General features: G+C 42.2%; 119 protein-coding genes, 3 tRNA genes and 5 pseudogenes (1 of these 127 running past the window's edge). 82 read left to right on the top strand and 45 right to left on the bottom strand.

From position 1 onward, the window contains the following. The first annotated feature begins 139 nt into the window (after positions 1-139). Positions 140-1,102, top strand: coding sequence for an IS30-like element IS18 family transposase (locus tag ACY3FQ_RS01570; protein WP_033917576.1), 963 nt, complete (start codon positions 140-142; stop codon positions 1,100-1,102). A gap of 9 nt (positions 1,103-1,111) precedes the next feature. Here ACY3FQ_RS01570 and ACY3FQ_RS01575 read toward each other — a convergent pair. Both ACY3FQ_RS01575 and ACY3FQ_RS01580 read right to left on the bottom strand, forming a co-directional pair. Next, a pseudogene (locus ACY3FQ_RS01575) lies at positions 1,112-2,290 on the bottom strand (DUF4158 domain-containing protein); the annotation flags it as partial. Between the two features lie 361 nt (positions 2,291-2,651). Then, positions 2,652-4,382 carry a hypothetical protein gene (locus ACY3FQ_RS01580; protein ID WP_000939241.1) on the bottom strand — a complete coding sequence of 577 codons (1,731 nt, stop codon included), beginning with the start codon at positions 4,380-4,382 and terminating at the stop codon, positions 2,652-2,654. A 308-nt stretch (positions 4,383-4,690) separates the two neighbouring features. Between ACY3FQ_RS01580 and ACY3FQ_RS01585 the strand changes: the two genes are divergently transcribed. From ACY3FQ_RS01585 to ACY3FQ_RS01620, 8 genes and pseudogenes are all read left to right on the top strand, one after another. Further along, positions 4,691-5,131: a DUF488 domain-containing protein gene (locus ACY3FQ_RS01585; protein WP_000158491.1), complete on the top strand. Its 441-nt coding sequence runs from the start codon at positions 4,691-4,693 to the stop codon at positions 5,129-5,131. 234 nt (positions 5,132-5,365) lie between these two features. Beyond that, entirely contained in the window at positions 5,366-7,342 is a 1,977-nt protein-coding gene (gene uvrB, locus ACY3FQ_RS01590; RefSeq protein ID WP_005006178.1) for an excinuclease ABC subunit UvrB, read from the top strand. Between the two features lie 265 nt (positions 7,343-7,607). Beyond that, the gene (locus tag ACY3FQ_RS01595) at positions 7,608-8,003 is read left to right on the top strand and encodes a transposase family protein (protein WP_489773535.1); all 396 of its coding nucleotides are present in this window, start codon (positions 7,608-7,610) and stop codon (positions 8,001-8,003) included. After that, complete coding sequence (locus ACY3FQ_RS01600; RefSeq protein WP_489773536.1) at positions 7,951-8,421, top strand: transposase family protein; 471 nt, start codon at positions 7,951-7,953, stop codon at positions 8,419-8,421. The genes ACY3FQ_RS01595 and ACY3FQ_RS01600 overlap by 53 nt, the downstream gene beginning before the upstream one ends. Positions 8,422-8,593: 172 nt before the next feature. Continuing rightward, complete coding sequence (locus ACY3FQ_RS01605) at positions 8,594-8,869, top strand: metal/formaldehyde-sensitive transcriptional repressor (protein ID WP_001146945.1); 276 nt, start codon at positions 8,594-8,596, stop codon at positions 8,867-8,869. A 4-nt stretch (positions 8,870-8,873) separates the two neighbouring features. Further along, positions 8,874-9,443: pseudogene (locus ACY3FQ_RS01610) on the top strand (tyrosine-type recombinase/integrase); the annotation flags it as partial. A 33-nt stretch (positions 9,444-9,476) separates the two neighbouring features. Next, complete coding sequence (locus ACY3FQ_RS01615) at positions 9,477-9,698, top strand: hypothetical protein (protein WP_005403786.1); 222 nt, start codon at positions 9,477-9,479, stop codon at positions 9,696-9,698. A gap of 291 nt (positions 9,699-9,989) precedes the next feature. Continuing rightward, positions 9,990-10,934, top strand: coding sequence for an IS30 family transposase (locus tag ACY3FQ_RS01620; protein ID WP_125275130.1), 945 nt, complete (start codon positions 9,990-9,992; stop codon positions 10,932-10,934). Between the two features lie 72 nt (positions 10,935-11,006). Here ACY3FQ_RS01620 and ACY3FQ_RS01625 read toward each other — a convergent pair whose 3' ends face one another. Then, on the bottom strand, positions 11,007-11,264 hold the full coding sequence (locus tag ACY3FQ_RS01625; protein WP_489774376.1) for a hypothetical protein: 258 nt from the start codon (positions 11,262-11,264) through the stop codon (positions 11,007-11,009). A 75-nt stretch (positions 11,265-11,339) separates the two neighbouring features. Here ACY3FQ_RS01625 and ACY3FQ_RS01630 point away from each other — a divergent pair, with 75 nt between their 5' ends. From ACY3FQ_RS01630 to craA, 3 genes are all read left to right on the top strand, one after another. Continuing rightward, on the top strand, positions 11,340-11,903 hold the full coding sequence (locus tag ACY3FQ_RS01630) for a hypothetical protein (protein WP_489773537.1): 564 nt from the start codon (positions 11,340-11,342) through the stop codon (positions 11,901-11,903). A gap of 87 nt (positions 11,904-11,990) precedes the next feature. After that, entirely contained in the window at positions 11,991-12,881 is an 891-nt protein-coding gene (locus ACY3FQ_RS01635; protein ID WP_279741361.1) for a pirin family protein, read from the top strand. A gap of 249 nt (positions 12,882-13,130) precedes the next feature. Further along, positions 13,131-14,360 carry a chloramphenicol efflux MFS transporter CraA gene (gene craA / locus ACY3FQ_RS01640; RefSeq protein WP_279741359.1) on the top strand — a complete coding sequence of 410 codons (1,230 nt, stop codon included), beginning with the start codon at positions 13,131-13,133 and terminating at the stop codon, positions 14,358-14,360. Positions 14,361-14,475: 115 nt separating this feature from the next. Here craA and ACY3FQ_RS01645 read toward each other — a convergent pair whose 3' ends face one another. From ACY3FQ_RS01645 to ACY3FQ_RS01665, 5 genes are all read right to left on the bottom strand, one after another. Further along, on the bottom strand, positions 14,476-14,775 hold the full coding sequence (locus ACY3FQ_RS01645) for a DUF3817 domain-containing protein (RefSeq protein ID WP_004977999.1): 300 nt from the start codon (positions 14,773-14,775) through the stop codon (positions 14,476-14,478). A gap of 114 nt (positions 14,776-14,889) precedes the next feature. Beyond that, on the bottom strand, positions 14,890-17,040 hold the full coding sequence (gene yccS, locus ACY3FQ_RS01650; RefSeq protein ID WP_489773538.1) for a YccS family putative transporter: 2,151 nt from the start codon (positions 17,038-17,040) through the stop codon (positions 14,890-14,892). Between the two features lie 217 nt (positions 17,041-17,257). Then, positions 17,258-17,809, bottom strand: coding sequence for a superoxide dismutase family protein (gene sodC, locus ACY3FQ_RS01655; protein ID WP_005401320.1), 552 nt, complete (start codon positions 17,807-17,809; stop codon positions 17,258-17,260). A 144-nt stretch (positions 17,810-17,953) separates the two neighbouring features. Then, a complete protein-coding gene (locus tag ACY3FQ_RS01660) occupies positions 17,954-19,075 on the bottom strand; it encodes an AI-2E family transporter (protein ID WP_279741355.1) in 1,122 nt (373 codons plus the stop codon). Positions 19,076-19,212: 137 nt separating this feature from the next. Beyond that, the gene (locus ACY3FQ_RS01665; protein WP_004977991.1) at positions 19,213-19,857 is read right to left on the bottom strand and encodes a ParA family protein; all 645 of its coding nucleotides are present in this window, start codon (positions 19,855-19,857) and stop codon (positions 19,213-19,215) included. A 123-nt stretch (positions 19,858-19,980) separates the two neighbouring features. Between ACY3FQ_RS01665 and ACY3FQ_RS01670 the strand changes: the two genes are divergently transcribed. Then, positions 19,981-20,454: a Holliday junction resolvase-like protein gene (locus tag ACY3FQ_RS01670; protein WP_005401318.1), complete on the top strand. Its 474-nt coding sequence runs from the start codon at positions 19,981-19,983 to the stop codon at positions 20,452-20,454. A gap of 63 nt (positions 20,455-20,517) precedes the next feature. Here ACY3FQ_RS01670 and ACY3FQ_RS01675 read toward each other — a convergent pair whose 3' ends face one another. Next, on the bottom strand, positions 20,518-21,159 hold the full coding sequence (locus tag ACY3FQ_RS01675; protein ID WP_279741353.1) for a class I SAM-dependent methyltransferase: 642 nt from the start codon (positions 21,157-21,159) through the stop codon (positions 20,518-20,520). Positions 21,160-21,334: 175 nt separating this feature from the next. Here ACY3FQ_RS01675 and ACY3FQ_RS01680 point away from each other — a divergent pair, with 175 nt between their 5' ends. Continuing rightward, complete coding sequence (locus ACY3FQ_RS01680) at positions 21,335-21,895, top strand: hypothetical protein (protein ID WP_234963385.1); 561 nt, start codon at positions 21,335-21,337, stop codon at positions 21,893-21,895. Between the two features lie 217 nt (positions 21,896-22,112). Here the strand turns inward: ACY3FQ_RS01680 and ACY3FQ_RS01685 are convergent, their stop codons facing one another. After that, the gene (locus tag ACY3FQ_RS01685; protein WP_094148672.1) at positions 22,113-22,445 is read right to left on the bottom strand and encodes a HopJ type III effector protein; all 333 of its coding nucleotides are present in this window, start codon (positions 22,443-22,445) and stop codon (positions 22,113-22,115) included. A 387-nt stretch (positions 22,446-22,832) separates the two neighbouring features. Between ACY3FQ_RS01685 and crcB the strand changes: the two genes are divergently transcribed. Then, the gene (gene crcB / locus ACY3FQ_RS01690; protein ID WP_004977981.1) at positions 22,833-23,210 is read left to right on the top strand and encodes a fluoride efflux transporter CrcB; all 378 of its coding nucleotides are present in this window, start codon (positions 22,833-22,835) and stop codon (positions 23,208-23,210) included. Positions 23,211-23,331: 121 nt separating this feature from the next. Here crcB and ACY3FQ_RS01695 read toward each other — a convergent pair whose 3' ends face one another. Then, entirely contained in the window at positions 23,332-23,586 is a 255-nt protein-coding gene (locus tag ACY3FQ_RS01695; protein WP_004691406.1) for a type B 50S ribosomal protein L31, read from the bottom strand. A gap of 129 nt (positions 23,587-23,715) precedes the next feature. Then, complete coding sequence (locus ACY3FQ_RS01700) at positions 23,716-25,014, bottom strand: ABC1 kinase family protein (protein ID WP_279741350.1); 1,299 nt, start codon at positions 25,012-25,014, stop codon at positions 23,716-23,718. A 193-nt stretch (positions 25,015-25,207) separates the two neighbouring features. Between ACY3FQ_RS01700 and ACY3FQ_RS01705 the strand changes: the two genes are divergently transcribed. Next, positions 25,208-25,417, top strand: a complete 210-nt coding sequence (locus ACY3FQ_RS01705; RefSeq protein ID WP_004691402.1) for a DUF1737 domain-containing protein — start codon at positions 25,208-25,210, stop codon at positions 25,415-25,417. A gap of 55 nt (positions 25,418-25,472) precedes the next feature. On the opposite strand, the gene ACY3FQ_RS01710 is transcribed toward ACY3FQ_RS01705, so the two are convergent. After that, entirely contained in the window at positions 25,473-26,774 is a 1,302-nt protein-coding gene (locus ACY3FQ_RS01710; protein WP_489774377.1) for an MATE family efflux transporter, read from the bottom strand. 101 nt (positions 26,775-26,875) lie between these two features. After that, the gene (locus ACY3FQ_RS01715; protein WP_279741347.1) at positions 26,876-27,337 is read right to left on the bottom strand and encodes a DMT family transporter; all 462 of its coding nucleotides are present in this window, start codon (positions 27,335-27,337) and stop codon (positions 26,876-26,878) included. 124 nt (positions 27,338-27,461) lie between these two features. Here ACY3FQ_RS01715 and hemW point away from each other — a divergent pair, with 124 nt between their 5' ends. Then, positions 27,462-28,616 carry a radical SAM family heme chaperone HemW gene (gene hemW / locus ACY3FQ_RS01720; protein WP_279741345.1) on the top strand — a complete coding sequence of 385 codons (1,155 nt, stop codon included), beginning with the start codon at positions 27,462-27,464 and terminating at the stop codon, positions 28,614-28,616. Between the two features lie 312 nt (positions 28,617-28,928). Further along, positions 28,929-29,435: a hypothetical protein gene (locus tag ACY3FQ_RS01725; RefSeq protein ID WP_279741343.1), complete on the top strand. Its 507-nt coding sequence runs from the start codon at positions 28,929-28,931 to the stop codon at positions 29,433-29,435. Between the two features lie 160 nt (positions 29,436-29,595). On the opposite strand, the gene ACY3FQ_RS01730 is transcribed toward ACY3FQ_RS01725, so the two are convergent. Beyond that, positions 29,596-29,973 (bottom strand): hypothetical protein, encoded by a 378-nt coding sequence (locus ACY3FQ_RS01730; protein ID WP_236769223.1) that lies wholly within the window; start codon positions 29,971-29,973, stop codon positions 29,596-29,598. A 500-nt stretch (positions 29,974-30,473) separates the two neighbouring features. Between ACY3FQ_RS01730 and hchA the strand changes: the two genes are divergently transcribed. Beyond that, positions 30,474-31,343 carry a glyoxalase III HchA gene (gene hchA / locus ACY3FQ_RS01735; RefSeq protein WP_279741340.1) on the top strand — a complete coding sequence of 290 codons (870 nt, stop codon included), beginning with the start codon at positions 30,474-30,476 and terminating at the stop codon, positions 31,341-31,343. A 125-nt stretch (positions 31,344-31,468) separates the two neighbouring features. On the opposite strand, the gene ACY3FQ_RS01740 is transcribed toward hchA, so the two are convergent. Together ACY3FQ_RS01740 and ACY3FQ_RS01745 are read right to left on the bottom strand one after the other, a co-directional pair. Then, positions 31,469-32,230, bottom strand: coding sequence for a substrate-binding domain-containing protein (locus tag ACY3FQ_RS01740; RefSeq protein ID WP_489773539.1), 762 nt, complete (start codon positions 32,228-32,230; stop codon positions 31,469-31,471). Between the two features lie 210 nt (positions 32,231-32,440). Further along, the gene (locus tag ACY3FQ_RS01745) at positions 32,441-34,264 is read right to left on the bottom strand and encodes an acyl-CoA dehydrogenase C-terminal domain-containing protein (RefSeq protein WP_279741336.1); all 1,824 of its coding nucleotides are present in this window, start codon (positions 34,262-34,264) and stop codon (positions 32,441-32,443) included. 231 nt (positions 34,265-34,495) lie between these two features. Between ACY3FQ_RS01745 and ACY3FQ_RS01750 the strand changes: the two genes are divergently transcribed. Next, positions 34,496-36,925 (top strand): hypothetical protein, encoded by a 2,430-nt coding sequence (locus ACY3FQ_RS01750; protein WP_489773540.1) that lies wholly within the window; start codon positions 34,496-34,498, stop codon positions 36,923-36,925. Positions 36,926-36,967: 42 nt separating this feature from the next. Here the strand turns inward: ACY3FQ_RS01750 and aroE are convergent, their stop codons facing one another. The 3 genes from aroE to hemF all read right to left on the bottom strand — a co-directional run bounded on the left by aroE (position 36,968) and on the right by hemF (position 39,289). Continuing rightward, entirely contained in the window at positions 36,968-37,756 is a 789-nt protein-coding gene (aroE, locus tag ACY3FQ_RS01755) for a shikimate dehydrogenase (protein ID WP_279741332.1), read from the bottom strand. A 99-nt stretch (positions 37,757-37,855) separates the two neighbouring features. Further along, positions 37,856-38,062 (bottom strand): hypothetical protein, encoded by a 207-nt coding sequence (locus tag ACY3FQ_RS01760; RefSeq protein ID WP_010327619.1) that lies wholly within the window; start codon positions 38,060-38,062, stop codon positions 37,856-37,858. Between the two features lie 285 nt (positions 38,063-38,347). Further along, the gene (gene hemF / locus ACY3FQ_RS01765; RefSeq protein WP_279741330.1) at positions 38,348-39,289 is read right to left on the bottom strand and encodes an oxygen-dependent coproporphyrinogen oxidase; all 942 of its coding nucleotides are present in this window, start codon (positions 39,287-39,289) and stop codon (positions 38,348-38,350) included. A gap of 268 nt (positions 39,290-39,557) precedes the next feature. On the opposite strand from hemF, the gene hemN reads away from it, so the two are divergent. After that, positions 39,558-40,922: an oxygen-independent coproporphyrinogen III oxidase gene (gene hemN, locus ACY3FQ_RS01770; protein WP_236769269.1), complete on the top strand. Its 1,365-nt coding sequence runs from the start codon at positions 39,558-39,560 to the stop codon at positions 40,920-40,922. A gap of 60 nt (positions 40,923-40,982) precedes the next feature. Here the strand turns inward: hemN and ribA are convergent, their stop codons facing one another. Further along, positions 40,983-41,585, bottom strand: a complete 603-nt coding sequence (gene ribA, locus ACY3FQ_RS01775) for a GTP cyclohydrolase II (protein ID WP_058870370.1) — start codon at positions 41,583-41,585, stop codon at positions 40,983-40,985. 305 nt (positions 41,586-41,890) lie between these two features. Between ribA and dxs the strand changes: the two genes are divergently transcribed. The 8 genes from dxs to ACY3FQ_RS01815 all read left to right on the top strand — a co-directional run bounded on the left by dxs (position 41,891) and on the right by ACY3FQ_RS01815 (position 51,059). After that, the gene (gene dxs / locus ACY3FQ_RS01780; RefSeq protein ID WP_224468199.1) at positions 41,891-43,792 is read left to right on the top strand and encodes a 1-deoxy-D-xylulose-5-phosphate synthase; all 1,902 of its coding nucleotides are present in this window, start codon (positions 41,891-41,893) and stop codon (positions 43,790-43,792) included. 116 nt (positions 43,793-43,908) lie between these two features. After that, positions 43,909-44,739 (top strand): inositol monophosphatase family protein, encoded by an 831-nt coding sequence (locus ACY3FQ_RS01785; RefSeq protein WP_004691373.1) that lies wholly within the window; start codon positions 43,909-43,911, stop codon positions 44,737-44,739. A gap of 787 nt (positions 44,740-45,526) precedes the next feature. Next, a complete protein-coding gene (locus tag ACY3FQ_RS01790) occupies positions 45,527-47,434 on the top strand; it encodes a DEAD/DEAH box helicase (protein ID WP_126035166.1) in 1,908 nt (635 codons plus the stop codon). 401 nt (positions 47,435-47,835) lie between these two features. Further along, a complete protein-coding gene (locus tag ACY3FQ_RS01795) occupies positions 47,836-48,654 on the top strand; it encodes an ABC transporter ATP-binding protein (RefSeq protein WP_004691369.1) in 819 nt (272 codons plus the stop codon). Further along, on the top strand, positions 48,651-49,430 hold the full coding sequence (mlaE, locus tag ACY3FQ_RS01800; RefSeq protein ID WP_004691368.1) for a lipid asymmetry maintenance ABC transporter permease subunit MlaE: 780 nt from the start codon (positions 48,651-48,653) through the stop codon (positions 49,428-49,430). The genes ACY3FQ_RS01795 and mlaE overlap by 4 nt, the downstream gene beginning before the upstream one ends. Further along, positions 49,430-50,104 carry an outer membrane lipid asymmetry maintenance protein MlaD gene (gene mlaD, locus ACY3FQ_RS01805; protein WP_224468200.1) on the top strand — a complete coding sequence of 225 codons (675 nt, stop codon included), beginning with the start codon at positions 49,430-49,432 and terminating at the stop codon, positions 50,102-50,104. Before mlaE ends, mlaD begins: the two co-directional genes overlap by 1 nt. A 20-nt stretch (positions 50,105-50,124) precedes the next feature. Further along, positions 50,125-50,760, top strand: a complete 636-nt coding sequence (locus tag ACY3FQ_RS01810) for an MlaC/ttg2D family ABC transporter substrate-binding protein (protein WP_087527364.1) — start codon at positions 50,125-50,127, stop codon at positions 50,758-50,760. Between the two features lie 11 nt (positions 50,761-50,771). Further along, a complete protein-coding gene (locus ACY3FQ_RS01815; protein WP_004691363.1) occupies positions 50,772-51,059 on the top strand; it encodes an STAS domain-containing protein in 288 nt (95 codons plus the stop codon). An 80-nt stretch (positions 51,060-51,139) separates the two neighbouring features. Here the strand turns inward: ACY3FQ_RS01815 and ACY3FQ_RS01820 are convergent, their stop codons facing one another. Then, the gene (locus ACY3FQ_RS01820) at positions 51,140-52,153 is read right to left on the bottom strand and encodes a CorA family divalent cation transporter (protein ID WP_004691361.1); all 1,014 of its coding nucleotides are present in this window, start codon (positions 52,151-52,153) and stop codon (positions 51,140-51,142) included. 152 nt (positions 52,154-52,305) lie between these two features. Here ACY3FQ_RS01820 and ACY3FQ_RS01825 point away from each other — a divergent pair, with 152 nt between their 5' ends. Together ACY3FQ_RS01825 and ACY3FQ_RS01830 are read left to right on the top strand one after the other, a co-directional pair. Beyond that, positions 52,306-52,905, top strand: a complete 600-nt coding sequence (locus tag ACY3FQ_RS01825; protein ID WP_004977937.1) for an LOG family protein — start codon at positions 52,306-52,308, stop codon at positions 52,903-52,905. Beyond that, positions 52,902-53,306 carry an NUDIX hydrolase gene (locus ACY3FQ_RS01830; RefSeq protein WP_010327611.1) on the top strand — a complete coding sequence of 135 codons (405 nt, stop codon included), beginning with the start codon at positions 52,902-52,904 and terminating at the stop codon, positions 53,304-53,306. The genes ACY3FQ_RS01825 and ACY3FQ_RS01830 overlap by 4 nt, the downstream gene beginning before the upstream one ends. Here ACY3FQ_RS01830 and ACY3FQ_RS01835 read toward each other — a convergent pair whose 3' ends face one another. Together ACY3FQ_RS01835 and recG are read right to left on the bottom strand one after the other, a co-directional pair. Further along, on the bottom strand, positions 53,307-53,954 hold the full coding sequence (locus ACY3FQ_RS01835) for a ComF family protein (protein WP_489773541.1): 648 nt from the start codon (positions 53,952-53,954) through the stop codon (positions 53,307-53,309). Further along, the gene (gene recG, locus ACY3FQ_RS01840; RefSeq protein ID WP_489773542.1) at positions 53,941-55,986 is read right to left on the bottom strand and encodes an ATP-dependent DNA helicase RecG; all 2,046 of its coding nucleotides are present in this window, start codon (positions 55,984-55,986) and stop codon (positions 53,941-53,943) included. Before recG ends, ACY3FQ_RS01835 begins: the two co-directional genes overlap by 14 nt. Positions 55,987-56,019: 33 nt before the next feature. On the opposite strand from recG, the gene ACY3FQ_RS01845 reads away from it, so the two are divergent. The 4 genes from ACY3FQ_RS01845 (at position 56,020) to ACY3FQ_RS01860 (ending at position 59,448) form a co-directional block, all read left to right on the top strand. Next, positions 56,020-56,829, top strand: coding sequence for an NAD-dependent epimerase/dehydratase family protein (locus ACY3FQ_RS01845; protein WP_489773543.1), 810 nt, complete (start codon positions 56,020-56,022; stop codon positions 56,827-56,829). A 286-nt stretch (positions 56,830-57,115) separates the two neighbouring features. Then, on the top strand, positions 57,116-57,616 hold the full coding sequence (locus ACY3FQ_RS01850) for a hypothetical protein (RefSeq protein ID WP_489773544.1): 501 nt from the start codon (positions 57,116-57,118) through the stop codon (positions 57,614-57,616). Continuing rightward, the gene (locus tag ACY3FQ_RS01855; RefSeq protein ID WP_489773545.1) at positions 57,609-58,334 is read left to right on the top strand and encodes a hypothetical protein; all 726 of its coding nucleotides are present in this window, start codon (positions 57,609-57,611) and stop codon (positions 58,332-58,334) included. The genes ACY3FQ_RS01850 and ACY3FQ_RS01855 overlap by 8 nt, the downstream gene beginning before the upstream one ends. Positions 58,335-58,488: 154 nt before the next feature. Then, positions 58,489-59,448, top strand: a complete 960-nt coding sequence (locus ACY3FQ_RS01860; RefSeq protein ID WP_489773546.1) for a reverse transcriptase family protein — start codon at positions 58,489-58,491, stop codon at positions 59,446-59,448. A gap of 111 nt (positions 59,449-59,559) precedes the next feature. On the opposite strand, the gene plsB is transcribed toward ACY3FQ_RS01860, so the two are convergent. Beyond that, positions 59,560-62,133: a glycerol-3-phosphate 1-O-acyltransferase PlsB gene (gene plsB, locus ACY3FQ_RS01865; protein WP_489773547.1), complete on the bottom strand. Its 2,574-nt coding sequence runs from the start codon at positions 62,131-62,133 to the stop codon at positions 59,560-59,562. A gap of 291 nt (positions 62,134-62,424) precedes the next feature. On the opposite strand from plsB, the gene ACY3FQ_RS01870 reads away from it, so the two are divergent. Further along, positions 62,425-63,297 (top strand): acyl-CoA thioesterase, encoded by an 873-nt coding sequence (locus tag ACY3FQ_RS01870; RefSeq protein WP_004691343.1) that lies wholly within the window; start codon positions 62,425-62,427, stop codon positions 63,295-63,297. 228 nt (positions 63,298-63,525) lie between these two features. Further along, positions 63,526-64,785 (top strand): dicarboxylate/amino acid:cation symporter, encoded by a 1,260-nt coding sequence (locus tag ACY3FQ_RS01875; RefSeq protein WP_489773548.1) that lies wholly within the window; start codon positions 63,526-63,528, stop codon positions 64,783-64,785. Between the two features lie 56 nt (positions 64,786-64,841). Here ACY3FQ_RS01875 and ACY3FQ_RS01880 read toward each other — a convergent pair whose 3' ends face one another. The 6 genes from ACY3FQ_RS01880 to ACY3FQ_RS01905 all read right to left on the bottom strand — a co-directional run bounded on the left by ACY3FQ_RS01880 (position 64,842) and on the right by ACY3FQ_RS01905 (position 71,589). Beyond that, entirely contained in the window at positions 64,842-65,786 is a 945-nt protein-coding gene (locus ACY3FQ_RS01880; protein WP_489773549.1) for a metal-dependent hydrolase, read from the bottom strand. A 140-nt stretch (positions 65,787-65,926) separates the two neighbouring features. Continuing rightward, positions 65,927-66,787, bottom strand: a complete 861-nt coding sequence (gene yihA / locus ACY3FQ_RS01885; RefSeq protein WP_419283111.1) for a ribosome biogenesis GTP-binding protein YihA/YsxC — start codon at positions 66,785-66,787, stop codon at positions 65,927-65,929. Between the two features lie 103 nt (positions 66,788-66,890). Then, on the bottom strand, positions 66,891-67,340 hold the full coding sequence (locus ACY3FQ_RS01890) for an RrF2 family transcriptional regulator (protein ID WP_004977913.1): 450 nt from the start codon (positions 67,338-67,340) through the stop codon (positions 66,891-66,893). Between the two features lie 89 nt (positions 67,341-67,429). Then, complete coding sequence (gene hmpA, locus ACY3FQ_RS01895) at positions 67,430-68,638, bottom strand: NO-inducible flavohemoprotein (protein WP_419283108.1); 1,209 nt, start codon at positions 68,636-68,638, stop codon at positions 67,430-67,432. Positions 68,639-68,788: 150 nt separating this feature from the next. Then, positions 68,789-70,372 (bottom strand): helicase HerA-like domain-containing protein, encoded by a 1,584-nt coding sequence (locus ACY3FQ_RS01900; RefSeq protein WP_489773550.1) that lies wholly within the window; start codon positions 70,370-70,372, stop codon positions 68,789-68,791. An 8-nt stretch (positions 70,373-70,380) separates the two neighbouring features. Continuing rightward, positions 70,381-71,589 carry a PLP-dependent transferase gene (locus ACY3FQ_RS01905; protein WP_489773551.1) on the bottom strand — a complete coding sequence of 403 codons (1,209 nt, stop codon included), beginning with the start codon at positions 71,587-71,589 and terminating at the stop codon, positions 70,381-70,383. Between the two features lie 161 nt (positions 71,590-71,750). Here ACY3FQ_RS01905 and ACY3FQ_RS01910 point away from each other — a divergent pair, with 161 nt between their 5' ends. From ACY3FQ_RS01910 to ACY3FQ_RS02060, 31 genes and pseudogenes are all read left to right on the top strand, one after another. Then, complete coding sequence (locus tag ACY3FQ_RS01910) at positions 71,751-72,488, top strand: type 1 glutamine amidotransferase (protein WP_004691329.1); 738 nt, start codon at positions 71,751-71,753, stop codon at positions 72,486-72,488. 264 nt (positions 72,489-72,752) lie between these two features. Then, complete coding sequence (gene rpsJ, locus ACY3FQ_RS01915) at positions 72,753-73,064, top strand: 30S ribosomal protein S10 (protein WP_000070912.1); 312 nt, start codon at positions 72,753-72,755, stop codon at positions 73,062-73,064. 60 nt (positions 73,065-73,124) lie between these two features. Next, positions 73,125-73,763, top strand: coding sequence for a 50S ribosomal protein L3 (rplC, locus tag ACY3FQ_RS01920; RefSeq protein ID WP_004691328.1), 639 nt, complete (start codon positions 73,125-73,127; stop codon positions 73,761-73,763). An 11-nt stretch (positions 73,764-73,774) separates the two neighbouring features. Next, positions 73,775-74,377: a 50S ribosomal protein L4 gene (rplD, locus tag ACY3FQ_RS01925; RefSeq protein ID WP_489773552.1), complete on the top strand. Its 603-nt coding sequence runs from the start codon at positions 73,775-73,777 to the stop codon at positions 74,375-74,377. Continuing rightward, entirely contained in the window at positions 74,374-74,694 is a 321-nt protein-coding gene (gene rplW, locus ACY3FQ_RS01930; RefSeq protein ID WP_004691323.1) for a 50S ribosomal protein L23, read from the top strand. Before rplD ends, rplW begins: the two co-directional genes overlap by 4 nt. A gap of 11 nt (positions 74,695-74,705) precedes the next feature. Next, positions 74,706-75,530 (top strand): 50S ribosomal protein L2, encoded by an 825-nt coding sequence (rplB, locus tag ACY3FQ_RS01935; RefSeq protein ID WP_004691322.1) that lies wholly within the window; start codon positions 74,706-74,708, stop codon positions 75,528-75,530. A gap of 19 nt (positions 75,531-75,549) precedes the next feature. Continuing rightward, positions 75,550-75,825, top strand: a complete 276-nt coding sequence (gene rpsS, locus ACY3FQ_RS01940) for a 30S ribosomal protein S19 (RefSeq protein ID WP_004281508.1) — start codon at positions 75,550-75,552, stop codon at positions 75,823-75,825. 9 nt (positions 75,826-75,834) lie between these two features. Then, a complete protein-coding gene (rplV, locus tag ACY3FQ_RS01945; RefSeq protein WP_004691320.1) occupies positions 75,835-76,164 on the top strand; it encodes a 50S ribosomal protein L22 in 330 nt (109 codons plus the stop codon). 1 nt (position 76,165) lies between these two features. Next, positions 76,166-76,982, top strand: a pseudogene (gene rpsC, locus ACY3FQ_RS01950) (30S ribosomal protein S3). Continuing rightward, entirely contained in the window at positions 76,922-77,335 is a 414-nt protein-coding gene (rplP, locus tag ACY3FQ_RS01955) for a 50S ribosomal protein L16 (RefSeq protein ID WP_004691317.1), read from the top strand. The pseudogene rpsC and the gene rplP overlap by 61 nt, the downstream one beginning before the upstream one ends. Continuing rightward, on the top strand, positions 77,335-77,532 hold the full coding sequence (rpmC, locus tag ACY3FQ_RS01960) for a 50S ribosomal protein L29 (RefSeq protein WP_004650482.1): 198 nt from the start codon (positions 77,335-77,337) through the stop codon (positions 77,530-77,532). The genes rplP and rpmC overlap by 1 nt, the downstream gene beginning before the upstream one ends. Then, complete coding sequence (rpsQ, locus tag ACY3FQ_RS01965) at positions 77,529-77,786, top strand: 30S ribosomal protein S17 (RefSeq protein ID WP_004691314.1); 258 nt, start codon at positions 77,529-77,531, stop codon at positions 77,784-77,786. The genes rpmC and rpsQ overlap by 4 nt, the downstream gene beginning before the upstream one ends. A gap of 92 nt (positions 77,787-77,878) precedes the next feature. Then, entirely contained in the window at positions 77,879-78,247 is a 369-nt protein-coding gene (gene rplN, locus ACY3FQ_RS01970; RefSeq protein WP_004657680.1) for a 50S ribosomal protein L14, read from the top strand. 9 nt (positions 78,248-78,256) lie between these two features. Further along, positions 78,257-78,574 carry a 50S ribosomal protein L24 gene (gene rplX, locus ACY3FQ_RS01975; protein ID WP_004691313.1) on the top strand — a complete coding sequence of 106 codons (318 nt, stop codon included), beginning with the start codon at positions 78,257-78,259 and terminating at the stop codon, positions 78,572-78,574. 15 nt (positions 78,575-78,589) lie between these two features. Continuing rightward, complete coding sequence (rplE, locus tag ACY3FQ_RS01980; protein WP_004691311.1) at positions 78,590-79,126, top strand: 50S ribosomal protein L5; 537 nt, start codon at positions 78,590-78,592, stop codon at positions 79,124-79,126. Between the two features lie 9 nt (positions 79,127-79,135). Then, complete coding sequence (rpsN, locus tag ACY3FQ_RS01985; protein ID WP_004691309.1) at positions 79,136-79,441, top strand: 30S ribosomal protein S14; 306 nt, start codon at positions 79,136-79,138, stop codon at positions 79,439-79,441. Positions 79,442-79,453: 12 nt separating this feature from the next. Further along, positions 79,454-79,849 (top strand): 30S ribosomal protein S8, encoded by a 396-nt coding sequence (rpsH, locus tag ACY3FQ_RS01990; RefSeq protein WP_004691308.1) that lies wholly within the window; start codon positions 79,454-79,456, stop codon positions 79,847-79,849. Positions 79,850-79,862: 13 nt separating this feature from the next. After that, the gene (rplF, locus tag ACY3FQ_RS01995) at positions 79,863-80,396 is read left to right on the top strand and encodes a 50S ribosomal protein L6 (protein WP_004691306.1); all 534 of its coding nucleotides are present in this window, start codon (positions 79,863-79,865) and stop codon (positions 80,394-80,396) included. A 14-nt stretch (positions 80,397-80,410) separates the two neighbouring features. Beyond that, positions 80,411-80,761 (top strand): 50S ribosomal protein L18, encoded by a 351-nt coding sequence (gene rplR / locus ACY3FQ_RS02000; protein WP_004650473.1) that lies wholly within the window; start codon positions 80,411-80,413, stop codon positions 80,759-80,761. Positions 80,762-80,763: 2 nt separating this feature from the next. After that, a complete protein-coding gene (rpsE, locus tag ACY3FQ_RS02005; RefSeq protein ID WP_004691304.1) occupies positions 80,764-81,261 on the top strand; it encodes a 30S ribosomal protein S5 in 498 nt (165 codons plus the stop codon). A gap of 6 nt (positions 81,262-81,267) precedes the next feature. Further along, on the top strand, positions 81,268-81,444 hold the full coding sequence (gene rpmD / locus ACY3FQ_RS02010; RefSeq protein ID WP_004691302.1) for a 50S ribosomal protein L30: 177 nt from the start codon (positions 81,268-81,270) through the stop codon (positions 81,442-81,444). A gap of 3 nt (positions 81,445-81,447) precedes the next feature. After that, positions 81,448-81,888, top strand: coding sequence for a 50S ribosomal protein L15 (gene rplO / locus ACY3FQ_RS02015; protein WP_004691300.1), 441 nt, complete (start codon positions 81,448-81,450; stop codon positions 81,886-81,888). 45 nt (positions 81,889-81,933) lie between these two features. Continuing rightward, the gene (gene secY / locus ACY3FQ_RS02020; RefSeq protein WP_171054269.1) at positions 81,934-83,253 is read left to right on the top strand and encodes a preprotein translocase subunit SecY; all 1,320 of its coding nucleotides are present in this window, start codon (positions 81,934-81,936) and stop codon (positions 83,251-83,253) included. Between the two features lie 19 nt (positions 83,254-83,272). Beyond that, the gene (gene rpmJ, locus ACY3FQ_RS02025; RefSeq protein WP_000867907.1) at positions 83,273-83,389 is read left to right on the top strand and encodes a 50S ribosomal protein L36; all 117 of its coding nucleotides are present in this window, start codon (positions 83,273-83,275) and stop codon (positions 83,387-83,389) included. A gap of 107 nt (positions 83,390-83,496) precedes the next feature. After that, positions 83,497-83,853 (top strand): 30S ribosomal protein S13, encoded by a 357-nt coding sequence (gene rpsM / locus ACY3FQ_RS02030; protein ID WP_004691296.1) that lies wholly within the window; start codon positions 83,497-83,499, stop codon positions 83,851-83,853. A gap of 19 nt (positions 83,854-83,872) precedes the next feature. After that, a complete protein-coding gene (rpsK, locus tag ACY3FQ_RS02035; RefSeq protein WP_001040166.1) occupies positions 83,873-84,259 on the top strand; it encodes a 30S ribosomal protein S11 in 387 nt (128 codons plus the stop codon). A gap of 12 nt (positions 84,260-84,271) precedes the next feature. Then, entirely contained in the window at positions 84,272-84,898 is a 627-nt protein-coding gene (rpsD, locus tag ACY3FQ_RS02040) for a 30S ribosomal protein S4 (protein ID WP_489773553.1), read from the top strand. A 16-nt stretch (positions 84,899-84,914) separates the two neighbouring features. Beyond that, on the top strand, positions 84,915-85,922 hold the full coding sequence (locus ACY3FQ_RS02045; protein ID WP_004691292.1) for a DNA-directed RNA polymerase subunit alpha: 1,008 nt from the start codon (positions 84,915-84,917) through the stop codon (positions 85,920-85,922). An 18-nt stretch (positions 85,923-85,940) separates the two neighbouring features. Further along, complete coding sequence (gene rplQ, locus ACY3FQ_RS02050; RefSeq protein WP_004691290.1) at positions 85,941-86,306, top strand: 50S ribosomal protein L17; 366 nt, start codon at positions 85,941-85,943, stop codon at positions 86,304-86,306. Positions 86,307-86,501: 195 nt separating this feature from the next. Continuing rightward, a complete protein-coding gene (locus tag ACY3FQ_RS02055) occupies positions 86,502-87,992 on the top strand; it encodes a flavin-containing monooxygenase (RefSeq protein WP_489773554.1) in 1,491 nt (496 codons plus the stop codon). 239 nt (positions 87,993-88,231) lie between these two features. Next, positions 88,232-88,915, top strand: coding sequence for an alpha/beta fold hydrolase (locus tag ACY3FQ_RS02060; protein WP_489773555.1), 684 nt, complete (start codon positions 88,232-88,234; stop codon positions 88,913-88,915). A 35-nt stretch (positions 88,916-88,950) separates the two neighbouring features. On the opposite strand, the gene ACY3FQ_RS02065 is transcribed toward ACY3FQ_RS02060, so the two are convergent. Beyond that, positions 88,951-90,123 (bottom strand): acyl-CoA dehydrogenase family protein, encoded by a 1,173-nt coding sequence (locus ACY3FQ_RS02065; protein ID WP_489773556.1) that lies wholly within the window; start codon positions 90,121-90,123, stop codon positions 88,951-88,953. Positions 90,124-90,315: 192 nt separating this feature from the next. Here ACY3FQ_RS02065 and ACY3FQ_RS02070 point away from each other — a divergent pair, with 192 nt between their 5' ends. The 6 genes and pseudogenes from ACY3FQ_RS02070 to ACY3FQ_RS02095 form a co-directional block, all read left to right on the top strand. Continuing rightward, positions 90,316-90,573 carry an FAD assembly factor SdhE gene (locus ACY3FQ_RS02070; protein ID WP_004977895.1) on the top strand — a complete coding sequence of 86 codons (258 nt, stop codon included), beginning with the start codon at positions 90,316-90,318 and terminating at the stop codon, positions 90,571-90,573. Between the two features lie 5 nt (positions 90,574-90,578). Beyond that, positions 90,579-90,965: a protein YgfX gene (locus ACY3FQ_RS02075; RefSeq protein ID WP_004977893.1), complete on the top strand. Its 387-nt coding sequence runs from the start codon at positions 90,579-90,581 to the stop codon at positions 90,963-90,965. A gap of 520 nt (positions 90,966-91,485) precedes the next feature. Continuing rightward, positions 91,486-92,523: a hypothetical protein gene (locus ACY3FQ_RS02080; protein ID WP_227557052.1), complete on the top strand. Its 1,038-nt coding sequence runs from the start codon at positions 91,486-91,488 to the stop codon at positions 92,521-92,523. A gap of 71 nt (positions 92,524-92,594) precedes the next feature. After that, positions 92,595-93,167 (top strand): rhombosortase, encoded by a 573-nt coding sequence (gene rrtA, locus ACY3FQ_RS02085; RefSeq protein WP_279677508.1) that lies wholly within the window; start codon positions 92,595-92,597, stop codon positions 93,165-93,167. A 182-nt stretch (positions 93,168-93,349) separates the two neighbouring features. Continuing rightward, positions 93,350-94,952, top strand: a pseudogene (locus ACY3FQ_RS02090) (TRAP transporter large permease subunit); the annotation flags it as partial. Positions 94,953-95,092: 140 nt separating this feature from the next. Beyond that, positions 95,093-95,632: pseudogene (locus ACY3FQ_RS02095) on the top strand (TRAP transporter large permease subunit); the annotation flags it as partial. Between the two features lie 422 nt (positions 95,633-96,054). On the opposite strand, the gene ACY3FQ_RS02100 reads toward ACY3FQ_RS02095, so the two are convergent. The 5 genes from ACY3FQ_RS02100 to rnr are packed head-to-tail and all read right to left on the bottom strand — an operon-like array spanning position 96,055 to position 102,225. Continuing rightward, positions 96,055-96,474 carry a hypothetical protein gene (locus ACY3FQ_RS02100; RefSeq protein ID WP_489773557.1) on the bottom strand — a complete coding sequence of 140 codons (420 nt, stop codon included), beginning with the start codon at positions 96,472-96,474 and terminating at the stop codon, positions 96,055-96,057. Positions 96,475-96,486: 12 nt separating this feature from the next. Then, positions 96,487-96,699: a YheV family putative zinc ribbon protein gene (locus ACY3FQ_RS02105; RefSeq protein WP_171054267.1), complete on the bottom strand. Its 213-nt coding sequence runs from the start codon at positions 96,697-96,699 to the stop codon at positions 96,487-96,489. A 52-nt stretch (positions 96,700-96,751) separates the two neighbouring features. Then, entirely contained in the window at positions 96,752-98,794 is a 2,043-nt protein-coding gene (locus ACY3FQ_RS02110) for a M3 family metallopeptidase (protein WP_489774378.1), read from the bottom strand. 52 nt (positions 98,795-98,846) lie between these two features. Beyond that, positions 98,847-99,728, bottom strand: coding sequence for a VanW family protein (locus ACY3FQ_RS02115; protein WP_489773558.1), 882 nt, complete (start codon positions 99,726-99,728; stop codon positions 98,847-98,849). Between the two features lie 58 nt (positions 99,729-99,786). Beyond that, complete coding sequence (gene rnr, locus ACY3FQ_RS02120) at positions 99,787-102,225, bottom strand: ribonuclease R (protein WP_213063781.1); 2,439 nt, start codon at positions 102,223-102,225, stop codon at positions 99,787-99,789. 264 nt (positions 102,226-102,489) lie between these two features. Between rnr and ACY3FQ_RS02125 the strand changes: the two genes are divergently transcribed. Then, a tRNA-Ser gene (locus ACY3FQ_RS02125) sits at positions 102,490-102,579 on the top strand. A 14-nt stretch (positions 102,580-102,593) separates the two neighbouring features. Continuing rightward, positions 102,594-102,670 (top strand) — tRNA-Arg (locus tag ACY3FQ_RS02130). A gap of 65 nt (positions 102,671-102,735) precedes the next feature. Here ACY3FQ_RS02130 and ACY3FQ_RS02135 read toward each other — a convergent pair. Next, positions 102,736-103,416: a hypothetical protein gene (locus ACY3FQ_RS02135; RefSeq protein WP_227518666.1), complete on the bottom strand. Its 681-nt coding sequence runs from the start codon at positions 103,414-103,416 to the stop codon at positions 102,736-102,738. Positions 103,417-103,662: 246 nt separating this feature from the next. Between ACY3FQ_RS02135 and ACY3FQ_RS02140 the strand changes: the two genes are divergently transcribed. The 3 genes from ACY3FQ_RS02140 (at position 103,663) to ACY3FQ_RS02150 (ending at position 105,194) form a co-directional block, all read left to right on the top strand. Next, positions 103,663-103,739, top strand: a tRNA-Arg gene (locus tag ACY3FQ_RS02140). Positions 103,740-104,009: 270 nt separating this feature from the next. Next, positions 104,010-104,507, top strand: a complete 498-nt coding sequence (locus ACY3FQ_RS02145; RefSeq protein WP_004691260.1) for a YcxB family protein — start codon at positions 104,010-104,012, stop codon at positions 104,505-104,507. A gap of 42 nt (positions 104,508-104,549) precedes the next feature. Continuing rightward, positions 104,550-105,194 (top strand): fumarylacetoacetate hydrolase family protein, encoded by a 645-nt coding sequence (locus tag ACY3FQ_RS02150; RefSeq protein WP_489773559.1) that lies wholly within the window; start codon positions 104,550-104,552, stop codon positions 105,192-105,194. 59 nt (positions 105,195-105,253) lie between these two features. Here ACY3FQ_RS02150 and ACY3FQ_RS02155 read toward each other — a convergent pair whose 3' ends face one another. After that, entirely contained in the window at positions 105,254-106,060 is an 807-nt protein-coding gene (locus ACY3FQ_RS02155; protein WP_489773560.1) for an AraC family transcriptional regulator, read from the bottom strand. A 104-nt stretch (positions 106,061-106,164) separates the two neighbouring features. On the opposite strand from ACY3FQ_RS02155, the gene ACY3FQ_RS02160 reads away from it, so the two are divergent. Further along, positions 106,165-107,100 carry a DMT family transporter gene (locus ACY3FQ_RS02160; protein ID WP_489773561.1) on the top strand — a complete coding sequence of 312 codons (936 nt, stop codon included), beginning with the start codon at positions 106,165-106,167 and terminating at the stop codon, positions 107,098-107,100. Between the two features lie 93 nt (positions 107,101-107,193). Here ACY3FQ_RS02160 and ACY3FQ_RS02165 read toward each other — a convergent pair whose 3' ends face one another. After that, on the bottom strand, positions 107,194-108,444 hold the full coding sequence (locus tag ACY3FQ_RS02165; protein WP_176538317.1) for a YihY family inner membrane protein: 1,251 nt from the start codon (positions 108,442-108,444) through the stop codon (positions 107,194-107,196). Positions 108,445-108,559: 115 nt separating this feature from the next. Between ACY3FQ_RS02165 and wrbA the strand changes: the two genes are divergently transcribed. Continuing rightward, the gene (gene wrbA / locus ACY3FQ_RS02170; RefSeq protein WP_183175862.1) at positions 108,560-109,153 is read left to right on the top strand and encodes an NAD(P)H:quinone oxidoreductase; all 594 of its coding nucleotides are present in this window, start codon (positions 108,560-108,562) and stop codon (positions 109,151-109,153) included. 41 nt (positions 109,154-109,194) lie between these two features. On the opposite strand, the gene ACY3FQ_RS02175 is transcribed toward wrbA, so the two are convergent. From ACY3FQ_RS02175 to ACY3FQ_RS02195, 5 genes are all read right to left on the bottom strand, one after another. Next, positions 109,195-109,569, bottom strand: coding sequence for a hypothetical protein (locus ACY3FQ_RS02175; protein ID WP_029575121.1), 375 nt, complete (start codon positions 109,567-109,569; stop codon positions 109,195-109,197). Positions 109,570-109,781: 212 nt separating this feature from the next. Then, entirely contained in the window at positions 109,782-110,834 is a 1,053-nt protein-coding gene (locus ACY3FQ_RS02180) for a sensor domain-containing diguanylate cyclase (protein ID WP_489773562.1), read from the bottom strand. A 276-nt stretch (positions 110,835-111,110) separates the two neighbouring features. Beyond that, entirely contained in the window at positions 111,111-111,686 is a 576-nt protein-coding gene (locus ACY3FQ_RS02185) for a xanthine phosphoribosyltransferase (RefSeq protein WP_004691243.1), read from the bottom strand. 90 nt (positions 111,687-111,776) lie between these two features. Continuing rightward, on the bottom strand, positions 111,777-112,487 hold the full coding sequence (locus ACY3FQ_RS02190) for a DUF3108 domain-containing protein (RefSeq protein WP_489773563.1): 711 nt from the start codon (positions 112,485-112,487) through the stop codon (positions 111,777-111,779). A 155-nt stretch (positions 112,488-112,642) separates the two neighbouring features. Next, positions 112,643-113,320, bottom strand: coding sequence for a hypothetical protein (locus ACY3FQ_RS02195; protein ID WP_428870831.1), 678 nt, complete (start codon positions 113,318-113,320; stop codon positions 112,643-112,645). 260 nt (positions 113,321-113,580) lie between these two features. Between ACY3FQ_RS02195 and ACY3FQ_RS02200 the strand changes: the two genes are divergently transcribed. Then, positions 113,581-114,387: the 5' portion of an energy transducer TonB gene (locus ACY3FQ_RS02200; RefSeq protein WP_489774380.1), read on the top strand. It continues 51 nt past the right edge of the window; 807 of the gene's 858 nt are visible here — the first part of the coding sequence; its start codon is at positions 113,581-113,583; its stop codon lies off the right edge, out of view.

Here is a 114,387-nt window from a genome sequence, read left to right on the forward strand (position 1 = left end):
GACTGCTTGTTTGCGGAATGTTCCGATTTGAACCACGCAGATTCAAATCCCAAGTGCAACACATTTGTAGTCAGTTGAAAAAGTTAGGTGTATTCATAGAATCATTAGACTTTTTCAACTCGCAATTGGAAAGCACACAATGAAGAAATACACCCAACTCTCTCAAGATGAAAGATACGAAATTTATGCTACTTTGAAAAGTAAAAGTTCAATCGCCTCCCTTGCTCGGGAGTTAGGACGTTCACGATCAACCATCTACCGTGAATTAAAAAGAAATACTGGACAACGTGGATATAGAGCTCAACAGGCAGCTAAATTTGCAAGTCAAAGACGGTATCGTCCTTCATCATCAATGACAGCATTTGCCTTCGCTTATATTGATTATTTGATTGGTTTGGACTGGTCACCAGAACAAATTTCAGGTGCTTTAACACAACGCGGTTGGCTGGATGTACCTTCACATGAGTGGATTTACCAGTACATTTATCAAGATAAATCAAAAGGCGGTAAACTTCATCTACACTTAAGGCATCAGAAGAAATATCGAAAACGCGGTTACAAAAACACGGATCGTAGGGGTCAAATCATTGATAAAACAAGTATTCACTGCCGAGACCAGGTCATTGATCAACGACAACGTTTAGGAGATTTCGAAGGTGACACGGTGATTGGTAAACATCATAAAGGTGCTTTATTGACTCTCGTTGATCGAAAGAGCCTGTATGTACATATTGTTCATTTAGGGCCAACGAGAGCATCCTCTCAAACGATTACTTGTGCATTAGATCGTTTACAAATGAGCCATGCTTATAGTGTAACATTTGATAATGGCAAAGAATTTTCCGAACACAAAAGAATTACTGATGTTGGCATAGAGACGTATTTTGCTGATCCTTACAAGTCTATTCAACGAGCAAGGAATGAAAATACGAATGGTTTAATCCGTCAATATCTGCCAAAATCATCATCGTTTGATGACGTGTCAAACGAACAAATAGAGCAGATAGAATTTGCACTCAACCATCGTCCTAGAAAAACACTAGGTTGGTATACACCGAGTGAAGTTATGGCTGGTTTTTATACTGTTGCACTTGCCGCTTGAATCCGCCCTTTCTTTCTCGTCGCAGTACTGCCACATGGCTTCATCGACCGATCGTCGCTGCTCGTTCAGGAAGAGACATACAGATTCCAGATCCCTTTTGGTCAGCAGGCTCAGTGCTTGCTGTCTTACTGTTGCAAACGGTAGTTGCAGATCAATGCTGTCATCAATGAACAGGTGCAGTACTTCAGCTGCCTTGCTGACATTTTTAGCTGCTTTTTGCCAATCCTTAAACACCGCTTCCTGCGCATAATCCTTTGCCTTCTGTTTGGTCTGTCTGACATGATGCACAAAGCCATCGGCAATACGTTCCAGCGCTTGCTGCCATCGCGTTTGAAGATAGCACAATAAATACAGCCATTGGCTGCCTACGGTTTGACGTTTCAGTTTGGCACCGTAGTAGTCGACTTTCTCTGCCAGGTGTTGCAGATTTTTCTGCGACAGTGATAGCGTGCTCAACAGCAGATCCACTTCCGGCATCCAATGCTGGATATGGCGATAGACAATCAGTTCTTTCTCCAACTCGGTTCCGGTGAAGTTACGAGCCGATTGTCGCAACTGTCGGAACGGCAGTGGACCTGTGCCGTTCACGAGCTCCGCCAGTGCTTGCTTAAGACCGCGTGACATTGCACGCTCAAGGTGCGCGGCCATGTGTTCCTGTTCGTCTCCCACCACCTGACTGATGATCTTTTGCAGCGTGCTGTAGGCAGGGATTGCGATCTTCTGCCCCGAACAATATTCAATGGCCGCATCGAAGAGGTGCCTAGGCGCTGTCCAGGCTCTGGCTTGCTGGGATAAGTAATCTCTCAACGCCGCTCCATGGTCTTTGACATTCCAGCGCTGGTAGTTGCAGAGCTGGAAAACACGTTGGTAAATCCGTTCGTTCTCTTTTGGCGTGAGATTAAAGGGTCTACAGCCTGGGCCTGGTAGAACGGTTTGATAAACGTATTTGAGGTCCTGCTTGATCTGATGAAAGCCGGGATTCAGCACCACCGGCTTGGCTTTGAAATAGCCCAGCAGTACCACCAGCATGTAACGCTGGCCCCGATGACGGAGGCTTTTAGCGATCGCCAGTTCCTTATCGTTCAGCGAGAAAAAGAAGCGTTGGTCGGCGGAGGTGAAAGCGGGGGGTCCATATAACTCATCTTGTTCTGCCTCGGACAAGATTTGGACACGTTCTTCGAATGCCATGGATTTAGCCCAAAAAGACTAAATCTTACTCAAACAGAGCCCAAATAGGGATCTCGAAAAAAGTAATACCCCTCTGGAGGCCACAGACGGCGGGGCCTCCAGAGCACTTTGTCGTTTTTGGACGGAAAATCCCTAGAACCCCTTACTGTGACTTAATTTTTCACTCTACCAAGCAATCACAGACTTGATTTTGGATTGATCATCAAGATAGTACTTAATATCTTTATTTTATTTTTTTCAATTAATTCAAAGTAGTAGCTACAGATATTGATTTCTATTAATGAGGTTTTTTCTTGGTCCACCCCAGTCATTTACACCTACACAATTTCAGTAGTAAATAGGTGTGTGGCTATAATCAAAACTATTCAGAAGTTGGCTCAGTAGGAGTTTCATTCAATGGTGGCAACAAGATAGAATAGCAATTAATAGGTTGATGTATGGAAATAAATTCGCTTTCGAACTTTCTTAGTGCTTGATGTTCAGGATAGCTTTCCACAGCCAAACTAACTAATTCCTTAGCTTTATCAAGATCGTTATTAGCACGATACCTTTCCGCTAATTGGAGCAACATTCCAGATTCAAGAAGTTGAGGGCAACGGAAACTAAATTTATGGTCACGTTCTTTGAAGTACTTCATTAAACAGGTGTGATGATCTTCAATACTCCATTCAATTTCCATCTCTAGTATATTTCGAGTAACCAATACAGCAGAGCTTGGCTGGATTAAAAGATTTTCATATCTTCCAATAAATTCTAGGCAATTTTCAATGCGGTCTCTTTCACCTACAAGACGATTATAAATGATGAATAGACAGATGAAAGCAAGCTTATCTGCAATGTTGATTCTGTCAAAGTTGGTTTGCAATTCTGTCAACAATTGAGATAAATCTGATAAAGGTTTATTTGGGTCATTTTCCCATAGGATTGCCAGCTGACTTAGAAAACCTTCAAATCGCTTGACCCCAGAACCTCTACTAAAATCGACTATTTGTATCCAATATTGAGGTGCTAGAGAGACGGTCATTATATTACTACGTTCAAGGTTATAATTATAAGGTTCACTTGTAATAGTTTGCTGACGCATAATGAATTCAGTAATGATATGTCTTGCAAGCCGTGCTAAGCCTTGAATCGTTAACCATGTTTTATTATCGATTCTACAAGTGTCGGAATAGCCAGAATCTCGATCTAAGGGTTTTGGTAGTTTTTGTGACGTATGTATGTATTTGGATCTAGCAAGATATGCATTGGACAATGCTGTAGGCAAATCAAAACGAGTTATCGGATGAGTTACAGCGTCAGATTCTTCTCTAAAGAATGAAGGTTTGATGTGGTTGATGGCAAAAGCTTGAAAACGTTTGCCTAACGATACATGTTCAATTCCTAAAATTGCATTACGTACACGTTCAGCAAGTTCTTCTTCAGCACCAGTTAAAGCCTCATCTATAATTCTTCTTTTTCTTTCCTCATAGTCATTCCACGTTGCTTGATGCCCATCAAATTCTTGAGCAAGAGATTCGATTGAGGCAACTAGAAGGGTATACGCCAGTTCAAAGTTATCTGCTATACGATGTATCCCAGTCACATAAGTTCGGATAGCATTCATTACTGTTAAGAATGTTTTGCGGTTCAAACCATGCAATTGCTGGGTAAAATTGATTAAGTGTTGTTTGTGGCTTTCCTGACAGTAGATGACTTTATCGAAGGTTTGATTTACTACTTTATTAGGAACAGTATGAGTGCTTGTACCCATTTCATCACTGAGTAATCTTTCAATCAGTGAATAACTTGGTGAAGCTATGCAATTTAAAGCGAAGGAGAGTATAGCTGAGAAATCACTTATAAAAGATGCAATACCATGGGAAGCCATAAAACCTGGTCCATCGCTATCAGGAAGGGCTTCGATAAGCTCCGTGTATGTGAAAATTAGAACGTTCGAATTATGAAAGGTTGACGTTCCCTCAATTGATCCAGTATCAGTTTCAATACGATCTTCAGCCATAAGGTGTAAATTTGAGTAGATGACACCTTTTAACTTATTGTGATATTCGACATCTCTCGTAAAGAGTTTACCTGAACCAATTTGAAGCACTGATGATTTCCTATTGTTAGATAAATTTTTGAATGATCAAAATACTTTCGATAAAATCAAGTGAATATATGAATATTATTAGAATGAAGGTCGAGAAACAACTTCAATTCATCAAGCTGCTATAGTCATTTTCGTAGCATAAAAGGATAGGTGAGGTTGAGCATGTAACCTGAAATGAATTTCAGAGACCCATTTCAATTGATGCAATTCACTACCACCAACATGAGATAAGCCAATAACACTTACATATTTGTTCAATTATTTTCAACAAATATTTTATGAAGAAATTTATTAGAAGAAGGTAAATTATGACTATATATACCATTGGTTTTACTAAAAAAAGTGCAAACAAGTTTTTTAATCTAATAAAGCAAAATCACGTTAAAAAAATTATCGATGTTCGCCTTAATAACGTTTCACAACTAGCAGGGTTTGCTAAGCGTGATGACTTGAAATTTTTCTTACGGGAGATATGTAACTGTGATTATGAACATGTGCCTGATTTGGCACCTACAGATGAAATTTTAAAGCCTTATAAAAAGGGCGATATGCCTTGGGATAGTTATAAAGATCTTTTTTTAAACCTTATGGCTCGGCGAAATATAGAAAAACATATAAGTCTGCAACAATTTGAAAATGAGTGTTTACTGTGTAGTGAGGATTTACCACATCAATGTCATCGTCGTTTGGTTATAGAATATTTACAGAAATATGCTGAGCAAAATCATGTGATTAAAGATATTTTCTAGGTAAAATTTATCTTCTTTCTTTAAAAAGAATTCGATAGTAAGAACATCACAAATCTAAGAATGAAAGAATTTGATTGTCATTTAAAGCTATGTATTTCAACGGATTAACATAAGAAATACTATGACTTAAACTTGTTTTGATATTGTGTATTATATTAAAAATATTGCTTGTACATCTTAAGTTGTTAATGATTCAGATTTTTTCTTAAGGTAGTTAAATATAGAGGGATTTCAATGCCACACGGTAAATTTATTTTGCATTCAAATTATATCCCCGCTGGGGATCAACCCGAAGCTATCGCAAGATTGATCTCAGGTATTGATAATGGTGCAACTCATCAAACCTTAAAAGGGATTACTGGCTCTGGTAAGACATTTACCATGGCAAATGTTATTCACCGCTTGAAACGACCTACTATTATTTTAGCGCCGAACAAAACATTGACGGCTCAGCTATACGATGAAATGAAGCGTTTCTTTCCAGAAAATGCGGTTGAATACTTTGTTTCTTACTATGATTATTTTCAGCCAGAAGTGTATATCCCTGGTAGTGATCGTTTTATCCAAAAAGATTCTGCAATTAATGACCATCTAGAGAGACTACGCTTATCCACGACTAAATCCCTCATAGAGCGTCGGGATGTAATTGTTGTTGCCTCTGTATCATCAATTTATGGTTTAGGTGATCCAAGTAGTTATAAAACCTTGCAAATTCCACTAGCTCCAGGTGCCCAATTTGAACAAAAAGAGCTTATCCATCGGTTAGCATTATTACAGTATGAACGAAGTGAAAAAACTTTAAAGCGTGCAATGTTTAGGGTTAGAGGAGACATCATTGATATTTTTCCTGCTGATTCAGAACATCATGCAATTCGCGTCGAACTCTTTGATGGACAAGTTGAGTCTCTTACGTGGATAGATCCTGTCACGGGAAAAAAGTTAAATGAAATAGATCATTACTTGGTTTCTCCTAAAACGCTTTTTGCGACCCCAAAAAATCAGATCGAGACTGCAATACCAAAAATACTTTCTGACATGGAGGAGCGAGTAGAGTATTTGAATAAAGAAAACCGTTTTACAGAAGCGAATCGTTTGTATGAAAGAATTACAAATGACATAGAAATGATGCAGCAATTAGGCTATTGCTCGGGAATGGAAAATTATTCTTGTTATTTTAGTGGACGTGATGCGAAGTTACCGCCAACTACCTTACTCGACTATTTAGCTGAAGATGGATTGTTATTTATAGATGAATCGCACGTCATGATTCCTCAGATTTCAGCAATGTATCGTGGAGATCAGAGTCGTAAAGAAACGTTAATTGAATATGGATTCCGTTTGCCATCCTCCAAAAATAATCGTCCATTAAATTTTCAGGAATTCGAAAGGATTAAGCCACAAACTATATTTGTTTCTGCGACACCAGGAGATTATGAATTACGTGTATCTCAGCCTAGAATCATTGAACAAATGATTAGGCCAACGGGATTGCTTGACCCTAAAGTCGAGGTAAGAAAATCTGAAGGGTACATTGATGATCTGCTCATTGAAATAGAAAAGTGCGTTAACAATCACAATAGAGTTCTAGTGACAACTCTAACGAAGGTAGGAGCTGAAAAGCTTCATGATTTTATATCAGATAAAGGTTTTCAAGTTCGATATATGCATTCGGATATAAAAACTGAAGACCGGATTAAAATTATTGAAGGTTTACGCGTTGGAGAATTTGACATATTAATTGGTGTAAGTCTTTTACGGGAAGGTTTGGATATTCCAGAAGCATCTTTAATCGCTATACTTGATGCTGATAGAGCTGGTTTTCTACGTTCGAGCCAGGCACTGCTTCAGATGATAGGTCGAGTTGCTCGTAACGAGAATGGTAAAGCTATCCTATATGCAGATAATGTAACTGCTGCAATGAGGAAGGCTATTGATGAAACAGCTCATCGAAGAGAACGACAAATTTTATTTAATCAAGAAAATGGAATTTCACCAGTTTCATCAAAACGTAAATTAGCTTCTGATAAAAATGAAGAAGCGGTACTTCCAATACATTCAGCAGCTTTCTGTGAGAATCTATCAATACTTTGTCAACAAATTACAAGCAAAGAACAGGAACTACTTACGTTTGAAGATAATGGAAATGAAGGAGAAGTTGAAAAAATTCGTCATCAATTAGATAATTTATATCGGCAATTTATTTATATTTGACATAAAATTGTTAACATAAGTGTAATGATACAGTATTCATTGAAAGAGCATTGATATCTAAGGGTTTGAGATAAATGGTTCTCAGATATTGGATATCATTGTTTTTAGTGGATATAATCATTAACAATATTTTATAAATCAAAATGTATATTAAAAAAGTATTTTATCAAGCCTATATTAGATCTCTTTCATAAATCAAAAAATGATCTTCTTTTTGGTTGATATTTGCACTCCAGATTTCTTGGCATTCATGCATAATCTGCGGATGAAATACATCGATTCAAAGAAGCTTTCTGAAACACAGTTCAAGCGATACACGGGCATCTCATGGTCAACCTTTGATTTAATGGTTGAGCAATTGAAGATGCATGTTCCTGCCAAAGGCAGACCACCTAAATTGAGCCTAGAGGATCAGATCCTCCTGTGCTTAAGTTATTGGCGTGAATACCGAACCTTATTCCATGTCGCAACAACTTATGGCGTGTCAGAGCCCACTGCTTCAAGAATCGTACGTCATGTAGAGGACTGCTTAATCAAGTCCAATTTATTTAATTTACCCAAAGATTTACCCGAGGGCGAAGGCATTGACTGGAATGTGGTGATTGTAGATGCCACAGAAATTCCAATCCAAAGGCCTAAAAAAACAAAAGAAAAGCTATAGCGGCAAGAAAAAAACCCACACTTTCAAAGTACAGGCCATCATTCATTATCAAACTCAAAAAATCCTGAGTTTATGTACGAGTCGTGGTGCCGTACATGATTTCGAACTCTTCAAACGTAACTTGAATCAGATTCCTGCAGGTGCATTTATCCTTGCAGATAAGGGTTATCAGGGAATTTATACAGTGTATCCAAATAGCTTGTTGCCATTAAAAGTAAAGAAGCGCTGTAAACTGGATCCTGAACTAAAAATCTATAATCAGCAAATCAACAAAAGAAGAATTGGGATTGAGCATGTATTTGGCAGTTTGAAAACCTTCAAAATTCTTGCTGAGCGATATCGCAATCGAGGCAAAAGACTAGGATTAAGATTCAATTTAATTGCTGGAATCTATAATTTAGAACTGAGTAAAAAATGACTTATGAAAGAAGTCTATTGTTGAATACATTTAAATTTTAAAATAAACCAGAAGTTAAGTATTGTTATTCTTCAAGCTTTGCCTATTGAAGTATACAAATTCTATGCTTATCTATTTATACTATGGGTTGGTATAGTATATTAATTTCGTGGGAACAAGGAAACCTGAATATATGCCATATAGCGATATTGATAAAAAACAGTCACTTATACGGATTAAGCGTGTTAAGAAACAAGTAGCAATACTTGAAAAGACACTTAATGAAGGTAACAGTGGTGATGAGTTATTGAAACAGTTGACAGCCGTTCGTGGAACGATAAATGGTTTGATGGCAATGGTTCTTAACAGTTATTTAAGAGAGGAGTTTCCAGAAAATGAAGCTCTAACTGAGTCTCAAAAGAAATCAATTGAAGAGACAATTGCTGTTATTAAGTCATACCTTCGTTAATTTAGATTTTAAGAAAAATTTATTAAAATTGGATGCCCATCCGATTATTAAAAAAGCACTGCTGTTCAAATTACATACTGGCGTGCGAGGGGCTGAATTGTTATTGGCTGAGCCTCATCATTTTGATTTAAATGAAAAAATCTGGAAAATACCTGCCTTGCATATTAAACAGTTTCGACGAAAAGTCATATTAGGCCATGAGATTCCCGACTTCTTAGTTCCACTTTCAGATCAGGCTTTAGATATTTTAAAAGACGTCATGCAATGGTCATACGGTGAAAAGTACATTTTTGCTAGCCCACGGAAACATAATCAACCGATTCATTTTAATACATTAAATATGGCTATACGTAAGATGGGCTATGGAAAACATCAATTATCCTCTCATGGACTACGTTCCACTTTTAGTACCATTTTGAATGACTCAGGTTTGTTCCAGGATAACTGGATTGAGGCACAACTTTCACATATTGATAAGAACCGTACCCGTGCCAGCTATAATCACGCTGACTATTTAGCCCAGCGGACTGAAATGATGCAGTGGTGGGGTGATTATTTAAGTACTGCTAAGTGAAAATCGTACTTTTATACATAGACTTAAAACATTATGGGGTTTCAAATGGATAGTAAACAATATACTTGCCGTGTTACATGGTCAGCAGAAGATAATGAGTATGTTGGGTTGTGTGCTGAGTTTCCATCATTGTCTTGGCTTGATGCGGATCAGTCTAAAGCATTCTCAGGAATAGAGGAGCTCGTTGCTGATGTTGTCGCTGATATGATTAGCAATAATGAAAAAGTTCCTACACCACTCTCCGGGAAAATATAGTAGGCAGTTTGTTGTCCTTGTTCTCAGTGGTTCAACAAAAACTAGCTCTCGAAGCCGCAGAACGTGGCGTGGACATAAATTGTTTAGTATCAGTAAAAAGAGCGATGTAATTTTAGTACGAGTGAGTGATAGAGCAGGAACTTATGCTTCATATATTCAGTAAATGGTATGTTTTTGAATTAATAGGTATCGCGGATTCAAATCCCAAGTGCGACACATTTGTAGTTAGTTGAAAAAGTTAGGTGTATTAGAATCATTAGACTTTTTCAACTCGCAATTGGAAAGCACACAATGAAGCAATACACCCAACTTTCTCAAGAAGAAAGATACGAAATTTATGCTGCCTTGAAAAGTAAATCTTCAATCTCTACTCTTTCCAGATCAACCCTCTATCGTGAGATCAAAAGGAATACAGGGGAACGCGGCTATCGGGCTAAACAGGCTGATCGGTTTTCAAGTCAACGACGATACCGTTCTTCATCTCAGATGACAGACTTCGCCATATTTTACATCCGTTATCTGATTGCTCTGGATTGGTCGCCTGAACAGATTTCCGGGGCATTGAAACAACGCGGCTGGCTAGATGTCCCATCACATGAGTGGATCTATCAGTACATCTATCAGGATAAATCTAAGGGTGGAGAACTGCATCAACATTTAAGACACCAGAAAACCTATCGCAAGCGGGGTTATAAAAACACAGACCGTAGAGGCCAACTGGTTGATAGAACAAGCATTCACTGTCGCGACGAGATCATAGACAAGCGTCAACGTCTTGGTGATTTTGAAGGTGATACCGTGATAGGCAAGAATCATAAGGGGGCATTATTAACCCTGGTTGATCGCAAGAGTCTGTATCTACATATCGCTCATTTGGGGAAAACTAGAACCTCAGCTAAAACGATCACGTGTGCTTTAGAGTGTTTGCGCCACAGTCATGCATATAGTGTGACCTTTGATAATGGCAAGGAATTCTCAGAGCATTGGCGGATAAAGGAAGCAGGTATAGAAACTTACTTTGCAGATCCGTACAAGTCGATTCAACGTGCCAGAAATGAAAATAGCAATGGTCTGATCAGGCAATATCTGCCAAAATCCTCATCGTTTGATGATGTTTCAAAAGAACGGATAGAACAGATAGAATCTGCTCTAAATAATCGCCCCAGAAAGACACTGGGATGGTATACGCCCAGTGATGTTATGGCTGGTTTTTATACTGTTGCACTTGCCGCTTGAATCCGCCTATTTTTAAATAAAGCTTTCTTTGATTTAGTGCTTTTTATTTAATAAATTAATTTTAAAAACAACTTAGGCTAATTGATAAACACTATCTGGAAAGATTAAAAGAAAATATTTTTTAATTTCTGCTAATTCATTTAAGGCAGGTTCCCTTTCAAGCAGTTGAAATGTCCAAATAAGTACAGCCTGATGATTATCATAGCAAGTATTTACTCCAAGAAAATTAGCCATTCCATAACTTCTATTGATGTTCATTTCTTTAATTAATTGATTTCCTAAGTCACGAGCTTGCTGGCTGATCAATAACGTATTTCTCTTGAAACTGATGGATGGACTTATCCTGATAAAATTTTTTCATTCAATTATACTGATACTTATCAGCGCCTTCATGATTCTGTGAATGTGGAATATTTACATGGTAGTCATGGAGAAAATCAAAATATTGTTTTAGGTATTTCTGATTTAGATGATGTGTCTTTGAAGAAGCTTAAGGCATATGGTTTTACCAAATATCATCAGAAACTTTTTAAAGATACAGATTATATATTCTTAGATGAGTTCAAAAGAATAATAGAAGATGGTAAAAAGAAGTTTGATGCAGATCTCAAATTGATGAGCGCAAATGCATTAAATGATATAAGTGCAAGATTTATTAAAAGGGGATTAGGTAGTAACGCTACTACCTTGGATTTAAACTTTATGATTTGGGGGCATTCATTAGATATTTCGGATAAAGATTACATTCTAGATTTATTTAGTTTAAATGATGATATAGATCGAAATGTTCGTGTTACAGTCTATTACTTTGATAAAACTGCAAAATTTTCATTACTCAATAATTTGTTGGCTATTTTGGGTAAAGATAAAGTAGAGCAATGGATGAAAAATAAATGGCTTTGCTTTAAGCCTAACCCAGAAATTAAATTTCTCGCTCAAGAGAGTCCAGATGTAGACCAAGCATCCTAAATTTAAAACACTGCAACTCATTTAGCCTATCGAACATGGTTGTTTGCTAGGCTATGATCAAATTATTCAAATGATAAGCAGAATAAAATGAAAACCCTTGCCTTTATTCACTCAGAAAGTACACGGACGGCTGTCGGTGACTTTGCCTCAGTCATCTCCGTGTTTTCACACTATGAACTAGGGAACTCGGTTTCACCTTTTCTATTGCTTGATCATATCGGCCCGAGTTATTTACAGCCGACCCGCTTAAAAAAAGGCGTGAGTGAACATCCACATCGTGGCTTTGAAACAGTGACTATTGTTTACCAAGGTGAGCTTGCCCATCAGGACTCGACAGGTGGTGGCGGTGTGATCGGCGCAGGGGATGTACAGTGGATGACGGCAGGGGCTGGGGTGCTGCACGAAGAAGTATTTAGTGAAGCATTTTCCAAAACAGGCGGGGCATTTGAAATGATCCAGTTGTGGGTCAACCTACCTGCCAAAGACAAAATGAATTCTGCACGTTATCAGCACTTGAGTCATGAAGCCATTCCAAAGCTTGAGTTGGCGAAAGCTCAAGGAACGGTCAGGGTGATTGCAGGGACTTATGAAAACCAGATAGGGCCTGCTCAAACACATAGCCCTATGAACGTGTTGGATGTTCAGCTTACAGCGGGTACGAAAACAGTTTTACCTGTATCGGAAGGTGAGACGACACTGCTGTATATTCGTAGTGGTCGTCTTCAGCTCAATAGCGGAGAAATGATAGAAGCACAGCAGATGGCAGTCATGTCCAATCATGGTGAGGACTTTGAAATAAAAGCGGTACAAGACAGCGCTTTTTTATTACTCAGTGGGCAGCCTTTAAATGAACCGATTTATGGACGAGGTTATTTTGTCATGAACACCTTCACCGAAGTTTTACAGGCGTATGAGGACTTAAAACAAGGGCATTTTATTGCGCCTAGTACCAAACCAAATGCGACAGATGAAACTTAAAAAAGTAACAATACAAACAGATGCAACACTGCTAAAATAGCTTAACTGAGCTTTGTTGGTGTCACGGCTCGGTCTATTTTAATAACACCTTTTCTAAAAACGCTTTGTGAATACAGCGTAAAACCAGTGTGCATTTCTCGCACCCATTACATTTTTTATTCAATTTTACAGTGCTTGCCATTGGGCTTAGTCGTCTCTCCCTCCAACGGACTTCGCTCAGGCGTGTACGCATTTTATATGTAGATAACAATGCAAAACGTACAAGCTTTAAAGTTAAGCCGTGCCACATTGATGTTTCCTTTGGCATTGGTTTTATTCGAATTTTCGGTCTATATCGGTAACGATTTAGTCCAGCCTGCTATGCTCGCGATTACCCAAGACTTTGGGGTAAGCAGTACATGGGCACCATCCTCGATGTCCTTTTATTTACTGGGTGGGGCTTGTGTCGCGTGGCTGCTTGGACCACTCTCAGACCGTTTAGGCCGTAAAAAAGTGTTGCTCGCAGGTGTGGCATTTTTCGTGCTGACCTGCCTCGCGATTTTACTCACTCAAAACATTGAGTCTTTTTTGGCGCTCCGCTTTTTACAAGGCGTGGGGCTATCGATGATTTCTGCTGTGGGTTATGCCGCAGTACAGGAAAGTTTTGAAGAACGTGATGCCATTAAAGTCATGGCACTCATGGCCAATATTTCTTTGTTGGCACCGCTGCTTGGTCCCGTTGTGGGCGCATTTATGATTGACCATGTGTCATGGCATTGGGGCTTTATTGGCATCGCCTTTTTGGCTTTTTTAAGTTGGTTTGGTTTAAAAGCCAAAATGCCTGCGACACAGCAGCGTCATTCTAAAAAGCCTCTGCGCTATATTTGGGATGACTATAAAACGGTCTATAAAAATAAGACCTTTTTGGCGCTCACCTTTGGCCTACCCATGGTCGCCATGCCTTTGATGCTGTGGATTGCGCTGTCGCCTGTGATCCTGGTGGAAGAACTTGGCTTGAGCAGTATGCAATACGGCTTGGCACAGTTCCCCGTCTTGGGCGGTCTCATTCTGGGCAACATTGTATTGATTAAAGTCATCGACAAAATGGCACTCGGTAAAACTGTGTTACTCGGTTTGCCTTTAATGTTCGTCGGTACGCTGTTGGTGGTGCTCGGCACCATTTTCCAAAGCTATTTCTTGCCGTTACTGATTGTGGGGATGACTTTGGTGAGCTTTGGCGAAGGTATCAGTTTTTCGGTGTTATATCGCTTTGCGTTGATGTCATCGGAGGTGTCCAAAGGGACGGTTGCCGCAGCCGTTTCGGTACTGATGATGTTTACGTTTTTCTTCGTGATTGAACTGGTTCGCATGGCTTATGTGGCATTTGGTCTTTGGGCCTATAGTTTGGTCTGCCTCATTTTGATTGCGTTATGGTTTAGCTTTCCACGTGCGACTGTGAAAAAAGTGATGCAAAAACGTCTTGAGCGTGGTGTTTACTAAGATTTTATTCACTGAATTCAGCGAAGTTCACATCATAAAAAAAGCGCGCATTCATTTGAATGGGCGCTTTTTATTACTGCTCTAAAAGATCTTTTTAAAGCCAGTTTTTTTAAATTTAGGCTTCAGCTTGCTCTGGTTCCAATTTTTTAATTTTGGCATCAAACACAAAAGGCCCAAAAGGTAAGATTGAAGCGATCAAACCTAAAATAAACATCTTCAAAGACCATTTTTGCTTTTCACAGACCACAAACAGCACGATGAGAAACAAGATAAACAATACGCCATGACCCATACCCACGTATTTGACTAGGATCGGGTTATCAAAGATGTATTTCATTGGCATCGCAACGAATAACAATAGTAAAAAAGAAATCCCTTCTAAAAATCCTACAACACGTAATGTCTGAATGTTCATGGTCAAAAAATCTATGAGAATGAAGCTCGAGTGTACGCAAGAACCAGATAAAAATGAACCACAATACACCCGTACATCATGAACCTTTTAAAGATCGTCGTTGTGTCATCCGTTTTATTTAATGTCTCGGGCGAGCAGTTCAGTTTTTAACTTCAGCAATTCGGGCAGAGTTTCCAGTAGTAGACTGATTTGTTTGAGTACCAAGTGTAAATTCTGACTCATTGTTTCTTGCGCATTTAAGCGTTTAATCTCTGCCAGTTTTTGCTGGATGTCGAGTTCAGCTAATGCCTGCTGATGGAGCAGTACATGATTTAGCGTATTTTGACACCACAGCATGAGTTCCAGCACTTGTGTATCCTGCACCAATTCTCGGTGACTTCCCAAAGCAGAAATATAACTGAGTTGACTGTGGCTATATACCAAGTAGCGAAAAGCATGATGTACCAGTTCTGGGTTTGGATTGGGTTCAGTACTGAGACTGGAGATCATGTTCGCCAGTTCAGTTTGGGCATTATGCGCAGTACGTCGCGCACTGCGGTAAGCGAGACTATTATTTTTGCCGTGTTGATATTGTTCACAAATGGCATTGAAATAGTTGAGGGTTGCATCGGATGCTTTTTTTATGGTGTTGGAAATATTGCGGAAGTCCCAATCGGGCCAAATAAAACTCACTGCGAACCAAGCAATGGCACAACCAATGAGGGTGTCTATAATTCGTGGTAAAATAATGGCATAGCCTGCACCTTTTAAATTAAAAATCAGTAGCACCATGAGTGTTGCCATCAGGGTCGCCATGGCATATTTCTTGGAACTGAGATAGAAAAAGCACACACCAAAAATAATGGTCAGCAGTAGCTGTCCTTCAATACTCGGCACGAAATACAGCAGTGGAATCCCTAAAATAATGCCCAAAATAGTGCCCAAGGTTCGCATTTTTAAGCGACTTTTGGTCGCAAAATAACGCATTTGGCAAACAAATAAACTGGTGAGTAAAATCCAATAGCCATGTTGCGCAAAGGGCAGAAGTGAGATGCCATAACCGACAGCAAAGACAAATGCGATGCGTACCGCATGTCGAAACAGTGCGGATTGGGGGGTGAAATGTTGACTGAGTTTGAGCCACAGATCATGCCAATCATGGATATCATCATCATATAAATTGAGGTTATCAATATGCTGCTGATAACGCTGTCCTTGGCGGGATTGTAGTTCGTTGAGGTGCTGAAAACGTTCATGCACACTGTCCAAATTATTTAAAATCAGTTGTAGGTTTTTGACTTCAATATTATGTGGATGATCTCGAATCCAATCCTGCATGGAACTGTGTAAATTCAGCAACGCCTGAGTGGTCGTTGGATCTGATACATAGGTTTGATTGTTTAAAATACACCGTGCCAAAGCCTGACAGGCAAGGGCTTGCAGTCGAATATTTTTTTGAATACGAAAAATGAGATCAGTTCGGCTAAAGTTTTGATGTAACTGCTCATAGTGCAAATAATTAGAGCTGGCTTGTTCATGAATGTCTTGAACGAGAAAGTAGAGATTGAGCCAATAAATCGTATTTTGGTTGGCGCGAGATGCTTTTAGTCGCGTCAGTAGTGAACTTTTGGTGTGGTTAAAACTTTGTACGACAGTACTATTTTGTAAGGATAAACCGTAGAGCAGCGCTTCTACATTGTCTCGATTGTCTGGGTCGAATAGACGTGCTTTTGCGTTGAGCAAATCGGCAACTTGATTAAAACAGCGGGCTAAGTTGTCCTGAACGGCCAAGGTGGGTTTAAGGATATAAAACACAATGGCGGTACAGCCATACCACAATGCTCCAAAGACAAAACAACTGGGTTGAAAGTACCAAACCGAATATTCACCTAGGCCAAACATGCTGTATAGGGAAAGTAGAATGGTGCCAAAGCTCATTGCTGCATAGCGTTGCCCCAGTGCCCCCAGTAAAATAAAACAAGCACTAGACAGTGATAAATATAAGATGAAGAAGAATTTATAAGGATGTAAAAAATCTAAAATGCTACTAACACTAAAGAACAAGATACAGACATAGGCAAGATTTCTGAGACGAATGCTGAGCCGGTCATCGAAGTCGGTCAGGGCTGTTGCAATTGCGCCTAATGTGGTCGGAACGATGAGCTGTTGCAGTCCTGAAAAATATAAACCTAAGGTTGTGCCACTCAGCACAATCAAGATTTGCAAGCAATACATAAAAATTGCATTGGACTGAAAGGACTGAAACCACTGACGAAGATTGTTCACGATGTAATAGTCTAGGCTTAGTTTTATTTTGGTTTTAGCCTGAACTTTTTTTAGAGCACTGTCAATTTAATGCGGTGCTCCACTGCATTAAAAATTCACCTATGACAATAAAAATGCAGCAGAGCATGGCTCCGCTGCATTGTGTGTATAAGTCGAAACTTATCCACATGTGCGAGTTCAAAACACTACTTTATTCACACTGCATGGGATAATAGATTTATTTAATTACGCCACACGCAATACGGTCACCGCCACCGCCAAGTGGTTTAGGGGTGTCTGAATAGTTATCACCACCTGCATGCACCATTACCGCTAAGCCCTCAACGTCAGCTAAACTTAAGCGAGGAGCGAGTAAATTGACTTTTGCATTACCTGCTGAGTCGACATTCAAGATTGGTAAATCGCCCATATGGCCATTCAGTGGTGTGCCGTGGTTTGGCGCTTTTTCTGGGTTAAAGTGTCCCCCAGCGGCTAAAGCAGCCACAGGTTTTCCTTCTTTTTCAGCTACATCACACGAACCTTTTTCATGGATATGAAAACCGTGTGGGCCGGGTGGAAGTTGAGTCAAATTGGTTTGAATCGCCAAACCAACAGGGCTATCAATAAAACGAATGGTGCCAATTTTTTGTCCTACTCCAGCAGTTGAAACAGCGTGTACATCGACGTCTTTGACCATCGTGTTGGTTTCAGTAGGTGTAGTGGTACATGCCACAGTCCCTAAACCGATTAAAGTCACAAGTGCACTTAATTTGAAAGCAGAAGACAACATGTTGGATCCTTTTTCCTTAAAATTCAGAACCATTCAAACAAAGCCAGGGCCTCGGTTCAATATTGTCCGTACAGCGTTTTTGTATCTGACATAAAAAAACGCATGGATTCATTGAAAGCATGCGCTCAAGTCATTTCACTGAACTTATTTTTTGGGCGTATCTAAAGGCTCTCCAAGAGAATCATAAGCCAATGTCGCTTTCGGCATCATTAGGGGTTCATTGACTTGTTCATGTAGCCATTCGCGCCAAATGGCTAACAGTACCGCTAAAATCACGGGTCCGACAAATAAGCCGACCATACCAAAGCTGGCTAAACCACCCAATACACCAAACATGATGAGTAAGAACGGAATTTGCGTTGCACCTGAGATCACCAATGGGCGAATCACATTGTCTGCTGTGCTGACCACACAGATACCCCACACCATCACACCAATCGCTTCAATGGTTTGTCCTTGAGAGAATAACCATAAAGACACGGCACTATATGCCACAGGAGGGCCAAAAGGAATGAGTGCAAAGATAAAGGTCACAATGGTCAGTACCATTGGGTTTGGGACACCAGCAACAAAATAGCTCAGGCCTGCCAAGAGTGCTTGCGCAATTGCAGTCAGGCCAACCCCATAGACTACAGCACGCGTGGTTTCAGAAATGGTGTCTAAATAGTGGTGGATACGTGGGCCAATCACCATCTCCAGCGCTTTACTGACCTGATTTAAAATGGTTTGTCCGTCACGATAGAAGAAGAATAAAGACATCACCGCAAAACAGAGTTTAAAAATATTTTTACTGATTTCACTCAGCACCAAACGACCATAATTTAAGTGGCTTTGAAACCAGCCTGAGACATTTTGTACAATACTGTTCGGATCGGTGTTGATTTCTTTTAAAGTACGGGTGACTTCTTTACCAATAATGGGCAAGTCCCGAATAAATTGCGGAACATCTAAATGGCCTGAGAACACTTGTCTTTGCAGTTCATAAAATAGATTACGGCCTTCATGCTGCAGCATAAAAATGGCAAAGGTCAGCGGGATACCGACGACTAATACCACCATACTGATCATGATGGTGGCACTTAAGGTTGGACGCGGTCCACAGAGTTTCTGCACTGAGTGATATAAAGGCCAAGTGATGTAGGCAATAATCGCAGCCCAAAGCACAGGTACAATAAAGTATTTCAGGACTTGAAAGCTCAAATAGAACAGAATAAAAATCAGTCCAAATAACAATACTTTTTGTAAGGCTGGTGCGTATCGTTGCACGGTATTCACTGCTATATCTCTAAGGTCAAAGTCATATTAACTGAAAAAAATGCGCACGAGAACGTACCCTTGGTAAGTTCTCGTGAATAACCGACTATAAATAGGGAATAGCCCCGTTTTATCTATAGCAAAATATTTTAGAACCAAGCACTTGGGTCATCGACAATGGCGTTCAGCAGCGGTTGCCATTGGCTTTGAATGGAGAGGTAATTCTTTTGTGTTTTATCAAATACGCTTAAACCTTGCATTGCCAATTGGCCATACGCAGTACGTTCTGAAATCCATGCTACAGGTTGTTGTTCAATTTTCGCAAAAAAATCTTGGATGTCTTTGGCACTGGCGCTGTTGGCCTTGACCCGATTGGCCAAAAGCAAAATTTGCACTTTGCCTTTACGAATGCGTTTAATATCTTGTAAATGCTTTAAAAAACGACGGGTACTGTCAATATCAAAAAACGAGGGTTGCAGTGGGGTCACAATCGCGTGCGCCTCACTGACCAGTTGTTCGGCATGCTCACCAGACAGTGCACCTGGTGCATCGATAATTAAATATTCAATATTTTTAGGCACTTCACCAATCGATTTCTCATGGCGCCAATCTAAACTTTGAATATGCGCCACTTGCTCTGGACGCTGTTTTAACCACTGACGAGCAGATTTTTGATTATCGGCATCGGCCAAAGCCACTTTATAACCTTTTTGTGCGAGTGCCGAAGCTAAATTGATTGCGGTTATCGTTTTGCCACAGCCACCTTTTTGGTTGGCGATTAATATCGTTTTCATGACCTTAAATGATTTTATTCTGCTCACCCCTAGCATATCATTCTTTTGTGTGTCGCATATGACACCAAACCAAAGTTGTAAGTTTAAATCTTGCTACCTGTAGCACAAAATTAGGAAAGAACCATGTCCATATGGATGGCAATGTTGATCGGTGCAGCAATTGGTGTGGTATTGACCACCCTTATTTTAAGTCACAGCCGAAATGGACGCATCAAAGCAGAATATGAGCGCTACATTGCCGAATTAGAACTAGAGCATCAGCAGGCTTTGGCCCAAGCACAAAAGCGCAGTGTCAATACCAGTCGTGCAGTGCTCAAAGGTAAAATGGCGGAGCAACTGGCACCGATTATGCCGCAGTTTGAATACTTACCTAGCGATGCTAAGTTTTTGGGCGATCCTGTCGACTATGTGGTCTTTGATGGTTATACCGACCTGCGTGATGGTGAAGGGCGACCAGAGGACATTGAAATTGTTTTGATTGATATTAAAAGCGGTGGGGCGAGGTTAACCAAAGGACAAGTTGCCATTGCCCAAGCGATTCAAGCTGGGCGAGTTCGTTTTGAAACGGTCCGCATCGACTTTGATACGATTGAATAAGCTTGATAATGTCTACCCATGAAGGCATTTCTTTATATAGAGCAGATGCTTTCTACATGACTATCATGATCCATCGCTTGAGTGTGGCTTTTGAGCACGTGCAAAAAACATCAGTTGTCCGAGTTTCGGAATACCTTCGGCATAAAAGTAGTGTTGTTCTATCAAATTAAAACCTGCTGCTTTTAAGGCCGGTTCAATGTTTCGATTGAGATGGCAACCATCGGCTAAACGCTTTTGCACAGGCGTGAGTAAGTGTTGTAGGCGCTGAATATAAAGGTTATTTGTATTTAATACATGCTCCACCACATGAAAGGTGCCACCCGGTTTGAGCACGCGTAATATTTCTGCCAAAGCCTGTTCTAGCTCAGCAATACTACACAGTGTCCATGTACTGACTACGTGCTCAAGGCTCTGGTCAGCAAAAGGCAGCTTTTCCGCAGGGGCTTGTACATGATGCACTTCAAATGCTGCTGCTTGTACCCGCTCTAAAGCCAAATGATAAATTTCAGGACTGGGTTCAAGGGCAAAGACAGTATCGACATTTTGATAAAAGGGTAGATTCAGCCCTGTACCAAAACCAATTTCCAATACCTCTCCCTGAATTGGCAAAAGCAGTTCGCGGCGCTTGTCCATTAAGCTTGGTACTTGCATGACCTGATTTAGGACATGTGGAAAGATGTGTTGTTGATAGTATTTATAAAGCATGATTGTTTTTGGGGCTCTGTTCTTCAGCTCTAGCCTAACTGAAAAGTGTTGTGGCTAAAAGTAGACTGCATAATTCGTTCACAATGTTACTAAGTTCATAAGCTTCTTTTCAGGAAACTGGACTAAGATGAAAATTGGTTCATATTTTCCTAGGTCGATGGGAATGAGGTTTGCAATGAAATCTAAATTTATCCTGCTCGGTTTACTCAGCAGTTTGCTGTTGCCCATCAGTGCAAGTGCCACTGTAGATTACAACATTGCCAAAGGTTTAGCGCCGACCTCTAAAGATCAATCGATTTCGGTATTGAAACCGTTTAAAGGTGATTTTCGAATTTTAGGTTCTAAAATGTATTCGGATGATGCACAAGCTAAATTCTCTCCGATTGACTACGCCGTGAGTTGGGGCTTGTTTGCTGAACCTGAAATTGCACGCCATATTACCGTGAATCAATACGACCGTTATCTCAACTGGAAAATTGATCGTTTGCCTGTGCCTGCCGAGCAAGCCATGCAAATGGTGTCAAATATGCACATTATTCCAGCCAGCCCAGAAATTGCTAAACAAATTAAACACGTGAAACGTGGTGATTTGGTCCGTTTAAAAGGCGAGTTGGTTGAAATTAAAGACAAAGATATGGTCTGGACCTCATCCTTAACCCCGACCGATACGGGCGATGGAGCATGTGAAGTATTTCGGGTCAACTCAATCCAATGGATCGAACGGGTAAAGGGATAAATTGGAAGTAGCGCTGAGTTACTTCATCGTGTTGTTTTAATTTTTTTAGACGATTAACACCCATATGAAGTCTTGCTCCACGTGAAACCTATTGGTCAAATCTGTGGATGCTTATAGGTGTATCAATGTTAATAGTGTTTATAACTATCTGATAATAAAATTAATCTTGTATTTGTTTAAAACCACGTTCAAGTAACTTGAACGTGGTTTTTTATCTTTATTTTGCAGTTAATGCCGTACCCTCAAATTCAATACCATCCCATCCATTCAACATGAACTGACGAATATTTTGATGATCTGTTGCATCGGGTGTCGCTAAAACGGAAGCATAGTGTTCTGCAAATAGGCTTAAAGTTTGCGTTTGATCGAGACCTTGAAGTTGTGCAAACGAAAACACTTTTGCGCTACCTTGGTTTTCAGTTGCCGCATTGTGCTGCAAACCATTTTTAAATGCAGTTGGTGTATGTGTATAGGCTGCTTCAATAAAAGCCAATACATCTGAAAATTTTGCTTCGCCCGCTGCAAGCTGAGCCAATAATACCTGTGCCATGCGTCTATTTCCGACTAAATTTATGTCCACATCATACCCAAAAATTGCATGTTTGGGAGTTTTTGCCCGAGAGAAAACCGACTGTTTTGCATGAAGAACGGGTGCTAGTGATTTTGGGAATCTATGTTGTATTGGTCATAGAGTACACTAGGGTGAAGTAAAGATATTCGGCGATGCTAGGTTTAATATCCCATGTAAAGCATGTGTGAGTTTGAATGCTGATGCTCACTTTGAGAGTGAGACAGCAAGATATGTAGGGATCAACAACCGATGTTGAAAAACCTTGAAGTACGAGGATTGATTCAGGTTTAATAGCATTATAGTTGATGAACTGTGGATAACTTCGGACTTATCCATACTGCATTTTGTAAAGAATAGGATAGGTCAATGAATTGGATCTTGGTGGCAATGGGGGGCGGAATAGGGGCCTGTTTACGCTACGGTGCAGGATTATGGTTGTTTAAACCGAGTATGAGTTTTCCATGGCCGACATGGTGGATCAACATCATCGGGTGTTTTGCTGCAGGTGTTTTCTTTGCATTTAGCCAGAAGTTTCCAGTACTGCAACAAGAAGCACGTTTATTTTTGATGGTGGGTATATTGGGCGGTTTCACGACATTTTCTAGTTTTGGCCTCGAAACTTTTCAGTTATTTAGACAGGGACAAACTGTCCTAGCGTTGAGTTATGCACTGTCGAGTTTAGTGGTGGGCGTCATCGTGCTTGGGATCGGATTTTATCTGTTGGATAGTGTGCTTAAACATTAAGAAAAACGCTGGTCAAAATAGGAACCAGAAAAGAACGCATAAAAAAGAAGCCTAAGCTGGAGGAGGTCTTAGGCTTCTTGATATCTTTACTATAACGCGTATAACTTAAAGAAAAATGAAATTATTGTGAGCGTTTGAAACGCGCGAAACGTTTATTGAAGCTTGCAACACGACCTTCATTACTGGTTTGGCGTTGTTCACCGGTATAAAACGGATGTGAAGCACTTGAGATATCTAAACTGACGTAAGGATAAGTCTTGCCTTCATACTCACGAGTTTGATGACTTTGTAAGGTACTGCCGATCACGAAAAACGCGTCGGCATTGGTGTCGTGGAACAGGACTTCACGATACTCTGGATGAATATTGGCACGCATAGACTTCTCCTTAAATGTATTATTTTGAAATGTTATAATATAACAATTTAGAAGTCAAAATAAACCCAGTGACTTTATGTAACTGGGTTTATTGAGTTGTAGCGATTTTATCGTGCCCGCAGTCTTTATTTAGGCGGGAGGCGGGACCAACTCTTCAAATAGATCATTGAGGTTGTCGTGCACTTTGAGATGAATCAGGTTCCAATAATGTCCTGAGACTGTGCGATTGACCATTAGTGTATCGGGTGAGGGTTTAAATACATCCCAGTATTTTAGCGATGGTTTGACCAGTTCAATACCATCATGATGCGCTGAGTTCTCAGCAAAGTCATACAACGTAGTCAGTGGACGCATGAGCACTTCTAACCATGCTTCATACAGTTCGGCAGGGAACTTGCCTTGCTCAGACATAGAGTGCAAAGCAGTCAGTTGCTGTTCCATGACCAAGATATCACTGTCGCGCGCTGCTTGAATCAGCTGCTTAAAATGCATCACGATTTCAGTCGATAGGGTTTTTACACCGCCGTAGTCATATACGATCACGCTACCATCTTCTCGGAAAGCAAAGTTGCCCGGATGGGGGTCACAGTGGAAGCGCTTTAAGAAGAAAATCTCACGGCCAATGGCACGAAATAAACGACGCCCCAGTTCATTGCGTGTGTCTTGTGACCATGTACTGGCAGTTTCAATGCTTTCACCGTGCTCCAAGCTTAAGGTTAAAATGTGGCGGCTTGAATAGTCTTTGTAGACTTGAGGAATAATAATTTTAGGGTCTAAAGCTTGATGAAAGGTACGTGCGACCTCTAAGTTTTGGGCTTCTATTTGATAGTTTAGTTCGTTGTCTAAACTGTCCTGAATTTCTTTAAAGAGTTGATCTTGCAGCTTACGGTCAATTTTAAGTACACCCATCAAGCGAAGCGCTAAACGGACCTGTTTTAAGTCACTTTCACAGGCTTCTTCTATGCCCGGATATTGAACTTTAACTACAACTTGCTCACCACTCGGTAAAGTAGCTTTATGCACTTGGCCAATGGAGGCTGCGGCAAAGGGTTGTTCATCAAAGGTGGTAAAAATTTGATTGAGCGGCTTGCCGAGTTCTTTTTCAACTTGAGCTTTGATCTCTTGAAAAGGCATGGCAGGCGCTTGGCGTTGTAATTTACTAATTGCACGTGCCACTTCAGGCGGGAAAATATCTTTGTATTGAGATGCAATTTGCCCGACTTTCATCACGGCACCTTTCATTTCACCTAAGGTGTCTGCAATTTGAAGTCCAATGTCCTGAAAAAGCTGACTGCGCGCCGCATTTTTTTTATCTTCATCGGCATTGAAGTTTTTAATTGAATTGGTCACAGTTTTGGTTGCGATACTTGCTGTCATGCTGGCAAGTTTCATAAAGCGACGACCGGGCGTACGAGTCGTATTTGCCATGCGATATTCCTCGGGGAATTTTCATTACATCTCAGATTTGATCATAGGCGACAAATGCAAAACTGCCTACTTTAAATTGTTAAGCTGATGTTTCTATTTAAATAATAGTGGTCAGTTGAGTGAATTGCACACAAGATGTCGCTGCATTTAAAAATCGCGTTACACTGTGCGAAAAATTTTGAGTAAGAAATAAATGAAAGTTTATCGTTATTTTACAGGCAAGGACGATGTGCATTTTTGTGCGCGCGTCACCAAAGCACTGAATGAAGGCTATAGCCTGTATGGTTCACCCACCATGACCTTTAATGGCAGTGAGGTGATCGTTGGGCAGGTGGTGGTTAAAGACGTTGAGGATGAGAGTGAAGTGCCACAAGGTCTGAAAGACGCTTTGGCACAACAGTAGAAAAACTGGAATAGGAGAAGAGTCTGGCTCCTTCATATTCCATGCCATGCATGACTTATGGATAGTCCTGACTGAGACGTTTATTGTTGTTATAAAGTCGGAGCAAGAGCAGGACACATGCCACGCTTAAACCGACAATCAGTCCAATCCAAACACCTGCTGCACCTATGTTGGTGTAGCGCGCTAAATAGATACTGACTGGGAAAGCCACGATCCAATAGGCAACCATGGTAATCCACATTGGGCCTTTGGTATCTTGCATGCCGCGTAAACAGCCTGCGGCACTAATTTGCCAAGCGTCCATCAGCTGATAGGCAAGTGCAAATAATAGTAAATACATCGCAACCTCTGATACTTCGTGATCCGAGATATAAATCGCCACAATTTCAGGACGAAACAGTGCAATCAGCAGCATGGTCATCAGCGCCAAAACCGTACCAGTAGCCAGTCCGAGTTTTTGCACCTTTCGCATTGCGATCCAGTTTTTCTCGCCATAATAAGTCCCGACACGAATAGTCAGGGCGATGGCAAGAGACATCGGAATCATAAACAACTGAGAGGTGACCGACATTGCAATTTGATGCGCAGCCACAATGGTTTCACCCAGTGGGCTCAGAATAATCGCAGCAGTACTAAAAATACTGACTTCGAAGAAAATAGCTAAGCCAATAGGTAAACCAAGTTTTAAAATACGCTCGATCCAGTAGCGATCCATCTTCTCCCAAGTGCTAAACACTTGAGTTTTTTGATATGCCGAGGCTTTAAAAATATAAGTGGCCAAGGTGAAAAACATGATCCATTGTAAAATCGCAGTGGCAAATCCACAGCCTGCTGAACCGAGTGCTGGAATCGGGCCGAAACCATACATAAAGACAAAGTTCAGTGGAACCAAAAGGACCAAGGCCGCTAAGCTAATGACGGTCACAGGACGTGGATGGCCGAGTGCTTCTGAGTATCCGCGCAGTGCTGCATACATCGTTACCGCAGGCATACCAAAGCCAATGGCATGTAAAAATAGGCTGGCTTTAGGCAATAAGTTTGCAGGTACACCCATGAGTGGCAGTAAGAGTGGCATGCTTTGTAAAATTAAACCCGCAATGCTGCCCAAAATAAAGGCGACCCAAAGGGATTGACGAGCAATGGTGGCGATTTTTTCAGGTGTACGTGCACCATTCGCTTCGGCCACCAATGGTGTGGTGGCAATCATGATACCGCTAAACAGCAACATGATAGGTATCCATAAACCAACACCGACAGCAATTGAGGCTAAATCAGTAGGGGATAAATGCCCTGCCATGATGGTATCAATCAACCCAAGACCCGCTTGAGAAAACTGCGTGATCAGGATGGGTAGCATGAGTACCAATAACTTTTTTAATTCGAAACGATGGGAGGTGATTTTATTTGTAGTCGACACAAAAATTACTCATATTCATCATGTGCTTGGTCTAAATAAATTCAGCGTTGTAAAGTGAGAAGCACACCAATAAAAATTACGACGCCACCAAGTAAACGCTGCCAATTAACAGGCGTTTTTTCGGTACCAAGTAGACCATAGTGGTCAAAAATCATTGAAGTCAGGATTTGTCCAAAAATGACTAAGCCTGAAAACGTGAGAAAGCCTAATTGAGGCGCAGTATAGATGCTTATACTGATGGCATAAACCCCTAGGCATCCGCCGAGCCATAAGTACCAAGGAATATTGGAAAAAGCATGTAACTGTGGTTTGTCGACAGGCTGCAACAAAACTAAAAGCGCTAACACACAGGTTCCAACGAAAAAGGATAACAGTGCAGCTTGCAGGGGGGAGTATAGATATTCTCGGAGTTGTGTATTCAGTGCAGTTTGAAAGGTCATAGCAATACCAATACCGAAAGCAAGCGGTAACATAAACAGCAATTGGCTCGATATTTTCATCATTTTAAACCATTCATTCTTCTTGTCTTTTTATCAGTCTAATCCAAATAGACACAGATTTCATAAGTGTCTTGATGCAGTCATGTTAAAATATGCAAGATTACCGCTGTGCTTTAGAGTCTCTTCCTTGACTGATTTACATCCTGCAAATATTCCGTTGTCTTTATATATTCATATGCCGTGGTGTGTGCGTAAGTGTCCCTATTGCGACTTCAACTCGCATGCGGTGCCAGATGGCAAACTGTCTTTAGATTTAGAGCAAGAATATTTACATGCTTTGGTGGAAGACTTTAAAACTCAACTCGAGTTTGCTCAAGGGCGTCATATTCATAGTGTGTTTATTGGGGGCGGAACACCGTCTCTCATTTCAGCACAAGGCTATCAATGGTTATTTGTGCAGTTGAAAGCACTGCTGCCTTTTGAAGCGGATTGTGAAATTACCTTAGAAGCCAATCCGGGTACAGTGGAACATGACCCTTTTGCCGATTATTTAGCGGCAGGTATCAATCGGTTGTCGATAGGGGTTCAAAGTTTTAATACTGAACATTTGACCAAGTTGGGACGAATTCACAGTAACGCCGATGCGATTTCTGCGATTGGTCTTGCGCGTGATGCAGGCTTTCAGCGAATTAATGTCGACCTCATGCATGGTTTACCTGAGCAAACTTTAGAACAAGCTTTACTGGATTTAAAGCTGGCCGTAGACAATGGTGCAACGCATATTTCATGGTATCAACTCACGATTGAACCCAATACCGTGTTCTTTAGAACCAAGCCTGTCTTACCTGTGGACGAGGTGCTTGAAGAGATTCAAGCCCAAGGTGAAGCTTATTTAAAAGCGCAGGGCTTTATTAATTATGAAGTTTCGGCATGGCGTAAAGAGCAGCCTTCCGCGCATAATTTGAATTACTGGCAGTTTGGCGACTATTTAGCGATAGGGGCAGGTGCACATGCCAAAGTGACCCAGCCAGATGGGGTCTATCGGTTCCAGAAAACTCGTTTACCCAAAGACTATTTGGCTAAAGTCCCTGCGGAGCATGTGCAGTTTAAGCGGATTGAAGCCGACGAACTTCCATTTGAATTTATGATGAATGCTTTGCGTTTAAATGATGGGGTTGCAGTTGAATATTATGCGCAGCGTACAGGTTTGAATCTGGATAGTTTGGCTGAAACGTTAGACTCACTACGCAGTCGAAAATTAATGGTGGATGATGCCATGCGCTTAGCATGTACCGAGCAAGGGCATGTATTTTTAAACTCAGTGTTGGAAGAATTTATCTAAATTTTATAAAGCCATGCTTGTGTGAGTTGCCATCATGGCTTTGAATTTGGCTCAAAAGCGATACATGCGCTGTGGAATTTCTATAAAAATTCTAATTTTTGATATTTTTTATAAGATATAGATTTATATAATAAAAATTGTTTTACTGTTATTGATTGTAAGACCTATAAATCAGCACGGCACAGTCTTCATTTCGTAGTCGGCTAAGATATGTGAGAAAAAATAGAAGACATGAAATTGGGGGAACGAATATCACGGCCTTCAGTAAGAATCTTCATTTAATTAAAAAACTGAGAATTTGGGTATTCAAGCATGGCAAGAGTTTATACAAAGATCGGCGATATTTTTTCTGTAGACTTAGAGCATGGCACGAAGAAATATTTTCAACTTATTGCTTATGATCAAACACAACTGAATAGTGATGTGATTAGGGCATTTAAAACTGAGTATCCATGTGGACCTCACCCTGACATATCGGATATTGTTCATGGTGAGGTCGAGTTTTATGCCCACTGTGTGACGAGATGGGGAGTAAAAATGGATCTGTGGACTAAAATTGGCAAGAGTACGGAGCTTGGAGATATTTCTAAAATTCTATTTAGAGATTCAATAGATTATGGTGCGAAAGTAGGAGAGGAAACAATAAAAATATCTCAAAACTGGTATGTATGGCACATCAATGATGATCAATTTACTTATGTTGGAGAGTTAGAGGGGGAAAACCGTAAAGCCGAAATAGGGGTGGTTGTGAACCCTTTTGATATAGTGAAACGTATAAAAACAGGGTATTACGATTTCGTATATCCACAATTTGAATAGATATTTTCTTTTAAGTTCACTTAAGTTTTAGCTTAAATATTAAACAATATAAAGCTTACGATTCAATCCCACTTTTTACATAAAGTCTCATTCAAAGCCCAATCTGTGATTATTGTTTCATGTATCTATATTGTTTTGATTTAAAAAATGACTGGATGATTTAATCATCATAGATCAGATCATCTTCATGCACATTGATAAAGTCAGGTTGCGGATTTGTATCAAATTGAACCGCAGAAATGGACTCTTTGCCTAGAATTTTTGCTTTTCCCACTCTGTGCATACCATCCATTAATCGGCCTTGAGCACATAAAATGATGGGATAAGCTAAATCTGCCTCTAGAATGAGTTGCATATGCGCAATAATGTCTTGAGTGGTTGGGTGAGTATCTGGATACCAATAAGCTTCGTCTAATTCCTTGATGTCTGATAGCGGAACTTGTCTGACTTGAAAAGATTGAGTGAGTTCGACCAAGCGATCGACATCCCAAATATGGGTATCGTTTTCAACTTTTCTAAAATGATATTGCTTTCTCATCAGGATTAAACCCAGCTAAAATACACAAGAATTAAAACATAAAGTCTCAAAGAATACTTGTGTGTGAAATTAAGCGAGTTAATAATCATCAGACATTAAATAGCCAGTTATTTTTGATTCAGCCGCTAATGAATAGCGTTGATTCATTTGTACGAATTAGCTTACATTAATTCCCTCTTTTTGCGCCTATACGTCTGCCTGTAAGTTTTCTAATATAGAACCATAGAGAGCAGGATGCTCCAATAGAATAACAATAAAGATCAGCTCAAGGACGAAAGTACGACAGGAGTCATACCTCAGCACTTAATACGAAAAACCCCGACAGGATGTCGGGGTTTTTTATTGTCCAAATGTTTATCTTGTCATATAGGCAAGCTTATATTTACATCTTAAAACAGAGCCACTTTGAAACTTTGTTATGCTGAATAAATGAGCTGTAATACAGAACTCTAGGTTTCGTAAAACTGAAAATAACCAAGCAATAATAAAGGAGAATCAGCATGGCACAGACCAGCCAAGACCGTAATCCAAGCCCTGATTTAGCTGAAGATAATGCATTCTTTCCATCGCCTTATTCACTTTCCCAATACACCGCCAGTAAAACCGACTTCGATGGAACCGACTATCCAACACCCTATATTGGGCATAAAAAAGTTTTGATGGTCGCAAGCGATGAGCGTTATCTACTGATGAAAAATGGCAAGTTCTTCTCCACAGGCAACCATCCAGTAGAAACTTTACTGCCTATGTATCATTTAGATCGCGCAGGCTTTGACATTGATATTGCTACGTTATCCGGCAATCCCGTTAAACTTGAAATGTGGGCGATGCCCCATGAAGATGCTGTCGTGCCTGCAACATTTCAAAAATACTTAGCCCAATTTAAGAAACCCTTAAAACTGGCAGATGTACTGAAAAACAGTTTAGGTGATGACTCTCCCTATTTGGTCGTTCTTATTCCCGGTGGGCATGGTGCTTTGATTGGTTTACCTCAAAGTGAAGACTTAAAAACCTTACTGAAGTGGGCGGTGGCAAAAGATAAATTTGTCATTTCGCTGTGTCATGGGCCAGCAGGCTTATTGGCTGCCGCATTTAATGAAGCCCCTGAAAATTATATTTTTAAAGCGTACAAAATGTGTGTTTTCCCCGATGCACTCGATCAAGGGACCAACTTAGAAATTGGCTATATGCCGGGGGAGTTACCATGGTTACTGGCAGATCGCTTAGAAAAGTTGGGTGTTGAAGTGGTCAATAAAGAGATGTCGGGACAGTGTATTCAAGACCGTAAGCTAATTACAGGAGATAGTCCTTTGGCATCGAATACCTTGGGTAAAATGGCAGCACAAGCGCTTTTGGCCGAGGTTCAGTAATTATTGTTTTCTGAAATCAAGAGCGCCGTGGCGCTCTTTTTTATGTCCAATTTACTTGTTAAAAGTTCTAGTATTTAAGATTGGAAACTGATCTTTTATGTGGAAAAAAGATTAAAATTAAGCACTCATTTGTTCCAACCATACTGTTTAAAAATCGCACTGCCTTGAGCAGAACTTAAAAACGTAATAAAACTTTTCGCTTCAGGATTTTTTAGACTGTGTTGTGTCAGGGCGATACCTGCATCACGGTAAATCACCAGTTCAGGTTCGATCGGAATAATTTGCCCAATGTCTGGATTACTGACCCCCCAAATATTAAACACTAACCATGCATCATAGCTGCTGTCCGCTTCCCATGCTTTTTTCGCTGCGCCTGTATTGGGTGCATACATGGCGATATTTTTACGGAATGATTTTGTGAGCTGAATGTTGCCTGTTCTACCTGCAATATCTTCCCACATACCCACTTGGCCTGCGCCATGGGTGACCAAAACTTTGGTGTTTGGCTTGCTTAGGTCTTTAAATCCTTGAATATGTTTAGGATTGCCTTTTCTGACTAAAATGGCAGCAGGGCGTAAGTAGAGTGGCTCAATTGAGTCCTTTACGATTTTGTTGGCAAATACGCTTTCAAAATCAGACATCATGGCTTCCGAACCGCTATAGATGACGTCTGCATCGAGTTTGGCTTTGTCGGCCCATTGTGAAGTAGGACCAGCGGTTACATGGACATCTATCCCTGTCTTATTTTTAAATTGTTTCGCTGCTTCATGCATCGCTGGTGCTGGCCCACCTGGACCATAAACATTGATTGCCGCAATAGTGTCCATTGATAAAAAGCCCAGCATGAGCGGAAAGATATAGTAGCTCAGCTTATACATTTTTAACATTGTTATTTCCTTTATTGATATTTAAACGCTAATCATATTTGTTATTCTGATGTAATTGAATATTTATATTATTTTTTTTGTTAAATGATTTTTGCAATATGTGAAAGAGAACAGCAGCAACTATGAAGTTGCAGGTTTATGGAAATATAAGGTCGAACAAGAAATAAAAAGAGCGCCTAGGCGCTCTTTTTATCGGTCTAATACTGTTAATTAGTAGTCAAAGCTAAAGTGTTCAGGTGCTAAAGAAGTCATGGTTTTTGAAGGATTGACCATTGCTTCAGCATGTCCTTGGGTCCGTGGCAATAAACGTTCGAAGTAGAAGTCAGCGACTTTAATTTTCGCTTTATAGAATTCAGCAGATTCTTTGCCATCACCAGAAGCCAATTTTTCTGAAGCCACAGCCGCTTGTTGTGCCCAGAAATACGCCATCATCACATAGCCTGAGAACATCAAGAAATCGACAGAAGCTGAAGATACCACGTCACGGTCTTTACGAGCTGCTAGCATAATACGAACAGTTAAGGCATTCCACTGCGCACATACTTTGGTTAAGTCCCATGCAAAACGACGCATGTATTTATTACGTGCCTGTTGACCACAGAATTTTAAAATTTCAGTGGTGTAGTCACGAATTACTTTACCTTTAGAGGTCAGAAGTACTTTACGACCAATTAAGTCAAGTGCTTGAACACCTGTTGTGCCTTCATACAGTGTCGCAATGCGTGCATCACGTGCAATCTGCTCCATACCCCATTCTTTAATGTAGCCATGACCACCGTAAATTTGCATACCGTGGTTTGCAGCTTCCAAGCCCAATTCAGTTAAGAAGCCTTTTAAAATTGGGGTATAGAATCCTAAGTGATCATCATGTGCTTCAAATGCAGCAGTATCGCCACGTTCAAGCGCATCTGCCATTTTGTCGGCAATTTGCGCTGCGTAATAAATCATTGAGCGACCGCCTTCAGCAATCGCTTTTTGTGTTAGCAACATACGGCGAACGTCAGCGTGATGAATAATGGCATCCGCCACTTTTTCAGGGTCTTTCTTGCCAGAAAGTGCACGCATCGACATACGTTCTTTGGCATATGGAAGTGCACCTTGGAATGAAAGCTCAGCATGTGCTATACCTTGAATGGCAGTACCGATACGTGCGGTGTTCATGAAGGTGAACATGGCATGTAAGCCTTTGTTTGGCTCACCAATCAAGTAACCGACAGCATTATCAAAGTTCAATACTGCGGTTGCAGAAGCACGAATCCCCATCTTATGTTCAATTGAACCACAGGTCACAGGGTTACGTTCACCAAGGCTGCTGTCTGCATTGACCAAGAATTTAGGCACAATGAACAGAGAAATCCCTTTGGTGCCTGCAGGTGCATCTGGAAGACGAGCAAGTACGATGTGAATGATGTTTTCAGTTAAATCTTGTTCACCTGCAGAGATGAAGATTTTGGTGCCTGAGATGTTATAAGTGCCATCGGCATTTAATTCTGCTTTGGTCTTTACTTGACCTAAGTCGGTGCCACACTGAGGTTCAGTTAAACACATGGTACCAGACCATGTACCTGCCACTAAGTTCGGCATGTACAGATTTTTCTGTTCGTCTGTACCAAACTGTAAAATGGTGTTCATACAGCCGATGCTTAAACCTGGGTACATTTGGAAAGACCAGTTTGCTGTGCCCATCATTTCCGATTTAATTAGGTTTAATGATTGTGGCAGGTTCTGACCGCCAAACTCTTCAGGGAAAGACAAACCTTGCCAGCCACCTTGGACAAACTGGTCATAAGCTTCTTTGAAGCCTTTTGGTGTTTTCACTTCACCATTGTCGAAGGTACAACCTTCTTCATCGCCCGATTGGTTTAAAGGAGATAAAATATTTTCACAAAAATCTGCTGCGCCTTCTAAGATCATATCTACCGTATCAGCGTCGGCAGCTTCACCATTCGATAGAGTTTGATAATGTGCAGGATAGTCCAGCACTTCATTCATTAAGAAGCGAATATCATGTAAGGGAGCTTTATATGCAGGCATGTGTGTAATCCTAATTTAGAAATAGTATTGGATTATTTAAATCGATCATTTCATTATTCATACATCGTATCAAAATACATTGATAGATCCGACTTGAGAAAATGTCAGAAAGGCGAATTGGTAGATAAAATCATCAATCTAAAAAGACAGTTCTGTTACACTGACTCGGTGGTCTTTTGATCATGTACTTTTTTAATAAACTATAATTAACTCAGGTTTTCAGCAAGTATTATGCGCTTAAAATATATAACACTTTGTTTATTGGGTTTGAGTATCAGTGGGTGTACTCAGCATGTCATTAAATCCAATGCCTCTTCAGATCAGCAGCTCGGGCAACAAGCCACGCATGGTCTTAATGCCATGTTTGAAAATGCCAGCTATGATTTTAAAGGTCAGTTCTCTATTCAATCTGACTTTAATTTTAATGAGTCCAAGCCAAATACTCAGTCAAATTCCAAGTCCAATGTTCAGTCAAATGGGGCGAACTTAGATCCAGAGTTGAAAAAACAATTAGATCAACTATTAAAAAATCAAAAGATTTCCTTTACCGCCAAAGAAAAACAAGCCCTATATGATGCACTTGCGCGTGAACAAAATCCGTATGCATCGTTGTATGGCAGTGGTGAATCACGTTCTGCTAAGGTTCAAATCGCAGAATCTTTGGTAAATTTACTCAATGACTTACAATTTAGTTATCAGGGCTCTGTGCATTTCCGTCAAAAATTGGCAGCATTGACTTTGCAGTTAAGTTATCAAAAACCAACCTTACAAGTGCAAGCACAGTTGCCGATGGTGGTTGATTTTAATGACTATAAATTTTACACCAACTACTTTGCCTTTATGCCGTTTATGGTAAACCGTGAAAGTCAGGATCGCTTTGCCTATATTGACTTTTCTAAGCATAAAGACGCATTCGGTCATATTGATTTTAAAAAGTTTGCAGAATATTTAAAGCAAATGAATGCACTGCCATATGCTTTGGCAGAGCCAAATCAAGTGCATAGTGTTGATTTAAGCAAGTCAGAAAAAGAAGCAGGCCTAAGCAAAAAAATTCGCTATATGGGTGACTTAGAAACAGCACAAGTACAATTGGGCTTGTTTGAATACGTCAATAAACTGCACTATACCCAGCAGATACAAGCTTTTGATGCTGAGCGTCTGATTGAGGATGCTGCAAAAACACCAAGCGCAGCGGAAGATGCAATGCAGGCGGCGAAAGAAGCAGAGATTGCTGCAAGTAGCGCAAGTGAAGACCCAGCCTATGATTCACTCGAACGTGTCAGTCATTTGGTGAACCAAAAAATGCAGAACTTGAGTGGTTATGGGCAGAGCGATGAACAAGACATTGTTGTAGATGCCGCTGCCGATGCTACGGTTGATGCAGCAGCAGATGTGGCTTATGCGCAGGCCGCGACAGAAGATGCTGATGAGACAGCAACTGAAGTGACTGCTTCTGCAGCACCAAATACGCTATCTGAAGAAGCTTGCGATGCGCTCATCAACAGCAAGAACATTCCTATTGGTAAAGTGACCGCATGCCGTGATTATCAAGATATTGATGTACTTGCACCTAAAGTAACCAATGAATCTATAGATGAAGAGACTTTTGGACAAGCAGCGACCAATGTTTTGGAAGAGTTGAAACCACTCTTTAGCGCGTATCAAACAGAGCAACTGGTAGAGGCACAGAGCTTTAAACAACTTTGGCAAAAACATCAGGCTGAAATTACACCGATCATGGCACAGCTGGGTAGCGAGCGTTCACCGTTTGTGATGGATGTTGGACTCGACCAAAAAGGTCGTGCGCAAAACATGGATTACAACATTGTGATTAGCGATGAGCAAATTGGTAAGCTACAAATTAAGAGCACCAATCAGGTGTTTAATTATGGCAGTGCGACCGCCATTGACCGTCAAGCTTTAAGAAATGCCAAATCGATTGAGGAAGTGTCTAAAGGTTCACTGCTGGAAAATGTAGTGAAAGGCATGCTGGGTCCGTTAGGTGCTGATTCATCAAGTGCAGAGAGCGCATCATCAAGCACGACAGCGTTACCTAAGGCTATTTCAGATTATTACCAGCAGGCAGCGCAGCAAAGCTATGCACGTCAGCATTCTGAAGTCAAAGCCTATCAAGCAGTATTTGCTTTGATGTTTGCCGCACAGCGTCCAGAATATATTCGTTACTATAGCTCAGCGACCATCAATGAAATTTCAGAAGTGTATGCCTATGAGTTCATGGATGTTGCAGAGCCGAAGGGTGCAGCACTTAAACGTCTGACTCAGTTACGTCAAAAACATGCTTTACAACATGAACAAGACTTTGATGAGCTGGGAGAAAGTATCACCAATATCGTTAATGATGCGTTGGAAAATGTACAAGAAAATCAGCATTGGAAGGATTTGGCGAAGAAATACAAAACCAAGCAAGCGGTCTTTGCTCAGGTCTATCAAGACAAATTTACCGATACCTATGAAATTGAGCCAGAGCAGATTGCATATTTGACTCAGTCTGCACAAGTCTTTGCTAAAGCATTTGCAGATGACTTAAAAGGTCAATTGACAGAAAAATCGTTACAAGGTTTGAAGCTTGAACATGACGACTTCTTTAGCGACTCGACCTATTACGAGACCTATAAAGCTGTACAGAAACACATGAACTAATCTGAAAAAAAGAACCTCTGCGGAGGTTCTTTTTTTTTTAGTTTATAAAAAATCTTTCAGGTTTGGTTTGATACCATTCCAAATCGAAAAAGATTCAATCGCCTGGCCCACGAGCATGCCGTAGCCTTCAGAGGTGGGTACGCCGCGAATTTTGGCTTGATCTAAAAAAGTCGAGGGTTTGCCATAGGCCATTTCATAAGCATGTTGAAATTGCAGAGCTTCAGGCAGAATTAAGGCATCGCCACTTAGGCTGGCAGAGGTTGCATTAATCACCAAGTCAAACTGACCTTCGAGTGCATCTAAGCCGATGGCTTGCAATGTCGCTTGCGGTACAGCTGTTTTTAAGTCACTCACCAGTTGCTCTGCACGGGCAAGAGTACGATTGGCAATCACAATTTTCTTCACCCCTGCTTGGACCAGTGGATAAATGACGCCGCGAGTTGCACCACCTGCACCGATGATCAGTACATCAGTCTGGTCTAAGCTCCAGTCCAACGCACGAATGGCATCTACTAATCCTTGTCCATCGGTGTTGTCACCATGTAATTGACCATCGACCATCCACAGCGTATTGACTGCTTTTGCGATTTTAGCGCGTTCAGTGAGGACTGCGCAGGCGGCAAAGGCTTGTTCTTTAAACGGGACCGTAACATTAAGACCAATGCCACCCTGTGAGAAAAATTCTTGGATGTTGGCGAGGAAGCCATCGAGCGGTGCAAGACGTTTACTATAGTTGAGGTCGAGCCCCATTTTTTGTGCAAACGCATGGTGAAGTTCAGGTGAGCGAGACTGCTCAATCGGGTTGCCAATGACAGCGAATTGTTTGCTCATCGCACCAAATCCATGTGAGAAATGCTGTTCAATATACGGCAAATTACACGCAGGCTAAAGCGTTCAGTGTTTTTTTATCAACAGTGAAAAGAAAGGCGATTATGGGTTACAGATGCTGTGAATCGCATCAAACAATAATTTTGCTGCGGTCAGGGTTAAGCCGATACCTGCAAATACGGTGATGCTGATGGATGCATTGTCATTAAACGCACTTTCAGAAAAAATAGTGGTACTGATCGAGCTTAGCAACACAATAGCAAAGCAGAAAAGAACCATGGTGGTCGAGCTAACTCTTTTTGCGAACATGTTTGGGACCTCGGAGAACAGCAAAGGAGGATACTAAATATTGATGTCATTAAAATGAATACATTGAAAATGACTTAATTTAGCTTACGGTTTATGCGAACTTAAAGAACCCAATTGCTGTTTTAAACCTGTGACAATGCTTTAATAAATGCAAAGAAATGACGCTTTGTGTAGTGGTCATTCTACGGGGAATTGATCGGGAAATATATAAAATTTAATGTATAAGCTGCCCTAATCTAGTGAAAAGGGCATGCGTAGAGGGTATAGAATTGTAAGCCTGTGTGTCTATTTGAGTAGCTTGAGCCAATCTTGCGGTTTTAGGTAAAAGTCGGTCAGTTTTTTCTCAGCGGAATCGGCCTCCCATTCAGGTCGATATGACCAACCAGCCAAATTTGGCAAGCTCACTAAAATCGATTCAATCCGCCCCCCTGTTTGTAAACCAAAAAGTGTGCCGCGGTCATAGACCAAGTTATATTCGACATAACGACCACGACGATAGATTTGAAAGTCGCGTTGCGCCTCGCTATAAGGCTTGTCTTGGTTGTGCTGGAAGATTGGAAGAATGGCGTTGAGGTAGCCATTGCCGACTGCTTGAATATATTGGAAACAGGTTTCAAAGTCCCATTGATTGAGATCGTCAAAGAACAGTCCACCGACGCCACGTTGTTCGTCGCGGTGTTTTAAATAGAAGTAGTCATCACACCATTGTTTATGTTCGGCGTAGACTTCAGTGCCAAAGGGAGCACATAAGTCATGCGCCGTCTGATGCCATGACAGCACATCTTCATCATTTGGGTAAAATGGGGTGAGATCGAAGCCCCCCCCAAACCACCAAATTGGGTCTTGGCCTTCTTTTTCAGCCACAAACAAGCGCACATTGGCATGTGAAGTCGGGACATTCGGATTTTTCGGATGGATCACCAAAGAAACACCCAAGGCCTGTGCTTTGGCACCTGCAATTTGCGGATGGCGCTCAGTCGCTGAAGCGGGGAGTTTAGAAATGTTGATGTGTGAGAACATCACTCCGCCTTTTTCAATCACTGTGCCATTTTGCAGCACGCGTGAACGACCACCACCGCCTTCAGGACGCTTCCAATCATCTATTTCAAACTGAGCAGTCCCGCCACCAGCACGTTCTTGTTGTTCAAGTGCGGCACAAATACGAGCCTGTAAGTCGAGGAGAAATTCGCGAACGCGTTGGATATCCGCAGACGTTGGGTGCTGCATGAAAAGCCTCATGGGAAAAGATGAAAACTGCTTACATCAAAACATAAAACAGCAAAAAGATTAAGAATATTTTCCGGAGAGTCCTACTGCAGCATTCGATGTCGTGAAGCAAGTTAAAAATGAAAATGCTGCCATGTGAAAAATAACCTGACCAATTCGCTAGGTTGAATTCTGATTCTAAGCTCAGCAGAATAACCACAGTACAGACCTGAGTTTGGCGATGCAGAATAGTCTGCATCTTCTGAGTGCGGAAGAGCTGATGGTAAATATGCGCGATTCATTGATTCAAAAATACAATGTTCCTGGTCCACGTTATACCAGTTATCCAACGGTGCCGTATTGGGAAGAGGCGCAGTTTTCTTTAGAGCAATGGAAACAGACGCTGAAAACATCGTTTGCTGAATCGAATTCGACTGAAGGCATAAGTTTGTATATTCATCTGCCTTTTTGCGAAAGTCTCTGTACTTTTTGTGGTTGCCACAAACGCGTGACCAAAAAGCATGAGATGGAGCAGCCCTATATTCAGGCGGTTTTAAAGGAATGGTCTCTTTATTGTGAATGGCTTGAAGAAAAGCCGCGCATTAAAGAAATTCATTTGGGTGGAGGAACGCCCACTTTCTTTTCTCCAGCACATTTAACTCAGTTAATTGAAGGCATCCTTGCGCAAGCAGAGATTGCCGAGCAGTATGAGTTTAGCTTTGAAGGGCATCCGAACAATACCACACGGGAGCATTTGCAAGCCTTGTATGACTTGGGCTTTCGCCGTGTTAGTTATGGGGTACAGGATTATAATGAAACCGTACAAAAAGCCATTCATCGGATACAGCCTTTTGAACATGTCGAGCAAGTGACACAGTGGGCACGTGAAATAGGCTATAGCTCAATTTCACATGATTTGGTCTTTGGTTTGCCTTTTCAAAACCTAGATGATGTGCTCAATACCATTGATCAAACCAATCGTTTACGTCCAGACCGTTTGGCATTTTATAGTTATGCGCATGTGCCATGGATCAAAGGCAATGGGCAACGTGGTTTTAAAGACCATGATGTGCCGAAAGATGAAATAAAACGTCAGTGCTACGAAGAAGGGAAGAATAAACTGCTTGCACAGGGATATCATGAAATTGGTATGGATCATTTTGCTTTAGAAAGTGACGCGATGTACCAATCATTTCAGTCAGGCACTCTGCATCGCAATTTTATGGGCTACACCGCATCAAAAACCCAAGTGATGATAGGTTTAGGTATCTCATCCATCAGCGACAGTTGGTATAGCTTTGCGCAAAATGAAAAAAAACTCGAAGATTATTATGCGCGACTGGAAAACAATGAAATTCCCGTCTATCGCGGGCATATTTTGAATGCTGAAGATCTGATGATTCGTCGGCACATTTTAAATTTGATGTGTAGCTTTCAGACGTCATGGACAGAACCAGATATGCAATTTCCGGAATTGGCTGAGGTCTTGGGACAACTGGAAGAAATGCAGGATGATGGTTTATTGAAGATTGGGCCACACAGTATACGGGTGACTGAGCAGGGCAAAGCCTTTATACGCAATATTTGTATGGCGTTCGATTTGCATTTAAAACGTCGTCGACCCGAGAGCCGTATTTTCTCTATGACCATTTAATCTGATTGAAGTGCTCTAAGCCGGCCTTTTTCAAGCAGGCTTAGAGTATGTTTTCAAATTTTAAAAATCATCTTTCTTGTACAAGTGCGCCATGCGTTCATGCTTGGTCTTTAAATATTCTTCATTGAAAGGATTTAAACCGACCGTCAAAGGTACACGATCCACCACATTGATCCCTTGCTCTTGCAGTGCTGCAATCTTCAATGGATTATTAGTAATCAAACGGACCTGTTGAATATTCAAATGATCCAACATAATGCTGACCATGTCATAACGACGTGCATCGGCAGGGAGGTTGAGCATGAGGTTGGCATCGACCGTGTCATGTCCTTGATCTTGTAGCGCATAAGCACGAATTTTATTGGTCAGTCCAATGCCACGACCTTCTTGGCGCAAATACAGAATCACGCCTTGCCCAGCTTCATTGATCAGTTTTTGTGTGGCTTGCAATTGTGGACCACAGTCACACTTCAGTGACGCAAACGCATCGCCCGTGAGACATTCGGAATGAACACGGACTAAAACGGGTTCTGTGATTGGCTGATCCAAACCTTTTGAGAGTGCAACATGTTCTTCACCGGTCTTAGGATCTTGAAATACGGTGATGTTAAACTCACCAAAAGCAGTCGGTAAACGGGATGTAGCAACAAATTCAATAGGCACAGCTAAACCTGTAAATAGTTCAGAAATTGGCTAAAGTATAGCGTAATGCATCGACATTGGTAGAATTGCATCCATGAATTTATGCAGAAGATTTTCTTTTTTGTATAAAGCGAACGATAATAGTTGATAAATAGTAAGATTATTCAGGATAATCACCTGCACTAAACGAACACCCAGTGAGAGCACTGCTCAAAACTGCATCGCTAGAAATATGGCTGATTGAAGGTGATAGCATTCGACGATATGATCGAATTACCCATTTGACCTAGCTAGATTTGCCAGGCTTTAGAAGGCTTTGCCATATTATGTTGTATACAGAAATACCAGCTCATCGCCCTGTAACACCGTTGTTGGATACGATTGATCATCCTCAACAACTTCGCTCGCTTGAGCAAAGTCAATTAGCACAAGTGGCAGACGAGCTACGTCAATTTATTCTGTATGCCGCAGGACAAAGTGGGGGACACTTTGGTGCAAACCTCGGTGTAGTCGAGCTCACCGTGGCATTACATTATTGCTTTAACACGCCGAATGACCGCTTAATTTGGGATGTCGGTCATCAAGCCTATCCGCATAAAGCTTTGACTGGGCGTCGTGAACAGCTCACGACGATTCGTGCCAAAGATGGTTTAGCTGCCTTTCCTGCGCGTGATGAATCGGTGTTTGATACCTTTGGAGTCGGACATTCTTCGACTGCGATTTCAGCAGGTCTAGGTATGGCGCTGGCACGTCGTTATCAAAACAATCCATGTGAAGTGGTCGCGATCATTGGCGATGGGGCGATGACAGCGGGTATGGCCTTTGAAGCTATGAACGATGCAGTCGCGCATGATGCGGACCTGATGGTGGTGCTGAATGACAACGATATGTCGATTTCATGCAGCACAGGTGGTTTTGCTAAACATTTGGCTTCGATTTGGGAAAGTGGTCAGTCCATTAATATTTCAGCAGATGGCGAAGCTTATGTGCAGCCACACCCTGAATGGACCTATAACTCACGCTTACACAGTGCAGCGACAGATGCGGCTGACAACGTATTCAAAGCGATTGGTTTTGATTACTTTGGGCCTTTTGATGGGCACGATGTCGAACAGTTGACACAAGTCTTTACCGCATTAAAAAAACGTAAAGGGCCACGTTTAATTCATGTCTATACCAAAAAAGGCAAAGGCTTTGCACCTGCTGAAGCTGACCAAATCAAATATCACGCGATTACAAAAATAAATGCCAAGTCTGCTCCGCAAACGGCGCCCAAATATTCAGATGTCTTTGGTCAATGGTTATGTGATGAAGCCGCACAAGATGACCGCTTACTGGCGATTACCCCTGCCATGTGCGAAGGCTCAGGGATGGTGGGTTTTGCCAAACAGTATCCACAGCGCTTTTTTGATGTCGCGATTGCAGAACAGCATGCTGTAACTTTGGCGGCGGGTATGGCATGTGAAGGCTTAAAACCTGTGGTGGCCATTTACTCGACTTTCTTGCAGCGCGGCTATGATCAATTGATTCATGATGTGGCCCTGCAAAATCTAGATGTTACCTTTGGTATCGACCGTGCAGGTTTAGTGGGTGAAGATGGCCCGACTCATGCTGGGGCCTATGACTATGCCTTTATGCGCACTGTGCCGAACCTTGTGATTATGGCGCCAAAAGACGAAAATGAATGTCGTCAAATGTTGCATACCGCTTATTTATACAATGGTCCTGCCGCAGTGCGTTACCCGCGTGGCAATGGTTTGGGTGTTGAAATTCAACAACAGATGACCCCGATGGAAATTGGTCAGGCTGAAATTGTAGCGAGCTTTAATGATGCCCAAGACGACGTTATTAGCATTCTCGCTTTTGGTAGTCGTGTTCAGGCCGCAGTAGAGGCAGCACAGAAATTGGCTGAACAAGATTTAGCGGTTCGTGTGGTGAATATGCGCTTTGTTAAACCGCTTGATGAAAAGATGATAGCGACTTTAGCACCATCAACGGCTTTATTCGTTACGGTTGAAGAACATGCGGTGATGGCGGGTGCGGGCAGTGCGGTCAATGAATATCTGGCACAAGCTCAAATCGTGAAACCGATGTTAAATCTCGGATTAGCGGATACATTCATGCATCAAGCGACTCATGCGCAAATGTTGCATCAGGCAGGACTAGATGCAGAAGGCATTGAAAGTTCGGTGCGCCAGGCATGGTCAAAACTTGTACATATGGTTTAAGCGCCGTTTTTAAATTTTAGAAACATTTTTTCCCTAAAAGCCCCGATCTTTGATAAGATGCGCGGGCTTTTATGCATTATTCTTTATCAATATCTTCAAATTGTAGTGGGTGTTCAATGGAACCTATGGTGGTGATGGCTGCGCGTGCGGCTCAATTAGTCGGTCAAGAGCTTTTAAAAGCGCATCAAAATCGTCATAAGCTCGATCTACAAGTCGAAGAAAAAGGAATTGATGGTCCTGTAACGCGTGTAGACCGTTATTTGGAACAATTGGCTATCGATACCCTACGTAAAAGCTATAAAAATCACAGCTTCCTTGGTGAAGAGTTTGGTTTTCAAGAAGGTAAAGGTCACGACGCAGATTGGTGTTGGATCATCGACCCACTTGATGGAACTCTAAACTTCATTAATGGTGTTCCTCACTTCTGTATCTCTATTGCAGTTCAACATAAAGGCATTACTCAACACGGTGTTATTTACGACCCTGTGAAAGATGAGTTGTTCTCTGCAAGTCGTGGTCGTGGTGCCATGATGAACCAACGTCGTATTCGTGTAAATGTGAAAGACAGTCTTGAAAATACATTCATGTCTGTGGGTCATGCTTACCGTGCAAAACGTAATGGCGAAGTGATTTCTTATGCAAAAAATCATTTTGATTCATTGTTAAATGTGACTGAAGCTGGCGCGCAATACCGTCGTACAGGTTCTGCAGCATTAGATTTGGCATATGTGGCAGCAGGTCGTTTCGATGCGTACTTCGAACTCGGCTTAAAGCCTTGGGATATCGCAGCTGGCGAGTTGATCGTGAAAGAAGCGGGCGGCACAGTGGTTGATGCACGTGGTGGTAGCGAATCTATGGAAAATGGCCAAGTACTGGCATGTTCTATGAAAATGTTGAAACCTCTGATGAAAGCAGTTGTACCTGCTTGGGGTGAGGCTGCTAAGTAATAGCATGCAGATCGTGTTTTAAGACATTGAAAAAGCCCTCATAAGAGGGCTTTTTCTTTGATGAGACATGAAAAAAGTAAAGGCTTTGTAGTTGAATTATTTTATGGCTTTGCCCTCTATAGATGGTAAAACATAGCCTGTGCCAGATTCTGATCACCTCTTGATGAAGATCACTCTATCTCAGAAATAAAGTGGGTTAAAATTAGCTAGGGCATAGACACCTATTTAAGCTTGTTGTGTGTAATGTTCATTACAGGTCAGATAGCATGTCAAATCACGGCAGCATTAGAACAAGAGTTCGAGCAATGAATTTCAGCTCATGCTAGATCAGTTGAGCAAAGAGCAAAGAGCAAAGAGCAAAGAGCAAAGAGCAAAGAGCAAAGAATACTATTCAATATTTTTCTAGATGGTCAAAAAAATAAAGCGAAAACCTGCATTTATTCAATCTTTGAGGAAAATATTGTATCAATTTCACGAAAAGAGGTGACTTTTAAAAATATCCTGCTATACTCCGCCCACGCACTAAATTTCGTTCATTACCTGAACATTCTCTTCTATCATTGTGTATGCGCGTCCGGTCCAAAGAGAGGACATTATTTCGCGCCCCACCCAATCGCTTAAGCGATTCCTTCAGGTTGCGGCTGTAATCAAATGTGCGTTATACGCATCGTCGTTCTCGGATCGCCGCTGATTCTATATTTTCAGCGATTATTGCTGTGCCGCTTTTTGCCGATGTCCATCAGACCATATATTTAATGGAGCACCCATTTTTCGGGTGAAATACTCTATGAGCAAAACTTTTGCTGATTTTCCTTTACATGAATCGTTACAACAAGCTTTACAAAGCTTAGGTTTTACTTCTCCTACGCCTGTACAGGAACAATCGATTCCTGCAGCTTTAGAAGGTAAAGACCTTTTAGTATCTAGCCAAACAGGTTCAGGTAAAACTGCAGCGTTCTTACTTCCAACGTTAAACGCACTTGCAGCCCAAGAGACTTTCGTTCCGTTCAAAGAACGTATGAAAGCAATTACTCAACCAAATATTTTGGTTCTTTGCCCAACTCGTGAGTTAGCGCAGCAAGTAAGCCAAGACGCGATTGGTTTTGTCCGTCACATGAAAGGTGCACGTATTGCAGCAATCATGGGTGGTATGCCTTTTGGTAAACAAATTCAACAGTTAAAAGGTGCACAGGTTGTTGTTGCGACTCCAGGTCGTTTACTTGACCTTGTAAACCGTCGTCAAATTAAATTAGACCAAGTTGATGCGCTTATTGTTGACGAAGCAGACCGTATGCTTGATCTAGGTTTCTCTGAAGACTTAGAAGCAATTAGCGATCTTGCTGCAAACCGTAAACAGACTTTAATGTTCTCTGCAACATTTGCTGGTCGTATCATTACACTTGCTGAACGCATGATGAATGATCCACAACGTATTGCAATCGAAACTGGTCACTCTACGAATACTGACATCACTCAGACTTTACACTGGACTGATGGCTTTGAGCACAAGAAAAAATTACTAACGCATTGGTTAAGTGCTGAAGATGTAGATCAAGCTGTTGTCTTTGCTTCTACTCAAGAAGACACCGATATGTTGGCTGAAGAACTTGCTGAAGCAGGTTTATCAGTTGTAGCACTTCATGGTGCTATGCCACAAACTGTGCGTAACCGTCGTTTACGTAGCATCCGTGAAGGTCGTGCAAAAATTTTAGTTGCAACCGACGTTGCTGCACGTGGTCTTGACGTACCAACTATTTCACACGTAATCAACTTCGGTCTTCCAATGAAGAACGAAGACTATGTACACCGTATTGGTCGTACAGGTCGTGCGGGTCGTACTGGTAAAGCAATCACTTTAGCAACTTACCGTGAACGCGGTAAAATCCGTGCTTTAGAAGATTTCTTAGATGCGCGTTTGAATGTATCTGAAATTGAAGGCCTTGAGCCATCTCCACCTCCTGCACGCGGTAGTCGTGATGGCGGCGGTCGTGGTCGTGATGGCGGCGGTCGTGGTCGCGGTGGTTTCGGTGGTCGCGATGGCGGCGGTCGTGCTCGTTTCGAAGGTGAGTCTAACTTTAAACGTCGTGAAGGTGGTGATGACCGTCCACGTCGTAGCTACGATGACAAACCTCGTGGTGATCGTCCATCATTTGGTGGTGAAGATCGTCCACGTCGTGAGTTTAATAATGATCGTCCACGTCGTGAAGGCGGTTTCGGTGATCGTCCACAACGTTCTTTTGATGACCGTCCAAAACGTGATTTTGGTGATCGTCCAGCGCCACGTCGTGAAGGCGGTTTCGGTGATCGTCCGCAACGTTCTTTTGATGATCGTCCAAAGCGCGAATTCAACTCTGATCGTCCACGTCGCGAAGGCGGTTTCAACGATAAGCCACGTTTTGACTCGAATGATGACAACCGCGGTAACCGTGTAGACTACAAACCACGTCGTGAAGGTTCTTTTGGTGACCGTCCAAAACGTGATTTTGGTGATCGTCCAGCGCCACGTCGTGAAGGTGGTTTTGGTGACCGTCCACAACGTTCTTTTGGTGATGACCGTCCAAAACGTACTTTCGGTGGTGAAGACCGTCCGAAGCGTACTTTTGGTGGTGAAGACCGTCCGAAGCGTGAATTTAATTCAGATCGTCCACGTACTGAAGGTGGTTTTGACCGCCCACGTCGTAAGTTTAACGACTAATTCTGAATGAATAAAAAAACCAGTGGAAACACTGGTTTTTTTTGTCTACGGCTGTAAAAAAATAAATTAAAATGTATACTGAGTCATATTTTAATTGTATTGATAATAATGATGCACAATAATGAGGTTGAATCAATCGCCACACTTTCTGACGTGAAAGAGGTCAATATGGCACATTATCTCGGACTCTTTTTGCTGATTTGTAACATTCTTTTCTTTGTCTATAGTCGTTATGGATGAAGCAATTCATCTTATGTAGCTTGTTTTCGCCGTTCAAATAAATATAAATACAACCAACTGAAATCAATTCGTGCACAAAATTAGACACGGAATACGCTAACATATCGTTTTTTAATCCTTTATAGTATGCATGCTGAAAAAATGCAGGAAAACGCACAGCTATGAATAATCAAGCGCCTCTGACTGCTCAAGCCCTCATTGAGGTCAAAGACCTGAGCTTTAAGCGAGGGGAACGTGTCATTTATGATCAGGTCAATTTAAAAATTCGACAAGGTCAAATTACGGGCATTATGGGACCATCGGGTACAGGTAAAACCACTTTACTGCGTTTAATTGGCGGTCAATTGACGCCTGACCAAGGTGAAGTGCTTTTTGATGGGCAAAATATTGCGAAAATGTCACGCAAAGAGTTATTCGCTGCGCGTGCGCGTATGGGTATGCTTTTTCAAAGTGGCGCATTGTTTACTGATATGTCGGTATATGAAAATGTGGCCTTTCCGATAAGAGCACATACCAAGTTGCCAGAGCATTTACTGTCAGAAATTATATCTTTAAAACTCGAATCTGTCGGCTTACGTGGTGCAGAACAGATGATGCCTTCTGAGCTCTCAGGTGGGATGAACCGTCGTGTGGCTTTGGCACGTGCAATTGCACTGGATCCTGAGCTGATCATGTACGATGAGCCATTTGCAGGACAAGATCCAATTGTGAAGGGTGTACTCACACGTCTGATTCGATCATTGCGAGAAGCTCTTGATTTAACAACAATTATTGTCTCGCATGACGTGGCTGAAACCTTATCGATCGCAGACTATATATATGTTGTTGCTGAAGGTAAGGTGCAAGGTGAAGGCACGCCTGAACAGTTACAGGCGAATGCCTCTCCGTTTGTTAAACAGTTTTTAACAGGTGCAGTTGAAGGGCCTGTCGATTATCAATTTAGCCATAAGGCATATCTAAATACTGAGGTGCAAGCATGAATGCGATAGCACTCTTAGGTCGACGCGTGATTGAACGGGTTCGCGGCATTGGTGTTGCCAGCCTGATGTTATTACAAATTTTATTTTCGATGCCCACTGCTTTAGGTGTTCGGTTATTTGTTTACCAAATGTACCGTGTTGGTGTGTTATCGCTGCTCATTATTGTGGTGTCAGGGCTATTTATTGGTGCTGTACTGGGGTTACAGATGTATAGCATCTTGGTGACCTTTGGTAGTGAAGCGATGCTGGGTACAGCGGTTGCTTTGACCTTACTTCGTGAGTTAGCACCTGTGGTTGCAGCATTGCTGTTTGCAGGTCGTGCAGGTTCTGCGTTAACGGCTGAGATTGGTTTAATGAAAGCCACAGAGCAGCTGTCCAGTATGGAAATGATCGGGGTTGATCCACTTAAACGTGTGATTTCGCCGCGACTTTGGGCAGGTATTTTTAGTTTGCCGATGTTGTCTGTCATCTTCGCTGCGGTGGGGATTATGGGCGGTAAAATGGTGGGTGTAGACTTCTTGGGTGCAGATGAAGGCTCTTACTGGAGTGGCATTCAAAGTAGCGTAGAGTTCTATAAAGATGTCCTGAATGGCACCATCATTAAAAGTTTTGTTTTTGCTTTAATTTGTACATGGATTGCGGTGTATCAAGGCTATGCCTGTGAACCGACATCTGAAGGTATTGCGACATCAACCACACGCACTGTGGTGTATTCATCGCTCTGTGTTTTAGGTTTTGATTTTGTGTTGACTGCGGTCATGTTTGGAGGTGTTTAATGAAATCACGTGCAAGTGAGCTGGCAGTCGGCATATTTGTCATTTTATTCGGTATCGCTTTGTTTTTTATTGCGATGCGAGTGAGTGGCTTGGTGGGATCAAATCTCAGTGATCGCTATGAAATGAGTGCAACCTTCGATAATGTAAATGGTTTAAAACCACGTGCGAAAGTGACGATGAGTGGGGTGAAAATTGGTCAAGTTGATCAAATTAGCTTAGACCCTGTGACACGTTTAGCGACTGTTTCTTTTTCGTTGGATGGTAAATTAACGACCTTTAATGCAGCACAACTCAAAGAAGTTGAAAAGAATGCACTTGAAGAGCTTCGTTACAGTAGCGACTATACCTCTGCGGATGCTGCGCAACAAAAAGAAATGGAAAAGCAACTTATTGCGAACATGAAGTCCATCACCAGCATTGATGAAGATGCTTATATTATGGTGGCAACCAATGGTCTGCTAGGGGAGAAGTACTTGAAAATTGTTCCAGGGGGCGGTTTGAACTACGTGAAACGTGGTGAAAGCATTGGCAATACCCAAGGCACAATGGACCTAGAAGACTTAATTACTAAATTTATTACGGGTGGTGCAGGTAAATCGAAAGATGCTTCAGCAACAACTGAGCAACCTGAAACCGCTGAAACAGCAGATGCCAATGTGTCATTTGTTGAATGATTTGAAGAGGACCAATTGTAGTGAATACTTTATTGAAACAAACACTGACAGCTAGCATTTTAACTACAATGTTTGCAGGTACTGCTTTTGCAGCACCAAGTGAAGCACCACCTGCTTTTGTTAAAAAAGTGGCAGATGGTTTGATTGCGCGTTTAAAAGCGGATCATGCCAAACTCCAAAACAACCCAGCTGCGGTGAAAACGATTGTTCGTCAAAACTTAGACCCATATGTGGATTCACAAGCATTTTCACGTATTGTGATGGGGACTTATGCAACCAATCAATACAGTACAGCTGCACAACGCGCGAAGTTTGAAAATAATTTCCGTGAAACACTGATTGAAAATTACGGTTCTGCATTCGCGAAATTCAGCAATCAGACATATACCATCCGTCCGTATAAAGAAACGAACAGCAAAAACCCTGTGGTGACGATCGACTTTAATAACAAAGGCGAAAAAATCCCAGTGTCTTTCCAGTTAGCGGATAAAGGCAACCAATGGAAAATCCGTAATATCAATGTGTCGGGTATAGACCTTGGTTTACAGTTCCGTAATCAGTTCGCGGCAACGGTTAAACGTAATGGCGGCGACCTAGATAAAGCGATTGCAAACTTCCAACCTGATGCAGAAGCAGCGGTTGAAAAGAAAAAATAAGTAGGTGAAAGGTGATTAACTTTAGCAATCAGGAAATGCAGCTTTCAGGTCAGATTACATATGACAATGCTGAAAGCTACTATCAACAAGGTTTAAAAGTGATTCAGTCACAGTCTTATCCTGTGGTGGTGAATCTGGCCCAGCTTGAGCATGGTAGTACATTGGCACTGGCGGTTTTGGTGCGTTGGTTACGTCAAACACCCGATGCACATAGTTTACATTTTAAAGCTGTACCTGAAAAAATGATGAAGGTAATTCAAGCCTGTCATTTACAGGATGACTTAAAGTTAATCCCTTAAATAAAAAAGCACCCTACGGTGCTTTTTTTATATGTTGCGTTTCTTAAATCTATGAGGAAAAGTAATGTCTTAATGTGTACTCAAATCCATTTTTTCCAGCGGAAGTAAATAAGCGGACCAATCAGGAACGCCATTAAGATCAGGCTCACCACAATAAAACTGGTGCCGCCTTTGGCAAAAGGCAACACGTCGGTGTTCATACCGTAAATACTGGCAATCAGCATCGGTGGAGCGAGCATACTGGGTAAGATAGAGAAGCGACGAATCGTGTCATTCTGCTCGGTGTTAATGAAGCCTGAGGTGGTGTCCAGTAAGAATCGCACTTTTTGGAACAAGAAGGCATCATGCTCAACCAGTGAGCGAACGTCTTCACTGAGCTCTCGAATATCCGCATCATAAATATGACTACCTAAAGCACGCGGGCGTGATAAAAAGGTCAGTACACGGCGTAAGTCAATCAAACATAGTTGTGCTTTTCCAAGCATATCTTCCAAGTGTGCCAGACGGGTAATCATGTCATCTAAGTCGAGAATCATCTCGCGGTGACGGTTATTCAGTACTTCTGTGGAATACTTTTCCAAGTCCTTGTGGATATCTTCTAAGATATCAGCAAGCTCATCCAGCTTCGCCTCGAGTAAACCGAGTAAGATCCACGTTGGATCTTTATAGTCAATTTCGTAGTCATTGCGGCGCGCACGTGCACGAAAGGCACGGAACGCCACCAATTTTTCCCCACGAAGGGTAAACAGGCGTTCTTTATGCAAAATGAAAGCCACAGTTTGTACCGTGGCAAGGGCACCGCTGCTTTCTTCAGGCTCACCATCGACTTGATAGTTTTTATTTTTCGTTAAAAAATACGTACTGATATGCAAAATACCGTCGTCATCACGGTAGAATCGAGCTGAAGATGAAATGTCTTCGAGTGATTTTAGCGTAGGTAAATTTTGTTCATATGCATCTAAAATCCACTGTTGTTCTTCTTGGGAGGGAGCAATGAGGTCAAGCCAGACCAAATCGGGCTGAAGATCGAAATCGCCATTAATGGTGATGTCTTCTAAGCTACCGCGCTCTGTGGCGTAAAAGGCTTCAAGCATGCCGTCTTTCTCCTTTGCGCAGTAATGGTTGAAGTGGATGGGTGTATTTTAGACAAGGATTGCAATAAAAACACTGATCGAATGGTTAAATTGCTAAAAAATATCCATTCATTTTAGTGAAGTTGCATGACAATTAAATATCAGAGTAAAAAATGACAAATTCAATTGCGATCTTTTGTGGTTCCGCATTAGGTTCAGATCAAATCTTTTCCGAAACAGCACGTCAGGTTGGACACACCATTGCAGAACAAGGCAAAACCTTAGTCTATGGTGGTGGTCGTTCGGGCTTAATGGGTATTGTGGCAGACAGTGCTTTAGAGGCAGGTGGTCAAGTGATTGGCGTGATTCCACACGTGCTGGTGGATCGTGAGTTGGCGCATCAAGGCCTGACCGAGTTACATGTCGTCAAAGACATGCAAGAGCGTAAACTGAAAATGTCAGCTTTGTCGGATGGATTTATTGCAATGCCTGGCGGCGCAGGGACTTTAGAAGAAATTTTTGAACAATGGACGTGGGCGCAGCTCGGCATTCACCTTAAGCCGAATGCCTTTTTAAATGTAAATGGCTTTTATGATGATTTACTTAAATTTCTAAAGATGACCACTGACAAAGGCTTTACCCATGCACGCTTTACCGACAGCCTGATTGTGTCGGATTCGGTGAAAGCCATTTTAAAGCAGATGGATCAGTTCCAAGCACCTGAACCGAAGTGGGGCATGGTTGATCCTGAGTTGTTGGATGTCAAAGCATGAAGGTGATTACGGTCGCTGCGGCTATTATTGTGAATGAACAGCAGCAGCTTTTGTTGGTGCGCAAGCAGAACACCGCATGTTTTATGCAAGTGGGCGGTAAACTTGAGCCCAATGAAGCACCTGAGCAAACCATGCTGCGTGAGATTCGGGAGGAAATTGGAAGTGATGCGACGATTGAACAGTTTGTTGGTCGTTTTGAAACAGCCACCGCCAATGAACCTGATTTTAAATTGGTGAGCTATGTTTACCATGTTCAGCTTCAGCAAGCGCCACAAATTGCGGCTGAAATTGCAGAAATGAAATGGGTCAGTTTGAATGACCAGCAGACTGCACTTGCACCGCTAACCACTGAGGTGGTCATGCCATGGGTACGTGAACATTTGATGATTGACGTAGTCTAATTATTCAAGTGCATAGGCAATACACGCGGCGCTGACTTTATGACAACCCAATTGTTCAAGCTGTAAAGTCAGGGCCTGAATCGAGCTGCCTGTGGTCACGACATCATCCAAAATCAAAACACGTCGGTAGCGTTTTGCGTACTGGCGTTGCTGTGGATCGATTTTAAACTGTTGATGAATTTGATCTAAGCGTTCCAGTCGACTGAGTCCTTTTTGTGAATGTTGATGCAGTCGTATCACAGGCTGCCAAATGGGAACATTGAACTGCTTGGCTAAGTCTTTGGCGAGGATCATCGATTGGTTATAGCCACGTTCCGCTAAACGCTGAGTCGAAATCGGCATCGGAACAATTGCTTGTACTTTAGGTAAGTGAATTTGCTTAAGAATGCCTGACAGTAGAGGCTGCCAATGCAGTTGTTGTTCATATTTGAACTGCTGAATAAGATGGTCTAAAGGATATTGATACTGTCCTGCGACATGAATGCTCAGCTCTTGTTTTTCAACGGTCTGTGGATGCAGTGGAAGTTGTTGCCAGCAGTCCAGACAGACCGAATGCAGATCTGCGCGTACAATGCCGCACAACTGACAAGGCTGTGCTTTGTGTAGCATCTGTTTGGCGGTGTGCAGTAAATGACTAAACATAGGCATAGCGTGGTGCTTCAGGCAGCCAGCGTTTCAGTAAGGCTTCAGCGTTTTTCGGATAGTCCTTTAAAATCTGCGCTGCGACAAAATGGGCTTGATTGAGCAAATGATCATCACGTTCTAGTTTCGCCACACGAAAGCCCATATCACCCGTTTGTTTGGTGCCGAGCAATTCACCGGGGCCGCGGATTTCCAAATCTTTTTCGGCAATTAAAAAGCCATCATTGGTTTCACGCATGATGCGTAGGCGTTCTTGTCCATTTTGAGACAGCGGGCTTTTATATAATAGGGCACAAAAACTAGCCTTGGCACCTCGACCGACACGGCCACGTAATTGGTGTAATTGAGAGAGTCCTAAACGTTCCGCATTTTCAATCACCATGATCGAAGCATTTGGTACATCGACTCCCACTTCAATCACTGTGGTCGCAATCAAGAGTTGTAATTCATTGGCTTTAAACTGTTGCATCACTGCTTGCTTTTCATCGGCTTTCATTTTGCCATGTACGAGGCCAATGTTGAGTTCGGGGAAACGTTCTTTAATTTCTAAATAGGTCGCTTCAGCAGCTTGAGCATCTAAGGTTTCAGACTCTTCAACCAAGGTGCAGACCCAGTAAGCTTGTTTGCCTTCTAGGCAGTTGCTGGCAATACGTTGTAAGACTTCCTCTCGGCGGTCGAGCGGAATAGTCACGGTTTGAATCGGCGTTCGTCCAGGTGGAAGTTCATCGATCACAGATGTGTCCAAGTCTCCATAGGTGGACATGGCTAAAGTTCGTGGAATAGGCGTTGCGGTCATGACCAATTGATGTGGGGTCATATTTTGTGCGCCTTTATTACACAGGGCTAAACGCTGATCGACCCCGAAGCGGTGCTGCTCATCAATAATTACTAATCCAAGTTTGGCAAAGCGGACATTGTCTTGAAACAAGGCGTGTGTACCCACCACCAGATGCGCTGTGCCATCAACTATGGCTTGTTCGGCTGCGGCACGGGCTTTGCCTTTTTGTTTACCTGAAAGCCAAGATACACTGAGTCCCAAAGGCTCAAACCATTTTTTAAAATTGAGATAGTGTTGTTCCGCCAAAATTTCAGTCGGTGCCATTAACGCCACTTGCCAACCGTCTTCTAAGGCATGACAGGCTGCGACTCCAGCGACCAAGGTTTTGCCTGCGCCGACATCGCCTTGAACCAAACGTAACATCGGTTTATTGAGTTTTAAGTCTTGTACGATTTCTTTGGAGACACGCTTTTGTGCATTGGTCATTTCAAAAGGCAGACTGCTGAGCAGTTGTTTGGCAAACTGACGACTGGCAGAAATACGCGGCGCTTCAATTTGTTGGATATAGGCGCGACGGCTTAATAGACTGACCTGATGCGCAACCAACTCTTCAAAAATCAGTCGTTGTTGGGCAGGGTGTGAGCCTTGGCTCAGTTGCAGCATATTGGCATCGACTGGAGGATGATGGATGTAGTCTAATGCCTGTTTAAGTGCATAGCCATTGGTAAATTTTGCAGGCAGCAGTTCAGGTAAATCATCACTGTGCTTGGCTAAAGCCTGTTTGATGTATTCACGAAATTTCGGCTGAGTCAGACCTTCTGTGCTGGGGTAAATCGCAGTCAGTTGAGTTTGTGGAAGCGGCGTATGTTCTGTAATGAGTTGAATTTCTGGATGATACATTTCTAAGCCACGCGCACCCACGCGGACTTCACCAAAAATGCGTAGACGGTTACCAACTTTTGCGCGGTCCGTTAAGCCTTTATAAATATGGTAAAAGCGCAAAGTCACTTTGCCAAAGTCATCTTGCAGTCCAATCGCCATCGATTTACGTTTACCCGGCGGGAAGTCCACGCCTTGAATCGTTCCTTCGAGTAGGTAGCTACGCCCAACAGTCAATTGGTTCATGGGGATGATCGTGCTACGATCTTCATAGTCTCGTGGCAGATGAAACAGCAGATCATCTGTAGTGAAGAGATTCAACTTTTCAAGTAGTGCAGCAGAGGCAGCTCCGACCCCCTGCAACTGATGGACTGCAGCCATGTCCCCTCAACTTTGTCTGTGATTTGGTGCTAAATGCATATTTTATTTATAGGTTATGGTAAAACATCTCAGCGTGTTGCTAAACAGTTATTTCAGCAAGGCCACCAAATTACCACAATTAGCCGAAGTCCGAAATCAGATGATTGGGCTGAGCATTTGACTCAAGATATTCATCAGTTGGATTTGTCTCAAGTCGCACCGATTGATGCCGTATATGTCTTACTCTCGCCTGAGAGCAGTACGGTGGAGTCGTATCAGCGAACTTTTGTAGACTCGATTGAACCCATGCTACATGCCTTAAAAAGTCATCCTTTAAAAAAAGTGATCGTGGTTTCTTCCACACGTGTCTATGGTGAAAGTGCAGGGGAGCGGGTTGATGATGACACGTGTCCCCAACCGAGCGATGCGCAAGGGCAAGTGCTATTGAACATGGAAACTTTGTGGCAACAGGCTTATCCATCTGAATGTGTGATTGTGCGTCCAACAGGAATTTATGGAACCTCAGTTACTCGTATGATTAAACTTACAGAAACTACAAAGTCTTATCCAAAACTGCATTGGTCGAACCGAATTCATATTGAGGATCTTGTTGCTTTTCTAGCACACTTGCTTCACGTGGAACATACTGAAAAGTCTTACATTTGCAGCAATAGCCAACCGCTACCTTTACATGAAATCATTCAATGGTTCCAACAGCAGTTAGGGCTACCAACTTTGGTTTTGGAAAGTGATGTGCCATCAGGCAAGCAAATTTATGCTACGCGGATGCAACAGATGAATTTTGAATTACAGCATTCACATTGTTTTGATGATTATTTGGCGTTGTTAGAAGAGCGTGAGTAAAAATAATTTTTTACTTTCACTCATAAAAAATGTGAAACGTAGCTGAAAAAATGGCTGTTGAACGTGAAGAATCATGATAAATCCGTTCTAGTGCGCTGAACTCTAGAACGGCTTGGATTAAGATATTGATGCTTATAAGAAAAATTTAAAGATTTCGTATAACGCGTATTATGTTAATTTTAGCGAAAATTAATAGTTAGTTGTATATTATCTCCACTATAATTAATTTATCTATTACAATGAAATACATAGATTAAAAATTTTAGTTTTAAAGTGAGATTTAGTAATGCAGATCGTTGGAGATGAACTACAACGTCTTGCTTTAGCAGAGCGTGACCCTATAAATTTTGATTTATTAGGAAGAAGTGCTTTTAACCGTTATTACTATGCAACTTTTTTAACAACGCGAAAAACTTTAGCGATGATGCAAAGTAATTGGAAAGGTACACCTCATGCAGAAATTCCGAATTTATTAAAAACAAATCTGAAAAAAAAAGCATCTATTCAATTAAAGGCTCAAGTTAAACAGGGTTTGATTAATTCAGCGGAACAGAGTCGAATTCAGCAGAGTATTCATGCTTTAGGCTGTGAGTTAGCCGAATTATTAAAATTTGCTTACGATGCCAGAGTCCTAGCAGACTATGAACCAGAAATTCCAATTACTCGTGAAAACAATGTTATTTTGCTTAAAACACATAAGATAACAACAGCAAAGGAATGGCCTAATAGAGCTGATACATTATGTAAGCAGCTTTTGAAGCATTGGAGGAGAATTGGACTTGCTTAATAAAATATGGGAAGCGTTAGAAGACAGCCAATATAAAGACTGTATTTCTGAAATAGCAGAAAGATCATCAGATGATTCTTTTATCTTACACATTCCCATTGATCGTGTAAGTGAGAGCGCAAAAGAAGGTTATATTTCAAGAATTCAGCTTGAAAAGCTACTAAAAAATTTAAATGAAAAATTTTCACATAAATTTGATTTTTTACATGTTGAGTCTGAAAAATTAAATAATTTAGTTAAAGGAATTGATTTAATTTTAAAGGCTGAGTTTGGTGATTTTATAGAAGATATTAACTTTACATTCCTTTCTGCAGAAAAAATTAATCTAGAAATCTATATTCAAAATTTAGATGCTGATACTCAATCTAATTTAGATAAATTCATAATATCTGTATTTGAAACCTCAAACATCCAAGTCGCTAATATAGAATGGATTGGTGAAATCGAAGAATATCCTTCAGTAATGGAAATTCTGATCGCCTTGAAAGAAACACAACCAATATCTCTTGAAAATCTAAACTCAAAACTTAGATTGACAGATCCGAAATGGTTAAACAGACAACTAGATAAGTTGATTAAAAAAAGCTTATTAGTTCGAGATAACTCTTCTAAACAATATGCTCTTACAGGTAAAGGTTTAGGAATTATTCCTAATATTACTAATAACTCAAACTCGGATATAAAAAGAGCACTTTCATTGGGTTATAGAAAGTGGTAGATTACTAACTAGGAGCGGTGTAACAGTTACGCTAGGGTATGTATCATACCCGCTTGCGAAGGCTAGACACAGAATCACTAATGGACTTGAGTCCAAAAGTGCTTCGCCCTTGTGGACTCAAGTCCATTATTGAAACATATCTGAGAATTGTGTCATGAATGCCCCACCGCTCCTAGTTTCTTTCACTTCTGTTGAAAAGTACATTGAGGCATTACCTGAAAAACATAGAGAAAGCTATGCAACCGATATTATAGCGCTCTATTCCCAAGGATTCCCTCCAGTTGTTTCTAAATCATGCTTAGCAATCCTTTTTGGGTTCTCGAATGACTTCATCTATACATTAGCTACTAAACCGAATAAATTTTATAGATCTTTCTCCATTAGGAAAGGTAAAAAAACACGACAAATTTTTGCACCTAAAGTTGGTTTAAAAGTAATCCAAAAATGGCTTGGGAGTCATTTGAGTAATGCTATTGAATTCCAACCTCATGTTCTTGGTTTTGTTAAAGGTAAATCCTTTGCAGACGCTTCTAAAATTCATATAGGAGCAAGGTGGGTGTTATCAATAGATATTATGGATTTTTTTCCTTCTATTAATAAAACTAATGTAATTCAATCGTTACTATCAGAAGGTTACTCTCAAAAATCAGCTGAATTAATTGCAGATTTATGCTGTTTGAATAATGTATTAGCCCAAGGCTCTCCAGCAAGCCCAGTTCTATCTAACTTATTTATGAAAGAGATAGACCTTAAATTAGTTCAACTAAGCCAAACGTATAATGTTTGTCTTTCCCGCTATGCTGATGACATTACCTTTTCAGGAATAGAAGATTATCCTGAAAGTCTTCTTCACGAATTAAAAGTAATCTTCAATGAAAGTGGCCTTAGCTTAAATACGAAGAAAAATTATTTTGCAGATGCTTCACAAGGGCAAAGACTAATGGTACATGGCCTATTAGTTAAACAAGACAAAATTGCTTTGACCAAAAATTATAGAAATAAGCTAAGAGCTTATAAGCATATGATAGAAAATAATAAAGTCGCTGAAAAAGATATTAGAAGATTAACTGGTCATATTAATTTCTCAGAATTCATTGAATCTAGCCCAAACTAAATCTTTTTATTTAACACAAAATCTCATCTACGAAATAGACTTTAACTTTTATTCATAGACTTACAGCACAGGCATCTACATTTGGTAGATACCTATGCATTTAAGAAAAAATTACTTTTTCTTACGTTTCAAACGCTTCTTCGCTTGTTCAGCAGCCACTTTGTCTAGCGTGTCTTTCAGTTCTTCATCGCTGAAAGTGGTGATGTGTTGCAACATTTGTAGCGTGACATCATCCAGTACCAAGTTGGCATATTCAGCAACGTTTTGGAAGTTCTCATCAAACACGATCGCGTTGTCTGAGTTTGTGCTGATATAACCCTGTTGCGTCAGCACTTTAATAAAGCTTTGGAACAGGGCTTTATCAAAGAATTCAGGTGAATTGAACTCATATAGGACAGACAGACGCTGACCCACCAAATGACTGAGCTCTTCCACCTGACGTGCTGAAATATTCCCAGAACCACGCTGTGTAATCAGCGCAAGCGTCATGTAGTAACGTTCAAGACTCTGCATGACTGGCGCTGCCAATACCACCAACTGGTTATGGTCTTCGCTGTTTGGAGCAGGAGAAATCAAGTGGCCTTCGGCATCTTCAGAAATCAGTTTGGCTTGAATCAAACCATCTACATAAGCACAGATTTGATCTTTGAGTTCAGCATCTTCCCATTTTAAAAACAGTTCTGCTTTTAAGAATGGATACAGCGTGCGAATTACATTGATTAAATCACCACGGCCAATGGTTCCATTATGTTCAACCAAAGCGGCAACGAGTGATGGCAAGACAAAGGCATGCAAAATGTTATTACGGAAGTAGGTCAGCAGTACTGCTTGATTGTCCGCAATCGCAATAATGTCACCAAGAACGTGATTGACGCGTTTGATCAGTTTCAGCTTTAAACCATAAGCAATGATTTCTTTACCTGATAATGGCGTGACCAAGAGGCGCTCATCATAAGGAAGTGTCGTCAACAACTTACGATAGGTATCGAGCTGTTTGATACAAATTTCTTCATCCAGCGTATGCTTCTCAGTGGCTAATAGAACCAAAGACAGTAATGAAACAGGATTCACCACAGCTGCACGGTTAATATTTTCTAAAATCGCATGCGCTGAACTGTTGACTGCATCAGAGACTTCTTGCGGAATTGGATCATCATTTTTAGCAATTTGTACATTCTCAGCGCCATGCTTTTTCAGCATGTCATCGAGGAAAACAGGCTCGCCAAAGTTGAGATGTACTTTACCGAAAATACGTTCAATTTTGCGCAAAGTTTGCAGAATCCCAAAGACAGATTCGGCTTCTTTGGGTTTACCGTTCATCTCGCCGACGTAGGTTGCACCTTCCATCAAGCGTTCATAGCCAATATAGGTCGGAACAAAGACAATCGGTTTGGCACGCCCACGCAAGTGACTGTGTACCGTCATGGCTAACATACCTGTCTTTGGTGGTAGCAGACGACCTGTACGTGAACGACCACCTTCGATGAAGTATTCTAAAGGCGTGTTACGCGACAAAATGCTGTATAGATACTCTTTAAAGACTGAAGTGTAGAGCGCATTACCGCGGAAAGTACGGCGAATAAAGAATGCACCACCACCACGTAGGATTTGCCCAACAAATGGCATATTTAGGTTATCGCCCGCAGCAATATAAGGCACCATCAAACCACGGTTATACACCACATAAGACAGCAGTAAATAGTCGATATGACTGCGGTGACATGGGGTATACACAATTTCGTAGTCTTTAGCCAACTCACGAACTGTATTGAAGTTATGTACTTCAACCCCGTCATAGAGCTGGGTCCATAAACGTGCCAGCGCCATTTCCGCAAAACGGATAGTTGAATGTGAGTAGTCCGATACGATTTCATTGACATAACCAATGGCACGACGTTCTGCGTCCAACATGCTAATTTTGCCGCGGATACTTTCGCGGCGAATGGCTTCTTGTACGTCATTCGATTTAATCAGTGAGTGCATCACGTTGCGGCGATCTGAAAGGTCAGGGCCGAGTACTGCTTCACGGTGTGCATCAAGCTGATTATTTAAGGTATTTAGAATGTAGGTTGCAGGCGATAAATTTGGATAGGTGGTTTTTGCAAAGTCGACCAAAGCACGTAAAGACTGACTTTCATGAAACTCTAAAAATGACTGACGACCATGTAAACCGATATTCATCAGCTGTTTCACCGTACTTGGAGTTGCCCAAGTGTCGGTAAATAACAATTTAAACCAAGAGTCTTCTTTATCTGGTGAACGTCCCCACAGTACCGTCACAGGTACCAGTTCCACGTCTAAATCGGGTTGTTGTTCTAAAGCTTCAACGAGACGTAATAAGCGCGGTGGAAAGGTGTGTGGTGAAGGGTTAAGTAAATTATTTTCATCGTTATGCTGTAAAAACACGATCGATGCTTTTTCTTGATGTGTCCCCACGACCAAAGGGTCGAGTGCAGGAGCAAGCTTTAAACGACGTGTTTCACCATCCACCAACAACGCATTACTGCGTGAGTGATTTTGAAGCACATAACAGACAATTTTTTTGGGATGGCCTGAAGCTGCTGGGTCAGCATCTGTTGCTGTCGGTTCTGTTGGAACCTCACCCAATACATGTGGGGTTACTATGAGGTCAAGAAGCTTACTTGAAAGCTTTCTATACATTTGACCAAAGCCACTTTTGGACATATACACTCCTGCTTAAATGACCAATCCCGCAGTTTGTCTGAAGGGGTATTTATTTTGCGTAATTGTAAACATAAACCGTATGTCATTTCCTGACAAATTTGTTTTATATGGTGAATTTTATCGTTAAAAATCGTATTTTTAGTCGGAAATAACGAAAAAAACTTATGACAACTCAGTCAAGCAATCTATAGGGTTTTAGTCTGAATTTATGGCAAAATAGATTTTAATATCGATATCATACCTCATCACTTTACAGAAAAATCTGGTCTCTCACCATTAAGTAGGTTGCTTATGAATGCCTTAACCCAAGAGTTGGTTGAATTACTGAGCCTCGAAAAAATTGAGGAAAATATCTTTCGTGGACAAAGCCGTAATTTGGTTGGGAAGCGTGTTTTTGGCGGACAAGTCTTAGGTCAGGCCCTACGTGCGGCGTCATATACGACGGATCGTCCAGCCCATTCTTTACATGCATACTTTTTATTTGGTGGCGATGTGAACGCGCCGATTATCTATGAAGTTGATCGAATTCGTGATGGTCGTAGTTTTGTCAGTCGCCAAGTGCGTGCTATTCAGCATGGTAAAACCATCTTTATGTGTATGGTGTCTTTTGCTGACAATGAAGAAGGCCTGAATTATCAAATCGGTGAGCCTGAGTATCCAACACCCGAGTCTTTAAAGTCTGAGGCTGAACTGAAAAAAATGATGGTAGAATTTGTGCCTGAAAATGTGCGTGCAAGTTTCATGCGCGATCGTCATGTGGAAATTCGTCCGATCAATCCACAGAACCCTTACCAGCCGCAGCCTGAAGCACCTGTGTATGCGCACTACATTCGCACGCATGACCGCATTGCAGCAGAAGTGGATGAGATTTCGTTGCATCAGGCGATTGCAGCATTCTATTCAGATTTCACTTTAATGACCACGGCACTGCGCCCACATGGTTTAAGTTATCTTTCGCCAAGTTTGCAGTGTGCGAGTATCGACCATGCTATGTATTTCCATAAGCCGTTTCGCGTGGATGACTGGATGCTGTATGACATGGATGCCACAGTCAGTGCCAGTTCACGAGGTTTAAACTTTGGACGAATGTGGCAAAACGGTGAGTTGGTGTGTAGCACTACGCAAGAAGGTTTGATTCGTCTCCGTGAAATCGAAGCCCAATAAAGCCTGATCATAAAAAAGCTGAGTGATATGACTCAGCTTTTTTATGGCTGATTTTATGACTGAAAGGTGGTCAGGGCAGAGCTAGAAGTTGAGCTTCAATTGTAATTGTCTCACCTCTTGGAGAGAGGTGTATGGGGAAATGTGCAGTACTTGTGACAAAAAAATGCTCGATTCTAGTCCATTCACATGGCATAGTTTCCCAAAGAAATCTTTGAAAAGCATGAAGCTATGAGCTTAAACACGCAAATTCTAATTGCCGCGATCTTCGGGGTCATCTTCGGATTTATTTTAAATCTTTTCCCTGAGACCGCTTTTTTAGAGATGAGTTTGTATGGCATCGGGGTGGTCAGCAGTATTTTTATTGGTTTATTAAAAATGCTCCTGATTCCTCTCATTTTTAGCTCAATTGTGGTGGGGGTATCCAACTTACAAGCGGGCGGTCAGCTCTCCCGTGTTTGGAAAATTACGCTGGCATGTTGTGTCACCACCACGACTTTGGCCTTGATATTGGGTTTAAGCTGCGCGCATTTATTTGAAGTCGGCAAAGGTGTCGATATCGCCATGTTCCAAGATGCCATGGTCTCTCATCAAACGCCAGATACGCTTACGCCATCTTCGTTCTTCACCAACTTTATTCAAAATACGCTGATTAACCCGTTCAAAGCTTTTGCCGAAGGCAATGTTTTAGCGGTGGTGGTTTTTGCATTATTCATAGGTGTGGCACTGGTGAAAGGCGGCGAAAAATTCCGTACGGTACGTAAGCTAAGTCAACAGTTCTTTGACATCATGATGTTGATGATTGGTTGGGTGATGAAGCTAGCCCCGCTAGGAATTTTTGCCTTACTTGCTAAGTTGATTGCAACCGAAGACATTTCTGTATTGAGTCGTTTGGCTGAGTTTGCGGCTGTGGTAACAGGCACCACTATTTTTCATGGTCTGGTGGTCTTGCCGCTATTACTATGGATTTTTGGCAAGATGAATCCGATGACCTTTTTTAAAGGTACACGTGTGGCGTTGATTACTGCTTTTGCCACCAGTTCAAGCTCGGCGACCATGCCTTTATCACTCAAGTGTGCGCAAGAAAATCTCGGTGTGCGTCCACAAACGGCGGGCTTTGTGATTCCGTTGGGGACGCAGCTCAATATGGATGGTACTGCGCTGTATGAGGCGGCGGCAGCTTTGTTTATTGCTAACTTGATGGGACTAGATTTGACCTTGAGTCAACAGTTGGTGGTGTGTCTGACGGCAATGATTGCTTCTTTAGGTGCTCCAGGGATTCCGAGTGCAGGCATGGTCACCATGATTATGGTATTGCAGTCTGTAGGGCTTCCTGCTGAAGCGATTGCGATTTTATTGCCGATTGATCGCTTGCTGGATACCGTACGTACTGTGGTGAATGTACAAGGTGACATGATGATTAGTGTGGTGGTAGATCGACATACCAAGGATCTGGATGCACCTTTGCCCAATTTATCGAATCCGTCTTAAGTTTTGCTCTAAATTAAAAAAAGCAGCTGATTGAGCTGCTTTTTTACTTTAGGGGATTAAGCGACTTTGAGCATGGCACGTTTAGCCACTGGGGATTGGTCTAAGTAGGCAATCGCATCTTCTGTTTTGGCTTCGTGTACAGGGTCATACCACGGCACCAAATAGCCAAACTGTTGCGACACTAACCAGAGTGGGCTTGGCAGTACTTGATGATTTCGCTTAGAAATAGAGAACCACTCACGCCAAATCCAAGGTTTAAACAGACTGGGTTGAATCGACTTAAAGCGGTCATCTTGTTTCATAATATGGGCTGCACCATCGACCCATAAACCCAGCACGGCAGCAATCACCACCAGACTCAAATAATAGCGCGCAATATAGCCTCCACCTAAATGTCGGTACAAATCAAATGCGACGGTACGGTGTTCAATTTCTTCTGCGCCGTGCCATTTGATCAAGTCTAACATCGCAGGGTCAGCGCCCATTTTCTCCCATTCGGTGTTGTTCAGTGCATATTTTCCAAGGACACAGGTCATGTGTTCCACCGTGGCAATAATACCGAGTCGAAACAGATCCCACTGGTGCTCAAATGCTTTGGGTACAGTGAGATCAAGTGGTTTATCGGCCAGTAATTTTCCAAATAAGAAATCCATCAACGCTAGATTACGGGAGACATCAATATTTCTTTGGCTGAGATACTCTTTATTGGCTGAGTTGTGTGCCTGCGCATGCATGGCTTCTTGGCGAATAAAGGCTTGTACATCTTGCTTCAGTTTTTCATCGCTAATTTGCGGTAAGACTTTGTTATAGAGGCGGCAGAACCAGAACTCACCTGCGGGCAGGATCATATTAATTTCATTGATGAAATAGCTGGCAAAAGGTTGGTTGGGAATCCAATCAATCGGACTGTCTTGCCACTCAAATTTAACTTTGCGGGGCTTAATTGTGTAGGCAATAGAGGAACGAATTTTGTTTTTTTTCAATCGAGACCATAATTTCATATGCTGACCTATTTTTATATGTGTTGAACTTTTTCACGAGCTGAATAAAGTCAGTATAAAAAAAAGTCCCCGATTGCGATTAGCAATAGGGGACATAGATACAGCAATAGATGATGCTTTTATAGGTTGGCGTTTAAAACTTAAGCCTCAGGCTGTGGTTTGGTTTCCACATCGTCTTCAGCATCAAGATCCATAGCGGCTTCAGGTTCTTTATCGAATTCGTCTGTATCCAGCTCATCGGCTGTCGCATCTGGAATGCTGCTTAAGTCAAAATGTTGGGCTTGATCTAAAGTAAAATTCAGTCGTCCGCCCATCACACTTGCCAGTTCTTCTAGGCCTTGTTTATTGAGAGAAGAGAACAATTGAATTGAGAAATCCAGTTTCATCTTTTTCAATTGGGCTTTCACTTCTTGCAATGCTTTAGAAGCAGGGCCACGGTTGAGTTTATCGGACTTGGTTAGCAGTACATGCACAAACAATTTACGTGAATACGCCCATTCCAACATCATCACGTCAAAGTGCTGTAGCGGATGACGAATATCCATCAACAACACTAAACCTTGTAAGCTTTTACGCTGAATCAGGTAATTTTCTAACTCTTTTTGCCACACGATTTTCATCGCTTCAGGCACGGCTGCATAACCATAACCGGGTAAGTCGACGAGACGTTGATCAGGATTACCCAGACTGAAAAAGTTAATCATCTGCGTACGACCCGGTCTTTTCGAGGCACGAGCCAATTGCTTTTGGTTGGTTAAGGCATTGATCGCACTGGACTTGCCTGCATTTGAACGACCCGCAAAGGCAATTTCATAGCCTGTATCTTCTACACACAGATTGAGCTTCGGGGCACTCATTAAAAACTCTGCTTTACGCAGCCAGTTGAGAGCGCGCACAGCATATTCAGTAACTGCAGAATCTACCTTTTTTTCATAGCTAATTTTTTGCTTTGGGGCAGCAGCAATTTTACTGTTTTTGGATTTTCCTCGGCTGTGGTGCATAACTCAACTTCAATTTATGATCTACAATCAGCCATTATAATGGAAGTCGAGCAGGCAATCGACCTTTGCAGCGTAAAGTCCGTAATCTTGTCTATAAAAGACCTTAATCGGCAAGATTGATCAGGTTAATCGGCGAGTGGGTTGTGAACTTATTTTGAGCTTCAGTACCCAGTACATCTGCTAAGGTATATTGGTCTAAGCTGTGATAGAACTGATCCAGCGCTTGATCTAAGATCCCTTTCAGTCCGCAATTCGAGCGGAGTACGCAAGGCGGGGTGTTACATTCCACAATGTTCTGATCCGCTTGTAAGACCCGCACAATCTCGCCCAGTCTTAAATGTAGGGTTTCTGGATTGAGTCGAATCCCACCGCCACGACCGCGTGCGGTAATAATCCACTGCTGTTTCGCCATAAAGTGTACGATTTTCATCAAGTGGTTTTCAGACACTTGTAGTGCTTGCGCCAGTTCTGCAATGGTATGCGGCAGCGCTTTCGGCTGCGAAACATACATCAGAATTCGCAAAGCATAATCGGTAAATTTATTGAGCTGCATGAGGGTACTGGTCGTTGATAAGCAAAAAAACAAAGGGCTAGTCTAGCATAACCTGACTAACCCTCTCTATTTTATGCCGATGGCATGGATTAGTGATGAACACCACCTGTGCCAAAAGCTTCACTGTGAATATTTTCGGCAGGAACACCACGAGCAATCAGGGCTTTTTGTTGCTCTGCCATAAATGGCATTGGGCCGCATAAGTAGTAGTCTGCTTGAACAGGTAGAATCGCGCTATCAATGGTACTCAAATCAAGGCGACCCTGCGCATCATAATCTTGACCCAAAACATCGCTTTGATGTGGGAACTCATATGCAGTAAAGATACTTAAACGTGGATATTTGGCTTTTAAGTCATGAATATGTTGTTTCATGGCATGCACTTGTTTGCTACGGCAGGCGTGCACAAAAGTCACAGGCTCTGGCATATCTAAAGTCACCAACTGATTTAGCATCGCCACCATTGGTGTGAGGCCTACACCACCACTAATAAAGACATTACGTTTGTTTGGGTCAATCAGGTAGAAGTTACCTGTTGGTGCAGACACTTCAATTTCAGCACCTTCAGCTAAACCATGCAGAGTATTTGACACCCAACCGCCTGCCAAATCACCTTTTTCATCTTCGCGTTTGACCGAGATACGTAAATAGTCAGCTTGAGGGCTGGTAGAAAGGGTGTATTGGCGAGGTTGTTTTAGACCAAGTTCCTCAACAAATACACGGACTGAAATGTACTGACCTGCTTCATATTTTGGTAAATCACCACCGTCCACAGGGGCAAGATAGAAAGAAGTGATTTCATCGCTTTCAACCACTTTTTTCGCGATTTTAAAGTTGCGCCAGCCTAACCAGCTCCCTTTGGTTTGTTGATGTTGCTCATAAATCGCTTTTTCAGTGCTAATAAATAAATCAGCCAATTGACCATACGCTGTAGCCCAAGCATCAATCAATGGATCTTCCATTGAAATACTTAAAACTTCACTAATCGAATGGAGGAGGTTTTCCCCAACAATGTTGTAGTCAGGTGCTTGAATATTCAAGCTGACATGTTTGTGGGCAATCAGCTCAACCACAGGAAGCAAGACAGAAGGATCTTCAATGTTTTCTGCATAGGCCAACACAGCACCCGCCAAAGCTTGGGCTTGAGCACCACTGCGTTGATGCCCCATATTAAAGGTTTCTTTTAAATTAGGATTGTTGCCTAACATGCGGTTATAAAAATAACCCGTGAGTGCGACGCCATTTTCACGAAGGACAGGAACAGTTGCTTTTACAAGTTCAATTTGCTGCGGAGTCATGTTTGATCTCTCTTGGCTATCATTTATAAGATGTATTTAAAATATACCTTTAAAGATGTAATGTAAATACATCTTTTAAAGAAAAGCTTAATTTTTTTATGAAATATAATAATATCTCATAAATTTTGATTTTTAGATTTAAAAAGTAGATCACTTACGCCCAAACAAAGAGCCGAGTAAACCACGGACGATTTTTTGTCCTGTACTGCCCCCAAGGCTACGTGCTGCACTTTTAGCAAAGGTTCCGACCGTGTCTTGAATTAGCTTCTCACGCTGTTTCGCTTCACGTTCAGCTCCTTTCTGCTGTTCTTTCGCAATCCTCTCTTGCTCACGTGCTTGTTGCTTAGCGAGTGTTTCAGCTTCTTTGGCTTGCTGTTTCGCTAGCGCTTCTTGTTCTTTGGCTTGTTGTTTCTCTTGCTCTATCTGTACCGCTTGTTGTTGGCGTTCAACCACTTTATTTTGTAGAAGTTCAAAAGCACTTTCGCGGTCTAGGCGTTTTTCATAAATGCCTGCCACGATACTTTGTGAAATTAAGGTTTGACGTTGCTCTAGGCTAATGGGACTGAAAGACGAGTAGGGTGGCATCACCCATGCGCGCTGTACGACTTGCGGTGTGCCTTGTTCATCTAGACAACTAATCAGGGCTTCACCCACAGCTAGTTCAGTGATGGCTTGCTCAACCTTAAATTCAGGGTTGGCACGGAAGGTGTCTGCAGCTGTTTTAACCGCTTTTTGATCTTTCGGGGTAAAGGCACGTAAGGCATGTTGTACACGATTTCCGAGCTGTCCTAGGATGCTTTCAGGCAAATCCAGTGGGTTTTGCGTGACAAAGTAAATACCAACCCCTTTGGAGCGGATCAGACGCACCACTTGTTCAATTTTTTCTTGCAGCGCTGCACTGGCATTATCAAACAGCAAATGCGCTTCATCAAAGAAGAACACTAGCTTGGGCTTGTCCATATCGCCAACCTCAGGCAGCTGTTCAAAGAGTTCAGAGAGCATCCAGAGCAGAAAAGTGGCATAGAGCTTTGGAGTATTCATGAGCTTGTCTGCGGCTAAGATATTGATATAGCCATGACCATTACTGTCGGTCTGAATAAAGTCTAGAATATTTAAGCTGGGCTCCCCGAAGAATTGATCACCGCCTTGATCGGCCAGTGCCAATAAATTCCGTTGAATCGCGCCAAGGCTTGCAGGAGATAGGTTGCCATATTCGGCTTTAAACTCTGCGGCATGTTCACTGACATAACCAATCATGGCTTTTAAGTCTTTAAAGTCGATCAGTAACATGCCTTGATCATCTGCAATACGAAATACCGCAGAAAGTACCCCTTCTTGGGTATCATTCAAATTCAGCATACGTGCCAGCAACAGCGGGCCAATTTCGGTAATCGTGGTACGAATAGGATGACCTTGTTCAGCAAATAAATCCCAAAACACCACGGGTGATGCAGCAAAGGGAATGCTGTCGATGCCTAAACTTTTAATGCGTTCATCAAATTTGGGGTTGGATGCACCGGCCTGCGCTAAGCTGGAAACATCACCTTTGGCATCGGCTAAAAATACGGGCACCCCGAGTCTGGAAAAACTTTCAGCCAACACCTTCAGGGTTACGGTTTTACCTGTCCCTGTTGCCCCTGCAATTAAGCCATGACGGTTGGCAAACTTTGAGTGTAGAACAACATCTTGTTGGGTATTCGTGGTTTTCTTAGCAATGATGATCGGGGTGCTCATACTTCTTCCTATTCAATTTTATTGTGATGGTTATTCAATTGTTTTAGTGCGTTTTCTATATCTTGAATTAAATCGGCAGGATGTTCTAGTCCTATACAAAAGCGAACCAATAAACCTTGTTGTAAATGTGTATGCTCAAGTGCACGCATGTCTTTGAGGTCATACAGCATCACCAAACTCACAGGACCGCCCCAACTAAAGCCGAGTTTGAAGAGTGACAGGGCATCACAAAACTGACGAATATCCTGCAGATCAAATTCGGGCTTGAAAATGACACTGACCAAACCTGCACTGTGTTGATCGACACAAATGTCTTTCCAATATGAATGACCTGCAGCACTCGAGTCAGCAGGGTGTAAGACCTGCACAAATTCCGGTTGTTGTTTTAGCCATGCTAGGAGTTGCAGCGCACTTTCAGACTGTGCGGCATAACGAATGCGCATTGATGCTAGACTGCGTTGGACTTGAGCAACATCATCCCCAGAGACGCTAATGCCTTGAATGGCATGCGTGCGAAAGAGTTGATGATGTAAAGCTCGCTCGCGTGTCACGACTGAGCCCATTAAAATGTCTCCGCCGCCACTTGGGTATTTGGTCAAAGCATGTACCGTCACATCTACACTTAAGTGCGCATCACTAAAATCAAAAGCATTAAAGGCAAGACCTGCGCCCCACGTATTGTCTAAAGCAGTGAGCACATGATGCGTTTGTGCCTTTTTCACCAGTCCGACCAAGTCTGGAAACTCCAGTGTGACCGACCCTGCGGCTTCTAGCCAAATCAGTTTTGATTTTTCCGTCGGTTGGAAAGAAGACACATCAATAGGGTTATAAACACGAACATCAATGCCATAGCGTTTTTCTAGATTACGAAGATGCTCCATGTTTGGCCCGTAAATATTATCCGCTACCCAAACTTCATCACCATGACTTAAAAAACATGAGTTCACTAGGTTAATGGCAGATAAACCACTTGGTGCGAGTAGGCAGTACTTTCCACCCTCAATTTGTGCAATGTTATCGCCCAATGTAAATGTGGTGGGGGTGCCATGGGTGCCATAACTATAGTCATAGTCATCGGTCCAATGGCGATTAAACAGTGCATCGGTATCTTCAAAAATAATCGTCGATGCACGATACAGGGGAGGTTGGACCGTTGAAATGTACTGAGGCGCTTGTCTTGGTGCATGAACTAGGGCGGTTTGCGGATTTTTTTTCACGAATCGACTCATCATAAAGCGCTAAATTGTTTTTAGCTTAAGAGAAAGTTTCTAAATAGGCGAGAAAATTGAACAAATGTGAATAAAGGTAAGCAAAATAAAAAGTTGGCTTCAATTTTGCTAAATCATCGATAAGGATAGTAAAAAGAAGGCATAAGCGCATGACGTCGCATTTAAAAGTACATTATTTTCAGCATATTGCTGGTGAAGGGTTCGGCAGTTGCTATACATATTTAAAACAACAAGGTGCAGTGATCAGTGCAACCGAGTTTTTTGCTTTACCTATAGATCAAGCCTTAGAGATAGAGGCCTTACCGAGTATTGAGGATGTTGACTTACTCATCATTATGGGCGGTACCATGAGTGTGAATGATGAAGCGAATTTTCCATGGTTGAAGATTGAGAAGCGTTGGTTAAGGCGTTACTTGGCCGCAGGAAAGCCTGCGATTGGTTTATGCTTGGGTGGGCAACTGATTGCCAATGCACTTGGAGCTGCGGTCAGTCGCAATGAACAACAGGAGTTGGGTTGGGCAACAGTACGCAAAATCCAGCATGTCCCAACAGAATGCTTTGAGTTACCTGAACAGTTTAATGTGATGCAATGGCATAGCGAGACCTTTGAAATTCCAAAAGGTGCTGTACATTTGGCTGAAAATACCGTCTGTCGCAATCAAATGTACCAAATTGGAAAGAATGTATTGGGTTTTCAATTTCACCCAGAGATGGTGCCAGAAACCTTAGCACTTTTTTTAGAAAATGATGACGAGCTGAATAAGTTTTCGGGGCAATACGTGGCAACTGAAACCGAATTGAAAAAATCGCCGAAATTAAATTTTATTGAGGGAAATCAAATTCTTAATAGTGCAATTGATTATGTGTTGCGGCAAACAGTCTATTGATGCTTTTTTAAGCTACTGATAATCCAAACAAATTGAATATATTGTAAAAAATCAAAAATGAATTTGCTTATGCATTAAACAATGGCTATAATGAGCGACCCTTTAATGAAAGGGGGTTGGCTGCGAATAAAGTAGTTAACATCGTGACAGTCGTGGCATCGATCATGACCTTAGTGATATTTCACTGCTCTTGACACTTACCTTTTAGTGGGGTGAGATGCGTCAGGAGTGATTCTTTATATATTTGGCTTGGAGTTTACTGGTATGTCTAACCAGAGAATTCGTATCCGTTTGAAGTCTTTTGATCACCGTTTAATTGATCAATCAGCTCAAGAAATCGTAGAAACAGCAAAACGTACTGGCGCACAAGTTTGTGGTCCAATTCCAATGCCTACACGCATTGAACGTTTTAACGTTTTAACATCACCACACGTTAACAAAGATGCGCGTGACCAATACGAGATCCGCACTTATAAACGTTTGATCGACATCGTTCAACCTACAGACAAAACTGTAGATGCATTGATGAAGTTAGATCTTGCAGCTGGTGTTGATGTTCAGATCGCATTGGGTTAAGGCTTTCGGGTTAATTAACGCTCTAAGTTAATTAGGCCGCTTTTTTAGAGGTTTATGCACATGGCTATTGGTTTAGTCGGTCGCAAGTGCGGTATGACACGTATCTTTACAGATGCTGGTGTTTCTGTGCCTGTTACAGTGATTGAGGTTGATCCTAACCGCATCACTCAAATCAAAACGCTTGAAACTGATGGTTATCAAGCGATTCAAATCACTACTGGTGAACGTCGCGAATCTCGCGTAACTAACGCTCAGAAAGGTCACTTCGCGAAAGCGGGTGTTGCTGCTGGTCGTCTAGTTCAAGAATTCCGTGCAACAGAAGCTGATCTTGAAGGTCGTGAAGTTGGTGGAACTATCGGTGTAGACATGTTCACAGTTGGTCAAGTAGTTGACGTAACTGGTCAGTCGAAAGGTAAAGGTTTCCAAGGTGGTGTTAAGCGTTGGAACTTCCGTACGCAAGATGCGACTCACGGTAACTCACTTTCTCACCGTGTTCTGGGTTCTACAGGTCAAAACCAGACTCCTGGTCGCGTGTTCAAAGGCAAAAAAATGGCTGGCCATTTAGGTGCTGAACGCGTAACTGTACAGGGTCTAGAAATTGTATCTATCGACGCAGAACGTTCAGTTTTAGTAGTGAAAGGTGCGATTCCTGGCGCTACTGGTGGTGACGTAACTGTTCGTCCTACGATCAAGGCCTGAGGGGAAATAACGTGAATTTAAATACTGTTTCCGGCTCTGCTGTTGAATTATCAGAAGTTGCGTTCGGTCGTGAATTCAATGAAGCTCTTGTACACCAGGTTGTTACAGCTTATTTAGCTGGTGGCCGTCAAGGTTCAAAAGCTCAGAAATCACGTGCAGACGTTTCTGGCGGTGGCAAAAAGCCATTCCGTCAAAAAGGTACTGGTCGCGCTCGTGCTGGTTCTATTCGTAGCCCAATCTGGGTAGGTGGTGGTAAAACTTTTGCTGCTCGCCCACAAGATTGGTCTCAAAAAGTTAACCGCAAAATGTATCGCGGTGCAATGCAATGTATCTTAGCTGAACTTGTTCGCCAAGATCGTCTTGTATTGGTTGAAGAGTTTGCTGTTGCTGCTCCAAAAACTAAAGAGTTGCTTGCAAAACTTAACGACTTGAATGCTACTCGTGCATTGATCGTTACAGAATCTGTAGATGAGAATCTATACCTTGCAGCGCGCAACATTCCACACGTTGATGTGGTTGATGCTGCTGCTATCGATCCTGTTAGCTTGATTGCGTTCGATAGAGTTGTTATGTCTGTAGCTGCTGCTAAGAAAATTGAGGTAGAACTCGGATGAACAACGAACGTATCTATCAAGTCCTACAAGGACCTGTATTCTCAGAAAAAGCACAAGTTTTAGGCGAAACTGCTGGTGTTCAAGTTTTCAAAGTTGCACTTGATGCAAACAAACTTGAAATCAAAAAAGCTGTTGAGCAATTGTTTGGTGTTCAAGTTGTTAAAGTTAACACAACGATCACTAAAGGTAAGACTAAACGCTTTGGTAAAACATTAGGACGTCGTTCTGATGTTAAAAAAGCATACGTCACCCTGAAAGCTGGCCAAGATGTTGAGATGGCTGACTTGGGCGATACCGCTGAAAGCGCAGCGGAATAAGGACGAGAATTATGCCAATTCAAAAATGTAAGCCAACGTCTCCTGGACGTCGCTTTGTAGAGAAAGTCGTTCACGACCATCTTCACAAAGGTGCGCCTTATGCTCCGTTGGTTGAAGCTAAAAAACGTACTGGTGGTCGTAATAACAACGGTCACATCACGACTCGTCACGTCGGTGGCGGTCACAAGCAGCACTACCGTCTAGTTGACTTTAAACGTAACAAAGATGGTATTCCTGCAACTGTAGAGCGTATTGAATACGATCCTAACCGTACAGCACACATTGCACTAGTATTGTATGCTGATGGTGAGCGTCGCTACATCATCGCGCCTAAAGGCCTTCGCGCTGGCGATAAAGTTCAATCTGGTAACGATGCTCCAATTCGTCCAGGTAACTGTTTACCGCTTCGCAACATGCCTATCGGTTCTACTCTTCACAACATCGAACTTAAAATCGGTAAAGGCGCGCAATTAGCTCGTTCTGCTGGTACTTCAGTTCAGTTGTTGGGTCGTGACGGTTCTTACGCTATCGTTCGTTTACGTTCTGGTGAAATGCGTAAAATTCACGTTGAGTGCCGTGCAGTTCTTGGTGAAGTTTCTAACCAAGAAAGCAACCTTCGTTCACTTGGTAAAGCAGGTGCAGCACGCTGGCGTGGCGTTCGTCCTACCGTTCGTGGTATGGCGATGAACCCAGTAGATCACCCGCACGGTGGTGGTGAAGGTCGTAGCAAAGGTATTCAACCTGTAAGCCCATGGGGTCAAAAAGCTAAAGGGTACAAGACACGTACCAATAAGCGTACGACTAAGATGATTATTCGCGACCGTCGCGTTAAGTAACAAGTAAAGGAATCTGACAATGCCTCGTTCTCTGAAAAAAGGCCCATTCGTCGATGCGCACTTGTTCGCTAAGGTTGAAGCGGCTATCGCGGCTAATAACCGTAAGCCGATCAAAACTTGGTCGCGTCGTTCGATGATCCTCCCAGATTTTGTTGGTTTAACAATTTCTGTACATAATGGCCGTAACCATGTTCCAGTGATCGTATCTGAACATATGGTTGGTCACAAACTTGGTGAATTCGCGCCAACTCGTACCTATCGTGGTCACGGTGTTGACAAGAAATCTAAACGTTAAGGTGCTATGATGGAAGTTACTGCTAAATTACGCGGTGCCGCTATCTCGGCACAAAAAACTCGTTTGGTTGCAGACCTAATCCGTGGCAAATCTGTTGCTCACGCGCTTAATATTCTCAACTTCAGCAACAAAAAAGCTGCAGTTTTGGTTAAAAAAGCATTGGAATCTGCAATTGCAAACGCTGAACACAATAACAGTTTAGATGTAGACGACCTTAAGGTTACTACGATTTACGTTGATGAAGGCACTAGCCTTAAACGTATTATGCCACGTGCTAAAGGCCGTGCAGATCGTATTACTAAGCGTACTTGTCACATTACCGTTAAGGTAGGGGTTTGATATGGGTCAGAAGGTTCATCCAATCGGTATCCGCCTTGGTGTTGTAAAACGTCATAACGCCAACTGGTATGCGAGTCCGAAACAATACGCTGAATACTTGCTTAAAGATCTTCAAGTTCGTGAGTTTTTAACTAAAAAACTTAAGAATGCAATGATCAGCAATATTCTTATCGAACGTCCTACGGGCGCTGCTAAAGTAACTATTAGCACTGCACGTCCTGGTATCGTTATCGGTAAAAAAGGCGAAGACATTGAGAAACTACAGCGTGAACTTACTCAAATTATGGGTATTCCAGCGCAAGTTAGCATCAATGAAATCGATCGCCCAGACTTAGACGCTCGTTTAGTTGCTGAAGCTATCGCTTCTCAATTAGAAAAACGTGTAATGTTCCGTCGTGCTATGAAGCGTGCGGTTCAAAACACAATGCGTGCTGGTGCTAAAGGTATCAAAGTTGAAGTATCAGGCCGTTTAGGTGGTGCTGAGATTGCTCGTACTGAGTGGTATCGTGAAGGTCGCGTACCTTTGCATACACTTCGTGCAGACATCGATTATTCAACTATGCGTGCTGAAACGACTTACGGTACGATTGGTGTTAAAGTTTGGATCTTCCGTGGTGAGATCTTGGGTGGCATGAAACAAGTCATGAACCCAGCTCCAGCTGAAGAGCGTCCAGCTAAACGCGGTCGTGGTCGTGGTGAAGGTCAAGAGCGTCGTGGTCGTCGCAATGATCGTTCTGCTGAAAAAGGAGAATAATCCATGTTACAACCTAAACGTACTAAATTCCGTAAAGTGCAGAAAGGCCGTAACACTGGTCTAGCTCACCGCGGTAGCTCGGTATCTTTTGGTACAATCGCACTTAAATCTGTTGAGCGTGGTCAAATGACTGCTCGTCAAATTGAAGCAGCGCGTCGTACAATCAGCCGTCGTATTAAACGTGGTGGTAAGATCTTTATCCGTGTTTTCCCAGACAAGCCGATTACTTCTAAGCCTCTTGAAGTGCGTATGGGTAAAGGTAAAGGTTCTGTGGAATACTGGGTTTGTCAAATCAAACCAGGTAAAGTCTTGTACGAAATTGATGGTGTTAACGAAGAATTGGCTCGCGAAGCGTTTACGCTTGCAGCTGCTAAACTTCCGTTTAAAACCACTATCGTGACTCGGACGGTAATGTAATGAAAACTAAAGATCTACGTGAAAAGTCGGTAGAAGAGTTGACAGCTTTGCTTGATGAGCAACAGCTTAACCAATTCCGTCTTCGTATGGCAAAAGCAACTGGTCAATTGGGTAAATCGCACGAAGTTGCACTTACTCGTAAGACAATTGCTCGTATTAAGACACTCCTTACCGAAAAACAGGGGAACGGACAATGAGTGAACAAACAGTTCGCACGTTAACCGGCAAAGTAGTAAGCGACAAAATGGACAAGTCTATTGTTGTACTTATCGAACGCCGCGTTCAACACCCGTTGTATGGCAAATCAATCCGCCGTTCAACTAAATTACATGCTCACGATGAGAACAACACAGCTAAAACTGGCGACGTTGTGACTATCAAAGAAAGCCGCCCAATTTCTAAAACTAAGTCTTGGACTCTAGTTGAAGTTGTTGAAGCTGCTGCTGAGTAATTAGACGTATCTGTTGCATCATCGGTTAATTTCGAGTACTCTTTGAGCCTTTCGAAATTGTGACCGGTGATGCTCGGTTTTGGAGTAGGGCAATGATTCAAACCGAAAGTATGCTAGACGTAGCAGACAATAGTGGTGCTCGCCGCGTACAATGTATTAAAGTACTTGGTGGTTCACACCGTCGTTATGCTTCTGTTGGCGACATTATTAAAGTTACTGTAAAAGAAGCTATTCCACGCGCACGTGTTAAAAAAGGTGACGTGATGAATGCTGTTGTGGTTCGTACAAAATTCGGTATCCGTCGTCCAGACGGTTCAGTGATTCGTTTCGACGATAACGCTGCTGTTATTTTGAACAACAACAAAGCGCCGATTGCAACTCGTATTTTCGGACCAGTGACTCGTGAACTTCGTACTGAACAGTTCATGAAAATTATTTCACTGGCTCCTGAAGTTCTATAAGAGGCAATCATGGCTAAGATTAAAAAAGGCGATCAAGTTATTGTGATCGCAGGTAAAGAAAAAGGCAAACAGGGTACTGTTCTGTCTGTTTCAAATGACCGTGTTATGGTTGAAGGCCTTAACTTGGTTAAGAAGCATCAAAAGCCGAACCGTGCAACAGGTGCTGAAGGCGCTGTAGTTACACAAGAAGCTTCGCTTCATATCTCTAACGTGGCAATTTTTAATGCTACAACCCAAAAGGCTGACCGTGTTGGTTACCAAGTGACTGAAGGCGTGAAAACTCGCGTTTACAAGTCAAATGGTGAATCAGTGGCGGTAGCGAAGTAATAGGTTGAAAAGGCAATGGCCAGACTTAAAACGCGTTACAACGACGAACTTAAGGCTCAATTACAAGAGACTTTAGCCGTTAAAAATGTGATGGATATTCCTCGCATTACTAAAATCACGATCAACATGGGTGTTGGCGCAGCTGCTGCTGACAAAAAACTCCTTGATGGTGCTCTTGCTGATATGCAAGCTATCGCTGGTCAAAAACCAGTTCTTACGTTAGCTCGCAAATCAATCGCTGGTTTCAAAATCCGTGATGGTTGGCCGATTGGTTGTAAAGTTACTTTACGCGGCGAACGTATGTACGAATTCTTAGACCGTCTAATCTCGATTGCGATCCCTCGTATCCGTGACTTCCGTGGTTTCTCTGCGAAATCATTTGACGGTCGCGGCAACTACTCAATGGGTCTTAAGGAACAAATCATGTTCCCTGAAATCGATTTTGATAAGATTGATCGTATTCGTGGTATGGATATTACCATCACTACGACTGCTCGCACCGATGACGAAGGCCGTGCGCTTATGCGTGCATTCGGCTTCCCGTTCAAATAAGAGGTCGATATGGCTAAGAAAAGTATGATTAATCGCGAATTGAAACGCGAAGCTACTGTTGCTAAATACGCTGCAAAACGTGCTGAATTAAAAGCTGTTATTGCAAACGTAAATGCTAGCGACGAAGAGCGTTTCGAAGCGATGATGAAATTCCAAGCATTACCACGTAATGCGTCTCCAGTACGTTTACGTAACCGTTGTGGTTTAACTGGTCGTCCTCATGGTTACTTCCGTAAGTTCGGTTTAAGCCGTAACAAATTACGCGATACAGTAATGCAAGGTGATGTACCGGGCGTTGTTAAGGCAAGCTGGTAAGGAGCGCTATAGATGAGTATGCAAGATACCGTTGCCGACATGTTAACTCGTGTTCGTAACGCGCAAATGGCAAAGAAACAAACAGTTTCTATGCCTAACTCTAAGTTGAAGGTTGCTATTGCAAACGTTCTTCAACAAGAAGGTTACATTTCAAACGTAGAAGTTGCGGATGCTGAAGGCAAAGCAACTCTTACTTTGACTTTAAAGTATTTCGAAGGCAAACCAGTTATCGAAACTGTGAAACGCGTAAGCCGTCCAGGTCTACGTCAGTATCGCGGTAAAGATGCACTTCCGAGCGTTAAGCAAGGTTTAGGTATTGCAATTGTTTCTACAAGCAAAGGCATCATGACTGATCGCGCTGCACGTGCTGCAGGTATCGGTGGTGAAGTTATTGCTTTTGTTTCTTAATAGGTGATTCCTCATGTCTCGTGTGGCTAAAGCCCCAGTAACTGTACCTAACGGTGTAACAGTTACTCAGAACGGCCGGCAGGTCGAAGTGAAAGGTAGCAAAGGTACTTTGTCTTTCACCCTGCATGCGCTGGTCGAGCTTAAACAGGAAGACGGTATTTTAGCGATTGCTCCAAAAGCTGAGTCGAAAGACGCTTGGATGCAAGCTGGTACTGCTCGCGCTGTGCTTAACAACCTTGTAAAAGGTGTGAGCGAAGGCTTCGAACGTAAGTTACAACTTATCGGTGTTGGTTATAAAGCTGCGGTTAAAGGTAACATTGTTAACCTTAACCTTGGTTTCTCTCACCCGATCGACTATACGCTTCCTGAAGGTGTAACTGCTGAAACTCCTACAGCAACTGAAATTGTTCTTAAATCTGCTGATAAAGCACGTTTAGGTCAGGTTGCTGCAGATATCCGTGGTTACCGTCCACCAGAGCCTTATAAAGGTAAAGGTGTTCGTTATTCTGACGAAGTTGTACTTCGTAAAGAAGCTAAGAAGAAATAAGGCGCGAGGTTCTTATGAACGAAAAGAAACAATCCCGTTTGCGTCGTGCGAAAAGCACACGCTTGCACATCCGTGCGTTGGGTGCGACTCGTTTGTGTGTAAACCGCACTCCGCGTCACATCTACGCTCAAGTTATTTCAGCAGATGGTGGCAAAGTTTTAGCGCAAGCTTCAACTTTAGATGCTACTTTACGTGCTGGTACAACTGGTAACGTTGAAGCAGCTACTAAAGTAGGTGCTTTAATCGCAGAACGCGCTAAAGCAGCTGGTGTTACTAAAGTTGCATTTGACCGTTCTGGTTTCAAATATCATGGTCGTATCAAAGCCTTGGCTGATGCTGCTCGTGAAAACGGCTTGGAGTTCTAATCATGGCTAAAGTTGAACAAAACGAAGGTCTTGTTGAAAAGCTGGTTGCCGTTGATCGTGTAGCCAAAGTTGTTAAGGGTGGTCGTATCTTCTCTTTCACAGCATTGACTGTGGTTGGTGATGGTAATGGTCGTGTAGGTTTTGGTCGTGGTAAAGCACGTGAAGTTCCAGCTGCTATTTCTAAAGCACTTGAAGCTGCTCGTCGCAACATGATTACTGTTGACCTTGTTAACGGTACTGTACAGCACCCTATTAACGCGCGTCACGGTGCAAGCCGTGTTTACATGCAGCCTGCTTCTGAAGGTACTGGTGTAATCGCTGGTGGTGCTATGCGTGCAGTTCTAGAAGCTGTGGGCGTACGTAACGTATTAACAAAATGTTATGGTTCTACTAACGCTGCAAACGTAGTAAACGCGACTTTTAACGGTCTGCGTGATATGACTTCTCCTGAGAAGGTTGCTGCGAAACGTGGTCTTACAGTAGAACAAATTCAAGGGTAATCAATCATGAAAACGATTAAAGTTACCCAGACTAAATCTTCTGCGCATCGCTTGAAAAATCACAAGCTTAGCCTACAAGGTTTAGGTCTGCGTCGTATTGGTCATACTGTAGAAGTGCAAGATACGCCTTCTAACCGTGGTATGATCAACCAAGTCTACTATATGGTTAGTGTAGAGGAATAAGCCATGACTCTGCGTTTAAATGAGCTTGCACCTGCTGAAGGTGCAAAACGTGAAAATCGTCGTCTAGGCCGTGGTATCGGTTCTGGCGTTGGTAAGACTGGTGGCCGTGGTGTCAAAGGTCAGAATTCACGTAAGAGCGGTGGTACTCGTCCAGGCTTTGAAGGTGGTCAAACTGCGTTATATCGTCGTTTACCTAAATTCGGTTTCACTAGCCAAATCGCTTTGAAAACTGCTGAAGTACGTTTATCTGAGCTTACTAAAGTGGAAGGCGACATCGTTAGCCTAGAAACTTTAAAAGCTGCAAACGTTGTACGTAAAGATATGTTACGTGCTCGTATCGTACTTTCTGGTGAAATTACTCGTGCATTCACTGTTCAAGGTGTTGCTGTGACTAAAGGCGCTAAAGCTGCTGTTGAAGCTGCTGGCGGTAAAGTCGAGGAGTAATCGCTAGTGTCTATGTCTCCTAGTTCTTCAGGTCATGTCAATATGATGAAAGGCCAGCCATTTCATGTGAAATACCGTGAAATTATTCGCCGCATGATGTTTCTCATCGGTGCATTATTGGTTTTTCGACTAGGAGCACATATTCCAGTACCAGGCATTAATAATGCTGCACTTGAAAATCTTTTTAATGCAAACCAAGGCACGATCCTTGGTTTGTTTAACATGTTTTCAGGTGGTGCATTAGAGCGTATGTCCATTCTTGCTCTTGGGATTATGCCGTACATTTCTGCATCGATTATCGTGCAGTTAATGTCTACAGTTATTCCTTCGTTGGAAGCTTTAAAGAAAGAAGGCGAACAAGGCAAGCGTAAGATTAATCAATATACGCGACAGGGTACATTGTTCCTTGCACTCGTGCAGGCAATTGGGATGTGTGCTGGTCTGATCAGTCAAGGGATTACCTTAACTGCAGGTCTGGCTTTCTACGTACCAGCTGTAACCTCTTTGGTTGCAGGTACAATGTTCTTGATGTGGTTAGGTGAGCAAATTACCGAACGTGGGGTGGGCAATGGTATTTCCATGATCATCTTCGCCGGTATTGTTGCAGGTTTGCCGAATTTAATTCTGCAATCAATATCATCAGTAGATAATGGTCAAACCAGTCTAATCGGCTTGGTGATTTTTGGCGTGTTGTCTCTGGCTGTATTAGCTGCAATTGTGTTTATTGAGAAGGCGCAACGTCGTATTCCAGTAAACTATGCTCAAAAACAACAAGGACGTCGTGTATTTACTGCACAACAGTCACATTTGCCATTAAAAATTAATATGGCGGGTGTGATCCCTGCGATTTTCGCAAGTTCATTGCTTTTGTTCCCTGCGAGCTTAGGGCAATGGGTGGGTAGTGCAGATCCGAATGCGGGTATTATCAAACGTAGTTTGCAAGATTTGGCATTGGTGCTTTCGCCTGGTCAGCCGTTGTATTTGGTGCTCTTTGGTGCGTTAATTATCTTTTTCTGTTACTTTTATACAGCGCTTGTATTTAGCCCGAAAGAAGTATCGGAAAACTTGAAACGCAGCGGGGCTTATGTACCTGGTATTCGTCCAGGTGAGCAAACTGCTCGTTACTTAGATCATATTCTTAACCGTTTGACATTTATTGGCGCGATTTATATCACCATCATTTGCTTAATGCCGATGATTTTACAAAGCTCATTTGGTATTCCATTCTCTTTAGGTGGTACCTCTTTGCTTATTGTTGTGGTGGTAGTGATGGACTTTATGGCTCAGCTGCAAGCACATCTCACCTCGCATCAGTACGATAATCAAACGTTAATGAGAAAAACGACTGCTCATCCTAAGGGATAAGCGCACTTGAGGTTTCATCATGAAAGTACAAGCTTCTGTAAAGAAAATTTGTGGTAGCTGTAAAGTTATCCGTCGTAATGGGGTTATTCGCGTAATTTGTAGCGCAGAACCTCGTCATAAGCAGCGTCAAGGTTAATCTGATCAAGACCTGTTGATTTCAGTAGGCTAATTAGGTTATTATCCGCCCCTCAAGATTTTTGTGGGGCGGTTGATTGTCTTAACTGCCTTTTTGGAGAAAATTGAATGGCTCGTATTGCCGGTGTAAACATTCCGGATAACAAGCATGCTGTTATCTCTCTAACGTACATCTTTGGTGTAGGTCGCCACACTGCTAAGAATATCTTGGCTGCTGTTGGTATCGCGCCGACTACAAAGATCCGTGAATTAGATGACGCTCAGCTTGATGCGATTCGTGCAGAAGTTGCTAAGGTTCCGACCGAAGGTGATTTACGTCGCGAAATTTCCATGAACATTAAACGTTTAATGGATTTAGGCTGCTACCGCGGTCTTCGTCATCGTCGCAGCTTGCCTGTCCGTGGACAACGCACCAAAACTAACGCACGTACCCGTAAAGGTCCGCGCAAACCTATTAAGAAATAAGATTTCTGGAAGCTAAAAGATGGCTAAAGATACTCGCACACGCAAGAAGGTCACTCGTACCGTCTCTGAAGGTGTTGCACACATTCACGCTTCTTTTAATAACACCATTGTGACTATTACCGATCGTCAAGGTAATGCACTGGCTTGGGCTACCTCTGGTGGACAAGGCTTCCGTGGATCACGTAAATCAACTCCGTTTGCTGCTCAGGTAGCTGCTGAAGTTGCTGGTAAAGCTGCTTTAGACTACGGTTTGAAAAACTTGGACGTCCTTGTAAAAGGTCCTGGTCCTGGTCGTGAATCTGCGGTTCGTGCTTTAGGTGCAGTGGGTTATAAAATTAACAGCATTACCGATGTGACGCCAATCCCGCACAACGGTTGCCGTCCACCTAAAAAACGTCGCGTGTAAGGAGAAACATTCATGGCTCGTTATATTGGTCCAAAATGCAAACTCTCTCGCCGCGAAGGGACAGACCTGCAATTAAAATCTGGCGTTAAACCATTTGACGTCAAAACTAAAAAAGCTGCTAAAGCTCCTGGCCAACATGGCGGAGCGCGTGGTGGCAAACAATCTGAGTACTCACTACAATTACGTGAAAAACAAAAAGTACGTCGTATGTACGGTGTTTTAGAGCGTCAATTTAGTAATTACTATAAAGAAGCTGCTCGTGTGAAAGGCGCAACTGGTGAAAACTTGTTGAAACTGCTTGAAAGCCGTCTTGATAACGTCGTTTATCGCATGGGTTTTGGTTCTACACGTGCAGAAGCTCGTCAGCTTGTATCTCACCGCTCGATCACTTTGAATGGCCGTCGTGTTAACATCGCGTCTATCCAAGTTAAAGCTGGTGATGTAATTGCTGTGCATGAAGGTGCTAAACAACAATTGCGTATCAAAAACGCAGTTGAATTAGCTGCACAACGTGGCATTCCTTCTTGGATGGAAATTGACCATTCTAAGTTGGAAGGTACGTTTAAAGCTACACCAGATCGTTCAGATTTACCTGCTGAAATCAACGAAAGCTTGATTGTAGAATTGTATTCTAAATAATCCTTGAGGTAGCAATATGACGCGTACTGCAAATGAGTTTCTAACTCCGCAAGCGATCAAGGTCGAAGCGGTTAGCGGGACCTCGGCAAAAGTTATTCTAGAACCCTTAGAGCGTGGCTTTGGTCATACTCTGGGCAATGCTTTACGTCGCATCCTTCTTTCTTCTTTACCTGGCGCTGCTGTGGTTGAAGTTGAGATTGAAGGTGTCGAGCACGAGTACAGTACTTTGGAAGGCTTGCAGCAGGACATCGTCGAGCTCTTGCTGAACCTAAAAGGATTGTCTATTAAGCTGTTCGATCAAAATGAAGCTTATTTGACATTAGAGAAACAAGGTCCTGGCGACGTAACTGCCGCTGACCTTCGTTTACCTCATAATGTTGAAGTGGTTAACCCTGAACATTTGATCGGTACTTTAAGTGCTTCAGGCTCATTAAAAATGCGCTTGAAAGTTTCTCAAGGTCGTGGTTATGAAACTTCTGACTCGCGTTTCCCAGAAGGCGAAACTCGCCCTGTAGGTCGCTTACAGTTAGATGCTTCTTATAGCCCAATCAAACGTGTGTCTTACACAGTGGAAAACGCTCGTGTAGAACAACGTACAGACCTTGATAAATTGGTCATTGATCTTGAGACCAACGGTACAGTTGATCCTGAAGAAGCGATCCGCAAAGCGGCAACAATCTTGCAACAACAAATTGCAATTTTTGTTGACCTTCAGAAAGATCAAGCTCCTGTTGCTCAAGAACCTCGTGAAGAAGTTGATCCGATTTTGCTTCGTCCAGTAGATGATCTAGAGCTTACTGTTCGTTCTGCTAACTGTTTGAAAGCAGAAAACATTTACTACATTGGTGATCTTGTACAGCGCACTGAGGTTGAGTTACTCAAAACTCCTAACCTTGGTAAAAAATCGCTTACTGAGATCAAAGATGTTCTGGCTTCAAAAGGCTTACAACTCGGCATGCGTTTAGAGAACTGGCCACCAGCTAGTCTCCGTATGGACGATCGTTTCGCCTATCGTAGCCGTTAATTAAGTAGGACTATCACCATGCGTCATCGTAATAGTGGTGTGAAATTAGGCCGTACAAGCAGCCATCGTAAAGCGATGTTTCAAAACATGGCTAACTCTTTGTTTGAGCACGAGTTGATCAAAACAACTGTGCCTAAAGCAAAAGAGTTACGTCGTGTAGCTGAGCCTTTAATCACTTTAGCTAAAAACGATACTGTTGCAAACCGTCGCTTAGCGTTTGCTCGTACTCGTTCAGCAGCAACTGTTGGTAAATTATTTACCGTTCTTGGCCCTCGTTACAAAGAACGTAACGGCGGTTATCTACGTGTTCTTAAAGCGGGCTTCCGTGCAGGTGATGCTGCGCCGATGGCTTACGTTGAACTAGTAGATCGCGAAGTTAAATAATTTCGTAGAACTGTTCAGTTGTTCTTAGAAAAAGACCAGTGTTTCACTGGTCTTTTTTTTATGGGTTTTGTTCGACAATCTTTGTATTTTGGCCTGTAGTGACATATTTTACGAAAGATCTGCTTAAACTTGACATTGTGTATTGTCAGTTTTATGGTTTAATAAGAACAGAATATAAGACAGGATAAAAACAACATGGATAAGCACGTCGATCTGCTCATTGTAGGTGCAGGTATTTCAGGCATTGGCCTTGCGGCACATTTAACCAAGCATTGTCCACAACGTTCGTTTGAAATTATTGAACGTCGTGACAGCTTTGGTGGAACATGGGATTTGTTTAAATACCCAGGTATTCGTTCTGATTCCGATATGTCGACCTTTGGTTTTAATTTTAAACCGTGGCAACAAGCCAGCGTTTTGGCAGAGGGTTCTTCGATTAAGGGCTATTTGGCGGAAGTCATTGATGAACAGAAACTCAAAGAAAAAATTCATTTTAAGCATCGCGTACTCAGCGCCAATTATGATTCTGCTCAGAAAAAGTGGCAGGTAGTGATTGAGAATGCAAAAGGCAAAAAAGAAAACTGGATTGCAAATTTTGTGTTTGGCTGTACAGGCTATTATAACTACGACCAAGGCTACCAACCTGATTTTCCAAATAAAGAAGTATTTAAAGGCGAGTTTGTAAATCCACAGTTTTGGCCTGAAAAATTAGATTATACAGGTAAAAAAGTGGTGATCATTGGTAGTGGTGCGACAGCGATTACACTGGTGCCTGCGATGGCTAAAGGTGGGGCGGCGCATGTCACCATGTTACAACGCTCTCCAACCTATATTGCTTCGGTGCCATCGATCGATTTTGTGTATGACAAAATGCGTAAAGTATTACCGGAAGATGTGGCTTATAAATTGACTCGTGCACGTAATATTGGAATGCAACGCGGGATTTATGCACTCGCGCAGAAGCAACCGAAATTACTCCGCCGACTGCTGCTCCAGTCGATTAAGATGCAGCTCAAAGGTAAAGTGGACATGAAGCACTTTACTCCAGAATATAATCCTTGGGATCAACGTTTATGTGTGGTGCCAGACGGTGATTTATTTAAAATTCTTCGCTCAGGCCAAGCCAGTGTTGAAACAGATCAGATTGAACGCTTTACCGAAACGGGTCTCCAATTAAAGTCTGGTCAGCATTTAGAGGCAGATATTGTCGTCTCAGCCACAGGTCTAGAAATTCAAATCTTGGGTGGTATACAAGCGACTATTGATGGCAAACCGTTAGATACCTCTAAACATATGCTGTATCAGGGCGTGATGGTGAGTGACGTACCGAATATGGCGATGATTATTGGCTATATTAATGCGTCATGGACTTTGAAGGTGGATATTGCGGCTGAATACATTTGCCGCTTACTCAACTATATGGATCAAAAGCAGTGGGCAGAAGTGATCCCGCAAGGTGATGCGACAGAGCTGATGGATGATACGGTCATGGGCAGTTTAAGCTCGGGTTATATTGCACGTGCTGCTAATGTAATGCCAAAACAGGGTAAACATGCGCCATGGAAAGTCAGCAATAATTATTTTGCGGATCGTAAGACATTGAAAAGTGCTTCTTTTGAGGATGGAGTACTGAAATTTGCTAAACGTGATGCAGCATTGAACCAGAAACCTAAATTGGTGTCTTAGGCTGAGTAGTTGATTTTAAAAGGAGCGTAACGCTCCTTTTTTTAAGGAAATGACTTTAGGGTGTTCTGTTTTTACTTTCTTAAACTGTTGGATGATTCTAAAAACTTAAAAGATAAAAAATAGGGAATATTTTGAATATCTTAGAACAAAGTTACCAAGTCCCATCTGCGTCAAACATGATTCATGCCAAAAAATGGCACACTGATGCAGCAGATCACGCTTGAGCTCCAATTATTTTAATGCACGACTCATTAGGCTGTGTGGCTTTGTGGCGGGATTTTCCTGCTCAACTGGCACAGGCGACCGCGCGGGTGGTTTATGCTTATGATCGCTTAGGTTTTGGTTTATCTGATGCGAGTACGCAGCCACTGGCACATAGTTTCGTCATCACTGAAGCAGAACAAACCTTTAAAGCTGTATTAGATTATTTTTCGATCCAGAACTTTATCATCCTAGGGCATAGCATGGGTGGGGGGATGTCTGTTGTGATTGCTGCGGCGTATCCAGAGCGTTGCCAAGGATTAATTTCAATCTCTGCACAGTATGCGGTTGAAGCGCTAACACTGGCGGGTATAAGTGAAGCAAAAGTTGGTTTTCAACAAGCGGGACAAATGGAACGTTTAGAGAAATATCACCCTGAAAAGGCGCAGTGGGTACTTGATGGATGGACTGAAACATGGCTATCGCCCATTTTTCAAGATTGGAATTTGGCCAGTGTGATTGATGGTGTGCTTTGTCCAACGTTAGTTATTCATGGTGAACTGGATGAATACTGCAGTACGGCACAACCCCAGCAGATTTTTGAAGGGGTGTCTGGACAGGCTGAACTGCATATTTTAGAAGGTCTACATCATATGCCACATAAAGAGCAGCCAGAATTGGTGGTTGCTTTGATTGCGGAGTTTCATCAAGCACATTGTTAAAAGTAAAAGCCCATCCAAAGAGGGGCTTTTTGATCTTAGAGTGAACGGGAAATTAATTCTTTCATAATTTCATTGGTTCCTGCATAAATGCGATTGGCACGATTATCTAGATAAGCTCGTGCAATCGGGTATTCTAGCATATAGCCATAACCGCCATGCAGTTGTAGGCATTCATCGACAACTTTAGAAAACATCTCAGAAATTTTATATTTGGCAGCCGCTGCGGCATCAATGCCGAGACTCTCTTCCAGTTGCAATTGCATACAGCGGTCGAGGTAAGCGCGGCAAAAATCGATTTCTGTACGTAACTCTGCCAGTTTAAAACGGGTATTTTGAAAGCTTGAAACTGTTTTTCCAAAAGCTTTACGCTCTTTGGTGTACTGAACGGTATGCGCCAGTGCTGCTTCTGCACCTGCTTGGCAGATAATGGCCACCAACATGCGTTCCCAAGCCAGTTCTTTCATCAGCATCATAAAGCCCATGCCTTCCATACCGAGCAAGTTTTCTTTAGGCACGCGTACATGATCAAAAAATAATTCGCAGGTGTCTTGTCCTTTCATGCCAATTTTATTGAGGGGTTTACCTTTACTGAACCCCGCACGATCAGCTTCAACGATGATTAAAGAGAGATTGGCTGAACCTTTTTCGTTATTGCCTGTCTTACAGACCACTATCGCCATATCGCAGAGGTAGCCGTTGGTAATGAAGATTTTAGAGCCATTGATAATGTAGTCATCACCGTCTAAAACAGCCGTTGTTCGTACTGCTTGTAAGTCTGAGCCTGTGCCAGGTTCAGTCATCGCAATGGCGGTGACGGTTTCACCCGAAGCCATCCGCGTTAACCAATAGTGTTTTTGTGCTTCACTGCCAAAGTTATTGATATAGTTCGCGACAATGTCCGAGTGTAGTGAAAACCCAGTTGAGGAATCCATGGCATAGGCTTGCTCCTCAATCAAAATCATACTGTACAAGCGGTCTACACCTGAGCCACCATAAGCTTCAGGCATAGTGGCACACAGTAGCCCCATGGCGCCTGCTTTATTCCATAGCTCACGATCTACATGCTGCTGTTGTTCATATTTTTCAATATTTGGAACAACTTCTTTAGCATAAAACTTTCGCACAGTTTCTCGAAATGCCTCATGTTCAGTATTAAATAAGGTACGTGGCAGCATATTGTTTAACGGGCGAATTGCGCCTGATTGCATGGAAGCTCATCCTGATGTTGTTATTTTGCTAAGAGAGTAGTGAAAAGCAGGAGATGCGACAATGGACTGAATGCTCAAATCTATTTGATTTTTTGATGAGTTTTGCCAGTTGTTAAAATTGCGACATTTAACTAGTGGCGAGGGTGGTGTGATCGGTTAAACTAAGCCGTTTCAATTAATTTGGGGAATGTAATGACTGAAGAAATGAGCCTAGAAGAACGTAAAGTAATCTACCGTGCACGTCGTGGTTTAAAAGAAATTGATGTGTACTTTGACCCTTATGTGAAAAATTATTATCTTCAGGCAGATCCTGCGGAAAAGGCCATGTTTGCGGCATTGGTTGAACAGGAAGATCCAGATTTGCTGGATTGGTTTATGGAAGTTTCTGAACCACCACGCCCTGAAATGAAAACCTTGATTCAAAAATTAAAGCATTATGTACACGGATAAGTGCAATGGAACATCGTCATTTTCAACTTAAACCCAGCCGTTTGGCTTATGTGTTTCAGTTGTCGATTTATGCCGTTCTGATGCTGGTCTTGTATCAGCTACTTCCTTTTGGACTGTGGCTGATCACTTTGGTTGCTGGCTTTGTGCTGTATTTGTTTTTTCTACGTGGGCCGCAACATTTTCAGCTTCAGCATTTAGATGGCCGTGATTGGTCTTTGTCACTTCAGAAACAAACCAATGTGCAACGGGTACAGATCAGCCATATTGTGGATCATCGTGCTTATATTGTGATTTATTTTCAACACTTTAGAGCAAAACCGATGTTGGTTTGGTGTGATCAGTTACCCATCACGCAATGGAAAGCCCTGAAAATACTCACTAAAATGCAATAATTGTTGGACAATTTTAACTCACTTAATTTAATTAAGTAATTGAAAAATAATAAGTATAAATATATGAAGTCTTGCTTTGTCTGACATATCTGAAGAAACTAATGTGCTTTTTTGGATTGTCAGACAACTTTCCTACAGTTTTTTAATCTTAAAATGTACATTCAAATCACCAACAGCAAACAAGGAAAATCGTATGATGATCCCAACTTGGATGTTTCTAGTGGTAGCAATTGTGTTAGCGATTGTTATAGGACGATTAGGAACTGTGCTGAAGGAACGATTTGCACCAAACAAAGCCTAGCTAGGCCTCCAGTTGATAAGTAGCATGTGCCGAACCGTCGCTATGCTACTTTTTTTTTGCCTAAAAAAAAGTTGAGGCGTCATTTTAGTCAATTTTCCGCTTTTTATTTCATGGCAGAGTAGTGGTCTGATTTAGAGTAAATACTCTTTTCTTCGGAAAATGCTTCTGCTATGTTTGTCAGCATGGACACATACAATTATACAAATAGAGGACAGGAAAATGTCGCAAGTCCAAAAAATAGGCCAAGGTGTGGCTGTTGTAGCGCTTACAAGTTTATTATTTTCGGGTTGTTCACAAGTGGTTAAAACAGGTGCCAATGTTGCGCTTGGGTTTAGTGAAAAACATATAGTACCGCCTATTTTAGCCATGGAAGATGCTGAGATGGTGTGTAACTCAGGCAATGCTTTGACTCCTGCGATTATGTCGACCAAAGACATGGGGGCAGATCCAACACGTGTGGCGGTTCTACTTTATTCAGCATCAGGTATTTGTGCGGAGAATCAGGCGCTTGAGGCAGAGTTACGTTATTTGCGTGCCTCGAAAGCAAGCAATGTCTCTGAAGCACAGGATGCTCGAATTGAACAAAAGCGTTGGGCGGCGACTGCAGCACAACGCCAATATACTGGCTATCAACTTTTTCAAAACCGTTGGGAAAAGAAATATAAGAAACCATTGGGCGAAGGCTGTCCAAAAATGAACAGCGATTTGGATCAAACTGTATATATGCTGGGGATGTTGAGTGGGTTACAAGCCATGACCAATGATATTAACTCAGGTGGTGCAGTCAATGTTCCTAAAGACATTGCGGCTATTGTTGAACGTGGGATGGTGTGTCTAGACAATGAAAAGTTTTGGGGGGCGCCGAATGCAACACGTGCGGTGATTTGGACCTTATTGCCAGGTGCGGGTGAAGGCAAACCTGATCCGTATCAGACCTTGAAACAATCGATGCAAATTGGGGAGCAAAAAGGGGTTCGTTTATCTCATGCAATGTATGCTATAGCGGCTCAAGCCAGTGGTGACGATGCCAAGATTCGTGATGCATTGAAAAGTTATGCGGCTTCTTATAGTGATGAAAAACAGAGCAATCCACAATTTAAACTGATTGATAGTATGGCCTCGAGTATGGTTCAAGGGATTTCGGATCGTTATTGGACTGAACATACTGGGACACGAACTGGGGATGGTGGTATGGCGCACTTCTGGGATGAAAAAGAAGACCGTTCTGAGCTAGATGAGTTGTTTAGTGAAAGTTAACCAATTTTAAACTGAGCCGAAGGGCAGAAAAAATAACAATAAATAAATGAGCAACACGATAAGGACATGTGATGCATGATCAATTTCTGAATCGAAAAATCATTTTGATTGCGTTTGTCGTGTCGATCTCGGCATGCCTACAGATTTTTAAAGATCAATTTATTTATTGGCGAGTGGATATTTTTCCTGAAATTTGGCGCTTGTGGACCGCGCACTGGGTGCATGTGGGATGGATTCATTTTGCACTCAATATGCTGGCTTTTATGTGTTTGCCTTTTATTTTTCCACGCACCCGTGTCTGGCATTTTGTGGCGTTATTGCTGATTTTACCGCCGCTGATTAGTCTGAGTTTTTATTATTTTTTGGGGGATATTGAAGCCTATGCAGGGCTGTCTGGTGTGCTGCATGGAATGTTCACTGCCATAGCCATTGTCCATTTGCTATACCGTAAAGAACGGATGTTTGCGAGTTTGGTGTTGTTTCTCATTTTAGGCAAACTGATTTGGGAAAAAACCTTTGGTGGGAGTACTACGGCCGAACTGATCGGTAGTCCAGTTTTGGTCGAAGCACATTTATTGGGCGTGATCTGGGGAATTGTGATTGCAGCTTTGTATATAATCGGGGTGAATCTATTTGATGAATAGAGGATTGACCTAAATTCTAAAAAGAAAATCCAGATTGTCATATTCAAAAATATAAATTTGATGCAAAGATAAACAAAACAAAAATCTAAAGGCATAGAGAAAGGACAAGCTCGAGCCGACTAAAATGACAGGTTCTACGGTGTATTGCGCCGAATAGAACGGTAATAAAAATAGGAAACAACATGCAGAATCATGGACAGCGCAGATCAGGACTCGATCTGCTGAAGTATATATGGACCGAGTGGATTTCTACTTTTGTCATTCTGATTTTACTGTTACTTACGCTATTAATTGGTACAGGTGAAATGATTCATGGCCAATTGCTACGTATGGGCGAGCGCTTATATGGCGATTCAGCCACAGGTATGCAGTATTCTTTTTTAAGGGCAGAGCCTGCCAAGCCAGAGTGTAATCGTCAGCCGAATGTGGATGCTTTGGTCAAAACCCAAATGCAAGCCAACGCTGCAGATGAGTTCGCCGACTTCTTTGGTACGGCTTCGGAAGCTGATGTGCGTGCGTCCATTTTGGCAGGTGTGCAGCAGTGTGAAGAAAAGTATCAGTTTTATGATAAAGCCATGCAACATATGGAGGCACACCCAAGTATTCGTGCCTATCGTAATTTTGAAACCACTTTTTTTGGTATTTTTAAATTCGGAACAGAAAATCGCGCCATTCTATTAATTTTTATGGTGGTTTTAGCTGCGATTAGCGCGACCTTAAAAATCCATCATATTGGTTTGCGTGGCCTTGCAACCAAGCTGGATTATCGTGTTTATAGTCTCCTGATGACACTGGGTAATGGTTTATTAACTTACTCGAGCATTAGCCAATTTAACTCAGTGAAAGACTCGGGTGTGCCGATGAATGGCGAAGCCCAGCTGATTTATTGGCTGTGGATGATTCTGTTTTCGGTACTTACCTTGATAAGTGGGTGGCAGCTGTTTAGCCCACCGAAAGAGGCCAAAGCCGGCGGGCGTCTAGGCTTTGCTTTCCTGAGTGTTCCTCTGTATGCCTACATGGCGGTGATTACGGGTGTGGCATTTATCTTCTTCATGGACTACCCCATGGGGCAAGGGATTTACTTGGGACAGTTGGTTGAATTTTCCAGTATTTTCCTGAATTTAGCCCTATTTATTTGGGCGGGTATGTTGTTGAAACAAACCCGTGTCGTGGATCTGTTCTTAAATATTTTGCGTCCATGGAATTTGGCGCCTGAAACACTCACCTGGTTGATTTTAATCGCTGCAGCCTTACCAACCGCATATACGGGTGCATCGGGGATCTTTGTGATTGCAGCAGGGGCGATTATTTATAAAGAAGTCTGGAATGCAGGTGGACGTCGTCAGTTTGCTTTAGCTGCAACGGCAATGTCGGGTTCGCTGGGTGTGGTTTTGCGTCCATGCTTATTGATTGTCGTAGTGGCATCCTTAAACAAAGAAGTCACGACGGACTTACTTTATCAATATGGTGTTTACACGTTCTTACTGACCTCAACACTTTTTTTAGTAGTTTCACTCTTCTTTGCAGAGAGTAAATTCCGCATCGCGGCACCGAGTTTGGCCGCACCGAAATCAGGGCGCGCATTCCTAGCAGTTGTGCCTTATATCGTGATTTTTGTCCTCACGTGGATGTTCTATAAATTTTTATTAGACACTGACCTAAATGAATTTACTGCACCCGTGATGATGCCTGTGATTTTATTGATGATCGTGTTGTTTGATAAATTACGTCATCAGCCTGCGCCTTTGCCTGCTGTGGGGCATTGGGATGAGACACTTAGCGCAAATTATAACTCGGGTGGTGAACCTGCATTGGCTGGGGCTCAAGTTGCCCATGCAGAATACCGTGAAGGGCTACATGGTAATGCCGCAGATGATGGACAAGTGGTGAATCATGGGGTGGTTCAATCTAGTTCCATGGACGTGTTACGCCAAGTCGGTTTTTGGAAGTCGATGCATATCTCGACCAGTGAAACCGTTGGACACATTGGTGCTTTGGTCATTTTAATGGCACTGTCAGTCAGCGTGGGCGGATTGCTTGAACGTACGGAGGTAATGAGTTTCTTCCCGACTGATATTAGCAGTACGTTCTTGGTCATTACTCTGATTTTGGGGTTGATGGTCTTTGTTGGGATGATTATGGATCCGTTTGGCGCCGTGATCTTGATTTCTGCGACGGTTGCACCTGTGGCCTATCAATATGGTATTCATCCTGTCCATTTTTGGATGATCACCTTGATAGGTTTTGAGTTGGGTTATGTGACACCACCTGTGGCACTCAATCATCTTTTAGCAAGACAATCCATTGGTGATGCCGAGGTGAATGAGGCCGATGAGGAAGTGCGTCATTTGTCTTTCTATTATCGTTATGAGCGTTGGATTTTACCTTTGATCGTGTTGTTCCCAGCGATGCTGATCATTGCTTATGTTCCATACTTCTTTAAGTTATTTGGCTGGTATCACTAAGTTGTGAACTTGAGTTAGACCATAAAAAAGCATCTTTGGATGCTTTTTTATGTTTTGGAGTTATTGGAGATACTTCTGAAGAAAATAGCTTCTTTCTAGGAGTTACCCACTCAAATCGTCACTTATATCAAAACAAAGTACAAGAATATTGCTAAGTGTCCCATCTTAAAAATCAGCCAGCACTTAAGCTCAATGAAAAGAATTAATCGACAAATAAAGTCTTTCTAAAAGATATCTTTGGTATGAGCTAGGGGCTGTGATGTATAGCGACTAGAGACTTTATTAGTGGAGGTGGTTCAAAAGAGATGATGAGTTATGTAATAGCTTAGTGCTGATTGAAAAGGTGGGTGAAGCAGCAGGGCAAAAAAAGACGTTAGCGTATCAGTCGATAAGCTAACGTCTTTAAAAATAACAACCGTATTTTACCGAGCAGCCAATTGGGCTTCTAACAGTTTAATTTGTTCTTCTTTGAGTTTTACCAGCTCATCGGCATCTTTGTGCTGTGCTTGCAAGCTCTTTTCCTGTTCCTTCAACTGGCTTTGAATATCGTCCAGTTTCACCACTTCTTCTTTGGCAAGTGAGGCATTTTCAGGTACAGGTGCTTTTAAAATATCTTCTTCGACCAATTTAATGGTGTTGTCAGCCATGGCGGTCGAAGCTGCTTTTTCAGCTTCTGGAAGCGCCTTCACGGTCGGTTGGATCAACTCCGCTTGGTGCACTGGTGTTGTAGGCTCTTGTGCAGCAAACAACCACTGATAAAGTGCGAAAATCGCAATGATTGCGACCAAACCTGCTGTAATACCCCAGAGTAATTTAGGGTTGTTGTGTTGTACGGACGACATTCGATTCAACCTTTATTCTTTGGATTGACGTGGTTTAAATTGAATGACCCCAACCTCGTCGGGGATAGCGGGGATCTGAGGCTCGTCTACATGAGTCGGACGATTCTCAGAATAACCACAGTCGATACATTCAATCCATTCATCGTCATTCGAGGTAAGCATAACAACGCGATCCATCGCCTGACATTTAGGACATTTCGCACCTGCAATGAAACGACGTTTAATAGTCATTAGACTTACCTTCTGAACAATTTAGGCGCCTAGTTTACTCACTTTTTTAGCGGTTCGTCCAACCTTGATGACGAAGTAAAGCATCTATTTTTGGCTCGCGCCCACGGAAATTGATAAATGCATCAAGCGCTGTATCTTTTCCGCCAACTGCTAGAATAAACTGACGAAATTCTTTTCCAGTGGCAGTATTAAAAATCCCTTCATTTTCGAAACGATCGAAGGCATCACTGGCCAAAACTTCCGCCCATTTATAAGAATAATAACCTGCTGCATAGCCGCCTGCGAAAATATGGTTGAAGCTATGCTGGAAGCGGTTATAAGGCGTGGTCTCTAAAACAGCATATTGTGCACGGATCTGGTTTAAGGTGGCTTGGATTTGATCCGCTTTCAAAGCAGGAGCTGCTTTATGAATGCTGAGGTCAAACAGGGCAAACTCAATTTGACGTAAACTTTGCATGCCAGATTGGAAGAAACGCGCGTCTAGCAAGGCTTTGAGTAGACTTTCTGGTAAGGTTTCTTGGGTCTCAATATGGGCACTGAGTAGGTCTAAGCTTTCAGTATCCCATGCCCAAAACTCCATGAATTGGCTTGGTAACTCTACCGCATCCCATGCCACGCCGTGTGTCCCCGCAACTGCAATATTGTCGACTTCTGTCAACATATGATGTAAACCATGTCCAAATTCATGGAACAAGGTGACCACTTCATCATGTGTCAGTAGTGCTGCTTGATCCCCCACAGGTGGCGTAAAGTTACACACCATATAGCAAATCGGTTTTTGTAGGCCGTGCGTTGTTTGGGTGCGAGAGCGGAAACCACTCATCCATGCGCCACCACGTTTGCCCTGACGCGCATAGAGGTCAAAGTAGAATCCACCGACCACTGCGCCTTGATCTTCTAGTTCAAAATAACGTGCATCTGAGTGCCAAACAGGGGCTTCACGCTCCACAATTTGAATCCCATAAAGACGGTTCACAATGCTAAATAAGCCCTGCAAAATCTTAGGTGCAGGGAAGTAGGGCTTGAGTGCTTCTTGAGATAAATTGAACTGTTGGACTTTCAATTTTTCCGAATAATACGTGCTGTCCCACGGTTTTAAATCCTCAATGCCATCTTCAGCAGCAATAGCTTTCAGCTCCGCCACTTCTTTGAGTGCAGGGGCACGTGAATGTTCAGCTAAATCACGTAAGAACTGATCTACCGTTGCTACATTTGGCGCCATTTTGCTGGCCAATGAAAGCTCGGCGTAGGTGTTGAAACCTAACAGCACAGCCATTTCCTGACGCAGGCTTAAGATTTCTTCCATCGCCGCGCTGTTATCAAACTCAGCGTGTTCAGACTGATCTGATGCACGTGTGGTGTAGGCACGATACAGTTCTTCGCGCAAAGGGCGGTTTTCCGCGTAAGTCATAATCGCCAAGTACGAGGGGAAGTCTAAAGTGGCAACGGGTTGATCCAGTTCGCGCTGCTGACCATATTGTTTTAACAGCTCAACACTGCTTTGGGGTAAGCCTGCCAGTTCGTGGTCCGCTAAAGGTTTGAAATAGGCTTGGGTTGCATCCAGAACATGGTTGGAAAAGTCGGACGATAGTTGTGATAAGCGAGCCGAGATTTCTGCATAACGTTTTTTGGCTTCACCTTCTAAAGCCACACCCGATAGTTTGAAGTCGCGCAGTGCAAGTTTAATCGCACTTTGTTGGGCTTCAGGGAGGTGATCAAATTGCGCAGCATCATGAATGTGTTGATAGGTTTGATACAGCGCTGTGTGTTGACCTAACTCGGTATAGTATTCACTTAAGCTTGGTAATAGTGACTGGTACACCTCACGAGTTTCAGCATTGTTCATCACGGCATTGAGGTGGGACAGCACGCCCCATGCTTCACTCATATTATTTTCTAAATGATCGACTTGTTCTAAGACCGCAAGCTGTGCCTGAATCGATTTAGGGACTTCGCTCAGGTCTTTTAAAAAACTTTGACCCTGTTGAATGGCTTGTTCGATCTGCTGTTGGAGTTGTACTAAGGTGATTTGATCAAACTGTGGAACAGGCAAGGTTGCTTTTTCTAATGTCATGCGTTTAAGCCAAATTAAATGTTCAGTTATCACTAGATGTAAGGGTGATGCCGTGGGAAATCAAGTTTTAATTGGTTTTGATGTTTTGCGCCGCTTGAAATTCAGCCCATGAAGGGTAGTGCTGATCAATGCGTGAGGGCTGATAAAGCACTTTGGCAAAGTTACGGGTCATACATTCAGTTGCTAAGATTTCACCGCTTTTATATTTTTCTTTACGGTGTCGCCAAATTTCGTTTTGACGATAGTAATCCGTCCCGATTTTTAGGAAGGCATGCTGTTGTTCAAACACATGGTAGACATAGCCTAAATCGGCAGAGCAACGCAGTTCACCTTCTAAACATTTCTCACTAAACCACAGCCGAATTTGAAAGCTATGTGGGGTGGGGTTGTAAAATTGATAATCGATATAGTTATAAAAAATTGCAGCGCCACTACCAAATGGAAGTACACGACCATGATCTGGGAACGGGTCAAAGGAATGCTGTGAACGTTGTACCACTTGTAACGGGCTATGCAAGACAAGCCAGTGAATGAGATTGGCAATTTGGCAAATACCGCCACCGATACCACCGCGTGCTTGACCAAAGCTGAGTTCCATTCCCTCAACATAGCCTTTTTGAGTTGTTGGTTGTCCCACTAACTGACAAAAAGAAAAAGTCTGTTTTGGGTGGATTAAAATCCCGGAAATACACGGAGTGGCAATTTTGAGATTGATGACTTTATTGTGTTGCCAGTGCTGATTGTTGTCGCCTAATTTACGAATCAGAACGGACTGATGCTTTTTGACGCGAAATGCCAAAGGGACGTCAGAAAATGAATGTGCGTAGTCTTTCCCATCTATTTTCCATTGCCAATAGCGCATCATACGTCGGCTACGCGTGGCCATGAAATAAAGCAGGGGATGGTATTGGCTGATGGGTTTGCTTAAAAATAAACGCAAAAAGTTCATGTTGGCCCTATGAAAAAAGGTGCTAGGACACATTAAGCCCTAGCACCTTTTTCATCATTTACTCAGTTTTCGCTTTTGCATTTGATTTTTTCTTTTTAGGTTTCGACTTTTTCTTCACTTTATCTTTAACCTTTGTTTCAGACTTTGATGAAGATTTTTTACCAGGCTTTTTGCTGTAGGAGCTAGGTTGGGATTTATCTTTTTTGCGTCGTATGGGCTGGTCTCCGCTGTTACTGGGAGAGGCGTTTGTCGACTCGCTAAAGACTTCTTCTTTACTTTCGCTTCGTGCTGTTTTGGCTTTGCCAACACGGGGCGCTCGACTACGTATGGGCCGACCACCATGTGAGAGTTGCTGCAATAATTCAAAATCAATTTTGCGGTCTTCTAAATTCACTGCTGCAACTTTGATTTTAACTTCATCGCCCAAGCTAAAGCTTTGACCGCGTGCCTGCCCAATCAAGCTCTGACTTGGTTGGTCATAGACAAAGTAGTCATCGCCTAGTTGGCTGACATGGATCATGCCGTCAACATATAAGTCTTTGAGTGTCACAAACAGACCAAATTCCGCTACGGCAGAAATGGTACCGACAAACTCTTCACCTAAATGTTGCTGCATATAATGACATTTCAACCATGTGGTGACAGAGCGAGACGCTTCATCTGCACGACGTTCAGTCGCTGAGAAATGTTGACCAGCATCATCCAAAGCGGCCCCTGAAAGAGGTGCAGGTTTATGTTTTAACTTGGCTTTAATCGCACGGTGTAACAACAAGTCTGGGTAGCGACGAATTGGGGAAGTGAAGTGCGTATAGGCTTCATATGCCAAACCAAAGTGACCTGCGTTATTCGCACCATAGTAGGCTTGCATCATTGAACGTAACAGCACGGCATGGATACTTGGAGCATCAATACGGTCTTTGGTTGCATCAATCACAGCTTGGTAGTCTTTCTGAGTCGGCTGCTCTGGGAACGGTAGACCGAGCAGTTTGACAAAGTCGCGTACTTTTTGGATACGTGAAAACTCAGGTGGTTCATGAATACGGTATAACATTGGCACATCATGTTGTAGCGCATATTCAGCCGCTGCCACGTTTGCCAACAACATACATTCTTCAATCAGTTTATGCGCATCATTACGCGTACGCGGTAAAATTTCCTTAATGCCGCCCAGCTCATCAAAGGTCATGTAAGTTTCAACGGTTTCAAATTCCATGGCATGACGTTCAGCACGTAAACCTTTGAGGACTTGATAGAGTTGGAACAGGGTGTTCAAGGATTTGCGAACATCACGGTCTTCAGGAATGGCACTGCTGTCGCCTTCAAAGTACTGGGCAACATTGGTATAGGTTAAACGTGCCTTTGAGTGCATCACAGACGGGTAGAACTCAAACTTGGTGACGCGACCGGCACGTGACAGGTTTAAATCACAGACCATACATAGACGGTCTACATGCGGATTGAGTGAACATAAGCCATTCGAAAGAGCTTCAGGCAACATCGGTAAAACAAAGTGAGGGAAATACACCGATGTACCCCGTTCTTGAGCTTCATCATCCAGTGGTTTGCCTGAACGGACATAGTGACTCACATCTGCAATGGCCACCACCACACGGTAACCGCCGCCTGGACGTTTTTCTGCATAGACTGCGTCATCGAAGTCGCGTGCATCTTCACCATCAATAGTGACTAAGGCTAAATCTCGTAGGTCAATACGACCTTCACGGTCCTGCGCTGAAGGCTCTTTAAAGCTTTCTGCTTCTTTAATAACTTCTTCTGGGAACTCATATGGCAAACCAAACTCTAAAATGGTTTGCGGAATAATAATTTCAGTGTCGGCCTTGTCTGCCATCGATTGCACAATATGACCTGTCGCCAACTCATCTTTGGTTGGGTAGTCATCAATTGCGACACGAACCGAATCGCCCACTTTGACTTGTGCGTGTTCGATTAATTCTTTTTCTAAAGTAATCGGTTGGTGCGCATTCGGATTTGCTGGCTGAATAAAGTATTCACCATCATGTATTGATACTTTACCAATAATTTGCTTCACACGGTGTTGCACTACCTCAGTAATAAAGCCCCAAGCTTTACCTTTGCGGTCTACTGAGGTTTGACGCACTTTAACACGGTCACCATTAAACACTTGGCGCAGTTCGCGTTCAGGTAGAAGTAAGTCTTCATGCCCTGCAATATTCGCCGTGCCAAAGCCTTTACTGTTGATGTAAACCGTTGCTTCATGTTCAGGTTGCTCTTCGGCAATTTGAAACTTGAAGCCATCTTTCATCAGTTGACCATCACGAACCATCGCAATTAAGCGATGGCTGAGTGCTTCAATGCTTTTTTGATCTGCAATTTCAAAAATTTCGACCAAGTCCGCATGCGATAACGCCGTCTTTTTTTCTTCGATGGTTTCTAAAATGAGCGTGCGGCTCGGAATAGGGTTGTCATAACGTTCAGCTTCAGCTTTTGCTTCAGGATCGACCCAATTTTTCATAATGTCTTTGGCTGTATGTCAGTAGATAGGATTAGCATAAGTCATGCGAAGACAGACTGCACGCAAATGATTGCAATATTGTGTTTTATGTCGGCAATTTAGAATATCTGCTGTTTTATTCAACATGCAGATGTAGAGAAAAGAAAAAATTCGAATGAATCCGCTCTAAATTGTTTAAAAAGTATTTAATTGAACAGAAATATGCAAAAAATTGAGTGTCTGTGCTTGCAGTGCTAGCATGAAGTTTGTATTATGGCCGCACGTTACGGTGAGATGGGTGAGTGGCTGAAACCACATCCCTGCTAAGGATGCGTACGGGTAACTGTACCGAGGGTTCGAATCCCTCTCTCACCGCCAACTTTACTTATGTCGCGCTCATAGCTCAGCTGGATAGAGCACTTGGCTACGAACTAAGGGGTCGGGAGTTCGAATCTCTCTGAGCGCACCAACTTGAACAATCAACCGCACATGTTGCGGTTTTTTTGTGTCTGATCATTTTATATTTGAAAAATATTAATTTCTCAAGAATGTAATTAATGTGATTGCAATTAAATAGCAGTAACACATACAGATTGCGAGAATAATAGTTTTATTGATCTTTTTTTGCATTTTAATATTTTGAGGAATGCTATCGGAAATCTGAAAAGATGCCAAAGATCCGAAGAATAAATAACTTATAAATATGAGTATGAGTGAAATCCATAAACTATTTTTTTTATTAGAAATAGAGTTTTGATCATCTGGAGAAGTAGTTAAATAATTAAATGTTTGTTGGCGATTGTTTTGATCTATGAAAATGATGTCTTTTAAATGTAGTGAAGTATATCGCCCTGTCCGTTTATGTATTTGAGCATAAAATAGTACACTTTCAACTTTTATTTCAGATGAATAAGCTAATTTACAGATATTTTTTAGTTTGTTAGTGCAAAGTTGAGAATAAAATACGTCACCATTCTGGCTTATATATAGGCTTTGACTATTATCTCGAAATTTTGACACGGTAAAAAAATAGTTTGAAGTCATATGCCTTTCAAATACGTGCCATTCGTTTGAGTGTAAGCTTTCAATATGTCGAACTTGATTTTTTATTGTTTTAATAGAATAGCCAATGACGATGAGCAGGATAAGTACAGATGCTATTGCTGGTCCAATTTTACTCATGTTTAAAGTTGATTGATCTGTTTGATTTGGCATTTGTATCTTAAATTAATTTTACGTAATTCTTCTATTTGATTATAAAGAATCTCATACTAGTTGTGGTTGCTGTTTGTGAATTTGCACTAATTTTTAATGTATTGAGTGAATGTTGTAATTATTTATATTTTTTTTAGCGACTTAATCTAATTTTATGTACGATTAATAAACATTTGATGGTTTGTTACTACAAAATGACTTATCAAAATGAAATAAACCATATACAATGCACCCCATCAAGACGTCGCGCTCATAGCTCAGCTGGATAGAGCACTTGGCTACGAACTAAGGGGTCGGGAGTTCGAATCTCTCTGAGCGCACCAACTTGATCAATATTGAAAAAACCGCACATGTTGCGGTTTTTTTGTGTCTGCACTTTCTGTTCAGTAGAAATCCATAGCATGGATGGATTTTTTGCCGTAGTTATTCAGTTGTTTCTTGCATCTCAGTTTTATAATGCGGTTCTGATATCGGTATGGCCTCGGCTTAAGTGGATAGCCAGCTAATCAACATCGATCTGCTAAAGTCCTAAAAAAATAACCGATTGTGTTGTAGTATTGAGCACAATATTTTTAGCTATTTGATATGACCCTATGTCAGAGAACAAGCCTGCATTATCGACACGTTATTTCCTCACTTTAGAAGAGTCCCAAGATGGTTTTGCCTTAGCGACCTTTGGTAAAAAGCAAATGACGCGTTTTATCACGCCGTTGATTAGTGTCGGGATTATTGTGTGGGGCTTTATGCTCGGCTTCTCAGGCGTCGGTCGTTACTATGTGGCATTGGGTATATTTTTCTTGGTTTTACAAATTCTCATGCGCTATTGGTTCCTGCCGATGATGTTTAAGCGCCAATTTGTGAAATATCAGTTTGGTAAAAGTGAGCAAGGCATCGATTTATACCAAGATTATGCGGAAATTTATGCCAATGGCCGCAAGCAAGTGGTCCATTATAATGAAGTGCAAAAGTTTGCCAGTGGCAAGCTGACCTATATGCTTGAGCTGAAAAACCGTACTGTGGTGATTGTGCCTAAGCGTGCGTTGGCCGATAGTGCGGATCAAGCAAAATTTGAAAATACTTTTAAAAAATAAGCATTTTGCTCCATAACACCATCAAAAAATCAGAGGAAGATCATGAGTACACGTCCATCTAAAATTGTCTGTGTCGGTCGTAGTTATGCAGACCATGCCAAAGAATTAGGCAATGCGATTCCTGATCGTCCGGTTTTATTTATCAAACCACCGAGCAGTTTGCTCAGTTTAGATGCGGGCATTTCTTGGAATCCTGCATGGGGCAGCTGCCATTATGAATGTGAACTGGTTTTACGCATTGACCATCGCCTAAGCAAAGCCGCCGATCCAGCTCAAGCCCTGCAAGCGGTGGGAGCTGTGACTTTAGGTTTGGACTTAACCTTGCGTGACTTACAAGATGACTTAAAAACCAAAGGCCAGCCTTGGGAACGTGCTAAAGCCTTTGATGGTTCGTGTGTGCTGGCAGACTGGGTTGCTGTTTCCGATGTGGTACAGGACTGGGATGATGTGCATTACAGTTTTCATGTCAATGATGAGCTGCGCCAAGCGGGCAACACTGCACACTTAATTTTTGACATTAGCACCTTGTTGGCCGACATTAGCCAAGTCTTCACTTTGGAAGCGGGCGATGTAGTCATGACAGGTACACCTGCTGGGGTGGCTGCATTACATGCGGGTGAGCAGTTGAAAATGACCCTAAAAGGCAAAAACCAAGACTATTCTTGGAATACCTTTGTTAAAGCTTAATTTACAGGCTTTCAAACCCCATCATTCAAAAAGATCACTTCGGTGATCTTTTTTTAGCGTTATTGGTGGCTATGGTACAGTTTACGGAACTGATCGGGGGTATATACCATCCAGCGTTTAAACATATTAATAAAGGCTGAGGCATTGGCATAGCCCAAATCCAGCGCGATACTTTCGACTTTTTTTCCTTCTGTCAGCATGCTCATGGCTTTCATGACTTTTAAGCGCTGTCGCCATTCATTCAAGGACATGCCAAGTTCTTTTTGACTATAACGTGCCAGTGTGCGCTCAGTCATATTGTGCTGTACTGCCAGTTGTTGCAAAGAACTGTTGTCCGCAGGGTGCAGATGTAAAAAATCTAAAATGCTTTTTAGGGTCGGGTGTTCAGAGTGCGGTAAATAGCTACTGACCAATTCTGCATGGTGTAATTGATCAAGCAAGACATAGAGTAAGCGCATGTGCTCAGGTGTATCATCTGGCAGACTATGTTGTCTCAAATGCTTAAATAGAGCCGAGACCAAAGGCGAGCTGAGCATAATACCTGCTTGTTGAGGCAGATGAGTGCATAAGCTTTCATGGATATACAAGGTGCCATGCGAAACATCGGTACGATTTAAGCTGCTATGAGCCACATTGGGGGGAAGCCAAATGCCATAAGGTGGCGGGGTAAGGTAGTCAATCTGGTTAATATTCACTTCCATCACACCATTAAAGGCGTATACAAATTCGCCCCATGCATGTCCATGCACAGGATAAACCGACTGCGCGGGATCTTCGCGAAAGCTGATCCATAATAATTTATCAATATGATCATTGGTCGGTAATTGTTTGAGTGGCGCGCTCTTTTTTTGTTGTCGTTGGGGCATGGCTGAAATTGCCTGAATAAGAAGATCTCTTGTCTGTTTTAGATTATATGTTTTATTTCAGACAAATCTATAGTGAGCTTTGATCTTTTTCAGTGGAGCAGGTCGTGAGTAGTCGTCAAGCGCTGGACAGTAAAGCTTCAGGGATTATGTTTGGGCTGTGTATTTTGTGGGGATTACAACAAGTGGTGTTAAAGCTTGCTGCCCCCGATATTTCTGCAGTGATGCAAATTGCACTTCGCTCAGGTCTCTCTGCGTTGATGGTTTACCCCATGATCAAGCTGGCAAAGGGCACATCTTTATGGGGGCGAGACTACTTAGCCGCAGGAATTTTAGTTGGGCTTTTATTTGCAGCAGAATTTTTTCTGGTCGCTCAAGCTTTACGTTTTACCTCCGCGGCGCATACCGTAGTTTTGCTTTATACCGCGCCTATTTTTGTCGCATTGGGTTTGCACTGGAAGTTGCCTTCTGAGCGTTTATCATTTATCCAGTGGTTGGGCATTGCATGTGCATTTTTGGGGATCGTGATTGCATTTTTATTTCGTCCTGCAGCTTCACAAGCGGCTGCGAGTTCGGCACTTTGGGGTGATGCTTTAGCACTTTTGGCAGGGGTATTGTGGGCAGCCACAACTATTGCAGTTCGGTTGACTAAACTAGCAGAAGCACCTGCGACCCAAACTTTGTTTTATCAGCTTTTTATCGCTTTCTTGGTGTTATTGCCTGTGGCTTTTTTCATGGGACAAGCGACAATTCACTGGTCTGTATTATCCCTTACAAGTTTGCTTTTCCATACCGTTGTCGTGTCATTTGCCAGTTATCTGATTTGGTTTTGGCTGTTGAAAAAATATTTGGCATCGCAGTTGGGAGTCTTTTCTTTTTTGACCCCAATCTTTGGGATGTGTTTTGGTGTAGTGTTACTCAATGAACAGTTGGAACTCAACTTTTTGGTAGGTACATGCTTTGTGTTGATGGGTGTGATGGGTGTGAGTTTGCATCACAAAATTAAGCAGTATGTACAGGCATTTAAAATGGCTTTGCAGTAAATACTGAGTCGGCTTGAACCTGTCTTAAACTCAGGCCGATTTGAGTTGGATGATAAAAAAACGTGTCTTGGACACGTTTTTTTATATGAAGTCTTAAGACTTATCATCAAAAATTGTAGACAGTGGAATGGCAAGTTTGGCCGCTAAGTAATCATCCGATTCTACTAACGCTGGCCCAATTTTCTTGATCCAAAGATCGTCATGATGCACGTTGCTTAAGTCGCGACGCTTCGGTAATGGATAGGGAAGCTGACTATAGAAACTCCAAAAATCGACTTGGGATAAATTCCGCACCAGCACGTATTGGTTGTCATCGGTACGTTTAACTAAGTTCTGCTGTTCAAGCATTAATACATAACTCGGCCAACGTCCAATTTCATCTCTTCCTAAAACATCTAAAGCTTCATCATCGGAAACACTGAGTCCGTGTTGTTGCTTTTTATAAAACAGTTCCATCAGGTCGAGCAACATAATCACAGGATGGCGCTTTTGTTCTTTGTGGGCAGTAAATGCGGTGAGCGCGTAGCTGATTTCAACCCCAATCAGGACAATATTCCACGACAAAAAAATCCATAATAAGAAAATAGGAATCGCAGCAAAGGCACCATAAACGACTTCATAGCTGGTGAAGTTCGACATGATAAAGCCGAACAAGTTTTTCAGGAGTTCAAACACGACGGCACTAAATAAGCCTGCAATCAAAGCGGATTTAATCGGGACACTTCGGTTTGGAATGGTCCAATTCAGAATAAAAAAGCCGACGACGGTTAAGCAGAATGAAATCAGCCACAGGACAAATGCGCCATTGAGCTCATAGCCTGCAAAATTATTGCTCAAAACATTGAGGGAAGCCATCGTCGATGAAATAACAAAGGCACTACCAAGTAGAATAGGACCCAAAGAAATAATGGTCCAATAGCGCATAAAGCCAATAATGCCGCCACGTGTTTCGCGGACTCGCCAAATACGGTTAAACACTTTTTCAATGCTGGTCAGCATCATGACGGTGGTGACAAATAAAAATAAGATCCCAATAATGGTTAAATTACTGGATTTATCGGTAAACGCATTTAAAGCCTTGTCAAAAGCAATCGTGGTTTTCGGTAAAAAATTACTATAGATCAGTTGTTGTAATTGCTGCCGTGCAGGTTCAAGCGCTTTGATTGAGGAAATGATCACCAAAAAAACCGTCAGCATCGGAACGACGGCAAACAAGGTGGTATAGGTCAGTGAACCTGCTTGTTCACGACATCGATCAGCCTCAAAGCGTCGCAGTACAAATAAAACGAACTGAAACCAAGTTTTCTCATAGAAAGGAAGTTTTCTTAAGTACTGTTCTAACATATGCAAAGTATCTCTTTTGTTTTCTTCATCTTTTCTACATTTTTCACTCTAAGCTTAACCAAAAAATAGGAAAAATACCGTATAGTTTTATTTTTTCTGTCGCCGAACTCTATTCATGCAAACCTATGTTTTAGTTTTATATTACAGCAAATACGGCAGTACCCGTGAAATGGCGCATCTGATTGCAAATGGAATTGAAGCCAGTGGTGTTGCAGTTAAAATTCGAACGGTGCCAAATATTGCGGCTGTGGTGAAGGAAGCAGAGCCGAGTATTCCTGCAGAAGGCGATATTTATTGTAGTTTAGATGACTTGGCAAACTGTGCAGGTTTGGCGCTAGGCTCACCAACCCGCTTTGGTAACATGGCCTCTGAAATGAAATATTTCCTCGACCAGACCACCAGTCTTTGGCTCAATGGAGCTTTGCATGGCAAGCCGGCTTGTGTGTTTACCTCGTCAGGTTCGATGCATGGTGGGCAAGAAAGTACTTTATTGACCATGCTGCCACCATTGTTTCATCATGGCATGATGATTTTAGGGTTGAACAATGCTATTCCCGCATTGTCACATACTAAAACAGGTGGAACACCGTATGGCGCTAGCCATGTCAGTGGGCCTCGACATGATCAGCGCTTAAGCCAAGATGAAAAAGTGCTGTGCGAAGCTCAAGGTAAGCGTCTTGGGGAAGTGGTGAAGAAACTACAAGCCTAGGCATTGAGACATGAAAAAGCCCATCATTGATGGGCTTTTTATTATTGAGCTGGCGTCAGATGCTGTTCTTTAAATTTTGTACCACACTTGAGACATTTATAGTCAAGAAATACATTTTTATCGACAATCACACCCGCTTTTTTACCAAAACGATGTCCTAAAAATCCGCCTGTTACACCAATACTGACCGCGCCGACAAAAGTGCCAATGGTACCACCCATAATCACCCCAAGAGGTCCAGCCGCTGCACCGATCGCTGCGCCAATAGAGGCTCCAGATGCTGCACCACCGACAGTACCAGCGGTTGCACCTGCCGAACTGAGCAATACGCCCCCAATTTTAGTCAGTTGTTGCTCGTGATTGCGTTTTTCAACCTCACTAGAGCCACATTTTGGGCAGAGAATTGTATTTTCCATAGTCTATTGGCCTATTCGGGTGACCAGTGATTGAAGCTGGCAGCCGTTTTACGGTGTGGATGACACGTTGCGCAGAACAACCGTATTTTGCGCTTGAATTTGAAAGATCTAAACAACTGAATCTAGAGTAAATCTTAGTTGAACTTGCAGCAATAATATTTATTAAACTTGTAATTTTCTTGAGTACTTTATGCTGTGTTTTTAAATATGGTTTAGTTAGCAAAGTGAATTCGGTTTCTTTCTGCTTGTTTGGCACAGTACAAGGCTTTATCTGCGCGTTTAAAGACATCCTCTGCATCAGCGTCATGTTTACCGACTTCAGCAACCCCTATACTGACCGTGAAACACAGCACTTCTTGCTCATAGTGCACTTCCATCGCTTCAATCGTTGAACAGATACGTTTAAAGACCCGCATGGCTTCATCACCCAAGCAGGCGGGTAAAATAATCGCAAATTCCTCCCCACCAATACGGGCTAAAAAGTCTTCGTCACGCAGTACGCTGCGGATTTTTTTGGTCATCTTTTTCAGCACATGGTCACCTGCGGTATGTCCATAACAGTCATTCAGCTGTTTAAAGTGATCAATATCTAAGATACCTATCGTAAATGGCACGCGAGTATGGCTGAAGTGCTGCATGGTTTGATTACTTTCTTGCACAAATACTCGACGGTTAAAGGTTCCTGTGAGTTCATCTGTAGACGCTAAGACAGCCATTTCTTGCACTTGTAAATGCAGTTTAATGTTTAAAGCTAACCAAGTGGCGAGACTCTGTAAAAGAATCGCTTGTTGTAGGGTGTAGTGATATTTACGTTGATCTGCCACATTTAAGGTGCCAATACACACGCCATTGTGAATCATGGGCGCATCCATACAGGTGCCCATGCCATGCTCTGAAAGCATTTGGCAATCCAACTCATCTGACTGAGCGAGATCATCGCAAATGATCAGTTGAGACTGGGCGAAGACTCGTCCGACAAAAGTCTGCCCAATCGGAATCTTAAAATCCATGGGAATCGCATGATTGCCTGAGATCGAATACAGCTTGAGATATTCTTCAGTATCTTGCAGGGTAATACTGGCCCGATCCGCATCAAACACGTGAGAAATCCAGTAAGCAATGGTATCTAAAACAGCTTGCAAGGAGTCTGCTTTACTCAAGTCGTGAATGAAGTCTACGGGGAGTTGAATGGAGTGCGCGCCATCAAAGCCAGATAATTGGCCTGGGGTAAATGATCGTTCAGTTAATTGATTCTTGTTTATCATTCAATTCGGTATCTCTATAAAATAGTATCCAATTTAGTCTTTGTTTGTTTTGCTCTTAGAAAGTGGACATTACCTTTTAGATTTGATCATGCTATATAAATCGCATTTCTCCAACTTCAATGTGTAATTAAATTGAAAAAAAACGATATATTTTTACTTTAAATTAAAAATAACCTACAGCGCAAATGTGGCATTTACATGTGGATGACCCGCGGGTCATCTGAGTGACAAAAAAAGAGCACCTGAAGTGCTCTTTTTTGCAGTTAAACGCCGTGATTAGTCACGAACAAATTCAACAGTGCCATTTGCCAATGATTTTACGCGTGCCAAAGATTCAACGCGGTAGCCTTTTTCAAGCAAAATGTCACGACCGGGTTGGAATGATTTTTCAATCACAATACCGACACCAACAACTTCTGCTTTCGCTTGGTGAATTAAGTCAATCAGACCCAATGCTGCTTGACCATTGGCCAAGAAGTCATCAATCACGAGGGCTTTGTCAGCTGAACTGATGTGCTTATTTGAAATTGCAATCGTGCTTTCCGTTTGCTTGGTAAACGAAAAGACTTTTGAGCGGTAAAGGTCATCTTTTAAGGTTAAAGATTGGTATTTACGCGCAAAAATAACGGGCACGCCCAGTTCTAAACCTGCCATGATTGCAGGTGCGATACCTGATGCTTCAATCGTGATGATTTTAGTGATGCCTGCATCTTTAAAACGAGCAGCAAATTCTTTACCGATTAATTGCATCATAACCGGATCAATTTGGTGGTTTAAGAAAGCATCAACTTTCAGAACTTCATCAGATAGAACGATACCTTCGCTTAAGATTTTCTGTTCTAGTGCGTACACGGGAGAATCCTCTAGGGGCAGGTGCTTTTTCAAGCAAAAGCGTATTCTAGGAAGCACCTGAAAAAATGCAAGTAAAATTCGTCAAAATGACTAATTGCTTGCACCTTTATAACCCGTTAATAGCAATCCATAGGATGTTTTCTTATCAACATGGCTGACTTTGACAGGAAGGTAGTCCAATTTAGGTGCTAACCAAAAAATGGTTTCGCGGCCAGGTTTGTCATGTTTCATGACCACTTTAATGGTGTTAAAGGTGCCATAATCGGTTTTGATTGACTCAGAACCTTGCCTTACAAATTTACGTGCTTCCACTTCTTTGGCATCGGCCAAATAATAAGTCGATTTTAAACCGCCATTTTTGATGTCTTCACGAAGTTGTAATTCAGCATTCAGTTCATCCAGTACGCCGGCTTTCCAAGCGAAAGAACGCGCTTCTTTGTCTTTCTTGGTATTGATGGTTTTTGCCGCTGGATTGAAGTTAATACTCATGGTGTTGTTATGCACCAAAATTTTACTACTACGGCTAAAACTGCTGGACTGAATTTGCTTACCATTGAAACTAAAGCGACTGCTTTCGGTCGCAGAGGCGATACCACCAGCTTTGGCTGCAAAGACATAGTTCCAGTTGTTGCCCGATTTCGATAACGTACGTGTCGCTGAGCCCATGTTTTTGCCATTATAATTAAATTGATAACTGGCTTGGAATGGACTCATGGCAAAGGTTTGACTTGAGAAACCAACAAATAGCAAGGTGCTGACACCTGTTGCCATTGCGACTATTTTCAACATTGATTTAGCCATAAGAAAAAGTTTCCTATTCAGTTGTAGGCACAAATTTTTTGCATAGAAATATTATGCACGTTGATTATGAAGAAAAAATTCGAAACATAGGGCAAACTGTAGTTTTATGTTTCTTTTACACAGCTTAAGTCACATTTTAGTCGTGGAGTACGAGGTTATTTTTGTCGAATTGGCGAGACCGTGCTTTCGTCTAGATTGGGTTCAATCAAGTCATCAATCGAGGTTTGCGAAAACTTATTGAACAATGCCGTTAAGTTGACATTACCGATCACCACCAATTCTGCTTCACGCAACACGGCATGATTGACATGGACTTTACCTAAGGTATCGATAATGGAACGGTTTTTCCCTAACCAGCGATTCAGATCCAAATGCAGCAGATCATCTTTGACTTTAATCACATTCAGTTTTTCTAAAATCATGCCTAAGGGGTCTTGGTTCAGGACTTTTTGATAAAAGAATAGGGCACAGCGCACACCCATTTTATGAAATACCGTTGGGTATTCAGCATCCAGCACACTGGTGTCACTGATTTGCTCAAATACGATCAACTGCGTTTTTTTATTTAACTCCATTTGTGCCAGTTTCAAATCTACCGAAAGCGTGAGTTTGAGCCCGTTATAATCGAGCGTGGCGTATAAACGTAACCAATCATCATGTAAGTCGGCATGCAAATCTTTCAACATTCTCACGTTGTCGGTCACAAAACGTTGAAAAGTGGCATTTAAAAAGACTTGAGACATTGGAAACTCGCGCTCATCCTCAATAAATCCTTCAGCCTTTTGATAAATTTGGCGTAAACGATTTGAAATGTTGGAAATAAGCGTTTGCATAAGAGGCGTCCTAGCGAATCAACGTGTTTGAGCGATCAGATCTCTGGTCGAAATGTTTGAAAAATACTGCTCATGAACCTTGCAGTTTAGCAAAATTAATTGCACCATTTTCATGATTTTATGAAACAGTGAATCTAAATGGCACAAGGTCTCATTCTACGCAATAAAATGAAGACTGTGTCTATTTTATACTGCGCGCCTGCGCTTTGGGGAACAAGACAAATTGTCGGTTTGGTGTGATGCTTAGAAAAATAAATGTAATGCCTTTGGCTCATGATTGGTGGAAAGACCCAATTTTTACAGCGACTGTTGTGCTGGCGGTGTTTTTGCATCTTGTAGTTTTGACTTTGCAATTTGCGATGCCTCAAGAAAATGATGCGTCAGTGAAAGAAATTGCGGTTACTTTGCGTCCTTCTGATAAAAAAAATGAAAATGCAGATTTTTTAGCACAAGCCGATCAACAAGGTTCAGGGACATTTCGTGAGTCACATCGCATGTCGAGTGACATGCCCGCACCGATGCTTGAGCAAAGCACAGGCGAACAGCAGCGTGAAACTTTAGAACAGATCCAACAAAAACGTGAGCTGAATTTTGAAGAAAAACTGTTAATGACGACTTTAAGTTGGCAAAAACAAGCTGAGGATAACCAGCGCAAAAAAGCCATGGAAGAAATGAACAGTCAGTTTCAAGCCAAAGCAGCAATGGTGGCCAGCCTTGAAGCGCAATATTTACAACGCCAACAAAACTTTAGCCGTCAGCAAAAAATCAAAACAGTCGATGGTATTCAAGCCAAGCAAGATATTTCGGCAGCCTATCTTGAAAAGTTCCGTCAGAAAGTCGAGTTTTATGGCAACCGTTACTATCCGGAAGCAGCTAAACAGCAGCGACTGGCGGGTGAAGTGCGTTTAATGGTGATTCTAAATGCATCAGGAGGCATCCGCGCCCTTCGCCTGATTGATAGTTCAGGCCATGAGATGCTCGATGAGGCTGCAAAAGCCTCGGTACGTAAGGCTGCACCATTTGGTGGATTTGATGCCAAAATGAAGGATATTTCTGAGTTACGCATT

The sequence above is a fragment of the Acinetobacter sp. AB03 genome (genome assembly GCF_058107045.1).

Bases quoted from the DNA above. Each gene is read 5' to 3' on its own strand.
- ACY3FQ_RS01570 (WP_033917576.1), top strand. From the start codon at position 140: ATGAAGAAATACACCCAACTCTCTCAAGATGAAAGATACGAAATTTAT.
- ACY3FQ_RS01585 (WP_000158491.1), top strand. From the start codon at position 4,691: ATGACTATATATACCATTGGTTTTACTAAAAAAAGTGCAAACAAGTTT.
- uvrB (WP_005006178.1), top strand. From the start codon at position 5,366: ATGCCACACGGTAAATTTATTTTGCATTCAAATTATATCCCCGCTGGG.
- ACY3FQ_RS01595 (WP_489773535.1), top strand. From the start codon at position 7,608: ATGAAATACATCGATTCAAAGAAGCTTTCTGAAACACAGTTCAAGCGA.
- ACY3FQ_RS01600 (WP_489773536.1), top strand. From the start codon at position 7,951: ATGCCACAGAAATTCCAATCCAAAGGCCTAAAAAAACAAAAGAAAAGC.
- ACY3FQ_RS01605 (WP_001146945.1), top strand. From the start codon at position 8,594: ATGCCATATAGCGATATTGATAAAAAACAGTCACTTATACGGATTAAG.
- ACY3FQ_RS01615 (WP_005403786.1), top strand. From the start codon at position 9,477: ATGGGGTTTCAAATGGATAGTAAACAATATACTTGCCGTGTTACATGG.
- ACY3FQ_RS01620 (WP_125275130.1), top strand. From the start codon at position 9,990: ATGAAGCAATACACCCAACTTTCTCAAGAAGAAAGATACGAAATTTAT.
- ACY3FQ_RS01635 (WP_279741361.1), top strand. From the start codon at position 11,991: ATGAAAACCCTTGCCTTTATTCACTCAGAAAGTACACGGACGGCTGTC.
- craA (WP_279741359.1), top strand. From the start codon at position 13,131: ATGCAAAACGTACAAGCTTTAAAGTTAAGCCGTGCCACATTGATGTTT.
- ACY3FQ_RS01645 (WP_004977999.1), bottom strand. From the start codon at position 14,775: ATGAACATTCAGACATTACGTGTTGTAGGATTTTTAGAAGGGATTTCT.
- sodC (WP_005401320.1), bottom strand. From the start codon at position 17,809: ATGTTGTCTTCTGCTTTCAAATTAAGTGCACTTGTGACTTTAATCGGT.
- ACY3FQ_RS01665 (WP_004977991.1), bottom strand. From the start codon at position 19,857: ATGAAAACGATATTAATCGCCAACCAAAAAGGTGGCTGTGGCAAAACG.
- ACY3FQ_RS01670 (WP_005401318.1), top strand. From the start codon at position 19,981: ATGTCCATATGGATGGCAATGTTGATCGGTGCAGCAATTGGTGTGGTA.
- ACY3FQ_RS01675 (WP_279741353.1), bottom strand. From the start codon at position 21,159: ATGCTTTATAAATACTATCAACAACACATCTTTCCACATGTCCTAAAT.
- ACY3FQ_RS01680 (WP_234963385.1), top strand. From the start codon at position 21,335: ATGAAATCTAAATTTATCCTGCTCGGTTTACTCAGCAGTTTGCTGTTG.
- ACY3FQ_RS01685 (WP_094148672.1), bottom strand. From the start codon at position 22,445: ATGGCACAGGTATTATTGGCTCAGCTTGCAGCGGGCGAAGCAAAATTT.
- crcB (WP_004977981.1), top strand. From the start codon at position 22,833: ATGAATTGGATCTTGGTGGCAATGGGGGGCGGAATAGGGGCCTGTTTA.
- ACY3FQ_RS01695 (WP_004691406.1), bottom strand. From the start codon at position 23,586: ATGCGTGCCAATATTCATCCAGAGTATCGTGAAGTCCTGTTCCACGAC.
- ACY3FQ_RS01700 (WP_279741350.1), bottom strand. From the start codon at position 25,014: ATGGCAAATACGACTCGTACGCCCGGTCGTCGCTTTATGAAACTTGCC.
- ACY3FQ_RS01705 (WP_004691402.1), top strand. From the start codon at position 25,208: ATGAAAGTTTATCGTTATTTTACAGGCAAGGACGATGTGCATTTTTGT.
- ACY3FQ_RS01710 (WP_489774377.1), bottom strand. From the start codon at position 26,774: ATGCTACCCATCCTGATCACGCAGTTTTCTCAAGCGGGTCTTGGGTTG.
- ACY3FQ_RS01715 (WP_279741347.1), bottom strand. From the start codon at position 27,337: ATGATGAAAATATCGAGCCAATTGCTGTTTATGTTACCGCTTGCTTTC.
- ACY3FQ_RS01725 (WP_279741343.1), top strand. From the start codon at position 28,929: ATGGCAAGAGTTTATACAAAGATCGGCGATATTTTTTCTGTAGACTTA.
- ACY3FQ_RS01730 (WP_236769223.1), bottom strand. From the start codon at position 29,973: ATGAGAAAGCAATATCATTTTAGAAAAGTTGAAAACGATACCCATATT.
- hchA (WP_279741340.1), top strand. From the start codon at position 30,474: ATGGCACAGACCAGCCAAGACCGTAATCCAAGCCCTGATTTAGCTGAA.
- ACY3FQ_RS01740 (WP_489773539.1), bottom strand. From the start codon at position 32,230: ATGTTAAAAATGTATAAGCTGAGCTACTATATCTTTCCGCTCATGCTG.
- ACY3FQ_RS01745 (WP_279741336.1), bottom strand. From the start codon at position 34,264: ATGCCTGCATATAAAGCTCCCTTACATGATATTCGCTTCTTAATGAAT.
- ACY3FQ_RS01750 (WP_489773540.1), top strand. From the start codon at position 34,496: ATGCGCTTAAAATATATAACACTTTGTTTATTGGGTTTGAGTATCAGT.
- aroE (WP_279741332.1), bottom strand. From the start codon at position 37,756: ATGAGCAAACAATTCGCTGTCATTGGCAACCCGATTGAGCAGTCTCGC.
- ACY3FQ_RS01760 (WP_010327619.1), bottom strand. From the start codon at position 38,062: ATGTTCGCAAAAAGAGTTAGCTCGACCACCATGGTTCTTTTCTGCTTT.
- hemF (WP_279741330.1), bottom strand. From the start codon at position 39,289: ATGCAGCACCCAACGTCTGCGGATATCCAACGCGTTCGCGAATTTCTC.
- hemN (WP_236769269.1), top strand. From the start codon at position 39,558: ATGCGCGATTCATTGATTCAAAAATACAATGTTCCTGGTCCACGTTAT.
- dxs (WP_224468199.1), top strand. From the start codon at position 41,891: ATGTTGTATACAGAAATACCAGCTCATCGCCCTGTAACACCGTTGTTG.
- ACY3FQ_RS01785 (WP_004691373.1), top strand. From the start codon at position 43,909: ATGGAACCTATGGTGGTGATGGCTGCGCGTGCGGCTCAATTAGTCGGT.
- ACY3FQ_RS01790 (WP_126035166.1), top strand. From the start codon at position 45,527: ATGAGCAAAACTTTTGCTGATTTTCCTTTACATGAATCGTTACAACAA.
- ACY3FQ_RS01795 (WP_004691369.1), top strand. From the start codon at position 47,836: ATGAATAATCAAGCGCCTCTGACTGCTCAAGCCCTCATTGAGGTCAAA.
- mlaE (WP_004691368.1), top strand. From the start codon at position 48,651: ATGAATGCGATAGCACTCTTAGGTCGACGCGTGATTGAACGGGTTCGC.
- mlaD (WP_224468200.1), top strand. From the start codon at position 49,430: ATGAAATCACGTGCAAGTGAGCTGGCAGTCGGCATATTTGTCATTTTA.
- ACY3FQ_RS01820 (WP_004691361.1), bottom strand. From the start codon at position 52,153: ATGCTTGAAGCCTTTTACGCCACAGAGCGCGGTAGCTTAGAAGACATC.
- ACY3FQ_RS01825 (WP_004977937.1), top strand. From the start codon at position 52,306: ATGACAAATTCAATTGCGATCTTTTGTGGTTCCGCATTAGGTTCAGAT.
- ACY3FQ_RS01830 (WP_010327611.1), top strand. From the start codon at position 52,902: ATGAAGGTGATTACGGTCGCTGCGGCTATTATTGTGAATGAACAGCAG.
- ACY3FQ_RS01835 (WP_489773541.1), bottom strand. From the start codon at position 53,954: ATGCCTATGTTTAGTCATTTACTGCACACCGCCAAACAGATGCTACAC.
- recG (WP_489773542.1), bottom strand. From the start codon at position 55,986: ATGGCTGCAGTCCATCAGTTGCAGGGGGTCGGAGCTGCCTCTGCTGCA.
- ACY3FQ_RS01845 (WP_489773543.1), top strand. From the start codon at position 56,020: ATGCATATTTTATTTATAGGTTATGGTAAAACATCTCAGCGTGTTGCT.
- ACY3FQ_RS01850 (WP_489773544.1), top strand. From the start codon at position 57,116: ATGCAGATCGTTGGAGATGAACTACAACGTCTTGCTTTAGCAGAGCGT.
- ACY3FQ_RS01860 (WP_489773546.1), top strand. From the start codon at position 58,489: ATGAATGCCCCACCGCTCCTAGTTTCTTTCACTTCTGTTGAAAAGTAC.
- plsB (WP_489773547.1), bottom strand. From the start codon at position 62,133: ATGTCCAAAAGTGGCTTTGGTCAAATGTATAGAAAGCTTTCAAGTAAG.
- ACY3FQ_RS01870 (WP_004691343.1), top strand. From the start codon at position 62,425: ATGAATGCCTTAACCCAAGAGTTGGTTGAATTACTGAGCCTCGAAAAA.
- ACY3FQ_RS01875 (WP_489773548.1), top strand. From the start codon at position 63,526: ATGAGCTTAAACACGCAAATTCTAATTGCCGCGATCTTCGGGGTCATC.
- ACY3FQ_RS01880 (WP_489773549.1), bottom strand. From the start codon at position 65,786: ATGAAATTATGGTCTCGATTGAAAAAAAACAAAATTCGTTCCTCTATT.
- yihA (WP_419283111.1), bottom strand. From the start codon at position 66,787: ATGCACCACAGCCGAGGAAAATCCAAAAACAGTAAAATTGCTGCTGCC.
- ACY3FQ_RS01890 (WP_004977913.1), bottom strand. From the start codon at position 67,340: ATGCAGCTCAATAAATTTACCGATTATGCTTTGCGAATTCTGATGTAT.
- hmpA (WP_419283108.1), bottom strand. From the start codon at position 68,638: ATGACTCCGCAGCAAATTGAACTTGTAAAAGCAACTGTTCCTGTCCTT.
- ACY3FQ_RS01900 (WP_489773550.1), bottom strand. From the start codon at position 70,372: ATGAGCACCCCGATCATCATTGCTAAGAAAACCACGAATACCCAACAA.
- ACY3FQ_RS01910 (WP_004691329.1), top strand. From the start codon at position 71,751: ATGACGTCGCATTTAAAAGTACATTATTTTCAGCATATTGCTGGTGAA.
- rpsJ (WP_000070912.1), top strand. From the start codon at position 72,753: ATGTCTAACCAGAGAATTCGTATCCGTTTGAAGTCTTTTGATCACCGT.
- rplC (WP_004691328.1), top strand. From the start codon at position 73,125: ATGGCTATTGGTTTAGTCGGTCGCAAGTGCGGTATGACACGTATCTTT.
- rplW (WP_004691323.1), top strand. From the start codon at position 74,374: ATGAACAACGAACGTATCTATCAAGTCCTACAAGGACCTGTATTCTCA.
- rplB (WP_004691322.1), top strand. From the start codon at position 74,706: ATGCCAATTCAAAAATGTAAGCCAACGTCTCCTGGACGTCGCTTTGTA.
- rpsS (WP_004281508.1), top strand. From the start codon at position 75,550: ATGCCTCGTTCTCTGAAAAAAGGCCCATTCGTCGATGCGCACTTGTTC.
- rplV (WP_004691320.1), top strand. From the start codon at position 75,835: ATGGAAGTTACTGCTAAATTACGCGGTGCCGCTATCTCGGCACAAAAA.
- rplP (WP_004691317.1), top strand. From the start codon at position 76,922: ATGTTACAACCTAAACGTACTAAATTCCGTAAAGTGCAGAAAGGCCGT.
- rpmC (WP_004650482.1), top strand. From the start codon at position 77,335: ATGAAAACTAAAGATCTACGTGAAAAGTCGGTAGAAGAGTTGACAGCT.
- rpsQ (WP_004691314.1), top strand. From the start codon at position 77,529: ATGAGTGAACAAACAGTTCGCACGTTAACCGGCAAAGTAGTAAGCGAC.
- rplN (WP_004657680.1), top strand. From the start codon at position 77,879: ATGATTCAAACCGAAAGTATGCTAGACGTAGCAGACAATAGTGGTGCT.
- rplX (WP_004691313.1), top strand. From the start codon at position 78,257: ATGGCTAAGATTAAAAAAGGCGATCAAGTTATTGTGATCGCAGGTAAA.
- rplE (WP_004691311.1), top strand. From the start codon at position 78,590: ATGGCCAGACTTAAAACGCGTTACAACGACGAACTTAAGGCTCAATTA.
- rpsN (WP_004691309.1), top strand. From the start codon at position 79,136: ATGGCTAAGAAAAGTATGATTAATCGCGAATTGAAACGCGAAGCTACT.
- rpsH (WP_004691308.1), top strand. From the start codon at position 79,454: ATGAGTATGCAAGATACCGTTGCCGACATGTTAACTCGTGTTCGTAAC.
- rplF (WP_004691306.1), top strand. From the start codon at position 79,863: ATGTCTCGTGTGGCTAAAGCCCCAGTAACTGTACCTAACGGTGTAACA.
- rplR (WP_004650473.1), top strand. From the start codon at position 80,411: ATGAACGAAAAGAAACAATCCCGTTTGCGTCGTGCGAAAAGCACACGC.
- rpsE (WP_004691304.1), top strand. From the start codon at position 80,764: ATGGCTAAAGTTGAACAAAACGAAGGTCTTGTTGAAAAGCTGGTTGCC.
- rpmD (WP_004691302.1), top strand. From the start codon at position 81,268: ATGAAAACGATTAAAGTTACCCAGACTAAATCTTCTGCGCATCGCTTG.
- rplO (WP_004691300.1), top strand. From the start codon at position 81,448: ATGACTCTGCGTTTAAATGAGCTTGCACCTGCTGAAGGTGCAAAACGT.
- secY (WP_171054269.1), top strand. From the start codon at position 81,934: ATGAAAGGCCAGCCATTTCATGTGAAATACCGTGAAATTATTCGCCGC.
- rpmJ (WP_000867907.1), top strand. From the start codon at position 83,273: ATGAAAGTACAAGCTTCTGTAAAGAAAATTTGTGGTAGCTGTAAAGTT.
- rpsM (WP_004691296.1), top strand. From the start codon at position 83,497: ATGGCTCGTATTGCCGGTGTAAACATTCCGGATAACAAGCATGCTGTT.
- rpsK (WP_001040166.1), top strand. From the start codon at position 83,873: ATGGCTAAAGATACTCGCACACGCAAGAAGGTCACTCGTACCGTCTCT.
- rpsD (WP_489773553.1), top strand. From the start codon at position 84,272: ATGGCTCGTTATATTGGTCCAAAATGCAAACTCTCTCGCCGCGAAGGG.
- ACY3FQ_RS02045 (WP_004691292.1), top strand. From the start codon at position 84,915: ATGACGCGTACTGCAAATGAGTTTCTAACTCCGCAAGCGATCAAGGTC.
- rplQ (WP_004691290.1), top strand. From the start codon at position 85,941: ATGCGTCATCGTAATAGTGGTGTGAAATTAGGCCGTACAAGCAGCCAT.
- ACY3FQ_RS02055 (WP_489773554.1), top strand. From the start codon at position 86,502: ATGGATAAGCACGTCGATCTGCTCATTGTAGGTGCAGGTATTTCAGGC.
- ACY3FQ_RS02060 (WP_489773555.1), top strand. From the start codon at position 88,232: ATGCACGACTCATTAGGCTGTGTGGCTTTGTGGCGGGATTTTCCTGCT.
- ACY3FQ_RS02065 (WP_489773556.1), bottom strand. From the start codon at position 90,123: ATGCAATCAGGCGCAATTCGCCCGTTAAACAATATGCTGCCACGTACC.
- ACY3FQ_RS02070 (WP_004977895.1), top strand. From the start codon at position 90,316: ATGACTGAAGAAATGAGCCTAGAAGAACGTAAAGTAATCTACCGTGCA.
- ACY3FQ_RS02075 (WP_004977893.1), top strand. From the start codon at position 90,579: ATGGAACATCGTCATTTTCAACTTAAACCCAGCCGTTTGGCTTATGTG.
- ACY3FQ_RS02080 (WP_227557052.1), top strand. From the start codon at position 91,486: ATGTCGCAAGTCCAAAAAATAGGCCAAGGTGTGGCTGTTGTAGCGCTT.
- rrtA (WP_279677508.1), top strand. From the start codon at position 92,595: ATGCATGATCAATTTCTGAATCGAAAAATCATTTTGATTGCGTTTGTC.
- ACY3FQ_RS02100 (WP_489773557.1), bottom strand. From the start codon at position 96,474: ATGTCGTCCGTACAACACAACAACCCTAAATTACTCTGGGGTATTACA.
- ACY3FQ_RS02115 (WP_489773558.1), bottom strand. From the start codon at position 99,728: ATGAACTTTTTGCGTTTATTTTTAAGCAAACCCATCAGCCAATACCAT.
- ACY3FQ_RS02135 (WP_227518666.1), bottom strand. From the start codon at position 103,416: ATGCCAAATCAAACAGATCAATCAACTTTAAACATGAGTAAAATTGGA.
- ACY3FQ_RS02145 (WP_004691260.1), top strand. From the start codon at position 104,010: ATGTCAGAGAACAAGCCTGCATTATCGACACGTTATTTCCTCACTTTA.
- ACY3FQ_RS02150 (WP_489773559.1), top strand. From the start codon at position 104,550: ATGAGTACACGTCCATCTAAAATTGTCTGTGTCGGTCGTAGTTATGCA.
- ACY3FQ_RS02155 (WP_489773560.1), bottom strand. From the start codon at position 106,060: ATGCCCCAACGACAACAAAAAAAGAGCGCGCCACTCAAACAATTACCG.
- ACY3FQ_RS02165 (WP_176538317.1), bottom strand. From the start codon at position 108,444: ATGTTAGAACAGTACTTAAGAAAACTTCCTTTCTATGAGAAAACTTGG.
- wrbA (WP_183175862.1), top strand. From the start codon at position 108,560: ATGCAAACCTATGTTTTAGTTTTATATTACAGCAAATACGGCAGTACC.
- ACY3FQ_RS02175 (WP_029575121.1), bottom strand. From the start codon at position 109,569: ATGGAAAATACAATTCTCTGCCCAAAATGTGGCTCTAGTGAGGTTGAA.
- ACY3FQ_RS02180 (WP_489773562.1), bottom strand. From the start codon at position 110,834: ATGATAAACAAGAATCAATTAACTGAACGATCATTTACCCCAGGCCAA.
- ACY3FQ_RS02190 (WP_489773563.1), bottom strand. From the start codon at position 112,487: ATGGCTAAATCAATGTTGAAAATAGTCGCAATGGCAACAGGTGTCAGC.
- ACY3FQ_RS02195 (WP_428870831.1), bottom strand. From the start codon at position 113,320: ATGCAAACGCTTATTTCCAACATTTCAAATCGTTTACGCCAAATTTAT.